At 61.7% G+C, this 115,343-nt stretch carries 70 protein-coding genes (1 of these 70 only partly in view); 43 read left to right on the top strand and 27 right to left on the bottom strand.

Translation table 11 applies throughout. The annotated features are described in order from the left end of the window. Together HBJ59_RS10740 and dsbG are read left to right on the top strand one after the other, a co-directional pair. Positions 1–695, top strand: partial view of a TlpA disulfide reductase family protein gene (locus HBJ59_RS10740; protein WP_167663529.1) — the 3' portion only. 175 nt of this gene lie to the left of the window's left edge; only the last 695 of its 870 coding nucleotides appear in the window; its start codon lies beyond the left edge, outside the window; it ends in the stop codon at positions 693–695. Further along, positions 671–1,432 (top strand): thiol:disulfide interchange protein DsbG, encoded by a 762-nt coding sequence (gene dsbG, locus HBJ59_RS10735; RefSeq protein ID WP_167663528.1) that lies wholly within the window; start codon positions 671–673, stop codon positions 1,430–1,432. The genes HBJ59_RS10740 and dsbG overlap by 25 nt, the downstream gene beginning before the upstream one ends. An 80-nt stretch (positions 1,433–1,512) precedes the next feature. Here dsbG and HBJ59_RS10730 read toward each other — a convergent pair whose 3' ends face one another. The 3 genes from HBJ59_RS10730 to HBJ59_RS10720 form a co-directional block, all read right to left on the bottom strand. Beyond that, positions 1,513–2,730, bottom strand: coding sequence for a hypothetical protein (locus HBJ59_RS10730; protein WP_076015322.1), 1,218 nt, complete (start codon positions 2,728–2,730; stop codon positions 1,513–1,515). A 129-nt stretch (positions 2,731–2,859) separates the two neighbouring features. After that, positions 2,860–15,804, bottom strand: a complete 12,945-nt coding sequence (locus HBJ59_RS10725; RefSeq protein WP_167663527.1) for a non-ribosomal peptide synthetase — start codon at positions 15,802–15,804, stop codon at positions 2,860–2,862. 64 nt (positions 15,805–15,868) lie between these two features. Beyond that, the gene (locus HBJ59_RS10720; protein WP_167663526.1) at positions 15,869–16,627 is read right to left on the bottom strand and encodes a thioesterase II family protein; all 759 of its coding nucleotides are present in this window, start codon (positions 16,625–16,627) and stop codon (positions 15,869–15,871) included. 277 nt (positions 16,628–16,904) lie between these two features. Between HBJ59_RS10720 and HBJ59_RS10715 the strand changes: the two genes are divergently transcribed. Next, a complete protein-coding gene (locus HBJ59_RS10715; RefSeq protein WP_076015319.1) occupies positions 16,905–17,456 on the top strand; it encodes an RNA polymerase factor sigma-70 in 552 nt (183 codons plus the stop codon). Positions 17,457–18,290: 834 nt separating this feature from the next. Here the strand turns inward: HBJ59_RS10715 and HBJ59_RS10710 are convergent. The 3 genes from HBJ59_RS10710 to HBJ59_RS10700 all read right to left on the bottom strand — a co-directional run bounded on the left by HBJ59_RS10710 (position 18,291) and on the right by HBJ59_RS10700 (position 20,882). Next, the gene (locus HBJ59_RS10710) at positions 18,291–19,304 is read right to left on the bottom strand and encodes a GNAT family N-acetyltransferase (RefSeq protein ID WP_167663525.1); all 1,014 of its coding nucleotides are present in this window, start codon (positions 19,302–19,304) and stop codon (positions 18,291–18,293) included. A 66-nt stretch (positions 19,305–19,370) separates the two neighbouring features. Then, a complete protein-coding gene (locus HBJ59_RS10705) occupies positions 19,371–20,159 on the bottom strand; it encodes an ABC transporter substrate-binding protein (protein ID WP_076015317.1) in 789 nt (262 codons plus the stop codon). 99 nt (positions 20,160–20,258) lie between these two features. Continuing rightward, positions 20,259–20,882, bottom strand: coding sequence for a TetR/AcrR family transcriptional regulator (locus HBJ59_RS10700; protein ID WP_167663524.1), 624 nt, complete (start codon positions 20,880–20,882; stop codon positions 20,259–20,261). A gap of 154 nt (positions 20,883–21,036) precedes the next feature. Between HBJ59_RS10700 and HBJ59_RS10695 the strand changes: the two genes are divergently transcribed. The 9 genes from HBJ59_RS10695 to HBJ59_RS10655 all read left to right on the top strand — a co-directional run bounded on the left by HBJ59_RS10695 (position 21,037) and on the right by HBJ59_RS10655 (position 31,398). Next, positions 21,037–22,815 (top strand): acyclic terpene utilization AtuA family protein, encoded by a 1,779-nt coding sequence (locus HBJ59_RS10695; RefSeq protein ID WP_167663523.1) that lies wholly within the window; start codon positions 21,037–21,039, stop codon positions 22,813–22,815. A gap of 12 nt (positions 22,816–22,827) precedes the next feature. Then, positions 22,828–23,700 (top strand): SDR family oxidoreductase, encoded by an 873-nt coding sequence (locus HBJ59_RS10690; RefSeq protein ID WP_167663522.1) that lies wholly within the window; start codon positions 22,828–22,830, stop codon positions 23,698–23,700. A 3-nt stretch (positions 23,701–23,703) separates the two neighbouring features. Further along, positions 23,704–25,320, top strand: coding sequence for a geranyl-CoA carboxylase subunit beta (atuC, locus tag HBJ59_RS10685; protein WP_167663521.1), 1,617 nt, complete (start codon positions 23,704–23,706; stop codon positions 25,318–25,320). Positions 25,321–25,391: 71 nt separating this feature from the next. Next, positions 25,392–26,549 (top strand): citronellyl-CoA dehydrogenase, encoded by a 1,158-nt coding sequence (gene atuD, locus HBJ59_RS10680; RefSeq protein WP_076015312.1) that lies wholly within the window; start codon positions 25,392–25,394, stop codon positions 26,547–26,549. Then, on the top strand, positions 26,546–27,319 hold the full coding sequence (locus HBJ59_RS10675) for an enoyl-CoA hydratase/isomerase family protein (protein WP_076015311.1): 774 nt from the start codon (positions 26,546–26,548) through the stop codon (positions 27,317–27,319). The genes atuD and HBJ59_RS10675 overlap by 4 nt, the downstream gene beginning before the upstream one ends. A gap of 382 nt (positions 27,320–27,701) precedes the next feature. Further along, positions 27,702–28,193: a hypothetical protein gene (locus HBJ59_RS10670; RefSeq protein WP_167663455.1), complete on the top strand. Its 492-nt coding sequence runs from the start codon at positions 27,702–27,704 to the stop codon at positions 28,191–28,193. Between the two features lie 330 nt (positions 28,194–28,523). Beyond that, complete coding sequence (locus tag HBJ59_RS10665) at positions 28,524–30,452, top strand: acetyl/propionyl/methylcrotonyl-CoA carboxylase subunit alpha (protein ID WP_167663520.1); 1,929 nt, start codon at positions 28,524–28,526, stop codon at positions 30,450–30,452. A 71-nt stretch (positions 30,453–30,523) separates the two neighbouring features. Beyond that, positions 30,524–31,066, top strand: a complete 543-nt coding sequence (locus HBJ59_RS10660; protein ID WP_076015309.1) for an exonuclease domain-containing protein — start codon at positions 30,524–30,526, stop codon at positions 31,064–31,066. Between the two features lie 47 nt (positions 31,067–31,113). Then, entirely contained in the window at positions 31,114–31,398 is a 285-nt protein-coding gene (locus HBJ59_RS10655; protein ID WP_014337306.1) for a pyrimidine/purine nucleoside phosphorylase, read from the top strand. Between the two features lie 65 nt (positions 31,399–31,463). Here HBJ59_RS10655 and HBJ59_RS10650 read toward each other — a convergent pair whose 3' ends face one another. Together HBJ59_RS10650 and HBJ59_RS10645 are read right to left on the bottom strand one after the other, a co-directional pair. Beyond that, positions 31,464–32,270 carry an MOSC domain-containing protein gene (locus HBJ59_RS10650; RefSeq protein WP_076015308.1) on the bottom strand — a complete coding sequence of 269 codons (807 nt, stop codon included), beginning with the start codon at positions 32,268–32,270 and terminating at the stop codon, positions 31,464–31,466. A 39-nt stretch (positions 32,271–32,309) separates the two neighbouring features. After that, a complete protein-coding gene (locus HBJ59_RS10645) occupies positions 32,310–33,245 on the bottom strand; it encodes a chemotaxis protein CheV (RefSeq protein WP_017479493.1) in 936 nt (311 codons plus the stop codon). A 551-nt stretch (positions 33,246–33,796) separates the two neighbouring features. Here HBJ59_RS10645 and HBJ59_RS10640 point away from each other — a divergent pair. The 3 genes from HBJ59_RS10640 to HBJ59_RS10630 all read left to right on the top strand — a co-directional run bounded on the left by HBJ59_RS10640 (position 33,797) and on the right by HBJ59_RS10630 (position 36,114). Beyond that, positions 33,797–34,243, top strand: a complete 447-nt coding sequence (locus tag HBJ59_RS10640; RefSeq protein ID WP_076015350.1) for a hypothetical protein — start codon at positions 33,797–33,799, stop codon at positions 34,241–34,243. Between the two features lie 321 nt (positions 34,244–34,564). Continuing rightward, on the top strand, positions 34,565–35,458 hold the full coding sequence (locus HBJ59_RS10635; RefSeq protein WP_076015307.1) for a sensor histidine kinase: 894 nt from the start codon (positions 34,565–34,567) through the stop codon (positions 35,456–35,458). Continuing rightward, a complete protein-coding gene (locus HBJ59_RS10630; RefSeq protein ID WP_076015349.1) occupies positions 35,455–36,114 on the top strand; it encodes a response regulator transcription factor in 660 nt (219 codons plus the stop codon). The genes HBJ59_RS10635 and HBJ59_RS10630 overlap by 4 nt, the downstream gene beginning before the upstream one ends. Here HBJ59_RS10630 and yegS read toward each other — a convergent pair. Then, positions 36,098–37,000, bottom strand: a complete 903-nt coding sequence (gene yegS, locus HBJ59_RS10625; protein ID WP_143503584.1) for a lipid kinase YegS — start codon at positions 36,998–37,000, stop codon at positions 36,098–36,100. The genes HBJ59_RS10630 and yegS overlap by 17 nt on opposite strands. Before the next feature lie 175 nt (positions 37,001–37,175). Between yegS and HBJ59_RS10620 the strand changes: the two genes are divergently transcribed. The 3 genes from HBJ59_RS10620 to HBJ59_RS10610 all read left to right on the top strand — a co-directional run bounded on the left by HBJ59_RS10620 (position 37,176) and on the right by HBJ59_RS10610 (position 40,982). Beyond that, positions 37,176–37,352 carry a hypothetical protein gene (locus HBJ59_RS10620; protein WP_167663519.1) on the top strand — a complete coding sequence of 59 codons (177 nt, stop codon included), beginning with the start codon at positions 37,176–37,178 and terminating at the stop codon, positions 37,350–37,352. Between the two features lie 72 nt (positions 37,353–37,424). Next, positions 37,425–39,584 carry a mechanosensitive ion channel family protein gene (locus tag HBJ59_RS10615; RefSeq protein WP_167663518.1) on the top strand — a complete coding sequence of 720 codons (2,160 nt, stop codon included), beginning with the start codon at positions 37,425–37,427 and terminating at the stop codon, positions 39,582–39,584. Between the two features lie 51 nt (positions 39,585–39,635). Continuing rightward, positions 39,636–40,982: an amidohydrolase gene (locus HBJ59_RS10610; protein ID WP_167663517.1), complete on the top strand. Its 1,347-nt coding sequence runs from the start codon at positions 39,636–39,638 to the stop codon at positions 40,980–40,982. A gap of 843 nt (positions 40,983–41,825) precedes the next feature. On the opposite strand, the gene HBJ59_RS10605 is transcribed toward HBJ59_RS10610, so the two are convergent. Beyond that, a complete protein-coding gene (locus tag HBJ59_RS10605; protein ID WP_010166446.1) occupies positions 41,826–42,539 on the bottom strand; it encodes a UTRA domain-containing protein in 714 nt (237 codons plus the stop codon). Between the two features lie 351 nt (positions 42,540–42,890). On the opposite strand from HBJ59_RS10605, the gene HBJ59_RS10600 reads away from it, so the two are divergent. From HBJ59_RS10600 to HBJ59_RS10555, 10 genes are all read left to right on the top strand, one after another. Beyond that, entirely contained in the window at positions 42,891–43,958 is a 1,068-nt protein-coding gene (locus HBJ59_RS10600; RefSeq protein ID WP_076015304.1) for an ABC transporter substrate-binding protein, read from the top strand. A 187-nt stretch (positions 43,959–44,145) separates the two neighbouring features. Next, positions 44,146–44,952: an alkaline phosphatase family protein gene (locus HBJ59_RS10595; protein WP_076015303.1), complete on the top strand. Its 807-nt coding sequence runs from the start codon at positions 44,146–44,148 to the stop codon at positions 44,950–44,952. Next, positions 44,949–45,794, top strand: a complete 846-nt coding sequence (locus HBJ59_RS10590; protein WP_076015302.1) for an ABC transporter permease subunit — start codon at positions 44,949–44,951, stop codon at positions 45,792–45,794. The genes HBJ59_RS10595 and HBJ59_RS10590 overlap by 4 nt, the downstream gene beginning before the upstream one ends. Next, the gene (locus HBJ59_RS10585; RefSeq protein ID WP_003219747.1) at positions 45,781–46,581 is read left to right on the top strand and encodes an ABC transporter permease; all 801 of its coding nucleotides are present in this window, start codon (positions 45,781–45,783) and stop codon (positions 46,579–46,581) included. The genes HBJ59_RS10590 and HBJ59_RS10585 overlap by 14 nt, the downstream gene beginning before the upstream one ends. Beyond that, complete coding sequence (locus HBJ59_RS10580) at positions 46,578–47,567, top strand: ABC transporter ATP-binding protein (RefSeq protein ID WP_003219745.1); 990 nt, start codon at positions 46,578–46,580, stop codon at positions 47,565–47,567. The genes HBJ59_RS10585 and HBJ59_RS10580 overlap by 4 nt, the downstream gene beginning before the upstream one ends. A 29-nt stretch (positions 47,568–47,596) precedes the next feature. After that, complete coding sequence (locus HBJ59_RS10575; protein WP_167663515.1) at positions 47,597–48,250, top strand: HAD family phosphatase; 654 nt, start codon at positions 47,597–47,599, stop codon at positions 48,248–48,250. Between the two features lie 1,073 nt (positions 48,251–49,323). Further along, positions 49,324–62,244, top strand: coding sequence for a non-ribosomal peptide synthetase (locus tag HBJ59_RS10570; protein WP_167663514.1), 12,921 nt, complete (start codon positions 49,324–49,326; stop codon positions 62,242–62,244). After that, positions 62,241–73,658 carry a non-ribosomal peptide synthetase gene (locus tag HBJ59_RS10565; RefSeq protein WP_167663513.1) on the top strand — a complete coding sequence of 3,806 codons (11,418 nt, stop codon included), beginning with the start codon at positions 62,241–62,243 and terminating at the stop codon, positions 73,656–73,658. Before HBJ59_RS10570 ends, HBJ59_RS10565 begins: the two co-directional genes overlap by 4 nt. A gap of 323 nt (positions 73,659–73,981) precedes the next feature. Next, positions 73,982–75,133: a macrolide transporter subunit MacA gene (gene macA, locus HBJ59_RS10560; protein WP_167663512.1), complete on the top strand. Its 1,152-nt coding sequence runs from the start codon at positions 73,982–73,984 to the stop codon at positions 75,131–75,133. Positions 75,134–75,136: 3 nt separating this feature from the next. Next, positions 75,137–77,095: a MacB family efflux pump subunit gene (locus HBJ59_RS10555; protein WP_167663511.1), complete on the top strand. Its 1,959-nt coding sequence runs from the start codon at positions 75,137–75,139 to the stop codon at positions 77,093–77,095. A gap of 123 nt (positions 77,096–77,218) precedes the next feature. Here HBJ59_RS10555 and HBJ59_RS10550 read toward each other — a convergent pair whose 3' ends face one another. Together HBJ59_RS10550 and HBJ59_RS10545 are read right to left on the bottom strand one after the other, a co-directional pair. After that, the gene (locus tag HBJ59_RS10550; protein WP_167663510.1) at positions 77,219–77,920 is read right to left on the bottom strand and encodes a helix-turn-helix transcriptional regulator; all 702 of its coding nucleotides are present in this window, start codon (positions 77,918–77,920) and stop codon (positions 77,219–77,221) included. A gap of 185 nt (positions 77,921–78,105) precedes the next feature. Further along, positions 78,106–79,350 carry a methionine gamma-lyase gene (locus HBJ59_RS10545; protein WP_076016698.1) on the bottom strand — a complete coding sequence of 415 codons (1,245 nt, stop codon included), beginning with the start codon at positions 79,348–79,350 and terminating at the stop codon, positions 78,106–78,108. Positions 79,351–79,474: 124 nt separating this feature from the next. Between HBJ59_RS10545 and HBJ59_RS10540 the strand changes: the two genes are divergently transcribed. The 7 genes from HBJ59_RS10540 to HBJ59_RS10510 all read left to right on the top strand — a co-directional run bounded on the left by HBJ59_RS10540 (position 79,475) and on the right by HBJ59_RS10510 (position 86,486). After that, the gene (locus tag HBJ59_RS10540) at positions 79,475–79,945 is read left to right on the top strand and encodes an Lrp/AsnC family transcriptional regulator (RefSeq protein ID WP_167663943.1); all 471 of its coding nucleotides are present in this window, start codon (positions 79,475–79,477) and stop codon (positions 79,943–79,945) included. 950 nt (positions 79,946–80,895) lie between these two features. Continuing rightward, positions 80,896–82,125: a formamidase gene (fmdA, locus tag HBJ59_RS10535; protein WP_076016701.1), complete on the top strand. Its 1,230-nt coding sequence runs from the start codon at positions 80,896–80,898 to the stop codon at positions 82,123–82,125. Positions 82,126–82,127: 2 nt separating this feature from the next. After that, positions 82,128–82,475: a zinc ribbon domain-containing protein gene (locus HBJ59_RS10530; protein WP_076016702.1), complete on the top strand. Its 348-nt coding sequence runs from the start codon at positions 82,128–82,130 to the stop codon at positions 82,473–82,475. Between the two features lie 15 nt (positions 82,476–82,490). Then, positions 82,491–83,534: an aliphatic amidase gene (locus HBJ59_RS10525; RefSeq protein WP_076016703.1), complete on the top strand. Its 1,044-nt coding sequence runs from the start codon at positions 82,491–82,493 to the stop codon at positions 83,532–83,534. 3 nt (positions 83,535–83,537) lie between these two features. Beyond that, positions 83,538–84,494, top strand: coding sequence for an AAA family ATPase (locus HBJ59_RS10520; RefSeq protein ID WP_167663509.1), 957 nt, complete (start codon positions 83,538–83,540; stop codon positions 84,492–84,494). A 50-nt stretch (positions 84,495–84,544) separates the two neighbouring features. After that, positions 84,545–85,108 carry a DUF2239 family protein gene (locus HBJ59_RS10515; protein ID WP_076016705.1) on the top strand — a complete coding sequence of 188 codons (564 nt, stop codon included), beginning with the start codon at positions 84,545–84,547 and terminating at the stop codon, positions 85,106–85,108. Positions 85,109–85,130: 22 nt separating this feature from the next. Further along, positions 85,131–86,486: an MATE family efflux transporter gene (locus tag HBJ59_RS10510; RefSeq protein WP_076016706.1), complete on the top strand. Its 1,356-nt coding sequence runs from the start codon at positions 85,131–85,133 to the stop codon at positions 86,484–86,486. Positions 86,487–87,335: 849 nt separating this feature from the next. Here the strand turns inward: HBJ59_RS10510 and HBJ59_RS10505 are convergent. Further along, positions 87,336–88,106: a MipA/OmpV family protein gene (locus HBJ59_RS10505; protein ID WP_167663508.1), complete on the bottom strand. Its 771-nt coding sequence runs from the start codon at positions 88,104–88,106 to the stop codon at positions 87,336–87,338. A gap of 230 nt (positions 88,107–88,336) precedes the next feature. On the opposite strand from HBJ59_RS10505, the gene HBJ59_RS10500 reads away from it, so the two are divergent. From HBJ59_RS10500 to HBJ59_RS10475, 6 genes are read left to right on the top strand one after another with little or no spacing between them, the layout of a single operon-like run. Continuing rightward, positions 88,337–89,041, top strand: a complete 705-nt coding sequence (locus tag HBJ59_RS10500) for an MtnX-like HAD-IB family phosphatase (RefSeq protein ID WP_076015438.1) — start codon at positions 88,337–88,339, stop codon at positions 89,039–89,041. Continuing rightward, positions 89,034–90,428 carry an aspartate aminotransferase family protein gene (locus HBJ59_RS10495; protein ID WP_076015437.1) on the top strand — a complete coding sequence of 465 codons (1,395 nt, stop codon included), beginning with the start codon at positions 89,034–89,036 and terminating at the stop codon, positions 90,426–90,428. The genes HBJ59_RS10500 and HBJ59_RS10495 overlap by 8 nt, the downstream gene beginning before the upstream one ends. Continuing rightward, positions 90,425–91,312 (top strand): alpha/beta fold hydrolase, encoded by an 888-nt coding sequence (locus HBJ59_RS10490; RefSeq protein WP_167663507.1) that lies wholly within the window; start codon positions 90,425–90,427, stop codon positions 91,310–91,312. The genes HBJ59_RS10495 and HBJ59_RS10490 overlap by 4 nt, the downstream gene beginning before the upstream one ends. A 51-nt stretch (positions 91,313–91,363) precedes the next feature. Next, positions 91,364–92,488, top strand: a complete 1,125-nt coding sequence (locus HBJ59_RS10485; protein WP_167663506.1) for a GNAT family N-acetyltransferase — start codon at positions 91,364–91,366, stop codon at positions 92,486–92,488. Beyond that, the gene (locus HBJ59_RS10480) at positions 92,488–94,266 is read left to right on the top strand and encodes a HAMP domain-containing sensor histidine kinase (RefSeq protein WP_076015434.1); all 1,779 of its coding nucleotides are present in this window, start codon (positions 92,488–92,490) and stop codon (positions 94,264–94,266) included. Before HBJ59_RS10485 ends, HBJ59_RS10480 begins: the two co-directional genes overlap by 1 nt. Next, entirely contained in the window at positions 94,256–95,653 is a 1,398-nt protein-coding gene (locus HBJ59_RS10475) for a sigma-54 dependent transcriptional regulator (RefSeq protein WP_076015433.1), read from the top strand. Before HBJ59_RS10480 ends, HBJ59_RS10475 begins: the two co-directional genes overlap by 11 nt. An 889-nt stretch (positions 95,654–96,542) precedes the next feature. Here HBJ59_RS10475 and HBJ59_RS10470 read toward each other — a convergent pair. From HBJ59_RS10470 to HBJ59_RS10435, 8 genes are all read right to left on the bottom strand, one after another. Beyond that, a complete protein-coding gene (locus tag HBJ59_RS10470) occupies positions 96,543–96,872 on the bottom strand; it encodes a GlpM family protein (RefSeq protein WP_167663942.1) in 330 nt (109 codons plus the stop codon). A gap of 18 nt (positions 96,873–96,890) precedes the next feature. Further along, entirely contained in the window at positions 96,891–98,231 is a 1,341-nt protein-coding gene (locus tag HBJ59_RS10465; protein ID WP_167663505.1) for a sigma-54 dependent transcriptional regulator, read from the bottom strand. Then, positions 98,228–100,129, bottom strand: a complete 1,902-nt coding sequence (locus HBJ59_RS10460) for a sensor histidine kinase (protein WP_167663504.1) — start codon at positions 100,127–100,129, stop codon at positions 98,228–98,230. Before HBJ59_RS10460 ends, HBJ59_RS10465 begins: the two co-directional genes overlap by 4 nt. A gap of 161 nt (positions 100,130–100,290) precedes the next feature. Continuing rightward, the gene (locus tag HBJ59_RS10455; RefSeq protein ID WP_003208734.1) at positions 100,291–101,025 is read right to left on the bottom strand and encodes an amino acid ABC transporter ATP-binding protein; all 735 of its coding nucleotides are present in this window, start codon (positions 101,023–101,025) and stop codon (positions 100,291–100,293) included. Continuing rightward, positions 101,022–101,693: an amino acid ABC transporter permease gene (locus HBJ59_RS10450; RefSeq protein WP_076015429.1), complete on the bottom strand. Its 672-nt coding sequence runs from the start codon at positions 101,691–101,693 to the stop codon at positions 101,022–101,024. Before HBJ59_RS10450 ends, HBJ59_RS10455 begins: the two co-directional genes overlap by 4 nt. Next, positions 101,693–102,439 carry an amino acid ABC transporter permease gene (locus HBJ59_RS10445; RefSeq protein WP_076015428.1) on the bottom strand — a complete coding sequence of 249 codons (747 nt, stop codon included), beginning with the start codon at positions 102,437–102,439 and terminating at the stop codon, positions 101,693–101,695. The genes HBJ59_RS10450 and HBJ59_RS10445 overlap by 1 nt, the downstream gene beginning before the upstream one ends. A 195-nt stretch (positions 102,440–102,634) precedes the next feature. Further along, positions 102,635–103,561 carry a glutamate/aspartate ABC transporter substrate-binding protein gene (locus tag HBJ59_RS10440; RefSeq protein WP_076015427.1) on the bottom strand — a complete coding sequence of 309 codons (927 nt, stop codon included), beginning with the start codon at positions 103,559–103,561 and terminating at the stop codon, positions 102,635–102,637. Between the two features lie 340 nt (positions 103,562–103,901). Next, the gene (locus HBJ59_RS10435; protein WP_167663503.1) at positions 103,902–106,226 is read right to left on the bottom strand and encodes a TonB-dependent siderophore receptor; all 2,325 of its coding nucleotides are present in this window, start codon (positions 106,224–106,226) and stop codon (positions 103,902–103,904) included. Positions 106,227–106,351: 125 nt separating this feature from the next. Between HBJ59_RS10435 and HBJ59_RS10430 the strand changes: the two genes are divergently transcribed. Then, on the top strand, positions 106,352–107,077 hold the full coding sequence (locus HBJ59_RS10430) for a tetratricopeptide repeat protein (RefSeq protein ID WP_167663502.1): 726 nt from the start codon (positions 106,352–106,354) through the stop codon (positions 107,075–107,077). 48 nt (positions 107,078–107,125) lie between these two features. Here HBJ59_RS10430 and glpD read toward each other — a convergent pair whose 3' ends face one another. The 4 genes from glpD to HBJ59_RS10410 form a co-directional block, all read right to left on the bottom strand. Beyond that, positions 107,126–108,664 carry a glycerol-3-phosphate dehydrogenase gene (gene glpD / locus HBJ59_RS10425; RefSeq protein ID WP_076015424.1) on the bottom strand — a complete coding sequence of 513 codons (1,539 nt, stop codon included), beginning with the start codon at positions 108,662–108,664 and terminating at the stop codon, positions 107,126–107,128. A 173-nt stretch (positions 108,665–108,837) separates the two neighbouring features. Further along, positions 108,838–109,593 (bottom strand): DeoR/GlpR family transcriptional regulator, encoded by a 756-nt coding sequence (locus HBJ59_RS10420; RefSeq protein WP_076015423.1) that lies wholly within the window; start codon positions 109,591–109,593, stop codon positions 108,838–108,840. A gap of 94 nt (positions 109,594–109,687) precedes the next feature. After that, a complete protein-coding gene (glpK, locus tag HBJ59_RS10415) occupies positions 109,688–111,193 on the bottom strand; it encodes a glycerol kinase GlpK (RefSeq protein WP_063027424.1) in 1,506 nt (501 codons plus the stop codon). A gap of 81 nt (positions 111,194–111,274) precedes the next feature. Then, the gene (locus tag HBJ59_RS10410; protein WP_076015422.1) at positions 111,275–112,129 is read right to left on the bottom strand and encodes an MIP/aquaporin family protein; all 855 of its coding nucleotides are present in this window, start codon (positions 112,127–112,129) and stop codon (positions 111,275–111,277) included. 360 nt (positions 112,130–112,489) lie between these two features. Here HBJ59_RS10410 and ybaK point away from each other — a divergent pair, with 360 nt between their 5' ends. Beyond that, positions 112,490–112,960 (top strand): Cys-tRNA(Pro) deacylase, encoded by a 471-nt coding sequence (ybaK, locus tag HBJ59_RS10405; RefSeq protein WP_010170166.1) that lies wholly within the window; start codon positions 112,490–112,492, stop codon positions 112,958–112,960. A gap of 115 nt (positions 112,961–113,075) precedes the next feature. On the opposite strand, the gene HBJ59_RS10400 is transcribed toward ybaK, so the two are convergent. Further along, on the bottom strand, positions 113,076–114,122 hold the full coding sequence (locus HBJ59_RS10400) for an ABC transporter ATP-binding protein (RefSeq protein WP_167663501.1): 1,047 nt from the start codon (positions 114,120–114,122) through the stop codon (positions 113,076–113,078). After that, positions 114,119–115,039: an ornithine carbamoyltransferase gene (argF, locus tag HBJ59_RS10395; protein WP_167663500.1), complete on the bottom strand. Its 921-nt coding sequence runs from the start codon at positions 115,037–115,039 to the stop codon at positions 114,119–114,121. The genes HBJ59_RS10400 and argF overlap by 4 nt, the downstream gene beginning before the upstream one ends. Positions 115,040–115,343 lie beyond the last annotated feature (304 nt).

Genomic DNA, 115,343 nt, shown 5'->3' with positions numbered 1-115,343 from the left:
TCGTGCTGATGTACTGGTCGTATTACCAAAATGACCCGCTGCAAATCGTCGACCTGCGGGACGGAGGCTTTCTCGCCTGGCCCGGCGTTATCGCGCTGATCCTCGGCGCCTTGATCTACGGCTGGCGCCGCCCGCTGCTGCGCAAGCCACTGAGCGCCGGCGTGATCACCGGCCTGGCGTTCTGGGCGCTGACCAGTCTGTCGTTGACCCTCTACGAAAAAGGCACACACCTGCCGGACATCACCCTGCGCAACGCCAATGGCGAAACCGTGCAACTGGCCGACTACAAGGGCGGCCCGCTGGTGATCAATCTCTGGGCCACCTGGTGCCCGCCGTGCCGTCGCGAAATGCCAGTACTGGAAAGTGCCCAGCGCCAACGCCCGGACGTGACCTTCCTGTTCGTCAACCAGGCCGAAAGCATGCAAAGCGTCGCCACCTACCTGGCGACCCAGGGCCTGAACCTGGACAACGTGCTGTTCGACGCCAGCGGCCGCCTCGGCCAGGCCGTCGGCTCCATGGCTTTGCCCACCACCCTGTTTTACCAACCGGACGGTCGCCTGATCAACAGCCACCTGGGCGAGTTGTCTCAAGCCAGCCTGGCCCGCGCCATGGAGCGCTTCGAGCCGATCAACGCTAAACCGGCCCAGCCGGCTACCACAAGGAATTCGCCATGCTCCGCCTCCGCCACCTGCTGACCCTGTTGCCCCTGACACTGGCTGCCACCCTCGTCCAGTCTGAAGACTGGCCGGCGCCGATCAAGAACATCGAAGCCAAGGGTGCCAAGATTATCGGCAAGTTCGATGCTCCCAGCGGCCTCACGGGTTATGCGGCGCAATACCAGAACCGTGGCATGGCGTTGTACCTGACTGCCGACGGTAAAAGTGTGATCGCCGGCAACCTGTACGACGCCGACGGCAATGACCTCAGCACTGCGCCCCTGGAAAAGCTGGTGTATGCGCCGATGGCCAAGGAGGTCTGGGCCAAGATGGAACACAGTAACTGGATCCAGGATGGCAACAAGGATGCGCCGCGCATCGTTTACCTGTTCAGTGATCCGAACTGCCCGTACTGCAATATGTTCTGGGAACAGGCGCGGCCATGGGTGAAGTCGGGCAAGGTGCAGCTGCGGCATATCATGGTGGGGATTATTCGTGAGGACAGCCCGGGCAAGTCGGCGGCGCTGTTGGCAGCCAAGGATCCGCAGCAGGCGTTGGAAGCCCATGAGTCAGCCGGTAAAGGCAGCAAGTTGCAGGCGCTGGAGAAGATTCCGGCGGCTATCCAGGCCAAGCTTGATTCGAATATGAAGCTGATGGATGAGCTGGAGTTGTCGGCCACGCCGGCAATTTTCTATCTGGATGACAAGGGTGGGTTGCAGCAACAGCAAGGGGCGCCTTCGCCGGATAAGCTGGTGAAGATTCTGGGCCCTAAATAAGCGGCACTGAAGGTTCATAGCGAACAAGAAAAATGCCCGTTATCTGCGGGCATTTTTACAACAAGATTGATGTCGGTACGTTAGAGTTCCCGCAGCCGCAACTTTCCGAATGCGTAATCGTTACCGTTCCCGGTAGAGACATGACTGTATACCTGCACCTCAACACCTGAACCGGTGGCCGTAAATGTGCCGCTAACCCAAGCCCACTGCCGTGTTGTCAGATTGCTAGGCTCGATACAAACAACGCCGTTGACGAGTGCAGACAACTGCGGAGTGGCGAACGAACTATTGGATCGCCTGACCTCCATGCTGAACTCGTACGTCTGACCCGCGGCAAATGCTGGATAAGACTTGCTCAAGACGACTCCGGCAGAGCGCTCTGTGTAGGTATAGTTGGACAAAAACCACTCGCCCCCTTCATTCACCATCACCATGTCTCTGGGGTCCACCACATCAGCGCCTCTTTCCCAACCGTTCCAGTTGCCGCCTTCAAATTCTGATTCATCGTCGAAGGCCGGCGCTTCAGATTCTCCCAGTCGCAAATTTTCAGTAACACGCCGCAGTTCATGGGCGTTTTCCGGCAACAGCGACGTCTTTGGGTCTGCGGGCTCAGCGCCCAGCGCGCCATCATAGGTAATTGCAACGTTCAAGGTTACCGAAGACCAATCCTCGCAACCGGCCAGCCATTCACGCGAGAGTACTGGTCGGAAAACAAACCCCGGCTCGGCCTCTTCTGCTCTCACAACGTGGCCGTCAAATAGCCACTGGAATCGGAAATTCCCCAAGTCGTGTTCATTGCCTACCGCCAAGATCCACAACCGTTGCCCCTCTGCAAGAAATGGCGGCGCCTTTAACTCGATCCGTGCATTCCCCCGGAACTTGCGCATGTCCAACCAACGCGCGCCGTCATACTCCACAGCATTGGTAAAAACTGGAGCCGGCAAAGCCTCTGGCCGAATGAACTCGATGGTGAGTTCAAGCACATGTGAATCGCTGGTGGTGGTCTCGTACCAGACCATCAACGTCTTGCCGATGCAGCGGCCAACCAATGCCGCGTCAATATCCACTTCGACACTGCCACTGGCACTGCCGGAAGTATCAAACTGCGCCAGTGGCTGGTCCTGCTCATTCACCAATGCCCAGTACAGAGTGATAGGGGCACCCTCTTGCATGCCGTCAAAGGCGATGGTCACACAAGTGCCGTCTTCAGCATCGAGGGGGTACAACGTATTATTGGCGGCGGCGTATTTGACTGTCGGCACCGGAAGCAAATCATCAACGGGGGTTAGCTTGACCATTATGGAGTCTCTTCTTTGAGGGCGCGTACCGCTAAATCCAGGAAACAGCGGACCACACATATCAAATACCCCCGCAAAGGAACTGCCTACTGTCAGATCTGACAGTAGGCAGTTCCTTCTGACCAACGGTTACAACCCCTCCAACTCCGCCATCAAATCACTCAGCCGATCCACCTTCTGCGCACTGATCTCATTCGCCGCAAGCCCGTCGATATACCCCGCCAACTCTTCCACCGTGCTGCACTCGAACATCGCCCGTAACGGCACATCCCGCTGCAGCGTCGTCTGCACCCGTGAAGCAATCTGCGTGGCCAGCAACGAATGCCCGCCCAGCTCAAAGAAATTATCCTGCACCCCCACGCGCTCAACTTTCAGTACCTCGGCCCAAATCCCCGCCAACGTCTGCTCCAGCTCATTACGCGGCGCCAGGTAATCCTGGCTGTGCAACTGGCCAATCTCCAGCGCCGGCAAGGCCTTGCGATCCAGCTTGCCATTGGCATTCAGCGGCAAACGGTCGAGCCACAGCCAATGCAGCGGCACCATGTACTCCGGCAACTCGGCCCGCAGGCGTTGCTTGATCCGATCAAGACGCTCGCCTGGACTCAACAGCGCATCCGCCTCCACCAGGTATCCCACCAGATGCTTACCGTTGACCCCCTCCTGCACGCCAACCGCCGCATCCCGCACTTCCGGTTGTTCATGCAGGCGCGCTTCGATTTCACCCAACTCAATCCGGTAACCGCGAATCTTCACCTGATGGTCGATACGCCCGACGTACTCCAACACACCATCGCTGCGCCGACGCGCCAGGTCGCCGGTGCGATACAGCCGCTCACCCGCCGCACCAAACGGATCCGGCACAAACACCTGGGCCGTGCGCAGCGGGTCACTGACATAACCACGACCCACGCCGGTCCCCGCGACGCACAACTCGCCGACCGCACCTTGGGGCACCAACTCCAGCGCACCATCCAGCAGGTACAAACGGTTGTTGTCAGTCGGCGTGCCAATTGGCAGATAAGTGCCACGGGTCGACGCCAGGTCGACGCGGAAGAACGCCACGTCATCCGAGCATTCCGCCGGGCCATAGGCGTTGACCAAGCCAATCTCCGGATAGCGCAACAACCACTGATGCGCCAGCTCCGGCGGCATGGCTTCACCGGTCGGCAGCATCCAGCGCAAGCCGTCCAGGCTCATGCGCTCCTGGGCAAGCATGCCCTGGATCAACGACGGCACGCTTTCCAACACGGTAATGCCCTGGGCCTGGACATGCGTCAGCAAGCCTTGCGGATCATGGGCAATCGTATTCGGCACAATATCTACCCGCGCGCCGAACAGCGGCGCGGCGAGGAACTGCCACACTGAAATATCGAAACTTTGCGAGGCGGTTTGAGCGATCACATCGTGCTCAGTCAGTTGCAGATACGGCACCTTGCTCAGCTGGTTATTGAGCATGCCGTGCTGCTCCACCATTACGCCCTTGGGCAAGCCGGTGGAGCCCGAGGTGTAGATCACATAGGCAAGGTTGTCCGGCGCACTGTAGATCCCGGGGTTTTCCTCAGACCCGGCCAAGGCGTCCCAAACCAGTAGCTTCGGCCGACCGGAGCAGGCGAACTCTTCCAGCAGCAACTGCGCCTGTTCACGGCACGCTTCGGTGCACACCAGCAGCGGCGTGCGGCTGAGGTCGATAATCCGGCTCAAGCGCTGCGTCGGCAGCCCCGGGTCCAACGGCAAGTAACCGGCACCGGCCTTGAAGCTGCCGATGATCATGCCCAGCAAATCCAGATTACGTTCGGCCAGCAACGCCACCGGTTGGTCCAGCCCGACACCGGCCGCGATCAGCGCATGGCCCAGGCGGTTGCTGCGCCGGTTCAGTTCGGCATAGCTCCATTGCTGATCCAGGCAACTGGCGGCAATCCGCTGTGGATGCTGCTGCACCTGGGCTTCGAACAGCTCAACATAGCTGCACTCCAGCGGATATTCATGCTCGCTCTGGTTGCAGCCTTCCACCAGGAACTCACGTTCCTGCTCGCCAATCAGCGGCAAGTCGGCCATGTCGCCATGGAAGCCCTGCACCAGCGCCAGCAGCAGCCGCTTGAATTCAGCGAGCATGCCTTGCACGGTGGTTTCATCGAAGTAACGCTGGTCGTAGGAAAGGTGCAGGCCCAGGTCATCGCCCGGATAGCACACGGCGGTCAGCGGGAAGTTGGTGTGGGTACGCCCGGAATCCGAGGTGGCATTCAGGCTTTGCGCACGGTCCAGCACCGAGACTTCCACCGGGGCGTTTTCGAACACAAAGAGGCTGTCGAATAGCGGCTGGCCCTTGGGCAGTTCGCTGTTTTCCTGGATGGTCACCAGCGGCAGGTATTCGTACTCACGCAGTTGCATGTTGCTGTCGAGCAGGCCACTCAACCACTGGCGTACGCTGCACGTCTGATCGTCCTCCGGCAGCTTGACCCGCAAGGCGATGCTGTTGATAAACAGCCCGACGGTGCGCTGCATCTCGGGCATTTCCACCGGGCGCCCGGCCACGGTGACGCCGAACAGCACGTCGCGATCGCCACTCAACCGCCGCAGCACCAAGGCCCACGCGGCTTGGGCAAAAGTGTTCACCGTCAGTTGATGGGCCTGGGCCAGCTCGCGCAATTGCGCGCCGTCGCGGACATCCAAGCGGGTGTAGCAGTCGCCCACCACCATGCCGCCGCTATGGCCGGCATGCTCCCGCAAGAATGGCCGGTCGCTCGGAATCGGCGTGGTGCGCTCAAAACCTTGCAGGTTCTGCTGCCACCACTGACGCGCTTCGGCGAGGTTCTGGCGTTGCAGCCAGGCGATGTAGTCGCGATAACGCGGTGGCGTCGCCAGCTGCGCGTCGCGGCCTTCGCCGCGGGCCGTGTAGATGTCGAAGAAATCGTTCATCAGCAGCGAGCGGCACCAGGCATCGATCAGGATGTGGTGGTTGCTCATCATGAACCAGTAGCGGGCTTCGCCCACGCGGATCAGCCGCAGGTGGAACGGTGCCTGGTTGAGCAGATCGAAGCCGGCCTCACGCTCGCTTTTCAGCAACGCTTGCAGACGCGGTTCCTGTTCGCTCTCCGGCTCCAGGCTCCAGTCGAGGTACTCGATCGGCGTGCTGCCGGGCTTGTGGATAACCTGCAGCATGTCTTCGCCGACGTTCCAGCAGAACGAGGCGCGCAACGCTTCGTGACGGGCGATCACCGCCTGCCAGGCCTGGGCGAAACGCTCGGGGTCCAGGGCGCTGTTGATGCGGTAGCGGTCCTGCATGTAATAGAGGCCGGTGCCCGGTTCCAGCAAGGTGTGCAGCAGCAAGCCTTCTTGCATCGGAGTCAGCGGGTACACGTCTTCGATGACATTGGCCGGCACTGGCAGCGCGTCGAGTTGCCCTTGGGTGAGGTGCGCCAGCGGGAAGTCCGATGGCGTGAGGCCGCCCGCGTCTGCCTTGAGGCAATGCTCGATCAGGCTTTGCAGTTCCGCCAGGTAAGCGTCCGCCAGTTCAGCGATGGTCTGGCTGTGGTGACGTTCGCGGCTGAAGGTCCAGCGCAGCACCAGTTCACCGCCGTACACCTGGCTGTCGACGCTCAGCTCGTTGGGCAGCGGCGCGTCCGGGTCATGGGCGATCCCGGCGGATTCGTCCAGCGGGTGAAAGAGTGCGTCAGCGCCAAAGCTCTGGTCGAACTGGCCGAGGTAGTTGAAGGTGATACTGGCGCTCGGCAACGCGGCCATGGTCTGGCGGCACAGGTCGTCAGCCAGGTAGCGCAGCACGCCATAACCCAACCCTTTGTGGGGCACACCGCGCAGTTGCTCCTTGATCGCCTTGATCGAGGCGCCTTGCCCGGCGGCTTCTTCGATATGCAACGGGGTCAGGCGCAACGGGTAGGCGCTGGTGAACCAGCCGACGCTGCGGGTCAGGTCGATCTCGTCGAACAGGGTTTCGCGGCCGTGGCCTTCCAGCTGGATGAGTGCCGATTCATGGCCACTCCAGCGGCACAAGACTCGGGCCAGGGCGGTCAGCAGCAAGTCGTTGACCTGGGTGCGGTAAGCACTCGGCGCCTGTTGCAACAGCTGGCGGGTACGCTCGGCATCCAGGCGCACGCTGACGGTATCGGCATCGCGATTGCGCAGCGAACCTTGCGGGCGGTCCACCGGCAGTTCAACGGCAGGACCGGCCAACTGCTGCTGCCACACGTCCAGTTCTTCACGCAGGGATTCGCTGCCGGCATAGGCCTGCAAGCGTGCTGCCCAATCGCGCAGGGCACTGGTCTTGGCCGGCAGGCTCACCGGTTGGCCGTCGCTCAACTGGCGATACGCGGTCTGCAAATCTTCCAGCAACACGCGCCAGGAAACACCGTCCACCACCAGGTGATGGATCGCGATCAGCAGCCGGCGCTGGCCTTGCGGGCCGTCCACCAGCAGCGCGCGCAACAGCGGGCCGTGGGCAAGGTTGAGGCTGCGTTGAGTGTCGGTGAACAGCGCGATGCACTGCTCCATATCCGCCACTTGGGCTTGCAACAGCAGGCCACCTTGCGGCACTGCCAGGTGTTCGGCGTGCCATTGGGCGTCGCGCCGGGTGAAGCTCAGGCGCAGGGCGTCGTGGTGTTCCAGCACCGCCAGCAGCGCCTGTTCCAGGCGATGGGGTTCGAGGGCCTGAACCGGCTCCAGCAGCAGCGCCTGGTTCCAGTGTTGGCGCTCGGGGATGTCGGTGTCGAAAAACCAGTGCTGGATCGGGGTCAGCCCGGATGCGCCGGTCAACACGCCTTGTTCGGCGATGACCTGCTCGGTGCGGGTTGCCACGGCGGCCAGGGTTTGCACGGTCTGGTGCTGGAACAAGTCACGCGGGCTGAAATGAATCCCTGCCTGCCGCGCGCGGCTGACCACCTGGATAGACAGAATCGAGTCGCCGCCCAGCTCAAAGAAGTTATCGTCGAGGCCCACCTGCTGCACGTTCAATACCGCGCACCAGATCGCCGCCAGGGTTTGCTCCAGTTCGTTGCGCGGCGCCACGTACTGTTGGCGATTCGCCTCGGGGTCCGGCTGCGGCAAGGCGCGGCGGTCGAGTTTGCCGTTGGCAGTCAGCGGCATGCTGTCGAGCACGATCAGATGCGCGGGCACCATGTAGTCCGGCAGCTGCGCTTTCAAATGCGCCTTGAGGGATTCACGCAGTGCACCGTGTTCTTCGTTGCTGACCAGATAGGCCACCAACTGTTTGCCGCTCGGTGAATCCAGCGCCAACACCACCGCTTCACGCACCGACTCGTGTTCCAGCAGGCGGGTTTCAATTTCCCCCAGCTCGATGCGGAACCCGCGAATTTTCACTTGATGGTCAATACGGCCAAGGTACTCAACCAGGCCATCGGCACGCTGGCGCACCAGGTCGCCGGTGCGATACAGACGACCGCCGTTCGTGGCAAACGGGTCCGCGACAAACCGCTCTGCCGTCATCCCCGGACGCTGGTGATACCCCTGGGCCAGGCCGGCACCGCCGACGTACAGCTCACCCGTCGCGCCTTGCGGCACCAGCGCCAAATCCGCATCCAGAATGTAGGCCACACGCGCGCCGATGATGCTGCCGATCGGCACGCTGCCTGCGCCCTCTTCCAGTGTTTCCGGGGCAAGACTGGCCAGCGGCATCACCACCGTTTCAGTCGGGCCATAGGCGTTGAAAAACAGTGCCGGCTTGAATGCCGCGCGAATACGCTGCAAGTGCTCGCCGGTCAGGGCTTCACCTCCGGTGATGCACATGCGCACCGGCAAGGTCTGGTGTTGCGTGGCCAGCCATTGCGCCAACTGGCTGCCGTAGCTTGGGGTAAAGCCGAGGATGTTGATGCGGTGCTGACGAATCAGCCCACAGATTTCTTCCGCATCCCATTGGCCCTGGGCCCGCAACACAACCTGGGCGCCGCTGAGCAACGGCACCAGCAGACGCTCGGTGGCGGCGTCGAAGTTGATGGAATAGAAGTGCAGCTCGCAGTCATCGGGACGCATGCCGAAGCGTTCGATCACCGCCTGGCAATGCATGGCGATTTCACCGTGGGACACCACCACGCCCTTGGGCTTGCCGGTGGAGCCGGAGGTGTAGATCAGATAGGCCTGGTGTTGCGGCAGGCTAATGAAAGGCAATTCGCTGGCCGGGTAGCTGGCCAGGGTTGGCAGGTCATCTTCCAGGCACCAGCGACCGACACTGGCGGGCAGCTCGCCCAGCGCGTCGAACATCGCAGCGTCGCTGAGCAGCAGGCCGATGCCACTGTCTTCGATCATGTAGTGCAGGCGGTCCAGCGGGTATTCCGGGTCCAGCGGCACATAGGCGCCGCCGGCCTTGAGGATCGCCAGCAGGCCGATCACCATTTCCAGCGAACGCGGCAGCGCCAGGCCAACCCGCACCTGCGGGCCCACGCCGCGCTCGCGGAGCATCCAGGCCAGGCGATTGGCGCGGCTGTCGAGTTCGCTATAGCTCAAGGTCTGCCCGGCGAAGGTCAAGGCCGGGGCATCCGGGCGAGCCAGGGCCTGCTCGCCGAACAGGTGGTGAATGCACTGGTCGAGACGATGCTCGCCGGCCTCCATGCCAAGGCTGTCCTGCAACGAGCGCTGCTCGGCCGCTTCCAGCAGCGGCAACTCACTCAGGCGCTGCTGCGGATCGGCAAGCAAGGCTTCCAGCAGGTTTTGCCAGTGTGCGGCCATGCGTGCAATGCGCGGCTCATCGAACAGATCGGTGCTGTAGGTCAGGCAGCAACCCAGGCGATGGTCGAGGTCGGTGACTTCCAGGTTGAGGTCGAACTTGGTGGCGCGGGCATCGTTGGCCAGGTACTCGACGGTCATCCCGGCCAATGTACGGCTCTGCTGGAACTCCCAGCGTTGCACGTTGCACATCACCTGGAACAGCGGGTTGTACGCCGCGCTGCGGGGTGGTTGCAGGGCTTCTACCAAGTGGTCGAACGGCAGGTCTTGATGGGACTGGCCTTCGATCACGGTGTGGCGAACCTGGTCGAACAATTCGCCGACGCTCATCTGCCCGTTGAGCTGGCAGCGCAGCACCTGGGTGTTGAGGAACGCGCCAATCAGCCCTTCGCTTTCCGGACGAATCCGGTTGGCGACTGGCGCACCGATACGCAGGTCGGTCTGGCCGCTGTAGCGGTAGAGCAATACCGCGAGGGTGGCGGTCATGGTCATGAACAGGGTCAGACCACGCTCGGCGTTGAAGGCCCGCACGCGGGCGGCAAGGTCATCGCTCAAGTCGAAACGGAACAGCTCGCCCTGGTGACTTTGCACCGGTGGTCGCGGGCGGTCGCCCGGCAGTTCCAGCAGCGGGTGTTCGGTACCCAGTTGCGCGGTCCAGTAATCCAGTTGGCGCTGGCGCTCGCCGGATTCCAGCCACTGGCGCTGCCACACGCTGTAGTCGAGGTACTGCACCGCCAGCGGTGCCAACGGCGATTCGCGGTCGTCGATAAAGGCTTCGTACAGGGCGCTGAGTTCACGGGCAAAAATGTCCATGGCCCAGCCTTCGGTGACGATGTGGTGCAGGGTCAGCACCAAGTAATGTTCCAGCTCGCCGGCCTTGACCAGGCAGGCGCGCAGCAGTGGGCCGGCCTCCAGATTGAACGGCGTGTGGGCTTCATGATCGGCCAGTTGCTGCACACGCTGCTGGCGCTCGGGCTCACTGAACGCCGAGAAATCCTGCCAATCCATGCGCACGCCGGTTTGCGCCGCAACCTTCTGCTGCGCCACGCCATTGATGCTCGGGAAAGTCGTGCGCAGGGTTTCATGACGCATGATCAAGGCCTGCAACGCCGCCTCGAAACGCCCCACGTCCAGCACCCCGCGAAAGCGCGCCATGCCGCCGACGTTATACGCCGGGCTGTCGGGCTCCATCTGCCAGAGGAACCACATGCGCTGCTGGGAATAGGACAGCGGCACCGGTTGGCTGCGGTCGACCTTGCCGATGGCCAGTTGTTGGTTGCGCTGGCCCGAGGCCTGGATCAGGCGGACTTGCTCAGCGAAAGCCCCCAACTCGCTGGCTTCGAACAATGTGCGCAACGGCAGCTCGACGTCACAGGCCTGGCGGGTGCGGGAGATGATTTGTGTGGCCAGCAGCGAATGGCCGCCGAGGGCGAAGAAGTCGTCCCGCAGGCCGATACGTGGCAGGGCAAGGACTTCGCGCCAGATCGCGGCGATTTGCTGCTCCAGCGGTGTTTCGGGTTCGACGTGTTCACGCACTTGCCACACAGGTTCCGGCAAGGCACGGCGATCCAGTTTGCCGCTCGGACTCAGGGGCATCGCGTCCAGGCGCATCAATTGTGCCGGGACCATATACTCCGGCAGCTCGGCGGCCAGGGCGGTTTTTACGTCCTGTTCGTCCAGCGGTTCGTTGGCGGTGTAGTAACCGATCAACTGCGCACCGGCAGCGGTTTCACGCACCAGCACCACCGCTTGGGCGATGCCATCAAGGGCCAACAAACGCGCTTCGATTTCTTCAGGCTCGACACGGAAGCCGCGCAGCTTGACCTGCTGATCCAGGCGTCCGAGGTATTCCAGCGCACCGTCGGCGCTCCAGCGCACGCGGTCACCGGTGCGATACAAACGTGCACCCGCCTCGCCCAACGGGTCGGCGACAAACCGTTCAGCGGTCAGCCCCGCACGCCCGAGGTAACCCCGGGCCAGGCCGATACCGCCGATGCACAGCTCACCCGGCACACCTGCCGGCAGTGGGTTGAACTGATCATCCAGCACCCGGCAAATCACATTGCCCAGCGGACGGCCAATCGGCGAACGCTCTCCATCCTCCGCCTGGCACTGCCAATGCGTCACGTTGATCGCGGTTTCAGTCGGGCCGTAGCGGTTGTGCAACTGCACTGCCGGCAACTGCGCCAACACCCGGTTGCGCAGCTCGGCAGGCAGCGCTTCACCGCCGGAGAACAGACGACGCAGGCTGGTGCATTCCGCGGCCAACGGCTCGTCGACAAACAGCTGCAACAACGGCGGCACAAAGTGCAGCGTGGTCACGCCGTGCTCCTGCACCAACTGGGCAATGCGATGCGGGTCGCGATGCTCGCCGGGACCAGCCAATACCAGGCGGCAACCGGTGATCAGCGGCCAGAAACACTCCCACACCGACACGTCGAAACTGATGGGCGCCTTTTGCATCAGCACATCAGTTTCATCCAGCTGGTAGGTGGCTTGCATCCACTGCAAACGCTCGGCCAGCGCTGCATGGGTGTTGCCCACGCCCTTGGGCTGGCCGGTGGAGCCGGAGGTGTAGATCACGTAGGCGAGGTTGTCGCCGTTCAGGTGCAGGCCCGGCGCGTGGGTCGGCCAGCTTTCCAGCTTGAGGCTGTCCATGGCGATGACGCAGACGCCTTCAGCCGTGGGCAGTTGCTCAAGCAGCGAAGTCTGGGTCAACAGCAGTTGCACGCCGCTGTCCTTGAGCATGTAGGCCAGGCGTTCGGCCGGGTAATCCGGATCCAGCGGCACATAGGCACCGCCGGCCTTGATGATTGCCAGCAGGCCGATCAGCAGTTGCGGCGAACGCTCGGCGGCGATGGCCACGCACACGTCCGGGCCGACGCCCTTGTCCCGCAGGTAATGGGCCAGGCGGTTAGCCTGGGTGTGCAGTTGGGCGAAGGTCAGGCTGCCGTCCTGCCACACCAGTGCGGTGCGTTCCGAGACCTGTTGGTTGAGTTGTTCCGGCAGCCAGCTCTGCGCTGGTGTGCACGGCGCGGCGCTCCACTGACGTTGTTGGGTGTGTTCGTCGGCGTGCAGCAGCTTCAGGTCACCGATGGCCTGTTGCGGTTGCTCGCAAATGGCTTGCAGCAGGTTGATGAAGTGCTCGGCCAGTCGCTCGATGGTGGCGGCGTCGAACAGTTCGTCGGCGTAGTCGAAGGACAGGCTCAGGCGACCGTTGCGGTCTTCTTCAGTGTGCAGTTGCAGGTCGAACTTGGCTTCGCGGCTGTGCCACGCCAGCTCGTCGGCGAGCAGGCCCGGGAGGCGGCGCAAGGCACTGAGATCGCGTTGCTGGTGGTTGAACATTACCTGGAACAGGCCTTGTTCCCGGGCTTGCGGGAAGGCTTCCAGCAGTTGCTCGAACGGCAAGTCCTGATGGGCCTGGGCGCCCAGGGCAGCGGTTCGCGTCGCGGTCAGCAAGTCGGCGAATGGCAGGCGCGCATCCAGTTCGGCACGCAGCACGAGGGTGTTGATAAAGAACCCGATCAGGCCTTGGGTTTCCTGGCGCGGACGGTTGGCGTTGGGCACGCCGATGCGGATATCGCGTTGGCCGCTGTAGCGATAGAGCAGGCTCTGGAACGCTGCGAGCAACAGCATGAACGGCGTGGACTCGTGAGCCTGGGCGGTCTTGCGAATGGCTTCACTGAGGCTCGTGTTCACGCGCACGCTGTGGCGTGAAGCACTGCGAATATGCTGCGCCGAGCGTGGGTGATCGGTGGCCAGGCTCAGGGTTGGATGTTCGTCCCCCAACTGTGCTTTCCAGTAAGCCAGTTGTCGCTGGCCCTCGCCTTCGGCCAACCACTGGCGCTGCCAACTGCCGTAGTCGGCGTATTGCAGGGCCAGCGCTGGCAACTCCAGGGTTTGGCCTTGGGACGCGGCGGCGTACAAGCGGGAGAATTCGTCGATCAACACGTTCAGCGACCAGCCGTCCGCGATGATGTGGTGCATCGTCACCAGCAGTTGGTGGTCTTCGTCATCCAGGCGCACCAGCGTTACCCACAGCAGCGGGCCTTTCTCCAGGTCAAACTGGGTGCGGGCTTCGTCTTCGCGGATCTGGTTGGCCCGGGCTTCGCGCTCGGCGGCGGGCAGGTCGCTGAGGTCGATGACTTGCAGGTCGAAATCAGCCTTGGCGTCGACCCGCTGGAAGCCCTGGCCGTCGCGTTCAAAGAAGCGCGTGCGCAGGGACTCGTGGCGCTGGATCAGTTGCTGGAAGCTTGCGCGCACCGCGTCTTCATCCAGCTCGCCGCGCAACCGCAGGGCGCCGGGGATGGTGTAGGCGCTGCTCTGCGGGTCGAGTTGCCAGGTGATCCACAGGCGGTTTTGCGCGAGGGATTGCGGCAGGTCTTCCTGGCGTGACAGCGCATGGATCGCGCCTTGGGCCACGCCGCCGTCCTGCTGCAATTGCGCGACGCTGGTGGCGAAGGCAGCCAGGGTGGGCGCTTCGAACAACAGGCGCAGGTTCAGCTCCAGGCCGAGGGTTTCCCGCAGGCGGGCGACGACCTGGGTGGCGCTGATGGAGTTGCCGCCCAGCAGGAAGAAGTGATCGTCGGCGGCGACCTGCGTCACCTGCAATTGCTCGCACCAGATCGCGGCAATCTGGCTTTGCAGTTTGGATTGCAGGGCAGCATCGCCGACCTGCGCCTGCACGCCGGGGAACTGCGCATAACTGTCGAGGCTGCCATCCGCCAACCGCGTGCGACAGGCCGAACGCTGCACCTTGCCGCTGGAAGTTTTCGGCAAGCCGCCGGGGTTGAGCAATATCACCACGCTCGGCGCTTCCTGGCAGGCCTCGGCCACTGCTTGACGAATCGCCTTGATCAGCGCTTCAGGCGGCAGGATTTTCTGCACGCTGCGGCTGATTTCGGCGGCGATGCCGATGCCTTCCAGGCCCTGGTCATTCACCGCAAACGCGGCGACCCGACCCTTGCGCACCACTTCCACTTCACGCTCGATGGCTTGCTCGATGTCTTGGGGATACAGGTTGTGGCCCCGCACGATCAGCAGGTCTTTCAAGCGACCGGTGATGAACACTTCACCCTCGCGGACAAACCCCAGGTCGCCGGTCCGCAGCCAGGTGCGGCCTTCATGCTGGACGAAGGTCTTGGCGGTGGCTTCAGGGTTGCGCCAGTAGCCGTGGGCGATGCTCGGGCCGGTGGCCCAGATTTCACCGACGGCATTGTCGGGGAGCGTCGCCAGGATGACGGGGTCGGCAATCAGCACCGCGTGTTCGGGCTGGCTGGTGCCGCAACTCATGATCGCCGCGCCCTGCCCAGGCTCGGCGCGATTGGCGGCCAGAGCCTGTTCGTCCAGCCGCATGGCCGGGATGCCGTGGCCACGGGTTCCGCCGGCAACGAACAAGGTGGCCTCCGCCAAGCCATAGGATGCGAAGAAATTATTCGAGGTAAAGCCGCAGGTGGCGAACTTCTCGGCAAAGCGTTCCAGGGTGTCGAGGCGGATCGGCTCGGAGCCGGAATACGCCACGCGCCACTTGCTCAAATCCAGGCGATCCAATGCCGATTCACTGACTCGCTCGCTGCACAGCCGATAGGCAAAATCCGGCCCGCCGCTGATGGTGCCGCCGTATTCGCTGATCGCTTCCAGCCAGCGCAATGGCCGGCCGAGGAAGTACGCCGGCGACATCAACACACACGGCACACCACTGAAGATCGGTTGCAGCAGGCCGCCGATCAGGCCCATGTCGTGGTACAGCGGCAGCCAGCTGACGATCACGTCGTCGGGGTTCAGGTCGATGCCGAAGCCCCGGCGAATCAGCAGCTCGTTGGCCACCAGGTTGCCGTGGGTGACTTGCACGCCCTTGGGCAACGCAGTGGAACCGGAGGTGTATTGCAGGAAGGCGATGTCATCGTCTTGCAAGTTGGGCGCGAGCCAATTGCTCGCGATCTCGGCATGAAGGCTGTCGACGCACAGCAACTGCGGTGCACCTTCGAGTTGCAGCAACGAATCACCGAGGCTGGCGGTAGTCAGCAGCAACCGTGGCTCGGCGTCCGCGATGATCGACAACAGGCGCTCCTGATGATGTCGGCGGGCGGACTCAGGCGGGTAAGCCGGCACCGCAATGACCCCGGCATACAGGCAACCAAAGAACGCCGCGACATAATCCGGCCCGCTGGGAAACAACAGTACCGCGCGGTCGCCCAGGTTTGCGTTGGCCTGCAAGGCGGCGGCGATGGTGCGGGCGCGCAGGTCAAGGTCGCGGTAACTGAGGACGACGCTTTGCTCGGCCGTCTCGGCCAGGAAGCGCAACGCCAGTTGATCCGGGGTTTGTGCGGCGCGGCGCTGAAGGGACTGGACCAGGGTGCGGGGAAGTTCGAAGGCGTCCATCATGGGGTTCCTGCCTGAAATCGGCTTACTGGGAAATCGGGGAATGTGTGGCGGAGGGGGGGCTTGTTCAGCCGGCAGCCCGGGCCATCTGCCGCGCGGCGTCATTGCGCCAGCGGGCCAAGTGTTCGTCGGCGTAACGCCGCACACAGCGCAGTACAGAACTCTCGTGCTGCACCAGGAAGAAGTGGTGACCGTCGAACATGTCGAGGGAGAAACCGCTGGCGGTGTCTTGCTGCCAGTCCAGCAGTTGGTCGGCACGCACACTGTCCTGCTTGCCGCCAAAGACATGGATCGGCAGGGGCAGCGGCTCGCGCTCGCCATACTCGAAACTGCCGCAAAGAAGGAAGTCGGCCCGCAGGATCGGCAACATCAACTGCATCAGTTCGGCATTGGCCAACACCTCTTCGCCGGTGCCCTTGAGTTCACGCAGGCGGGCGATCAGTTGCTCGTCGTTTTTCTCGATGGCGTATTCGCTGACATCGCGACGGGCCGGGCCGGCGGTACCCGACGCAAACAGCGCCAATGGCTGCGGTACACCACGCTCACGCAGGGCATGGGCCAGCTCGAACGCCAGCAGACCGCCGAGACTGTGGCCGAACAAGGCGTAAGGCTCGTCCAGTTCCGCACTGATTTCATCGGCCAGTTGCGCGGCCAATGCCTTGATATCGCGCTGCAAGGGCTCGTCCATGCGCATGCCGCGTCCCGGCAGTTCCAGCGGCCGCACCTGCAACCACTCGGGCAGCGCCCGCCGCCAGCGGCTGTAGACCATGGCGCTGGCGCCGGAATACGGCAGGCAAAACAGGCGTAATCGAGCCGGCGTGTTCATTTCAGACCACTCCCGCTCACACGATAAAAACCCATTTTGTCCTCCTCCAGGCGCTGATCCTTGGCCGGTTTGTTAACTGGCCTGTCACCCATGAGAACGGATGGCACCTGGAAATAATTAGTCAGCGAGACGCGGTTCACACCTATCGATAAAGCATAAGATTAGTTCGTCTTCTCATTTGACAATCATTATCATTAAGCATAATTTGTTGCCCGATGTGTAGGAGGCCTCAGCAAGGACGCCCTCCCCCAACCTCTTTTGCAGCAAGGTGATTTCCATGACGGAACAAGTATCCACAGGCAGGTGCGACTCACCCCTACTCCAGGCCTTCGTCGATAACCGACTGATCCTGGTCAAGATCGCAGCACGCATTACCGGCTGCCGCTCCCGCGCCGAAGACGTGGTGCAAGACGCGTACTTCCGGTTGCAATCGGCACCCACCATTACGTCGTCGTTCAAGGCGCAGCTGAGTTACCTGTTTCAGATCGTGCGTAACCTGGCCATTGATCACTACCGTAAGCAGGCGCTTGAGTTGAAATACTCCGGCACTGAAGAGGAAGGCTTGAATGTGGTTATTCACGGGGCTTCGCCTGAGACATCGCACATCAACTTTTCGACGCTGGAAAATATCGCGGATGCGTTGACGCAGTTGCCTCAACGCACGCGTTATGCGTTTGAGATGTACCGGTTGCATGGGGTGCCGCAGAAGGATATTGCCAAGGAGCTGGGGGTTTCGCCGACGCTCGTGAACTTCATGATTCGGGATGCGCTGGTGCATTGCCGGAAGGTTTCCGGGACTCATAGCGACACGTTTGCGCGGCGGGTTTGATTGGCTCTGCTGCTGGGTGAATATCCGTTATTTAGGTAACGGCTGCCTATGGTTCCGCTCTTACAGCGGCTCACTTTTGAAAAGCGCAAAAGTAAGCAAAACGCTCTTGCCCCACCACTCGGCACCTCGCTTGGGCTCGGTGTGCCCGAACGAAGGCTTTGGAGCGTGGGCCGCCGCGACGGGCCATCCATGGCCCGGCGCGGCTAACCCGGCGTCCTGCCGGGTTACCCACGCTCCAAAGCCTGCGTTCGGCCAGCGTGGTTTAACGGGGCGCCTAAGATCAAGATCAAAAGCAGATCAAGAGCACAGCGGCCTCCCGGCCGGCTTGAGTGTTGTAAATCAACAGCAAAAGCTGAAGCGGGCACGGTCCAAATGTGGGAGCGGGCTTGCTCGCGAAGGTCGTTAACGACGACGCGGGCATTCAGGATGAACGCGGCGTTCTCAGGTTTTTCGCGAGCAAGCTCGCTCCTACAGAAAAGCAGCTCTGCTTTCGCTCTGGATCTTGCCTCTGCTTCTAACACTCAAGCCGGCCTGTAGGCCGCTGTGCTCTTGCTTTTGATCTGCTTTTGATCTGACTGCCCCATTCAGCCCGAGGCCGAACGCAGGTATTGCGGAGCGGGTAAACCGGCAGGACGCCGGTTTAGCCGCGCCGGGCCATGGATGGCCCGTCGCGGCGGCCCGCGTAGCAATGCCGGAGTGAGGGAACACCGAGCCTAGGCGAGGTGCCGACAGGCGGGGCAGAGCGTTTTGGTTACTTTTGCGCTTTTCAAAAGTGACCCGCTGTAAGAGCGGAACCATAAGCGGCCGTTACCTAAACAACGGATATGCCCCCGATCAAACCAACCCACACCGCTCAAAAAACCGCTCCCGCCCCAGGATCATCAACGCCGCCCGCTTATGCGGAAAATCAAACTCCTTCTCACAGTGGAAACACTGATTCTGCATATGCCCAATCATCCGCCCGTTATCCGCGCGAGGCTCCGCCACCACACGCTGCGTACGCGGATCATCAAGAAACAGGTAATGCACCAACGCCGACAACCAACTCGCCACCTTATGCGGCCCCCGGTGATGCTCCTCACCCACCAACATATGAATCCCGCGATCGTAATCCGCCACGTCATAGAACGGCGCAATCCGATCCTCCTTGGCCCAATACGCCTCGAAATACGCAAACGGCTCATCGTCGAAACACCCGATCAACGTCAACGCATGGGGATCCGCGTCCAGCTTGTCCAGATACTCCCGATGCTGCTCCAGGCTGCCACTTTCCTGCCAGAAATTCGCCACCCGCGTACTGTTCTGCCAACGATTGAATCGCGCCAGATCGACGTCAATCTCAACCGTGCGCAGCGAAATCCAAGCCCCCAACCGCGCATCAAACCGCCGATAAACCTCACCCCGCGGCTTCGGCGCGCGAGCGGGATGGCGCTTGCCACCACTGATCATCATCTGCTGCGGATAAGTCCCGGTCACCGACTGCCCCAACCACGGTTGCGGCAATTGCCAAAACAACGTGCGCTCACAATAAAACTGCCCGGCAACCTCGGTCGCCACCAGCAACCCACTGCGCAACGCATCCTCCGGCGCATGCTCAAGACGCCAGGCCAGCCGTTGACGCTCAGGCTCTTTGGTAAACAGCCAGTAACACGCCGCCCACAAAGCACGGGCAGCCGGCACACGGTCGGGCTCCTGCAAATGCACCAGCAGCTCATCACCCCGTTCAAGGCGCAAACGAATCAGCGGCTGCCCCTCAAGGGTCAGGCTCAGACGGCTGTCAGTTTCATCAGCATTCAGGGCAGGCCCCGCCGGCAACGGCAGGACAGACAGGTCATTCAGATTGGACATGGGATGGGCTCACGAATCGTCGACAGTTCAACAAGTGACGTGAGCCAGGGGCAAAAATTTAGACGATCACGGCACCGGCATCACATCGATGCGGTAAGGCTCGAAGATCTTCAGCAACTGGCCATTGTCCCGCAGTTGCTTGAGCAGCCCGGCGAACACCGGCCCCGTGATCGGCGCCTTGGGCCGCAGCAGCGCGAAATGGTGGTACACCTGGTCAATCCGCTCGGACACCAGGAACTGCCCCGCCGTCTCGGTGTTGCGCACCAGGAAATCGCTGAGGTAGGAGCGTGTTACCAATGCAATGTCGGCACGGCCCCGGGCGACCATCAACAGGTTGCTGTCGTGGGAATAGGTCAAGGTGGCGTTGAAGTGCTCCGCCATGTTCCTGGGGTCGGGGTTGAAGTTGGCGAACGCGTAGTGATAGCCGCTGAACACCGCCAGGCGCTTGCCGGTCAGCTCAGTGAAGTACGATTGGTCGCGGCCGGGCTCACGCTGGGCGACGAAGATTTCCGCGTCTTCCAGGCCCATGTCGACTGCCGTGTGGGGGATGTCCTGCCAACCCCATGCCGGATTTTCGAAGATCGCCATATCCACCCGGCCTTGCTGGAAATCGCGAAAGCGCCGGGGGATCGAGGTGGGCACCAGCACAAACTGGTAATCGGTTTGCAGGGCATTCAAGGCTTCCAGCAATTGCGGCAGCAACCCGGTGTCGGCGCCCTGCTCCGGGCGCACGGTGTACGGTGGAAAATGCGCAGCCCCCACCCTCACCAACTGAGCGGCCGAAGCCGGCATCAGCCACAGTGTGCCAAGTGCCAATATTGAGAGTCCTGCAGCCAATCGCCAGGGCGAAAACATCAAGGCACACACCGTCGAAAACTTTGATCCCGCTAAGCTAGGCGTTTTTGTCTATCGAGACAACTTTCCGCCACACAATTAATAGCTTGCGCGTACGGACTAGTCAGCTTTCAAAACCATTAGCAAGGCTTCATCGGCCAGTTGCTCCAGGGTCATGCTGCCCTGGGCGCGAAACCAGGTGGTGGTCCAGGACAGGGCGCCGGTCAGGAAACGCCGGGTGATAAACACATCGCCCCGGATATAACCGACGTTTTTCGCCTCCCCTAGCACCTGCAACCAGATGTCTTCGTAGATATCGCGCAAGGCCAGTACCTGGGCCTGGCCCTCGGCCGACAGTGAACGCCATTCATACACCAGCACCGCCATGGCCTCGCCGCTGCCGCCCATGATCGACTGCAATTCGCAGCGAATCAGTGCCAGCACCCGCTCGCGCACGTTGTTCGCCTCGGCCAGGGACGCTCGCATCAGGGCGGTGTTGTAGTGGATGGTTTCCTCCATCACCGCCCGCAGGATTTCGTCCTTGCTCTTGAAGTGATGAAAGATGCTGCCGGACTGGATCCCGACCGCGCCGGCCAGGTCACGCACGGTGGTGCGCTCAAAGCCTTTGTTGCGAAACAGGTGGGCCGCGGTTTGCAGCAACTTGCCACGGGCACTGTCGGGGTCGGTCAATTGGCCGGCGTCGACCATGGTGCGCATCACCCGCAGGGCTTTTTGCTCATCCATGCTGCTCTCCTTAACTTCTGGTTACGTCTTGGGCGGCAATTTAGGCCGTGGCAGCCAACCAAGCAAGCGCTTGGGGCAAAGTTGTGACCAGAGTTTACAAACCAAGCGCTTGCTTGGTAGTGTTGGTACCAGCAAACCAGAGGAAGGACGCCCCATGAACAAGACGGTACGCATCGGTTGCGCCAGCGCCTTCTGGGGCGACACCTGCACCGCCGCTGCGCAGTTGGTAGAAGGCGGTGCGCTGGATTACCTGGTGTTCGACTACTTGGCCGAAGTCACCATGTCGATCCTCGCCGGGGCACGGATGAAAGATCCCCAGGCCGGCTATGCCACGGATTTCATCGAGGTGCTGACGCCACTGCTGGCGGATATCCAGCGCCAGGGCATCCGCGTGATCAGCAATGCCGGCGGCATCAACCCTCAGGCCTGCGCCGCCGCGTTGCAGGCGGCCTGCGACCAGGCGCAAATCCCGTTGAAGATCGCCGTGCTGCTGGGGGATGACCTGCAACCGCAGTTCAAGCAACTGCACGGCATCACCGACATGTTCAGCGGCGCACCTTTGCCGGCGATGTGCGTGTCCACCAACGCTTACCTCGGCGCGCCGGGCATCGTGCAGGCGCTGACGCTGGGCGCCGATATCGTCATCACCGGCCGTGTGGTCGACAGCGCAGTGGTGAGCGCAGCGCTGGTGCATGAATTCGCGTGGTCCTGGCAGGACTACGACCGCCTGGCCCAGGCGGCATTGGCCGGGCATATCATCGAATGTGGCGCCCAGTGCACCGGCGGCAACTTCACCGATTGGCGCGAGGTGCCGGACTACGAACACATCGGCTTCCCGATTGTGGAGGTCAGCGCCGACGGCCAGTTCACCGTCAGTAAAGTCGACGGCACCGGCGGGCTGACCAGCGAACTGAGCGTCGCCGAGCAATTGCTGTATGAAATCGGCGACCCGCGCGCCTACCTGTTGCCCGACGTGATCTGCGACTTCAGCCACGTAAAGCTCCAGCAACAAGGCAAAAACCGCGTGCACCTGCACGGCGCCAAAGGCCTACCGCCCACCGACCAGTACAAGGTCAGCGCCACTTACCCGGACGGCTTTCGCTGCACCGCCAGTTGCCTGATTGCCGGGATCGACGCGGTGGCCAAGGCCGAGCGGGTCAGCCAGGCGATCATCAACAAAACCTCAGAGCTGTTAAGCCAGCGCGGCTGGGCGCCCTACACCGACGTCAACATCGAACTGTTGGGCAGCGAAGCCACCTACGGCCCCCACGCCCAACGCCAGGACTGCCGCGAAGTGGTGGTGAAACTGGCGGTGCGTCACCCGAGCAAACAGGCGCTGGTGCTGTTCGCCCGGGAGATCGCCCAGGCGGCCACCGGCATGGCGCCGGGGCTCACCGGGATCGTCGGCGGGCGGCCCACGGTGTATCCGCTGATTCGGCTGTTTTCGTTCCTGATCGATAAAAGCGCCTGCCAATTGCAGGTCGACTTTCTTGGCGAGCGGCATGCCTGCGAACTGCCTGGCACCGAACCGCTGAACACTCCCATCGCCTTGATCGACCCACCCAAACCCCAAGGCCGCGCCGACGCCAACGTGCCGCTGATCAAACTGGCCGTGGCCCGCTCTGGCGACAAGGGCAACCACAGCAACATCGGCGTGATCGCCCGCGAGCCCGAATACCTGCCGTGGATCGCCGAAGCGTTGACCCCCGAAGTGATCGTCGACTGGATGAGCCACGTGCTCGACCCGATCCACGGCCGCGTCGAACGCTGGTACTTGCCGGGCAGCCACAGCCTGAACTTCCTGCTGGAAAACGCCTTGGGCGGCGGCGGGATTGCCAGCCTGCGCATCGACCCCCAAGGCAAGGCCTTCGCCCAGCAACTGCTGGAAATACCGATTGCCGTGCCGCAGCACATTGCCGATCAATTCACTTAAAGGACCCACGCCGTGGCCTTCGACTCGATCTTCAAAGCCGACTTGTTCCAGGGGCAGACCATCATCGTTACCGGCGGCGGCAGTGGCATTGGCCGCTGCACCGCCCACGAGCTGGCAGCCCTCGGCGCCCATGTGATCCTGGTGGGTCGCAAGCCGGAAAAACTGCAAACGGTCGCGGCGGAGATCAGTGAAGACGGCGGCCGCGCCAGCTGGCAGGCCTGCGATATTCGTGATGAAGAAGCGGTCAAGGCGCTGGTCAGCCAAATCCTTCAGGAGCACGGCCCGGTTCATGGCCTGGTGAACAACGCTGGCGGCCAGTACCCCTCGCCGCTCGCGTCGATCAATCAGAAGGGCTTTGAAACGGTGTTGCGCACCAACCTGGTGGGCGGTTTCCTGATGGCCCGGGAAGTGTTCAACCAGTGCATGAGCACGCACGGCGGGTCCATCGTCAACATGCTCGCCGACATGTGGGGCGGCATGCCGGGCATGGGCCACTCCGGCGCGGCACGTTCGGGCATGGACAACTTCACCAAGACCGCTGCATTCGAATGGGGTTACGCCGGGGTGCGGGTCAACGCCGTGGCGCCGGGCTGGATTGCATCGAGTGGCATGGATACTTACGAAGGCGCGTTCAAGGCGGTGATCCCGACCTTGCGCGAGCATGTACCGCTAAAACGCATCGGCACCGAATCGGAAGTCAGCGCGGCGATTGTGTTTTTACTCAGCCCCGCCGCCGCGTTCGTCAGCGGCAGCACCTTGCGCATCGACGGCGCCGCCAGCCTCGGCAGCCGCGCCTGGCCGCTGCACAAGGCGCAACCGCCGAGTGCGTCCTTTAACGGTTTCCACCGGGCGTACTTGCCGGACGTGCTCAAGGAGGAGAAATAAGCCATGCCGGTGATCGACTCGCAACTCGACGCCCACAGCCCGCAATTCGCGCAGAACCGCGAAGCAATGCTCACAGGCGTCAATCAACTGCGCCAGCTGGAGCAAAACCTGTTGAGCAAGGCCGCCGAAGCCAAGGCCAAGTTCGACAAGCGCGGGCAACTGCTGCCACGGGAACGCCTGAATTTGCTGCTGGACCCGGGCGCGCCGTTCCTCGAGCTGGCGAGCCTGGCCGGCTACAAACTGCACGACGACAAGGACGGCAGCGCCGCCGGCGGCGGGTTGATCGCCGGCATCGGCTACGTCAGCGGCGTGCGCATGCTGGTGGTAGCCAATAACAGTGCGATCAAGGGCGGAACCATTTCCCCCTCGGGCCTGAAAAAATCCCTGCGCCTGCAACAGATCGCCATGGAAAACAAACTGCCGGTGGTGACGCTCGCAGAAAGCGGCGGCGCCAACCTCAACTACGCTGCCGAGATTTTCGTCGAAGGCGCACGCAGCTTTGCCAACCAGGCGCGGATGTCGGCCATGGGTTTGCCGCAGATCACCGTGGTGCATGGCTCGGCCACGGCGGGCGGCGCCTATCAGCCGGGGCTTTCGGATTACGTGGTGGTGGTGCGCGGCAAGGCCAAGCTGTTTTTGGCCGGCCCGCCGCTGCTCAAGGCCGCCACCGGCGAAGTCGCCACCGATGAAGAACTGGGCGGCGCCGAGATGCACGCGCAAACCGCCGGGACTGCCGAATACCTGGCGGAAAACGACGCTGACGGTGTGCGCATCGTGCGTGAGATCGTCAGCTTGTTGCCGTGGGATGATCGCTTGCTGCCTGTGCCAAAGCGCGCTTATAGCGAGCCGCTGTACCCGATTGAAGAGCTGTTGGGACTGATCCCCGACGATCCGAAAAAGCCCTACGACGTGCGCGAAATCCTCGCGCGACTGGCGGATGGTTCCAACTTCCTGGAGTTCAAGGGCGAGTTCGATCCGCACACCGTTTGCGGCCACTTGCATATCCAGGGCCGCGCCTGTGGTTTTATCGGCAACAACGGGCCGATCACACCGAAGGGCGCGAGCAAGGCCGCACAATTTATCCAGCTGTGCGACCAGAGCCAGACACCGCTGCTGTTCTTCCACAACACCACCGGCTTCATGGTCGGCACCGAGTCGGAACAGCAAGGCGTAATCAAGCATGGCGCGAAGATGATCCAGGCGGTGGCCAATGCCCGGGTGCCGAAATTGACCATCGTCGTCGGTGGTTCCTACGGTGCTGGCAACTACGCGATGTGCGGCCGCGGTCTCGACCCGCGTTTCATCTTCGCCTGGCCCAACAGCCGCACCGCCGTGATGGGTGGCGCCCAGGCGGGCAAAGTGCTGCGGATCGTCACCGAAGCCAAGCAATTGAAAGACGGCCTGGTGCCCGACCCCAAAGTGCTCGACATGCTCGAACAGGTCACCGCACAGAAACTCGACAGCCAGTCCACCGCCCTCTACGGCAGCGCAAACCTGTGGGACGACGGGCTGATTGATCCACGTGATACACGAACCTTGCTCGGGTTTCTACTGGACATCTGCCACGAGGCCGAAGTGCGGCAACTACAGCCCAACAGCTTTGGTGCAGCGCGGTTTTGATGATCGTTCCCACGCTCCGCGTGGGAATGCAGCCCGGGACGCTCCGCGTCCCCATAGGGAGAACAACAAAAATGATTTTCACCCAGGAACACGAAGAGCTGCGTCGCACCGTCCGTGGCTTTGTCGAGCGCGAGATCAACCCCCACGTCGATGAATGGGAAAAGGCCGGACGCTTCCCGATCCACGAGATCTTCCGCAAGGCCGGCGACCTTGGTTTGCTGGGTATCTCCAAGCCGGAAAAATTCGGCGGCATGGGCCTCGACTACAGCTACTCCATCGTCGCCGCCGAAGAGTTCGGCAGCATCCGCTGCGGCGGCATCCCGATGTCCATCGGCGTGCAAACCGACATGTGCACCCCGGCGCTGGCCCGTTTCGGCTCCGATGAGTTACGCGAAGAATTCCTGCGCCCGGCCATCAGCGGCGAGCACGTGGGCTGCATTGGCGTCTCGGAAACCGGCGCCGGCTCCGACGTAGCCGGGCTGAAAACCCATGCCCGTAAGGACGGCACCGACTATGTAATCAACGGCAGCAAGATGTGGATCACCAACTCACCGAGCGCCGACTTTATCTGCCTTTTGGCCAACACCTCGGACGACAAACCGCACATCAACAAGTCGCTGATCATGGTGCCGATGAACACCCCGGGTATCAGCGTCAGCCCGCCCCTGGAAAAGCTCGGCATGCACAGCTCGGAAACCGCCCAAGTGTTTTTCGACGACGTGCGCATCCCCCAGCGCAACCGCATCGGCCATGAAGGCGCGGGGTTCATGATGCAGATGCTGCAGTTCCAGGAAGAGCGACTGTTTGGCGCGGCCAATATGGTCAAGGGCCTGGAGTACTGCATCGACAGCACCATCGAGTACTGCAAGGAGCGCAAGACCTTCGGCAAGCCGTTGATCGACAACCAGGTGATCCACTTTCGCCTGGCCGAACTGTCTACCGAAATCGAATGCCTGCGGGCCTTGGTGTACCAGGCCACCGAGCAGTACATCAAGGGCCAGGACGTGACGCGACTGGCCTCGATGGCCAAGCTCAAGGCCGGGCGCCTGGGACGGGAAGTGAGTGACAGTTGCCTGCAATATTGGGGCGGTATGGGGTTCATGTGGGACAACCCGGTGGCCCGGGCTTATCGGGATGTGCGGTTGGTGTCGATTGGCGGCGGGGCGGACGAGATCATGCTGGGGATCATCTGCAAATTGATGGGCACCTTGCCGGGGAAAAAGTCGTGAATACGTTGTTGCTGGAGCCGCATAACGGGGTGTTGCATGTGACGCTCAATCGGCCTGACAGCCGGAATGCCATGAGCCTTGAGATGGTGACCGAGTTGCGGGCGGTACTGGCCGATGTGTCAGGGGATAAAGCCTTGCGGGCGGTGGTTATCAGTGGCGCCGGTGGGCATTTTTCGGCGGGTGGGGATGTGAAGGACATGGCGCGCGCCGGGGCCACGGGTGGGTTGCAGGCGTTGAACCGGGCGTTTGGCGCACTGCTGCAGGAAGTTGAGGCGTTGCCGCAGGTGGTGATTGTGGTGCTTCAGGGGGCGGTGCTGGGGGGCGGGTTGGGGTTGGTGTGTGTCAGTGATGTGGCGATTGCGGATCATCAGGCGCAGTTTGGGTTGCCGGAGACCAGCCTTGGGTTGTTGCCGGCGCAGATTGCGCCGTTTGTGGTGAAACGTATCGGGCTGACTCAGGCGCGGCGGTTGGCTTTGACGGCGGCGCGGTTTGATGGGGTTGAGGCGCTGCGGTTGGGGTTGGTGCATTTTGTGGAGCACGATCCGCAGGCGTTGGCGGAGCGGGTGGATGAGGTGTTGGGGCAGGTTTTGCGTTGTGCTCCGGGGGCTAATGCGCGGACCAAGGCGTTGGTCTTGGCCAGTGGTGAGCAGGCTTTGGGGCCGTTGCTGGATCAGGCGGCTGAGTGGTTTGCCGAGGCGGTTTGGGGCGAGGAAGGGATTGAGGGGACTCAGGCTTTTGTGCAGAAGCGCAAGCCGCGGTGGGCGCGATGAATTGGGGGCATATCCGTTTCTGCGGTGATGGCCGCTATTGGTTCCGCTCTTACAGCGGGTCACTTTTGAAAAGCGCAAAAGTAACCAAAACGCTCTTGCCCCACCACTCGGCACCTCGCCTAGGCTCGGTGTGCCCTCACTCCGGCTTTGGAGCGTGGGCCGCCGCGATGGGCCATCCTTGGCCCAGCGCGGCTAACCCGGCGTCCTGCCGGGTTACCCACGCTCCAAAGCCTGCGTTCGGCCAGCGTGGTTTAACGGGGCGCCTAAGATCAAGATCAACAGCAGATCAAGAGCACAGCGGCCTACAGGCCGGCTTGAGTGTGGTGAAGCAACAGCCAAATCAAAAGCTAAAGCGGGCACGGTTCGAAATGTGGGAGCGGGCTTGCTCGCGAAGGTCGTTAACGATGACGCGGGCATCCTGAATGAACGCGGCGCCCTCAGGTTTTTCGCGAGCAAGCTCGCTCCTACAAAGAAGGAAGCCGGCCGGGAGGCCGCTACAGGCTGGCTTCAGTGTGGTGAAGCAAAGGCAAAATCAAAAGCTAAAGCGGGCACGGTTCAAAATGTGGGAGCGGGCTTGCTCGCGAAGGTCGTTAACGATGACGCGGGCATCCTGAATGAACGCGGCGCCCTCAGGTTTTTCGCGAGCAAGCTCGCTCCTACAGAGAAGGAAGCCGGCCGGGAGGCCGCTACAGGCCGGCTTGAGTGTGGTGAAGCAACAGCCAAATCAAAAGCTAAAGCGGGCACGGTTCAAAATGTGGGAGCGGGCTTGCTCGCGAAGGTCGTTAACGATGACGCTGGCATTCTGGATGAGCGCGGCGCCCTCAGGTTTTTCGCGAGCAAGCTCGCTCCTACAGAGAAGGAAGCCGGCCGGTAGGCCGCTGTGCTTTTGCTTTTGATTTTGATCTGACTGCCCCATTCAGCCCGAGGCCGAACGCAGGCAGTGCGGAGCGGGTAAACCGGCAGGACGCCGGTTTAGCCGCGCCGGGCCATGGATGGCCCGTCGCGGCGGCCCGCGGAGCAATGCCGGAGTGAGGGAACACCGAGCCCAGGCGAGGTGCCGACAGGCGGGGCAGAGCGTTTTGGTTACTTTTGACTGGGCCGGCATTCCGGCTTTTCAAAAGTGACCCGCTGTAAGAGCGGAATCCATAGCGGCCGTTATCGCAGGAATGGATATGTACTCGACCGACAGACCAAGGACCAACTCATGTTCAACAAAATCCTGATCGCCAACCGTGGCGAAATCGCCTGCCGCATCCAGCGCACCGCCCAAGCCCTGGGCTACCGCACCGTGGCGATCTACAGCGACCCCGACGCCAACGCCCTGCACGTCCAGATGGCCGACGAAGCCGTCAACATCGGCCCGGCCCCGGTCAACCAGTCCTACCTGAACATCGAAGCCATCCTCAACGCAGCCCACCGCACCGGAGCCGACGCCATCCACCCCGGCTACGGCTTCCTCTCCGAAAACCCCGACTTCGCCCGCGCCTGCGCAAACGCCGGCCTGACCTTCATCGGCCCCAGCCCCGAAGCCATCGAATTGATGGGCAGCAAACGCCTTTCAAAAGTCGCCATGCTCAACGCCGGCGTCTCCTGCATCAAAGGCTACCAAGGCCCCGACCAGGACGACCCAACCCTGCAACAGCAAGCCGACCAAATCGGCTACCCGCTGATGATCAAGGCCAGCGCCGGCGGCGGCGGTCGCGGCATGCGCCTGGTGCACAGCCCCGACACCCTGCTGGAACACCTGCGCACCGCCCGCTCCGAAGCGCAAAACGCCTTCGGCAGCGCCGAACTGATCCTCGAACAAGCCCTGATCGCCCCCCGCCACGTCGAAATCCAACTGTTCGGCGACACCCACGGCAACCTGATCTACCTCGGCGAACGCGACTGCTCGATCCAGCGCCGCCATCAAAAAGTCATCGAAGAAGCACCCTGCCCCGTCATGACCCTTGAGCTGCGCCAAGCCATGGGCGAAGCCGCGCTGAAGGCCGCCCGCGCCGTCAATTACGTCGGCGCCGGCACCGTCGAATTCCTCCTCGACCGCAACGGCAATTTCTACTTCCTGGAAATGAACACTCGCCTCCAGGTCGAACACCCCGTCACCGAACTGATCACCGGCCTCGACCTCGTCGCCTGGCAACTGCAGATCGCCGCCGGCCAGCCGCTCCCCCTGAGTCAGGACCAAGTAACCCTGAGCGGCCACGCCATGGAAGTGCGCCTGTACGCCGAAGACCCGGCTCAGGGTTTCCTCCCGCAAACCGGCGATGTGCTGCGCTGGGAACCGGCGGCCGGTGTGCGCATCGACCATGGCGTGCTCGAAGGCCAGCGCATCACCCCGTTCTACGACCCGATGCTGGGCAAGGTCATCGCCCACGGCGCCACCCGCGAAGAGGCTCGGCGCAAGCTGGTCAGGGCCGTGGAAGACTGCGTGCTGCTCGGCGTATCCACCAACCAGCGCCTGCTGGCCAGCCTGCTCAAGCATCCAGACTTCATCGCCGGCGAGTTCAGCACCGGTTTTATCGCCGAGCATTTCAGCGACATCACCCGAACCCACGCGACCAACGCCGAACTGGCCCTGGCCGCCGCGCTGTTTTACCAACACAGCGCCAGCACTCACACCCAGCCGCTATCCGGCTGGCGCAACAACGCCAGCGTGCCATGGCGTTATCAGTTGGCCGACCAGGATGAGCCACGGGCAATCAGCCTCAGTGTGCTGGCGGAGAATTGCCTGCAAGTCGAGATTGATCAGCACGCCATCGAAATACGCGACCTCAGCATCGACGGACGCTGGGCCATAGCCGTGGTCAACGGCATTCGCCGCCGCATCGCCTATCACTTGCAGGGCACACAGCTTTGGCTGCCCGGCATATGCATCACCAACCGAACCCAAACCGTTGCCACCCGCCAGGCCGAGGCCAGTAACGGCATGGTCAAGGCGCCGATGGATGGCGCGATTGTTGAAGTTCGGGTCAGCGAAGGCGACTTGGTCAGCAAGGGCCAGCTTTTGCTGGTGCTGGAAGCGATGAAAATGGAGCACCCACTCAAGGCCGGCATGAGTGGTGTGGTCAAGCGAATCCAGGCCGTTGCAGGAGATCAGGTCAGGAGCCGTCAGATTTTGCTGGAGATCGAGTAACCGCTGGGCGGAACTAGCAGGCTTGGCTACGCTCTATCCCCATCAGGACGGGAAGAGTACGGGAACCTGCGATGCCTCATTGGCTGATTATTGATCTTGAAGCCACAACGGATGAAGGCGGCTGGCCCGTGACCGAGATGGAAATCATCGAAATCGGCGTGAGCCTGGTCAACCGCCAGGGCCGTGAACTGGACCATTTCCAGCGTTTCGTGCGGCCGTTGCGCAGGCCGTTGCTGACGTCCTTCTGCCGCCAGTTGACCCACATCACCCAGGCAAATATCGATGCTGCCGCACCGTTGATTGAGGTGTGGCCGCTGTTCGAACGCTGGCTCGGTCAACACCACGCGCGCCTGGAAGGCTGGGCGAGTTGGGGCGATTACGACCGCCAGCAACTGGAGCTGGAGTGGCAGCGCCATGGCTTGAGCAGCGTGCTGGGCCAAACGCCCCACGTGAACCTCAAGCAGCGCTTCGCCAAGGCCCGGCGCCTGGACAAGCCGCTGGGGCTCAACGGCGCGCTGCAACTGGCCGGCATGCAGTTCCATGGCCAGCAGCACCGGGCGCTGGAAGATGCGCGCAATACCGCACGGCTGCTGCCGTTGATTTTGCCCGTGTAGAAGGCATACTGGCCGACCTTTCTTGACCCTTTTCCGAGGATTCGCCCATGTTTAAAGTCAACGAGTACTTCGACGGTACCGTCAAGTCGATCGCTTTCGGCACTGCAGAAGGTCCGGCGACCATCGGCGTCATGGCCCCGGGTGAATACGAATTCGGCACCGCCCAGCGTGAAATCATGCACGTGGTGTCGGGCGCGCTGACCGTCAAGCTGCCAGACAGCACAGACTGGGAAACCTTCGAAGCCGGTAGCCAGTTCAACGTGCCTGCCAACAGCAAGTTCCAGCTGAAGGTAGCGGTCGACACGGCTTACCTGTGCGAATACCGCGGCTGATCTTTGCGCCGGCCATAAAAAATGCCCGTCTCGCAAGAGACGGGCATTTTTCATTTAAGCGCTGCTTACTCCAGGATCGTCACCGGCATACCGACTTCCAGGCGACCCACACCATCGTTGACCAGGTTCTGCCCAAACATCACATCACCCTCTCGCTCGCGGTAGGTCTTGAGGGTGGCCAGCGGTTCGCGGTCGGCGCTGCGTTCGCCGCTCGCCGGGTCGATGGTGGTCAGGATGCAGCGTGAGCAGGACTTGACCACGCGAAACTCCACGTCGCCAATCCGTACCCGCTTCCAACCGTCTTCAGCAAACGCTTCGCTGCCCTCGATCACCAGGTTGGGACGAAAACGCAGCATTTCCATCGGCCGACCGACCCGTTGGGACAAGTCATCCAGCGACGCCTGGCCGATCAGCAGCAACGGAAAACCATCGGCAAACGCGACCTTGTCATCGTCATTGCCGTAACCGGCCTCGGTCGTCCGCGCACGTGCCAGCGGCACTTGCACCAGGCGCGTGGGTTTGCCGATGAACTCGCTGACCCAGGCACCCGCTTCATCACCGGCGTCGGGCACGCGCAAGGTGTCGCGCCAGATGGTCACGCCGCGCAACTCGGCATCGCTGCCGGGCAGTGGCACGTCGAGGGCCGGTTGGCCTTCGGCGCTCAAGGTCAGGCCACCGGCACTGTTCCACAGCGCCGACAGCTGGCTCATTTTGGCCACGGCCCGCTGGGTCAGGAACCGCCCGCTGGCTTCGTCCACCAGCATCCAGCGTCGATCCCCGTCGAGCCCCAGCTTGTCCAGGCTGATCTGCTGCAAGGTTTCACCCTTGCCGGACTTCAAGGGGTATCGGTACAACGCGCTGAGACGAAGCATGGGCCTGCATTCCTGAGGGGCAAAGCCGTCACCCTAAGCTCAAGCCGGTACTTCGTCCAGCATCAGGCGCTGACGCACAACGTCCACCAACTTGTCGGGCTGGAACTTGGAGAGGAAGTTGTCGCAGCCGACCTTCTTCACCATCGAATCATTGAAGCTGCCGGACAACGACGTGTGCAGCACCACGTACAGGCCACGCAGGCGCGGGTCGTTGCGAATCTCGGTGGTCAGGCGGTAGCCGTCCATCTCGGGCATTTCGGCGTCGGTGAAGATCATCAACAGCTTGTCGGTCATCACCTGACCGCTGTCGGCCCAACCCTTGAGCATGTTCAGGGCCTTGAGGCCATCGCTGGCGATGTGCATCTTCACCCCCAGTTGGCCGAGGGTGTCACGCAGTTGCGAGAGGGCGACGTTGGAGTCATCCACCAGCAGCACTTCGCGGCCGCGGGCGCGCTCCAGTACCGGGTCTTCGAGTTTCTCGCGGGAAACCTTGGCGTTGTAGGGCACGATTTCGGCGAGGACTTTTTCCACGTCGATGATTTCCACCAACTGGTCATCGACCTTGCTGATGGCCGTCAGGTAATGCTGGCGCCCGGCACTCGCCGGGGGTGGCAGGATCGCCTCCCAGTTCATGTTGACGATGCGGTCGACACCGCCCACCAGGAATGCCTGCACCGAACGGTTGTACTCGGTGACGATAATGGTGCTGTTGGGCCCCGGAATCAGCGGGCGCATGCCAATCGCCTGGGACAGGTCGATCACCGGCAACGTCTGGCCACGCAGGTTGACCACGCCGCAGACAAACGGATGGCGCTGGGGCATCAGGGTCAACTTGGGCAGTTGCAGCACTTCCTGCACCTTGAACACGTTGATCGCGAACAGCTGCCGCCCGGCCAGGCGAAACATGAGGATCTCCAGGCGATTCTCACCCACCAATTGTGTGCGTTGATCTACCGTGTCGAGAATGCCGGCCATTAAAGACTCCTGGGTTTAGCGGATGGATAGTGCTGGTCACTGAAGCAGGTTATCGGCGGCAAACGCCGGACCTTGACCCCCATTAAAATGCCATGCAAATCCATTGATGTCACACTGACATCATGCTTTACTGAGCCAGCTTCCACACAACACCCATCACCGCCGTCGCGTGACCGCAAAGTCAGCGCGAGGTTCCCCTATGTAAGGGATTCCCCTATCCACAATCAGGACCAACCTGATATTCGCGATATCTAATAGCCATTAATGTGACGCCATTCTCATTGCATGAATGGAGTCAGGCTTTTGTTGGCTATCCCAAGCCCACGGCCCACGGGTCGTCCTAAGACTTACGTCTTGGCAACCAAAGAAGTTGTGCGGATGCCCTTGAGCAATCAGGGGGGTTCAAACGATCGCGGCGATCAATCAAATAAAAGTCCTACTGGAAAGTCGGAAGCAACCTACAGATATTCGTCATATTTCAGCAGTACTTTGAAGCCATTCACCCAGTGCGACATCTCATTATCCGACCGTATGTTTTGGAGACTTGCATGATGAACGACGGCACAGAGTGGCAACTTGCACTTCCCGAGTTTCTCCTGGAGGCGGAAATGCTGCTGGCCAAGTCCCAGGAGTGCTTGAGCCACCTGCATTTGATCCGAAACGACAGCGACGCGATCGACTGTATGAAAAGCAGTCTGATCAAGCTCGCCGAAAAATCCGACGCCCTTGCCCTGCGGGCCATTGGCGAGTTCTCCCGGCATGTACAGTACTTGATCAGCAATGCCGCCAGCCCACTGCAACTGCATGACCAGGCGCTGGATGCGCTGAATGCGTGCCTCACATTGCTGGCCTGGCAACTGGAGTTGATCGACGCAAAAACCGGCAAACTCAGCCTGGATGAAACCGAACAAAACGTGCTGATTGCCACCGTCGTTCAACACATCCCGCAAAGCAATTTTGGCTACACACAACAGCATCACAGGCCTTACGCGATTTGAGTTTTCTTCTCATTTACTCGACAAAAATGTCGCATTAAATTGCTGACTTATCCAAAAACGACAGCCACAACTAATCATGCATGACGTCGTCGTTAGCAGAAAAATATCAATAAGCCACTAACGACAATACCGATACAAAACAACTTCAATGATACAACTCCCCCCACTCTTTGAACTCCGGGACTCCCTCCCGGGGCGCTGCCATGATTAATACGCCTCATCAAGCTCGGCGAAAGGCGACCAACGGTAATAGTGGTGGTACCATGCCCCGCTCGAAGTGACTCAACTTCATGATGCATATAAACGTGAAATGCGCCTCCTATGTACGCCAGCCTGAAGTCACTCATCGCAAGGTCCGTGTCCCGAAGCAATGCACGCAGGATGACCCTCGCGCTATGCCTGTGCGCGTGCCTGCTCAGCCTGTGGGCTTATGCACGCTCGGCCGATCTGCCTCTGGCCTTGCTGCTATTGAACCTGGCCACCCTGTTGGTGGTGGGCCTGCAACAGTGGCGCTCACGCAAGTCCATCAAGTTCCAGCCCCAGGAACTGGCCGAACGTCTGTTACAGGTCCAAGAGAACGAACGGCATCGCCTGAGCCGCGAACTTCACGACGATATCGGCCAACTGCTGACCGCCGCCAAGCTGCAAAGTGAATGGCTCAAACGCCGCCTGCCGGAAGACCTGCAAGGGCATTGTGCGGTGCTGTGCAACACCCTGAACGAAACACTGGCCAAGGTGCAGGACGTGTCGGCCATCCTCAATCCCCGGCAGTTGGCGAGCCTGGGGCTGGAGGCGAGCCTGCGGGCGCACCTGCTCAAGACTCTGGAAAACACCCAGGTAAGCTGGAGCCTGGAATGCCATCAACGGCTGACCGGCATCCCGGAAGAAATGGCCGTTGCTGCCTTTCGCATTACCCAGGAAGCCGTCACCAACATGCTGCGCCATGCCCAGGCACGCAACCTGCTGGTACGCCTGCAACGCCTGCCCGAAGGCCTTTCACTGTTTATCAGTGATGACGGCCTGGGCTTCTCGCCCGCCATCAACCCCGCCCAGGAAGGCCAGCGGGGCATGGCCGGGATGTCCGAGCGGATTGATCAACTGGGCGGCACATTGTCCGTCAATAGCCAGCCAGGCTTTGGCACACGGATCGAAGCGCTTTTCCCCTGGGCGCCCCGCGCCCTCGAACGGGCCAACCCCCATAAGGTTCTAGAGTGACGTGCAATTTACTCCTGGTGGATGACCACTCCCTGATCAGGGCCGGCGTGCGTGCGCTGGTCATGGATATTCCCGGCTACGCGGTGATCGGCGAAGCGAGCGACGGCGCCCAGTTGCTGGAGCGATTCGACGCGCTGCAACCCGATATCGTGCTGCTTGACCTGTCGATGAAGCACACCGGCGGGCTCGATGCCTTGAAGGACCTCAGGCAGGCCTATCCGAAGAGCAAAGTGCTGATCCTCTCGATGCACACCGACCCGGAACTGATCATGTGCGCCCTGGAGTCCGGCGCCCATGGCTACCTGCTCAAGGACACCACCGCCAATGAGCTGGAGCACGCGCTGCTGGCCTTGCGCAACAACGAACGCTACCTGAGCCCGGCCATCGCCCACACGGTGATCAACCAGGCGCTGATCCGCAATCAGGCCCAGGCCAATCCACCGCCCCACAGCCACAACCTGACCGCGCGCCAACTGGAAATCCTGCGCTTGATCGTGCGCGGCAAGTCCACCCGGGAAATCGCCAATGGCCTGGGCTTGAGCATCAAGACCGTAGAAGCCCACCGCTCGCAAATCATGAAGCGCTTGCAGATTTTCGATGTGGCGGGCCTGGTGTTGTTCGCGGTGCGCGAACAGATCATCAGTCTGGACGATTAGTCAGCAACGGCGAATCCGCCGGCAAATGCACCCGTAGCGCCTGGGGCAAGGCCGAAAAGTGCAAGTCATCACCCTGGAGCGGTTCGCCGTCGAGGTTGATCGCCAGCCCTTCGGCCACCTTGATTTCGACCCACGGCAAACGCGCCCGCACAAACATGTTGTCCAGGCCCCAGCCGTCCGTCATCAGGCTACGCAGGGTGCCGACCACTTCCTGCGGCGCCGGCAGAATGCTGATATCCAGCAAACCATCATCGGCCAGGGCATCGGGGCACAGCACATGTCCGCCACCGGCCTGGCGCCCATTGCCGATGCCCAAGGCCAGCAGCTCGCCGCGCCAGTGGAAGTCGGGGCCCTGCAATTCACCGTAGGCCGCACGCAACTCGCTGAAACGTGACAGGCCGGTAAACAGATACGCTGCGCCGCCGAGGACCTTCTTCAGGTCTTCGGAGGTGTTGGCGGTGACTTGGCTGCCAAATCCGCCGGTGGCCATATTAAGAAAGATCTGCCCACCCACTTCGCCCAGGTCGATGGCACGGGCCGGTACATCCAGCAGGTCCAAGGCCTGCTCAGGCTCCAGCGGCACACCGGCGGCACGGGCAAAATCGTTGGCGGTGCCGAGGGGCATCAGCACCAGGCTGGCCTCAGTCTTGGCGCGGGCCATGGCCTCGGCCACATCCCGCAGCGTACCGTCACCGCCGCCGGCAATCAGCCGCGTGTAGCCATCGGCGAGGGCCTGATCGACAAACCGCTGGGCATCACCGCCCTCCCATGTCACCCGCACGGCCAACTCCCAACCCTGCTCGCGCTTGCCCTGCACTGCCGCCCGCACCTCTTCGTTGAGGGCTTGCTTGCCGTGCAGAATCAACAGTGCCTTGGGTGTGCTCATGGATGAATGCTCCTGGGTTTAAGGTTCCTGGGGATGTTGACCGTGGCCAATCGAAAAAAAGCCATTGGCTTTGGAAATTAACCGGGGTTTGTGGCGTTTCTGACACGGATCAACTCGCATTTCGCGAAATCCGCCTAGACTTGCACCCATTCTTACCCGACAAGGCCGTCGCACCATGATCACCATGTCCGCCTTCCACTCCATGCTCATCCCGATCCTGACCGGCATGATTCTCCTGGCCGTAGGCTTCAACTTTCGCGACAAAGCCATCGGCGTATTCGGCATGTGGATCGGCATGCTGCTGATCCTCGGCACCGTGGTTTACAAGATCCTCGCCAAACTCGCGGAATGACAATCTCACTCGCATTGCACATGACGGCCTCGTACACTCGGCCAATTCGTCGTTTTTAAGGTTGACCGCCTCGTGCTTGCCCGTCTGTTTGCCCTGCCCTGTTGCCTGTTTATCTGCCTGCTGTCCCTGCTGCCCATGGCGCCTGCCCACGCCGTGAGCCTGCCGGGGCTGCTGGGCAGCAACACCAAAGCCCAACCGCAAGCCGACGTCCCGTTGGGCCAGTCCCTGGACGAGGTGATCAAGACCCTGGAAAACGACCAGCAGCGCACCAAGCTGCTGAGCGACCTGAAAAAGCTCCGGGAAACCACACAAAAAGCCCAGCCCGCCGCCGAATTGGGTGTACTCGGTTTGATCGGCGGCACGCTGTCCAGCCTGGAGCAACAGTTCTCCGGCGCCGACAGCCCGATCAATCGCTGGTCCAACGAGTTTGACCTGGCCAAGGACGAACTCACTGCATTGATGCTGCCGGCCAGCGAATGGCTGCCGATCATCTTTGCGTTCGCCATGATCCTGATGCTCTGGAGCCTGCTGGCCGCCGTGCTGATCTGGCTCAGCCACCGGGTGCGCGAGCGCTTCGGCCTGACCGAAGAACTGCCCCAACACCCCAAGACCTGGGACCTGTTGCGCTTCGCCCTGCGCAAGCTCGGGCCATGGCTGATCGCGTTGGTAATCACCGTCTACATGAGCTACGCGCTGCCCTCGTCCCTGGGCAAATCCCTGGCGATGGTGCTGGCCTACGCGCTGGTAGTGGGCACCTGCTTCTCGGCGATCTGCGTGGTCGCGTTTTCCGTGCTGGACGGCCCGCACCGCCACCGCGCGCTGTACATCCTGCGCCACCAGGCCTTTCGCCCGTTGTGGCTGATCGGCAGCTTTGCCGCCTTTGGCGAAGCCGTCAGCGACCCGCGCCTGGCCGAGAGCCTGGGCCAGCATTTGTCCCATGTCGCGGCGACCATCGCCAATGTCATGGCCGCGCTGTCCACCGGCGTGTTCATCCTGCGTTTCCGTCGGCCCATTGCGCACCTGATCCGCAACCAGCCGCTGTCCCGCCGCCTGACCCGCCGCGCCCTGAGCGACACCATCGAAATCGTCGGCACGTTCTGGTACCTGCCGGCGTTGCTGCTGGTGGGCATCTCGCTGTTCGCCACTTTCGTCTCCGCCGGCGACACCAGCACCGCCCTGCGCCAATCATTGTTGTGCACGGTGTTGCTGGTGCTGTGCATGGTGATCAACGGCTTGGTGCGCCGCCATTCACTCAAGCCTCAGCGTGGGCACAAGCGCCATGCGCTGTACTCCGATCGCCTGAAAAGCTTCGTCTACACCCTCGCCCACCTGGTGGTGTGGCTGGTGTTTATCGAACTGGGCCTGCGGGTCTGGGGGCTGTCGCTGATCCGGTTTACCGAAGGCGACGGCCATGAAATCAGCGTCAAGCTGTTCGGTCTTACCGGCACTTTATTGTTCGCCTGGCTGATCTGGATCCTCAGCGACACCGCCATCCACCACGCCCTCACCCGCTCGCGCAAAGGCCTGGCCAATGCGCGTGCGCAGACGATGATGCCGTTGATTCGCAACGTGCTGTTCGTGACCATCTTCATCATTGCCGCCATCGTCGCCCTGGCGAACATGGGCATGAACGTCACACCACTGCTGGCCGGTGCCGGTGTGATCGGTTTGGCCATCGGTTTTGGTGCACAGTCGTTGGTGGCGGATTTGATCACCGGCCTGTTCATCATTATCGAAGACTCCTTGGCGATCGATGACTATGTGGATGTCGGCGGTCACCTGGGTACGGTCGAAGGCTTAACCATCCGTACGGTGCGCCTGCGGGACATCGACGGGATCGTGCATACGATCCCGTTCAGTGAGATCAAAAGCATCAAGAACTACTCCCGGGAATTCGGCTACGCGATCTTCCGAGTGGCGATTCCGTACAACATGGAAATCGACGACGCCATCAAGCTGATGCGCGACGTCGGGCAGAAGATGCGCAACGACCCGTTGCAGCGGCGCAATATCTGGTCGCCGCTGGAGATTCAGGGTGTAGAAAGTTTCGAGTCCGGCAGTGCGATTCTTCGCGCCCGCTTCAAGACCGCGCCGATCAAGCAGTGGGAGGTTTCGCGGGCGTTCAACTTGTCGCTCAAGCGTCACCTCGATGAAGCCGGGCTGGACCTGGCCACCCCGCGCTTGAGCGTGCAAGTGGTGACGGCGGCGGGAGGCGTGCAGGAGAAAGAATAAGCGCTGCCCGGACGACGTCAGGATCAACAACAATAATCATGGAGAGTCCTTATGCGTTTGACCGGTCTTACACATCAATGGGTACTCGGCCTGCTGTGCGGTGTCGCCAGCAGCGCGGTCATCGCCGCCAGCAGCGGCCAGGACAGTGCCCGCGAAGAAATCGCCGCCCAGGCGAAAGTGCTGGAACCAGCCTTGCTGGAAACCCGGCGCGACATCCACGCCCATCCTGAACTGGGCAACACCGAAAAGCGCACCGCAGAACTGGTGGCCAAGCAATTGCGGGAGATGGGGCTGGAGGTCAAGACCGGCGTCGCCCGCACGGGTGTCGTCGCGATCCTCAACGGCGCCCTGCCCGGCCCGACCGTCGCCTTGCGCGCTGACATGGACGCGCTGCCGGTCAAGGAAGTGTCCGGCCTGCCCTTTGCCTCGAAGGCCAAGGGCGTCTATCTCGATAAAGAAGTCGACGTGATGCACGCCTGTGGCCACGACGCCCACACGGCCATCCTGCTGAGCACGGCGAAAATCCTGACCGGCATGCGTGATCGTCTGCCGGGCACCGTGGTGTTTTATTTCCAGCCGGCTGAAGAAGGCCCGAGCGACTTTATCCCCGATGGCAAGAACACCTGGGGCGCGAAGATGATGGTGCAGGAGGGGGTGATGAAATCGCCCAAGCCGGATGCGGTATTTGGGCTGCACGTCTGGGCGGGTGTGCCTGCGGGGCAGATCGCGTATCGGCCGGGGCCTACTCTGGCGAGTTCGGATGACCTGCGGATCAAGATCCTGGGCAAGCAGACCCATGCGGGGCGGCCGTGGGACGGGATTGATCCGATTACCGTGGGGGCGCAGGCCATCGTTGGGTTGCAGACGGTGGTGAGTCGGCGTACCGACATTTCTTCGTTTCCGGCGGTGGTGAGTATTGGCACCATCAACGGGGGGACGCGGTACAACATCATTCCTGAGTCGGTGGACATGAGTGGGACCATTCGCTCTTACGACTATGGCATTCGCCAGAAGCTGCATGCGGATGTGCGGCAGACCGTCGAGAAAATCGCCGAGAGTGGTGGGGCGAAGGCTGAGGTTACGATTATTGAGAAGTATGATCCGACCATCAATAACCCGGCGTTGACCGAGAAGATGCTGCCGAGTTTGCGTTGGGCGGCGAAGGGTGATGTGGTCAACGCCCCGCTGGTAGGTGGCGCTGAGGACTTCTCGTTTTATGCCAAGGAGGCACCGGGGTTGTTTGTCTTTTTGGGGGTGACGCCGAGGGATCAGGATATGAGTAAGGCGGCGCCCAATCATAATCCGGGGTTCTTTGTGGATGAGTCGGCGCTGGTGGTTGGGGTTAGGACGTTGGCTTCGTTGGCGACGGATTATTTGAATGCCAATGCGGGGGATTGAGGGGGGCATATCCGTTATTTAGGTAACGGCTGCCTATGGTTCCGCTCTTACAGCGGCTCACTTTTGAACAGCGCAAAAGTAAGCAAAACGCTCTTGCCCCACCACTCGGCACCTCGCTTAGGCTCGGTGTGCCCTCACTCCGGCACCACGAAGCGGGCCGCCGCGACGGGGCGTCCCTGCCCCGTCGCGGCTAAACCGGCGTCCTGCCGGTTTACCCGCTCCGTACTGCCTGCGTTCGGCCAGCGTGGTTTAACGGGGCGCCTAAGTTCAAGATCAACAGCAGATCAAGAGCACAGCGGCCTACAGGCCGGCTTGAGTGTGGTGAAGCAACAGCAACAGCAAGATCAGAAGCTAAAGCGGGCACGGTCCAAATGTGGGAGCGGGCTTGCTCGCGAAGGTCGTTAACGATGACGATGGCATCCTGAATGAGCGCGGCGCTCTCAGGTTTTTCGCGAGCAAGCCCGCTCCCACAGAAAAGCAGATCTGTTTTCGCTCTGGTCTTTGCTTTTGCTTTTAACACTCAAGCCGGCCGGGAGGCCGCTGTGCTTTTGCTTTTGATCTGCTTTTGATCTGACTGCCCCATTCAGCCCGAGGCCGAACGCAGGTATTGCGGAGCGGGTAAACCGGCAGGACGCCGGTTTAGCCGCGACGGGCCATGGATGGCCCGTCGCGGCGGCCCGCGGAGCAATGCCGGAGTGAGGGAACACCGAGCCTAGGCGAGGTGCCGACAGGCGGGGCAGAGCGTTTTGGTTACTTTTGCGCTTTTTTCAAAAGTGACCCGCTGTAAGAGCGGATCCCTAAGTCGCCGTTACCTGAACAACGGATATGTACACAGAAAACCCGTCAAACCACATCCACCCCCACATGAATCGCATCATGCCGCCAAAACTCCAGATCACAATCAATCAACCGCTCATGCTGATCATAATTAACCCGAGCAATCCGCAACCCCGGGCTCCCCACCGACACCCTCAACGCCGCCGCGGCCTCAACCTGCAATGACGTCGGCACAATCTCAAACCGCACCCGCCCGTAATGCAAGTCATACACCCGCGCATACAACTCCGTAATCGACTGATTCAAATCACACTCCAGAATCCCCGGAAAATACTGCGGGTTCAGATAGTGCTCCACATACAACACCAACCGCCCATCAATCCTGCGCCCCCGGCAAATCTGGATCACGCTGGACAACGCCGGCAACTGCAACCACGCACACACCGCCGCCGATGCCGGCTGCAACCGCGCCGAAATCACCTCAGTCGACGGCACCCGCCCCTGCGCACTCACCATCGCGTGAAAGTGACTGCGTTGCATCAGGTTATAGGCAAGCCTGGGAGGCGAAACAAACCACCCCCGCCGTTCCTCGCGATAAATCTGCCCTTGGGCCTCAAGTTGTAACAAGGCTTCCCGCACCGTAATCCGGGTGGTACCAAACAACTCGCTCAGCTTGCGCTCGGCCGGCAGCTTACTGGCAGGCGCCAACAAGCCATGGTCGATCTGCTCTTGCAGCGCCAGGCCAATGGTTGTCACCGCCTTGGTTGCCTCATCACGCATCAACGTTACCTATCTGGACTAGACCAGCACTATTCAGGTGCACAAAACGCCCGCTAAACGCGCCTCTGCTATTGCGTGCAAGCCTAGGCATTGCACATGACCGACAGATGACAGCACCTCGCGACGTCCTGCCACAAGACCTGCAATACATCGGCCAAGTCCAAGGCTTCCGGGCCGTTTGGCATGGTCTACGCTTACCCGGCAACCCCTCGTCCAGGCCAACAAAAAACGACATCGACATGAAACTGTCATCCCCCACGCCTAAATTGGCTCGTGTATTGCTGACCTAGACCAACACCTTCGCAATCGTTCATAAAAACGCAGCGTTGAAAACGCCCAAAGGAGCTTCGGATGAAACAGCTTTTCCTGGCATCACTGTTAGGCTCGACCATTGCCATGTGCACCGCCGCCATGGCTGCTGATACCGATTTGAAAACGCTCGAAGCCGCCGCGAAAGCGGAAGGCGCCGTCAACAGCGTCGGCATGCCCGATGACTGGGCCAACTGGAAAGGCACCTGGGAAGACCTGGCCAAGATCTATGGCCTCAAGCACATCGACACCGACATGAGCTCGGCCCAGGAAGTCGCCAAGTTCGCGGCAGAAAAAGACAACGCCAGCGCCGACATCGGCGACGTTGGCGCAGCCTTCGGCCCGATCGCGGTGAAACAGGGCGTAGTGCAACCGTACAAACCGACTACCTGGGCACAAGTCCCGGATTGGGCGAAAGACAAAGACGGTAACTGGGCACTGGCCTACACCGGCACCATCGCCTTTATCGTCAACAAAAAGCTGCTGCACGGCTCCGAAGCTCCGAAAAGCTGGGCTGACCTGAAGACCGGCAAATACAAGGTTTCCATCGGTGACGTGAGCACCGCCGCCCAGGCTGCCAACGGCGTACTCGCCGCTGCACTGGCCAACGGTGGTGACGAGAAGAACATTCAGCCTGCATTGCTGATGTTCGCCGACATCGCCAAGCAAGGCCGCCTTTCGCTGGCCAACCCGACCATCGCCACCATGGAAAAAGGCGAAGTGGAAGTGGGCGTGGTCTGGGACTTCAACGGCCTGAGCTACAAAGCCAAGATGGCCAACCCGGATGACTACGTGGTGCTGATCCCGTCGGACGGCTCGGTGATTTCCGGCTACACCACCATCATCAACAAATACGCCAAGCACCCGAACGCCGCCAAGCTGACCCGCGAATACATCTTCAGCGATGCCGGCCAGACCAACCTGGCCCGTGGCAACGCGCGGCCGATTCGTGCCGAACACCTGACCTTGCCAGCCGACGTACAGGCCAAGCTGCTGCCTAACGAGCAGTACAAGAAAGTAACGCCGATCAAAGACGCCGACGCTTGGGAGAAAACCTCCAAGGCACTGCCGCAGAAGTGGCAGGAAGAAGTCATCATCAATATGCAATAAGGCTTAACACGCCTGTTTAAGTGGAATGCGGTCAGTGTGGGAGCTGGCTTGCCTGCGATAGCGGTATGACATTCAGCATTATTATCGACTGACACACCGCCATCGCAGGCAAGCCAGCTCCCACATTTGATCGGTGTTCCAACCGAAAAACCGAATCAAGCCTATTTGTTGCGGAGCCCCAGCCCCTATGAAGCACAACGTCATCCTTGTCGTGCTCGACGGCCTGAATTACGAGGTTGCCCGACACGCCATGGGGCACTTGCAGGCCTACGTCGGCGCAGGACGCGCAGCACTGTACAAACTGGAATGTGAACTGCCGGCCCTGTCCCGGCCCCTGTACGAATGCATCCTCACCGGCGTCCCGCCGATCGAAAGCGGCATCGTCCACAACAACGTCTCGCGCCTGTCCAACCAGCGCAGCATTTTCCATTACGCCACCGACGCCGGATTATCCACCGCAGCGGCGGCTTATCACTGGGTCAGCGAGTTGTATAACCGCAGTCCCTTCATCGCCGCCCGCGATCGTCATACCAACGACCCGGCACTGCCGATCCAGCATGGGCATTTTTACTGGAATGACCATTACCCGGACTCGCACCTGTTTGCCGACGCCGAAAGCCTGCGCCTTAAACACGCGCCGAATTTCCTGGTGGTGCACCCGATGAACATCGACGACGCCGGCCACAAGCACGGCCTCGACACCCCGCAATACCGCAACAGCGCACGCTCGGCCGACATCATCCTCGCCGACTACCTGCAAGGCTGGCTCGACGCCGGCTACCAGGTGCTGGTGACGGCCGACCACGGCATGAACAACGACCGTTCCCACAACGGCCTGCTGCCGGAAGAACGGGAAGTGCCACTGTTTGTGCTGGGTGATGCCTTCAGCTTCGACACCCACGCCACGCCCAAGCAAACCGAGCTGTGCGGCACCGTCTGCGAGCTGCTGGGTGTGACCCACGACAAACCTGTATGCCGGGAGCTGTTGAAGTGAATTCAGTGATCCGCGGCAAATGGCTGGCTGCCTTGTGCCTGGTGCCCTTCGCCCTCTTCTTTATCGTGTTCGAGATCGCCCCGCTGGTGTGGGTGATGATCAGCAGCGTCCAGTCGGAAGAGTTCGGCTGGGGCCTGGCCAACTTCAGCAAGATCTTCAGTTCGAAGTTCTACCTGCAGGCAATCCAGTACAGCCTGGAGATCAGTTTTTACTCCAGCGTGTTCGGGATCATCATCGCCGTGCTGGGCAGCTACTCGCTGCGCCGGGTGGACGGACGGCTGCGCAATTTCGTGACCGCATTCGCCAACATGACCAGCAACTTTGCCGGCGTGCCATTGGCCTTCGCGTTCATCATCCTGCTGGGGTTCAACGGCAGTATCACCATCATGCTCAAGCAGGCCGGGATCATTCAGGACTTCAACCTGTACTCCAAGACCGGCCTGATCATCCTTTATACGTACTTCCAGATTCCCCTCGGCGTGCTGCTGCTCTACCCGGCCTTTGACGCGTTGCGCGAAGACTGGCGCGAATCCGCTTCATTGCTCGGCGCGGACGGTTGGCAGTACTGGCGGCATATCGGTTTGCCGGTGCTGACCCCGGCTCTGCTGGGCACCTTCGTAATCCTGCTGGCCAACGCCCTCGGCGCCTACGCCACGGTGTACGCGCTGACTACCGGCAACTTCAACGTGCTGCCGATCCGCATCGCGGCGATGGTCTCCGGCGACATCTCCCTGGACCCGAACATGGCCAGCGCCCTGGCCGTGGTGCTCGTGGCGCTGATGACCGTGGTGACCGTGGTCCATCAACTGCTGCTCAAGAGGAGCTACCATGTCTCGCGCTGAACCTGGCTCGGCCGCCCTCTACCACCGCGTAGTGGTGTACCTGTTGTTTGCGATCCTGGTGCTGCCGTTGCTCGGCACCCTGGTCTACTCCATCGCCAGCAGTTGGTCGGCGACCATCCTGCCGTCCGGGTTTACCTTCAAGTGGTACATCCAGCTGTGGAGTGACCCACGTTTCCTGAATGCCTTCGGCCAGTCATTGCTGGTGTGCGTCGGCGCGCTGATCTTGTCAGTGGTGCTGATCCTGCCGCTGCTGTTTGTGGTGCATTACCACTTTCCGAAACTCGATGCGCTGATGAACATCCTGATCCTGCTGCCCTTCGCGGTGCCGCCGGTGGTGTCGTCGGTGGGGCTGTTGCAGCTCTACGGGTCGGGCCCGTTTGCGATGGTGGGTACGCCGTGGATCCTGATCGGTTGCTACTTCACCGTGGCGCTGCCGTTCATGTACCGCGCGATCACCAACAACCTGCAAGCGATCAACCTGCGGGACCTGATGGACGCCGCCCAACTGCTCGGCGCCAGCACCTTCCAGGCCGCGTTCCTGGTGGTACTGCCCAACCTGCGCAAGGGCTTGATGGTGGCGTTGCTGCTGTCGTTCTCGTTCCTGTTCGGCGAGTTCGTGTTCGCCAACATCCTGGTGGGCACACGCTACGAAACCCTGCAGGTGTACCTAAACAACATGCGTAACAGCAGCGGCCACTTCACCAGTGCCCTGGTGATCTCCTATTTCTTCTTCGTGCTGGTGCTGACCTGGGCCGCCAACATCTTGAACAAGGACAAAAGCCAATGAGCTTCGTCAGCGTCCAACACCTGCAAAAAGGCTACGCCGGCACGCCGGTCTTCAGTGACATCAACTGCGAAATCGCCAAGGGCGAATTCGTCACCCTGCTCGGCCCGTCGGGTTGCGGCAAGTCGACCCTGCTGCGCTGCATCGCCGGCCTGACCTCGGTAGACAGCGGGAAAATCCTGCTGGATGGCCAGGACATCGTCCCGCTGAGCCCGCAGAAACGGCATATCGGCATGGTGTTCCAGAGCTACGCGCTGTTCCCCAACATGACCGTGGAACAGAACGTCGCCTTCGGCCTGCGCATGCAGAAGGTCAATGCCGACGACAGCCACAAACGCGTGCAGGAAGTGCTGCAACTGGTGGAGCTGAAAGAACTCGCCGGACGCTACCCGCACCAGATGTCCGGCGGCCAGTGCCAGCGCGTGGCCCTCGCCCGTTCCCTGGTGACGCGCCCGCGCCTGTTGCTGCTGGATGAACCGCTGTCGGCCCTTGATGCACGGATTCGCAAGCACCTGCGCGAACAGATTCGCCAGATCCAGCGCGAGCTGGGCCTGACCACCATCTTCGTGACCCATGATCAGGAAGAAGCCCTGACCATGTCCGACCGGATCTTCCTGATGAACCAGGGCAAGATCGTGCAGAGCGGCGATGCCGAGACCCTCTACACCGCGCCGGTGGATGTGTTCGCTGCCGGGTTTATCGGCAACTACAACCTGCTGGACGCCGACAAGGCCAGCAAACTGTTGCAGCGCCCGATCACCGGACGCATCGCCATTCGCCCGGAAGCCATCGAACTCAGCCGCAGCGGCGAGCTCGACGCATTGGTGCGCAGCCACAGCCTGTTGGGCAACGTGATTCGCTACCGCATCGAAGCCCGTGGAGTGGAACTGGTGGTCGATGTACTCAACCGTTCGGCCGACGATTTGCACCCGGACGGTCAGCGATTGGCACTTTCCATCGACCCAAGTGCGTTGTGTGAAGTAGCCTGACGCACGATTTATTTGAGAGAGCGTGACTGATGGCATTGGTAATTTTTGATCTGGACGACACCCTGATCCACGGCGACTGCGCCACCCTGTGGAGCGAGCAGATGGGCCGCCTGGCCTGGGTGGATGGCGAGTCGTTCATGCGCAGGAACGACGAACTGATGGCGGCCTACAGCCGTGGTGAACTGGCCATGGAGGACTACATGGACTTCAGCCTTGAGCCGATGATCGGGCGCACGCCGGAAGAGATCGAGCACCTTGTTGAGCCGTGGGTGGAAGACGTTATCGAGCCGCTGATCTACAGCGAAGCTACCCGGACTATCGCCCGGCACCGCCAGAATGGTGACCGGATTTTGGTAATCTCGGCGTCGGGGACGCACCTGGTCAAGCCGATTGCGGCGCGTATCGGCATTGATGAAGTGTTGGGGATCGAGCTGGACGTTGCTCATGGGGTGTACAGCGGCAAGACCACCGGTGTACTGACGTACCGCGAAGGCAAGATCACCCGCCTGATGGAATGGCTGGAGCAGGAAGGCGAGCACCTTGATGGGGCGTACTTCTACTCGGATTCGCGCAATGACTTGCCGCTGCTGCTGAAGGTCGAGAACCCGCAGGTGGTGAATCCGGACCCGGTGTTGCGGGCGCATGCTGAGAAGGCAGGGTGGCCGATTCATCATTGGGTCTGACGTTTTGCGCTGGTTTGAGGTGAGTACATATCCGTTGTTTAGGTAACGGCCGCTTATGGTTCCGCTCTTACAGCGGCTCACTTTTGAACAGCGCAAAAGTAAGCAAAACGCTCTGCCCCGCCTGTCGGCACCTCGCCTAGGCTCGGTGTTCCCTCACTCCGGCACCGCGAAGCGGGCCGCCGCGAAGCGGGCCGCCGCGACGGGCCATCCATGGCCCGGCGCGGCTAAACCGGCGTCCTGCCGGTTTACCCGCTCCTCAATACCTACGTTCGGCCTCGGGCTGAATGGGGCAGTCAGATCAAGATCAAAAGCAAGAGCACAGCGGCCTACAGGCCGGCTTGAGTGTTAAAAGCGAAAGCAAAGCTGCTTTTCTGTAGGAGCGAGCTTGCTCGCGAAAAACCTGAGGGCGCCGCGTTCATTCAGGATGCCAGCGTCATCGTTAACGGCCTTCGCGAGCAAGCCCGCTCCCACATTTGGACCGTGCCCGCTTTAGCTTCTGATTTTGCTGTTGCCTTTGCTTCACCACACTCAAGCCGGCCTGCAGGCCGCCGCTGTGCCCTTGATCTGCTTTTGATCTTGATCTTAGGCGCCCCGTTAAACCACGCTGGCCGAACGCAGGCTTTGGAGCGTGGGTAACCCGGCAGGACGCCGGGTTAGCCGCGCTGGGCCAAGGATGGCCCATCGCGGCGGCCCACGCTCCAAAGCCGGAGTGAGGGCACACCGAGCCCAGGCGAGGTGCCGAGTGGTGGGGCAAGAGCGTTTTGCTTACTTTTGCGCTTTTCAAAAGTGAGCCGCTGTAAGAGCGGAACCAATAGCGGCCCTGACCGCAGCAACGGATATGCCCCCCTCCAAACCACTCCAAAAAATACGAAACTCCCCCAAAGCCAACCGCTTTGTCCCCGCTTCCCATGTCACCCCCCACCCCCTGAATCCTCTAATTTCCAAACCCTGCGGGAAGCCACCCGATCCTCGACCGCGCCCGCGCTTTAACCCGGGCCTCCCAGGCACTTACGCGACAGCTGAAAACGGACTTTCTCCTCAACCGTATCCGACTCAAAAAAGCAGGTTACCCCATGCAGTTCAGCAAATTACTGGCAGCTCTTTCCACCCACCCGATCCGCCTGCAAATGGACGAAGGCGACCTGATCATCCTGGGTGACGACGACGCGCTGGATGACGCCCTATGGGACCAACTGATCGCCCACAAAGCCCACCTGCTCGACCTCGTCGCCCAACACGGCGGCGACTGGCTCAGCCCGGCTTATCGCATCACCCCGGACATGCTGCCCCTGGTCAACCTCGATCAACCCGCCATCGACCGCATCGTCGCCAGCATCCCCGGCGGCGCGGCGAATGTGCAAGACATCTACCCCCTGGCGCCGCTCCAGGAAGGCATGCTCTACCACCACCTGTCAGCCCACCAGGGCGACCCCTACGTGCTGCACGCCCAGTTCGTGTTCGACAGCCGCGCCCGTCTTGAAACCTTCGCCCAGGCCCTGCAATGGGTCATCGACCGCCACGACATCCTGCGCACGTCGATGGCCTGGGAGCGCCTCGACGAACCCCTGCAAGTGGTCTGGCGCAAAGCCTCGCTGGCCTGTGAAGAAGCCCGCCTCGGTGGCGATGCAATGACCCAGCTGCAAGCCCTCTACGACGCCCGCAACTACCGCATGGACCTCGGCCAGGCGCCGCTGCTGCGCCTGGTATTCGCCGAAGACCCGCGCAACCAGCGCGTGGTCGCCATGCTGCTGTTCCACCACACCATTCTCGACCACACCGCCCTCGACGTAGTGCGCCGCGAGATCCAGCTGCACCTCGCCGGCCAGACCGAACAGGCCGGCGCCCCGGTGCCGTTTCGCAACTACATCGCCCAGGTCCGCCACGGCGTCAGCGAACAGGCTCACGAAGCGTTCTTCCGCGAAATGCTCGCCGACATCGATGAACCCACCCTGCCGTTCGGCCTCCAGGATGTACAGGGTGACGGCCATGGCATCGACGAAACCCGCATCGCCGTCGACAGCGATCTAAGTCGCCGTCTAAGGGCCCAGGCCCGGCCGTTGGGTGTCAGCCCCGCCAGCGTGATGCACCTGGCACTGGCCCAGGTGCTGGGCAAGGTCTCCGCTCGCGAGTCCGTGGTATTTGGCAGCGTGATGCTCGGCCGCATGGGGGCCGGCGAGGGCTCCGATCAGGCCCTGGGCATGTTCATCAACACCCTGCCACTGCGGGTGGACGTGGGCGAGCAAAGCGTGCGCGACGGGGTGCAAACCACCCACAAACGCCTGACCGAATTGCTCAACCACGAACACGCCTCCCTGGCCCTGGCCCAGCGTTGCAGTGGCGTGGCCGCGCCCACACCGTTGTTCAGTGCAATCCTCAACTACCGTCACAGCGATGAATCGGACACCCAGGCGGTGATCGACATCGCTGAAGGCATCCAGGTGCTCGGCGCCGAAGAGCGCACCAACTACCCGTTGACGGTCAACGTTGATGACCTGGGCGAGGGCTTTGCCTTTACCGTGATGGTGGACGCCTCCATCGGCGCGACGCGCATCGCCGATTACCTGCACACCGCCCTGGAAAACCTGGTGCTGGCCCTGGAGCAAACACCAGACGCACCGTTGCACGGGCTGGGCATCCTGCCTGCTGCCGAACGCCAACATCTGCTGCACGGCCTTAACGCCAGCACCCAGCACTACGCCGATTCAGCCCTGATCCACCAGCAAGTCGAAGCCCACGCCGCGAGCCATCCCGAGGCCATCGCGCTGCGCTTTGAACACGAACATCTGAGCTACCGCGAGCTGAACGAACGCGCCAACCAGGTCGCGCACTGCCTGCTCAAACACGGTATTCGCCCCGACGACCGGGTGGCGATCTGCGTCGAACGCGGCCTGGAAATGATCATCGGCCTGCTGGGGATTCTAAAGTCAGGTGCGGGCTATGTACCAATCGATCCGGCCTACCCCCAGGAGCGCATCGCTTACACCCTGCAAGACAGCGCGCCGCTGGCAGTGCTGGTGGAGGACAACACCCGCCACCTGGTGGGCGACGTCACGTCGATCGACCTCAACAGCCAGCAGCACGAGCCCATCGTTAACCCCAACGTTGCGATCAGCTCGTCCAGCCTCGCCTATGTGATCTACACCTCCGGCTCCACCGGCTTGCCCAAGGGGGTGATGATCGAACACCGCAACGTCGCGCGGCTGTTCAGCGCCACCGAGCACTGGTTCAAGTTCAACGCCAATGACACCTGGGCGCTGTTCCACTCGTTTGCCTTTGACTTCTCCGTGTGGGAAATCTGGGGCGCGCTGATGCACGGCGGGCAATTGCTGGTGGTACCGCAACCGGTCAGCCGTTCACCGGACGAGTGTTATGCACTGCTGTGTGAAGCCGGTGTGAGCATCCTCAACCAGACGCCGAGCGCGTTCCGCCAGTTGATCGCGGCACAGGGCCGCAGCCAGCAACTGCATTCCCTGCGCCAGGTGATCTTTGGCGGTGAAGCCCTGGAACCGGGCATTCTCAAACCGTGGTACGCCCGGGTGACCAACTCGGGTACGCGGCTGGTCAACATGTACGGCATCACCGAAACCACTGTGCACGTGACCTATCGTGCGTTGGAAGCAGCAGATGCACTGCTGGTGGGCGTGAGCCCGATTGGCGTGCGCATTCCCGATTTGCAGTTGTACGTGCTGGACGCCCGCCGCGAACCGGTGCCGAGCGGTGTAGTCGGTGAGTTGTACGTCGGCGGTGCCGGGGTAGCGCGGGGTTATCTCAACCGCGATGAGCTGACGGCCGAACGTTTTCTGGCGGACCCCGTCACTGGCCTGCGCCTGTACAAGACCGGTGACCTCGGCCGGTTACTGGCCGACGGCAGTGTCGAGTACCTGGGGCGCAACGATGACCAGGTGAAGATTCGTGGTTTCCGTATCGAACTGGGGGAAATCGAAGCACGCCTGGCTACCTGTGAAGGCGTGCGCGAAGCCGTGGTGATTGCCCGCGAAGACGAGCCGGGCGACAAGCGGCTGGTGGCCTACGTTATCCCCCAGCAGGATCACGCACCCACGGCCGCCGAGCTGCGGGACCACCTGCTGCTGTCCCTGGCCGAATACATGGTGCCCAGCGCCTTTGTGCTGCTGGACTCGTTCCCGCTCACCACCAACGGCAAGCTCGACCGCAAGGCCTTGCCGGCACCCGACGCCGACGCCCTGGCCCGTCGTGGTTATGAAGCACCACAAGGCACGGTGGAAACTGCGATCGCCCACCTCTGGCAAGACCTGCTGAAGATCGACCGGGTCGGGCGCCAGGACAACTTTTTCGAACTGGGTGGCCATTCCTTGCTGGCAGTCAAGCTGATCGAGCGCATGCGCCAGCTGGAACTGAGCGCCGATGTGCGGGTGCTGTTCGGCCAGCCAACGTTGGCCGCGCTGGCCGCTGCGGTAGGCGGGCAGCATGAAGTGCTGGTCCCGGCCAACCTGATCAGCGAAGCGACCCGGCACATCACCCCCGACATGCTGCCGCTGGTGGACCTCGACCAGCAGGCCATCGACCACATCGTCGCCAACGTGCCCGGCGGCGTCGGCAACGTGCAGGACATCTACGGCCTGGCCCCGTTGCAGGCCGGCATCCTCTACCACCACCTGGCGACCACCGAAGGCGACCCCTACGTGTTGCAGGTGCAGTTCAGCTTCAGCGGCCATGAGCCGGTCGAGGCGTTTATCCGTGCGCTGCAAAGCGTGATCGAGCGCAACGATATCCTGCGTACCGGCATCATGTGGGAAGGCTTGGACGAGCCGGTGCAGGTGGTGTTGCGCCAGGCACTGCTGGTGGTTGAGCGGGTCGACGTCGATCCACACGACGACGTTCTGGCACAACTCCAAGCACGCTTCGACCCACGCCACTACCGCCTCGACCTGTCCCGTGCCTCGCTGATGCGCTTTGCTTATGCCGAGGATCAGGGGCGCCATGTCGGCATCCTGCTGCTGCACCACATCCTGCTGGACCACACCGCGTTGCAGGTGCTGGTGGAAGAAATGAGCGCGAGCCTCGCAGGCGAAACCGGCTTGCTGCCGGACGCCGTGCAATACCGTAATTACGTGGCCCAGGCGCGTCTTGGTGTGAGCGCTGCGCAGCATGAAGCGTTCTTCAGCGAGATGCTCGGCGATATCGACGAGCCGACCCTGGCCTTCGGTTTGCACGACGTGAATCGCGACGGCAGCGGTGTGCGGGAAGCGCACTTGCCAGTGGACCCGGCCCTCAGCCTCGGCCTGCGGGAGCAAGCCCGGCAGCTCGGCGTCAGCGCCGCCAGCCTGGTGCACCTGGCATGGGCGCAAGTCCTCGGCCAGGTATCGGGCCAGGATGACGTGGTATTCGGCACGGTATTGCTGGGCCGCCTGCAAGGCGGCGAGGGTGCCGACCGGGCGCTGGGGATGTTCATCAATACCTTGCCGCTGCGGGTCAGCGTCGGCGCGGTAGGTGTGCAGGCCGGCGTACGCGCCACCCACGCGCGGCTCGCGCAGTTGCTGGGGCATGAACATGCGTCGCTGTCTCTGGCCCAGCGTTGCAGTGGCGTGTCCGGCGCGCTGCCGCTGTTCAGTACCTTGCTCAACTACCGTCACAGTGCCCCGGGCGAAGCGCCGGGAGCCAGCCCGTTCGCCGACGCCGGGATCGAAATCCTCAGCTCCGAGGAACGCAGCAACTACCCGCTGGTGCTGAACGTCGATGACCTCGGTGTGGGCTTTGCGCTGACGGTGCAGGGCGTGGCCGAGGTGGATGTGCAGCGCGTCGGCGCCTATATGCTCAGTGCCTTGCGCAACCTGGTGACGGCGCTGCAACAGGCGCCGACTACTACGCTGCATCAAGTGTCGATCCTGCCAGCCGCCGAGCGCCATCACGTGCTGGTGGAATTCAACGCCACCGACCGCGCTTACCCGGCTGGGAGCACCGTTCATGCTCTTTTCGAGGCTCAGGCCCTGGCGACCCCGGAAGCTGTGGCGGTGGTGCACGGCCATGCGTCGCTGAGTTACCGCGATCTCAACCTGCGGGCCAATCGCCTGGCCCACTACTTGATCGATCAAGGCGTAAAACCGGGGGACAGCGTGGTCATCGCGCTGCCACGCTCCATCGACCTGCTGGTCAGCCAGTTGGCGATCCTCAAGTGTGCGGCGGTCTACGTACCGCTGGATGTCAACGCGCCTGAAGAGCGCCAGGCATTTATGGTGCAGGACAGCCATGCCACGCACGTGCTGCGCGACCTCGCCGCGCTGAACCTCGACATGCAGCCAACGCATAACCCGAACCTCGCCCAGTCGGCGGAAAGCGTGGCGTACATCATGTACACCTCCGGCTCCACCGGTGCACCGAAAGGTGTACAGGTGCCCCACCGCGCAGTCACCCGGCTGGTCATCAACAATGGCTACGCCGACTTCAACTCGCGTGACCGGGTGGCCTTCGCCTCGAACCCGGCGTTCGACGCCAGTACCCTCGACGTCTGGGCGCCGCTGCTCAATGGCGGCTGCGTGGTGGTGGTCGAACACGCCACCTTGCTGTCCCAGGCTGCTTTCGCCGCCCTGCTGCAGGAGCAATCCGTCAGCGTTCTGTGGATGACGGCGGGGCTGTTCCACCAATACGCCGATGCGTTGATGCCGATGTTCCGCCAGCTGCGCTACCTGATCGTCGGCGGCGATGTGCTCGACCCGCAGGTGATCGGCCGGGTGCTTGAGCACGGCGCGCCGCAGCATCTTCTGAATGGCTACGGCCCCACCGAAGCCACCACGTTTTCCACCACCTTCGAGATCACGTCAGTGGGTGAGGGCGGTGTTCCGATTGGCCGACCCATTGGCAACAGCCGTGCCTACGTGCTGGATGCGCGGCAGCAGCCGGTGCCGCTGGGCGTTGTCGGCGAGCTGTACATCGGTGGCGCGGGCGTGGCCAAGGGTTACCTGAACCAGCCGCAACTGACCGCCGAGAAGTTTATCGTCGACCCGTTCGGCGACGGCCTGCTGTACCGCACCGGCGACCTGGCGAGTTGGCAGGCGGACGGCACCTTGCTGTACCAGGGCCGCAACGACCATCAGCTGAAAATCCGGGGTTTCCGTATCGAGCCCGGTGAAATCGAAAACTGCCTGGCCGACTTTCCCGGCGTGAAAGACACGGTGGTGCTGGCCCGTGAAGATGAACCCGGCGACAAGCGCCTGGTGGCTTACTACACCGCCCAGGCGCCGCTGAGCATTGAGGCGTTGCGTGTGCACCTGCAAAGCCGGCTGCCGGACTACATGGTGCCGTCGGCCTATGTCTGGCTGGAACTGTTGCCGCTGACCGCGAATGGCAAGCTGGACCGCAAGGGCCTGCCTGCGCCCGATCAAGACTCGTTGCTCAGCCGTGGTTTCGAAGCGCCCGAGGGCGAGGTGGAAACGCTGCTGGCGCAGATCTGGCAGGACGTATTGAAGGTCGAACGGGTCGGGCGCTTTGATCACTTCTTTGAACTCGGTGGCCATTCCTTGCTGGCGGTGAGCCTGATCGAACGCATGCGCCAGGCCGGCCTGAGCGCCGATGTACGGGTGTTGTTCAACCAGCCAAGCCTCGCGGCGCTGGCGGCGGCAGTGGGCAGTGGCCGGGAAATCGTGGTACCGGCCAATGGCATCGCGCCGGATTGCCCGCGCATCACGCCGTCGATGCTGACCCTGGTCAAGCTGGATCAAGCCGCCATCGACCGCATTGTGGCCACGGTGCCTGGCGGTGCGGCCAACGTGCAGGACATCTACCCGCTGGCACCGTTGCAGGAAGGCATTCTTTACCACCACATCAGCGCCGAACAGGGCGACCCGTACCTGCTGCAATCGCGCATGGCGTTTGACAGTGTCGAACGGTTGCAGGCCTTTATGGGCGCGCTGCAAAAGGTCGTGGCGCGCCACGATATCCTGCGCACTGGCGTGGTGTGGGAAGGCTTGGACAGCCCGGTGCAAGTGGTCTGGCGCCATGCCGAACTGGTGGTGCAGAACGTTGCGCTGGACCCGGCCGATGGCGACGTGATCGAACAACTGCACGCACGCTTCGATGCCCGCCACTATCGCCTGGACATCACCCAGGCGCCGTTGCTGCGCATGGTGTATGCCCAGGACCCGGTCAACCAGCGAGTCGCGGCGATCCTGCTGTTCCATCACCTGGCGCTGGACCACACCGCCATGGAAGTGGTCGGCCAGGAAATGCGTGCGTTCCTTTTCAACCAGGCCGATGACTTGCCGGTTGCGGCACCGTTCCGTAACTACGTGGCCCAGGCTCGTCTGGGTGTCAGCGCCCAGGAGCACGAGCAATTCTTCCGTGAAATGCTCGCCGACATCGACGAGCCCACGCTGCCTTTCGGCGTGCAGGATGTGCAGGGCGATGGCCGGGACATCGAAGAGGCCGAATTGCCCGTCGATGCCGTGCTGGCTTTGCGGATTCGCGAGCAGGCCCGGCAACTGGGGGTCAGCGCTGCGAGCCTGATGCACTTGGCCTGGGGCCAGGTACTCGGCCTCGCGTCGGGCCGTCAGGACGTGGTATTCGGCACCGTATTGATGGGCCGCATGCAAGCCGGCGAAGGCGCCGACCGGGCGCTGGGCATGTTCATCAACACCTTGCCGCTGCGGGTGGATGTGGGCGCCATCGCGGTTCGTGCCGGGGTCAAGGCGACCCACGCCCGGCTCAGCGCGTTGCTGGGCCATGAGCATGCATCCCTGGCGCTGGCCCAGCGTTGCAGTGGCGTGCCGACCTCGATGCCGTTGTTCAGTGCCTTGCTCAACTACCGCCATAGCACCCCGGGTGAAATGGCCCGCGACGGCCACGGCATCTGGGAAGGTGTGCAGTTACTGGGCGGCGAAGAGCGCAGCAATTACCCGCTGACCTTGAGCGTGGACGACCTGGGCACAGGCTTCGGTTTGACGGTGCTGGCTCTGCAGTCCATCGGTGCGCAGCGCCTGTGTGACTACATGCACAGCGCGCTGGAGCAGCTGGTGGAGGCCCTTGAGCAAGCGCCGCAAACGCCGCTGAATCAGTTGCCGGTACTGCCTGCTGCCGAGCGCGAAAAACTCCTGCGTACCTTCAACGCCACCGCCCGTGATTACCCCCAAGGGCAAACCCTGCACGCTGCTTTCGAAACCCAGGCCGAGCGTCTGCCGCAGGCGATTGCGCTGAGCCAGGACGGCCAGCATCTGACGTACCAACAGCTCAACCAACGTGCCAATCAGCTGGCTCATCACCTGCTGGCATTGGGCGTGCAGCCCGACGACCGCGTGGCAATCTGCTGCCGACGCGGCCCGCAGATGCTGGTAGGCCTGCTGGCGATTCTCAAGTCGGGCGCGGCCTACGTCCCCGTAGACCCGGCTTACCCGGCCGAGCGCATCGCTTACCTGCTGCAAGACAGCGCACCGGTCGCGGTACTGGCCGAGGAGAGCACCCGTGGCGTGCTCGGTGATGTGGCCATCGTCGACCTGCATGGCGCGTATGCCGGTGAGAGCAATCCCCAGATCGCCAGCCTGACCCCGGCGAACCTCGCCTACGTGATCTACACCTCCGGCTCCACCGGCCAGCCCAAAGGGGTGATGGTGGAACACCGCACCATGGAAAACCTGGTGCACTGGCACTGCGAAGCCTTTGACCTGCACGCCCATAGCCACACCAGCAGCGTGGCCGGTTTCGGCTTTGATGCCATGGCCTGGGAAGTCTGGCCGGCGTTGTGCGTAGGGGCGACCTTGCACCTGCCACCGGCCCAGGTGGGCAATGAAAACATCGACGAATTGCTGGCCTGGTGGCTGGCCCAACCGCTGGACGTGAGCTTCCTGCCCACGCCGGTGGCCGAGTACGCCTTCAGCCAGGAGCTTCAACACCCAAGCCTGCGCACCCTGTTGATCGGCGGTGATCGCCTGCGCCAGTTCAATCAGGAGCGCCGTTTCGCGGTGATCAACAACTATGGCCCGACCGAAGCCACGGTGGTTGCAACTTCTGGCCGCGTGCACGCCGGTCAGCCGCTGCATATCGGCAAGCCGATGGCCAACGCCACGGTTTACCTGCTTGATGAGCAACAGCGTCCGGTGCCGGTGGGCGTGGCGGGCGAACTGTATGTAGGTGGCAGCGGCGTGGCCCGCGGGTATTTGAATCGCCCGGACCTGACCGCCGAACGCTTCCTTGATGACCCGATCAACCCGGGCCGCATGTACCGCACCGGCGACCTGGCGCGCTGGCTGCCGGACGGCAATATTGAGTATTTGGGCCGCAACGACGACCAGGTAAAAATCCGGGGTGTGCGCATCGAGCTGGGGGAAATCGAAACCCGCCTGGCTGCCGTCGAAGGCGTCAAGGAAGCCGTGGTGCTGGTGCGCGACGGCCGCTTGGTCGCCTGGTTCACCGAGCAAATCCCGCTGGATATCGAAACCCTGCGCGCCGAGCTGCACAGCCAATTGCCCGAGGCCATGGTGCCGGTGGCCTACGTCAAACTCGACAGTTGGCCGTTGACCGCCAACGGCAAGCTCGACCGCAAGGCCCTGCCGGCGCCGGATCAGGCCGCCATGCTCAGCCGTGAATACGCAGCGCCACAAGGCGACGTCGAAACCACTCTGGCGCGAATCTGGGCCGAGGTGTTGCAGGTGGAGCAAGTGGGCCGCCATGACCACTTCTTTGAACTGGGCGGGCATTCATTGCTGGCGGTGAGTCTGATCGAGCGCATGCGCCAGGTCGGCCTGAGCGCCGATGTGCGGGTGCTGTTCAGCCAGCCGACATTGGCCGCATTGGCAGCGGCGGTGGGCAGTGGCCGGGAAGTGGTGGTGCCGGTCAATCGCATCGCTGCCGATTGCCAGCGCATCACGCCTTCGATGCTGTCCCTGGTGGAGCTGGATCAGCAGACCATCGACCTGATCGTCGCCAGCGTGCCAGGCGGCGCCGCCAATGTGCAGGACATCTATCCGCTGGCGCCGTTGCAGGAAGGGATTTTCTATCACCACATCAGTGCGCAGCAGGGCGATCCGTACCTGCTGCAATCGCACCTGGCGTTTGACAGCCTCGAGCGTTTGCAGGCGTTTGCCCGGGCGTTGCAGTCGGTGATCAACCGCCACGATATCTTGCGCACCGGCGTGGTCTGGGAAGGCCTGCAACAGCCGCTGCAAGTGGTATGGCGTGAGGCTGAGCTGTCGGTGCAGGCAGTGCAGATGGGCACCGGTGATGTGCTCGCGCAGTTGCATCGCCAGTTTGATCCTCGTCACTACCGTGTGCCGATGTCCCAGGCCCCGTTGGTGCGCCTGGTGTATGCCGAAGATCCGCGGCAGCAGCGTGTGGTAGCGATTTTGCTGTTCCACCATATTGCCCTCGACCACACGGCGCTGGACGGCGTGCGTCACGAGATGCAAGCCAGCCTGCTGGGCCAGCCCGGCATCACGGACGAGGCCACGCCGTACCGCAATTACGTGGCCCAGGCCCGGCTGGGGGTGAGTGAGCAGGAGCACGAAGCGTTCTTCCGCGAGATGCTGGCTGACATCCATGAGCCTACGCTGCCGTTCGGACTTCAGGATGTGCAGGGCGATGGCAGTGCCATCGAAGAAGTCAGTGAAGCGTTATCACCGGCGTTGAGCCGACGCCTGCGCACTCAAGCACGGTTGCTGGGCGTCAGCGCTGCCAGCATGTTCCACCTTGCCTGGGCGCAAGTGTTGGCCTGCACCTCGAGCCAGGACAACGTGGTGTTCGGCACGGTGCTGCTGGGCCGTATGCAGGGTGGCAAGGGCAGCGACCGAGCGTTGGGGATGTTTATCAATACCTTGCCGTTGCGGGTGGATGTGGGCGGCATCGGTGCGCGTGCGGCGGTAAAGGCGACCCACGCGCGCCTGACTGCGTTGTTGGGGCACGAGCATGCCTCCCTGGCGTTGGCCCAGCGTTGCAGTGGAGTGGCGGCGCCGTTGCCGTTGTTCAGCGCCATGCTCAACTATCGCCATAGCGACAGCCAGCAAGCGGCGGTGTCCCCGGCCTGGCAGGGCATCGAAACCCTGGCCAGCGAGGAACGCACCAACTACCCGCTGACCTTGAACGTGGATGACCAGGGCGACGGTTTCCGGTTGACCGCGATGACCCCCGCGCAGATTGGCGCGCAGCGTATTTGCGGTTACATGCAGGCGGCGTTGTTCGGGTTGGTCGAAGCGCTGGAGCAAGCCCCGCAATTGCCGCTGGATCGCCTGTCGATCCTGGGCCCCCAGGAGCGCGAGCAACTGCTGTTCGGGTTCAACGCCACCGAGGTTGGCTACAACCTCGATCAGACCCTTCACGGCCTGTTCGAAGCCCAGGTTGAACGCACCCCCGATGCACTGGCGGTGAAAGCGGGTGACCAACACCTGAGCTACCGCGAACTGAACGCGCGCGCCAATCAGTTGGCCCATCATCTGCGCGAGCTGGGTGTGCAGCCGGATTCGCGGGTGGCGATTTGTGTGGAGCGTGGCGTGGAGATGGTCATCGGCCTGTTCGCCATTCTCAAGTCCGGTGGTGGTTATGTGCCGCTGGACCCGGCGTATCCGCTGGAGCGAATCGCCTACATGCTGCAAGACAGCGCGCCGGCGGCGGTGCTGGTACAGGGCGAAACCCGTTCGCTGCTGGGCGATGTGGCGGTACCCGTGGTGGATCTGGACCGGAACACCTGGGAGCACCACGCGCTGTCCAACCCGCACGTCGACGGACTGACCCCGCAGCACCAGGCCTACGTGATCTACACCTCCGGTTCCACTGGCCAGCCCAAGGGCGTGATCAACGAGCACGCAGGCGTGGTCAACCGCCTGCTTTGGATGCAGGATGCCTACGGCCTGACCGCCCGCGACGCGGTCCTGCAGAAAACCCCGTTCAGCTTTGACGTGTCGGTGTGGGAGTTCTTCTGGCCCTTGTTCACCGGTGCCCGGTTGGTCATGGCGCGCCCCGGCGGGCACAAGGATCCGGCTTACCTGTGCGAGGTGATCGAAGCCGAACAGATCACCACCTTGCACTTTGTGCCGTCGATGCTCGACGTGTTCCTGGCCCACGGCGATGTCAGCCAGAGTGCCGGCCTGCTGCGGGTCATGTGCAGCGGCGAAGCCTTGCCGGGCAGCCTGGTGCGACGCTTCAAGCAGCAGTTGCCGGGCATCGGTTTGTACAACTTGTATGGCCCGACCGAGGCGGCGGTGGATGTGACCGCGTGGAACTGCGCAAGGCCCGAGGTGCCGGATAACACACCGATCGGCAAGCCTATCGCCAATACTCGCATGTACCTGCTGGACGCCCGCTTGCAGCCGGTGCCCTTGGGCGTGGTTGGCGAGCTGTTCATTGGTGGTGTTCAAGTCGCTCGCGGCTACTTGCACCGCCCTGAGCTTACGGCTGAACGCTTCCTCAAGGACCCGTTCAGTGCTGGTCGCCTTTACCGCACCGGTGACATCGGGCGCTACCTGCCGGACGGCAATATCGAGTACCTGGGCCGCAACGACGACCAGGTGAAAATCCGTGGCCTGCGCATCGAGCTGGGGGAAATTCAGGCGCGGTTGACCGAATACCCACAGGTCAATGAAGCGGTGGTGTTAGCCCGGGACGAGCGCCTGGTGGCGTACTACACCGGCGTGCAGGCGGATATCGAACAACTGCGTGCCCATCTGCTGGCGCGCTTGCCGGACTTCATGGTGCCGGCGGTATTCGTGCACCTGGAGGCCTTGCCGTTGAGCCCCAACGGCAAACTCGACCGCAAGGCGCTGCCGGCGCCAGGCGTTGAGTCGCTGATCGTGCGCGAGTACGAAGCCCCGGTGGGCGACACCGAAATCACCCTGGCGCGCTTGTGGGCCGAGCTGCTGAAGGTGGAGCGGGTAGGGCGCCATGACAATTTCTTTGAGCTGGGCGGGCACTCGCTGCTGGCTGTCAGCTTGATCGGGCGCTTGCGTCAGGAAGGTATGGAAGCCGATGTGCGGGGGCTGTTCGAACAACCGACCCTGGCGGGCTACGCCGCAATTACCGAACGAATGGAGATCGTCCTGTGAGCATCATTGAACTGTTGGCGACACTCAAGACCAAGGATGTACAGCTGGCGCTCAAGGGCGACCAGTTGTCGGTGCAGGGCAATAAACAGGCCCTGAGTGACCCGGCATTGGTGGCCTCGCTGCGCGAACATAAACCGGCGCTGATCGAGCTGATCAAGGCCGGAGAGTACTCGGCCACCAAGGCCGGTGAAGTCGAGGTGCCGGCCAATGGCATTCCCGCCGGTGCCCAGCGGATTACGCCGGCGATGCTGACGCTGTCTAGCCTGAGCCAGGCCTCGATTGACCGCATCATCGAAACCGTCGACGGCGGCGCGGCCAACGTACAGGACATCTACCCGCTGGCACCGCTGCAGGAAGGCATTCTTTACCACCATGTGAGTGCCGAACACGGCGACCCCTACGTCATGCAGTCGCAGTTCGCCTTCGACAGCCTTGAGCGTTTCAAGGGCTTTGCCCAGGCATTGCAGGGCGTGATGGATCGCCATGACATCCTGCGCACCGCCGTGATCTGGGAGGGCCTGGAAGAGCCTTCGCAAGTGGTATGGCGCGCGGCTCGATTGCCGGTGCAACTGATTGAACTGAACCCCGCCGACGGGGATATCGCGACCCAGTTGCATAGCATGTTTGATGGCCGTCACTACCGCCTGGACGTCACCCGCGCACCGCTTGTTCGCCTTGTAGGCGCCTGGGATGAAGCCCGGCAGCGCATGGTCGCTTTGCTGTTGTTCCACCACATGGCCCTGGACCACAGCGCCCTGGACGTGGTGCGCCACGAAATGCAGGCCTACTTGCAGGGCCAGGGGGATCAGTTGGGCCAGGCGGTACCTTTTCGTAACTACGTGGCCCAGGCGCGCCTGGGGATCAGCGAGCAGCAACACGAAGCGTTCTTTCGCGAGATGCTCGGGGACATTACTGAGCCGACCTTGCCGTTTGGTTTGCAGGATGTGCAGGGCGACGGCCAGGAGATTGCCGAAGTCGACTGGCCGTTGCCGCCAGCGCTCAATCAGCGTTTGCGGGCCCAGGCGCGGCAGTTGGGGGTGAGTGCCGCCAGCCTGTTCCATATGGGCTGGGCGCAGGTATTGAGTGCCCTGGCAGGAAAGGCGCAGGTGGTGTTCGGCACCGTCTTGATGGGCCGCATGCAGGGTGGGCACGCCACGGACCGGGCCCTGGGGATTTTCATCAATACCTTGCCGTTTCGCGTGGATGTCGGCGCCGAAGCGGTTCGCGCCGGGGTCAAGGCCACGCACGCGCGGTTGACCACCTTGTTGCGTCATGAACATGCCGCCTTGGCCCTGGCCCAGCGGTGCAGTGGTGTGGCCGCGCCGATGCCGCTGTTCAGCGCATTGCTCAACTATCGCCACAGTGGCTCGGGCACCAGTACCGACGCGGCGGCGGCCTGGCAGGGCATCGAGATCTTGAGCTCCGAGGAGCGCACCAACTACCCGTTGACCCTGAGTGTCGATGACCTGGGGGACGGGTTTATCCTGCGTTTGCTGGCGAGTACCCAAGTCGATGCGCAGGCTGTTTGTGCTTATGTGCAAACGGCCCTGGGAAACATGGTGCAGGCGCTGGAGCAGGCGCCCGACACCTCGTTGAATCGTCTGTCGGTGCTGCCCGAGGCTGAGCGGCGGCATCTGCTGGAGCAATTCAACGCAACAGCGGTCGAGTTCCCACAAGGCACCACCCTGCACGGGCGTATCGAAGCGCAAACGTTGCTGACCCCGGACGCGGTGGCCGCCGTGTATCAAGGCCGCCAGCTGACCTACGCTGAATTGAACCAACAAGCCAACCTGCTGGCCCATCACCTGCTGGCCCTGGGGGTAAAACCCGACGACCGCGTGGCCATCGTCGCCCGGCGTGGGCTGGACACCCTGGCCGGATTGCTGGCGATTCTCAAGGCTGGCGCCTGCTACGTACCGGTGGACCCGTCGCACCCGGCCGAGCGCCTGAGCTACCTCCTCAGTGACAGCGCCCCGGTCGCGGTGCTGACGCAACACGCGCTGCTGGAGCGCCTGCCCGCGCTCGACGTGCCGGTGATCAACCTGGACCGTTTTACCTGGCATCACCATTCGGCCAGCAACCCCCAAGTTGCTGTCACACCGTCCAACCTGGCCTACGTGATCTACACCTCCGGCTCCACCGGCCTGCCCAAAGGCGTGATGGTGGAACACCACACCGTGGCCAACCTGGTGGACTGGCATTGCACCGCGTTTGACCTGTGCGCCGGCCGTCACACCGCCAGCGTCGCCGGGTTCGGCTTTGACGCGATGGCCTGGGAGGTCTGGCCGGCCCTGTGCGTGGGCGCGACCTTGCACCTGCCGCCGGCCCATGACGGCGCAGAGGACATCGACGCGCTGCTGGAATGGTGGCGCGCACAACCACTGGACGTGTGTTTCCTGCCCACGCCAGTGGCCGAATATGCGTTCAGCCAGAACATCGAACACCCGACCTTGCGCACCTTGCTGATTGGCGGCGACCGCCTGCGCCAGTTCCCCCGGGCCCAGCGTTTCGAGGTGATCAACAACTACGGCCCCACCGAAGCCACGGTGGTCGCCACCTCCGGGCGAATTGAACCTGGGCAGCCGTTGCACATTGGCAAACCAATCGCCAATGCCACGGTTTACCTGTTGGACGAACTGCAGCGCCCGGTGCCCATGGGCGTTGCGGGTGAACTGTATGTGGGCGGCAAGGGCGTGGCGCGGGGTTATCTCAACCGTCCGGAAATGACTGCCGAACGCTTTCTGGATGACCCATTCAATCCGGGCCGTATGTACCGCACCGGCGACCTCGCGCGCTGGTTGCCGGACGGGAATATCGAGTACCTGGGCCGCAACGACGACCAGGTGAAAATCCGTGGGGTGCGCATCGAACTGGGAGAAATCGAAACCCGCCTCAACCAGTTGCCCGGCCTTCAGGAAGTGGTGGTGCTGGCCCGTGAAGACCAGCCCGGCCAGCCCCGGCTGGTGGCTTACTTCACCGAAAACCCGCAGTTCGACCCCCTCGATGTGGGCGAGATTCGCGCACATCTGGTGGCACATCTGCCGGACTACATGGTTCCGGTGGCCTACGTAAAACTCGATGCATTGCCCCTGACTGCCAACGGCAAGCTGGACCGCAAGGCCCTGCCAAAGCCGGACCTGGCCGCCGTCTTCACCCGTGAGTACGAAGCGCCTCATGGCGATATCGAAACCGTCCTCGCGCAAATCTGGGCCGACGTGCTGCAAGTGGAACGCGTGGGCCGCCAGGATCATTTCTTTGAGTTGGGGGGCCATTCGTTGCTGGCCATGCGCATGGTGTCCCAGGTTCGCCAGCGGCTTGGGGTTGATCTGGCGCTGGGCGATTTGTTTGCCAATGCCGAACTGGCGGCGGTGGCGCAGGTGCTTGCCCAGTCCGGGCGCAGCACCTTGCCGGATATCCTGCCGACGGCGCGGGATGAGGATTTGCCGCTGTCGTTTGCCCAGCAACGCTTGTGGTTTCTGGCGTTGATGGAAGGCGCCAACACCGCTTACAACATTCCCATCGGCCTGCGCCTGCGTGGGCAGTTGCACGTCGATGCACTGCAACGGGCCCTGGCGCGGATTGTCGCGCGGCACGAGACCTTGCGCAGCCGGTTCGCCCAGCAGGATGACGACGCCCACGTGCTGATCGTGCCGCCTGAAGAGATGATGCCGCTGCAAGTGCAGGACCTGCGTCGTCACCCCGAAGCACAGCAGGTGCTGGAAGCCTTGATCCAGGGCGAAGCCTCGGCGCCTTTCGATTTGCAGCGCGGCCCATTGCTGCGCGGGCGCCTGGTGATCATGGCCGAGGATCATCATGTGTTGCTGCTGACCCTCCACCACATCGTGTCAGATGGCTGGTCCATGGGCGTGCTGACCCGCGAACTGATGGCGTTGTACCAAGCCTTCAGCCGTGGTGAGGCTGACCCATTGCCGCCATTGCCGATCCAGTACAGCGACTTCGCCGTGTGGCAGCGCCTGTGGCTCAGCGGTGAAGTGCTGCATCGCCAGAGCAGCTACTGGCAGCAAACCCTGGCCGGTGCGCCGGCGTTGCTGATGTTGCCGACCGACCGTCCACGCCCGGCCCAGCAGGACTACGCCGGCAGCAGTGTCGACGTGCGCCTGGATGAACGCCTGACCGCCGGGCTCAAGGCCCTCAGCCAGCGCCACGGCACCACGCTGTACATGGTGATGATGACGGCGTGGGCTTCGTTGCTCGCGCGCTTGGCCGGGCAGGAGGAAGTGGTGATTGGCTCGCCCGTCGCCAACCGCCAGCGGGCCGAGGTGGAAGGCTTGATCGGGCTGTTCGTCAACACCCTGGCGGTGCGCATCGATACCTCGGGCGAGTTGAGTGCCGAGGCGCTGCTGGCGCGGGTCAAGGGGCTGGCCCTGGACGCCCAGGCTCATCAAGATCTGCCGTTTGAGCAGGTGGTGGAAATCACCCGACCATTGCGCAGCCTGGCCCATAGCCCGCTGTTCCAGACGATGTTGACCTGGCAGGACAGCGATGCGCCGGTCCTGGCCCTGGGCGACCTGAGCCTTGAAGGGATTGTGGAGGACAGTCACTTTGCCAAATTTGACCTGTCCCTGAACCTCGGCGAGACCCGGGGCGAAATTCGCGGCACTCTGGAATACGCCATCGCCTTGTTTGATGAGTCGACCATGCAGCGTTATGTCGGCTACTTCACCCGGGTGCTGCAGGCCATGGTGGATAACGATCAGGCGGTGCTGGAGCACGCTGAATTGTTGGACGCGCGGGAGCGCCAGCACCTGCTGTTGGACTTCAACGACACCGACGTGGATTACAACCTCGAGCAGACGCTGCACGGTATGTTCGAAGCCCAGGTTGCACGAACGCCGGATGCGCTGGCGGTGAAGGCAGGCTCGGAGTGCCTGAGATATCGCGAGCTGAACGAACGGGCCAATCAGTTGGCGCACCATCTGCGGGAGCTGGGTGTTCAACCGGATTCGCGGGTGGCGATTTGCGTCGAGCGCGGCCTGGAGATGGTCATTGGCCTGTTCGCGATCCTCAAGGCGGGCGGCGGCTATGTGCCGCTGGACCCGGCGTATCCGCTGGAACGTATCGCCTACATGCTCAAGGACAGCGCCCCGGCAGCCGTGCTGGTGCAGGGCGAAACCCGTGCGCTGCTGGGCGACGTCACAGTGCCGGTGGTGGACCTGGACCGGAGCACCTGGCAGCACCAACCAACGTCCAACCCACGAGTGGACGGGCTGACCGCGCAGCATCAGGCCTATGTGATCTACACCTCGGGTTCCACTGGCCAACCGAAGGGCGTGATCAACGAGCACGCGGGTGTGGTCAACCGCCTGCTGTGGATGCAGGACGAGTACGGGCTGACTGCGCAGGACAGGGTGTTGCAGAAAACTCCGTTCAGCTTCGACGTGTCGGTGTGGGAGTTTTTCTGGCCGCTGTTCACCGGCGCCCGGTTGGTGATGGCGCGTCCTGGCGGGCATAAAGACCCGGCCTACCTGTGTGATGTGATCGAGTCCGAGCAGATCAGCACACTGCACTTTGTGCCTTCGATGCTGGACGTGTTCCTGGCCCAGGGCGACTTCAGCCAGAGCGCCGGGCTGGTGCGGGTGATGTGCAGCGGTGAAGCGCTGCCCGGCAGCCTGGTGCGCCGTTTCAAACAGCAGTTGCCGGGCATCGGTTTGTACAACCTCTACGGCCCGACTGAAGCGGCGGTGGACGTGACGGCGTGGGATTGCGCCGGACCGGTTACGCCGGACAACACCCCCATCGGCAAGCCGATTGCCAACACCCGCATGTACCTGCTGGACGGGCAGTTGCAGCCGGTGCCGTTGGGTGTGGTGGGTGAGTTGTTTATCGGTGGCGTGCAAGTGGCGCGGGGTTACTTGCACCGTCCTGAACTGACGGCCGAACGCTTCCTCAAGGACCCGTTCAGCAACGGCCGGATGTACCGCACCGGCGACGTCGGGCGCTACCTGCCGGACGGCACCATCGAGTATTTGGGCCGCAATGACGACCAGGTGAAAATCCGTGGCCTGCGCATCGAGCTGGGTGAGATTCAGGCGCGACTGCTGCAATTCCCGCAGATCAACGAAGCCGCTGTGGTCGCCCGCGATTCCCGTCTGGTGGCCTACTACACCGGCGTGCAGGCCGACATCGATGCCCTGCGCAGCCACCTGCTGGAACAGCTTCCCGACTATATGGTGCCGGCGACCTTCATGCACCTGGAGGCCTTGCCCCTGAGTCCCAACGGCAAGCTCGACCGCAAGGCATTGCCGGTACCGGGTCTGGAATCGGTGATCGCCCGGGAATATGTTGCGCCCGTGGGTGAAACCGAAATCACCCTGGCTGGCCTCTGGGCTGATTTGCTCAAGGTGGAGCGGGTGGGGCGGCATGACCATTTCTTCGAGCTGGGCGGCCACTCGCTGTTGGCCGCCAGCTTGATCGGCCGCATGCGCCGCGTCGGGTTGTCGGCGGATGTGAAAGTGTTGTTTGGCCAGCCCACCCTTGCAGCCTTGGCGGCTGCCGTGGGTGGTGGTCGCGAAGTGGTGGTGCCGGCCAATGGGATTGCCGCGGATTGCACGCGGATCACCCCGGACATGCTCCCGCTGGTGAACCTGGAGCAGTCCGCCATCGACCGCCTTGTCGCGAGCATTCCCGGCGGTGCGGCCAACGTGCAGGACATCTACCCGCTGGCGCCGTTACAGGCCGGGATCCTGTATCACCATCGCGCAGTGCAACAGGGTGACGCGTACCTGTTGCAGGCGCAGTTCGCCTTCGCCAGCGTCGAGCGCCTTGAAGCGTTTGCCCAGGCCTTGCAGGCGGTGATTGAGCGGCATGACATCCTGCGCTCGTCGATGCACTGGGACGGGCTGGAAGAACCGGTGCAAGTGGTGTGGCGCCAGGCATCGTTGCAGGTCGAGGCGATTCAGGTCGCGGGCAATGTGCTGGAGCAATTGCAGACGCGCTTCCATCAGCATCGCCTGGACCTGGGGCAGGCACCGTTGATGCGCCTGGTGTACGCCGAGGACCCGGCCAACCAACGGGCGGTTGCGTTGTTGCTGTTCCATCATTTGGTGATGGATCACGTGGCGTTGGAAGTATTGCAACACGAGATGCAAGCCTGTCTGTTGGGCCATCACGAGCAGTTGGGGGCGGCGGTGCCGTATCGCAACTATGTGGCGCAGACACGCCTGGGAATGCGTGAGGAAGAGCACGAAGCATTCTTCCGCGAGATGCTCGGGGAGATCGATGAGCCGACGCCGGCACTGAATGCACCGGGTGAAGCGCAGCAGGCACGCCTGAGCGTTGACCCACTGTTGAGCGAGCGCCTGCGCACCTTGGCGCGTCATCTTGGGGTAAGTGCGGCGAGCCTGATGCACCTGGCTTGGGCGCAGGTATTGGGCAAGGTTTCTGGCCGTGAGCAGGTGGTGTTCGGCACCGTATTGCTGGGTCGGTTACAAGGCGGTGAAGGCGCCGAACGCGCATTGGGCGTATTCATCAACACCCTGCCGCTGCGGGTCGACCTGGGTGAGCGCACGGTGCACGCGGCGCTGATGGCGACCCATGCCAGCCTGACCCAACTGCTCAGTCACGAGCATGCGCCACTGGCCTTGGCCCAGCGTTGCAGCGGGCTGCCGGCCAATACACCGCTGTTCAGCGTGCTGTTCAACTATCGCCACAGCGCGCCGCACGCCGGTGGCGTGGCTGAAGCCTGGCAGGGCATGCACGTGCTGAAGGCCGAGGAACGCACCAACTTTGCCCTGTCCCTGAGTGTCGATGACCTGGGTGACGGGTTTAGCTTTGATGTCATGGGGCAAGGCGCGCCGCGTCTCTGTCAGTACCTGCATGTCGCCCTGGAACAGCTGGTGCAGGCGCTGGAACAGAATGCCCGAGGCGCAATCAGCCAACTGTCGATATTGCCGCCGGCGGAGCGTGAAAAGCTGCGGGTGGCGTTCAACGCCACTCAACGGGAGTTCCCTCGTGAACATAACGTGCAGCGCCTGTTCGAAGCCCAGGCCCAGGCGCGCCCGAGCGCCATCGCAGTGGTGAATGGCGAGGACACCCTGGCTTATGGCGTGCTGAACACCCGCGCCAACCAACTGGCCCATCACCTGCGCACCCTGGGCGTGCAGCCCGGCGACCACGTGGCGATCCTGCTGCCGCGCTCGATTGACCTGTTGCTCAGCCAACTGGCAATCCTCAAGTGTGCGGCGGCCTACGTGCCGCTGGATATCAATGCTCCGGCCGAGCGCCAGGCTTTTATGGTGCAGGACAGCGGCGCGGTATGGCTGCTGACCCACAGCAGCGAGTCTGTAGATTACCCGACCCGACGCATCGACCTCGACACCCTGGCGCTGGACCCGCAACCGAGTCACAACCCGGACCTGTCGCAATCCTCGGAGCGGGTGGCGTACATCATGTACACCTCCGGCTCCACTGGCACGCCCAAAGGCGTGCTGGTGCCGCACCGGGGCATCACGCGGCTGGTGATCAACAACGGTTATGCCGATTTCAACGCCCATGATCGCGTGGCGTTCGCCTCCAACCCGGCGTTCGACGCGAGCACCATGGACGTGTGGGGGCCGTTGCTCAACGGCGGCCAGGTGCTGGTGATCGACCATGCCACCTTGCTCGACCCGGGCGCGTTTGGCCGAGTATTGACGGCGGGCGGGGCGACGATCCTGTTCGTCACTACCGCGCTGTTCAACCAGTACGTGCAACTGATTCCCGACGCGTTGGCCGGGCTGCGCATCCTCCTGTGCGGTGGCGAACGGGCGGACCCGGCGGCATTCCGCAGCCTGCTGGCCCAGGCGCCCGCATTGCGCCTGGTGCACTGCTACGGCCCGACGGAAACCACCACCTACGCCACCACCTATGAGGTGCAGGCTATCGCCGCCGATGCTGAAAGCGTGCCGATCGGCAGGCCGATTTCCAACACGCAAATCCATGTGCTGGACGCGCACTTGCAGCCGGTGCCGCTGGGGGTGGTCGGGGAAATCTGCATTGGCGGGCACGGTGTGGCCAAGGGGTATCTGAACCGGCCGGAGCTGACGGCCGAAAAATTTGTCGATGATCCATTTGGCGATGGCTTGTTGTACCGCACCGGCGACCTTGGGCGCTGGTCGGCGGACGGGCTGCTGGAGTGCATCGGGCGCAATGACGACCAGGTGAAGATCCGCGGTTTCCGCATCGAGTTGGGTGAAATCGAAGCGCGTCTGGCGACCTGCAGCGGGATCAAGGATGTGGTGGTGCTTGCGCGGGAAGATGCGCCTGGCGATAAGCGCCTGGTGGCGTACTACACCGGTGAGCCACTCGCGATCGACGTGCTGCGCAGTCATCTGTTGCAGCATTTGCCGGACTACATGGTGCCGTCGGCCTATGTGCCACTGGAAAAAATGCCCCTGACGGCCAACGGCAAAGTCGACCGCAAGGCCCTGCCAGTGCCCGCGATGGAAGCGCTGGTAAGCCGTGTGTTTGAAGCCCCGGCCAATGAGCTGGAACAGACCCTGGCCCGCCTCTGGGCCGAGGTGTTGAGGCTGGAGCAGGTCGGTCGGCACGACAGTTTCTTCGAACTGGGCGGCCATTCGTTGCTGGCGATTCGGCTGGTCAACCTGATGGAAGAGGCGGGGCTTGCGGTGTCTCTGGCGGAGCTGTTCCAGCACGCCAGCGTGGCCTCGGTCGCCTCGATGCTCAGTCAACGCACGACGCGGGAGGACGACAGCTCGCTGATCACCGTGCGCGCCAGCGGCAGCCAGCCGCCATTGTTCCTGGTGCATGAGTTCAGCGGCATGGACGTGTATTTCCCGGCGCTGGGCCGCCATCTGCCGGGGGATTACCCGATCTACGGCTTGCCCGGCGCGCCTCTCGGTGAACCGCAGTTGCAGACCATGGAAGGCCTGGCGGCGCGGCTGGTGGGGATTATTCGGGCTGTGCAACCCCATGGGCCGTATCGGCTGGCGGGTTGGTCGTTTGGCGGGGTGTTGGCCTACGAAGTGGCGATGCAACTGCAGGGGCTGGACGAACCGGTGGCGTTCCTCGGGTTGATCGACAGCTACGTGCCGCGCATGACCGACCAGGGCAAGGCGCGCTGGGCCGGACCGGATGCCCTCAAGCGGCATTTGCTGTTGCAGTGCATGGCGTATTGGAAGGCACAGGGAGGTGTGGATGAGCTGGCAAGCCTTGAGCAACTGGACGCGCAGATTGGACAGCTGGATTTTGCTGGGCTGTTGCAACGCTGCCGCGATCGGCATTTGTTGTACGCGCAGATGGCGGCGGCTTCGGACGCGGACCTGTTGAGTTTTATCGAGCGGGAAGTCGGGCATGGGCATGCGCTGGCGCATTACAGCCTGTTCCCGATGCCGTTGGCGGTGCACCTGTTCAGCGCCGCAGAGCGGCCGACGGAGCTGTCGCGACGTAGCCTGGATTTGGGTTGGGATGAGGCGCTGGCGGCGGGGCAATTGCGCCGGATTGAAGTGCCGGGGGATCACCAGAGCATGATGCAGGCGCCGCATATCCAGGCGTTGGGGCAGGCGTTGGGTGAAGCCCTGGCATTGAGTGAGGCGCCGGGTGTGGCGGTGCATCAGCCGTTGTTGCGGATCCAGAGTGGCCGCGCCGGGCATGCGCCGATTTTCTGTGTGCCGGGGGCGGGGGATAGCGTGACGGGGTTTGTGGGGTTGACCGAGGCGTTGGGCCGGGACTGGCCGATCTTTGGCTTGCAGCCGCGCGGGCTGGATGGGGAGGCGGTGCCGCACAGTCAGGTCGAGGCGGCGGCGCGCTGTTATTTGCAGGCCCTGGAACAGGAATGTCCTTCGGGGCCGGTGCATCTGGTCGGGCATTCGTTTGGCGGCTGGGTAGTGTTTGAAATGGCCGCGCGGTTGCAGGCCCATGGGCGTGAGGTGGCGTCGTTGACGTTGATCGACAGCGAGGCGCCCGGGGGCAATGGGGTGGTGGGTCGGCCCTATACCACGACGGCGGCGTTGTTGCGGCTGATTGAGTCGATGCAGGTGGCTTCGGGTAAGTCCCTGGGGATTGATGCGGTGGATTTTGCCGGGAGGGATGAGGTGGAGCAGCGGCGGTTGTTGCATGGGGGGATGGTGGGGGTCGGGTTGTTGCCTGCGCGGTCTTCGGTGGAGGCGATGGATGGGCCGGCGCGGACGTATGCGTCGGCGTTGCGTACGGTTTATCGGCCTGTTCGGCGGTATGAGGGGGTGGTGCGGTTGGTGTTGGCGGAGGATCCGACCCTGGATGCGGCGGGGAATCTGCGGGAGCAAGGGTTGATGGTTGAGGGGTGGCGCGGGTGCGTTGGGGTGTTGGAGGTTTGGTATGGGCCCGGGAATCATTTTTCGCTGCTCAAGGCGCCGAATGTTTTTAGTTTGGCGGCTTGGTGGCGGGATGGGGTTGTGGTTGGGGAGCGGGTTTCGTGAGTGTACATATCCGTTGCTGCGGTAACGGCCACCTATGGTTCCGCTCTTACAGCGGGTCACTTTTGGCAAACCCCTGTAGGAGCGAGCTTGCTCGCGAAAAACCTGAGGGCGCCGCGTTCATTCAGGATGCCAACGTCATCGTTAACGACCTTCGCGAGCAAGCCCGCTCCCACATTTGGACCGTGCCCGCTTTTGATCTCAGGCGCCCCGTTAAACCACGCTGGCCGCTGTAAGAGCGGAACCCATATCAGCCGTTACCCAAAAAACGGATATGTACTCCGAGCCAAAAGCCGGACCCATTTCAACACCTCTTATGGTCATTTATGGAAAAGTCAAAGTATCGAAAAGCAGGATTGGCCCTGGTGTTGACCGTCGCAGCGGGCCTGATTATCTACACCGTGCAGGCCCCGGCAGACGCGCCGCAATACCTGACCGCCACCGCCGAACGCAGTGACATCGAAAACGCCGTCCTGGCCACCGGCTTGCTCGAAGGCGTCAAGCAGGTCGACGTCGGTGCCCAGGTCTCCGGCCAGCTCAAATCCTTGAAGGTAAAGGTCGGCGACAAGGTCAAGAAGGGCCAATGGCTCGCCGAAATCGACCCGTTGATCCTGCAAAACACCCTGCGCAAAGCCGAGGTCGACGAAGAAAACCTTCAGGCCCAACGCCGCGCCACCGCGGCTCAACTCAAGGAAACCAAATCCGTCTACGAGCGCTACCGGGGCCTGCAAGAGGACGAATCCGTGTCCCGCCAGGACTTCGAAACCGCCGAGTCCAACTACGAGGTACAGCGCGCCAATCTGATGTCCCTCGACGCCCAGATCAAAAGCGCCCACATCCAGATCGACACCGCCAAGATCAACCTGGCCTACACCCGCATCGTTGCGCCGATCGATGGCGATGTGGTGGGCATCGTGACTCAGGAAGGCCAAACCGTGATCGCCAGCCAACTGGCGCCGGTCCTGCTTAAGCTGGCAGACCTGGACACCATGACCGTCAAGGCCCAGGTCTCCGAGGCCGACGTGATCCACACCAGCCCCGGCCAACAGGTGTATTTCACCATCCTCGGCGAGGCCGACAAACGCTACTACGCCAAACTGCGCGGCACTGAACCGGCCCCGCAAAACTTCCTCGAAACCCAGACCGCCGGCACCCCAAAACAAAACACCGCGGTGTTCTATAACGCGCTGTTCGACGTACCCAACCCCGACCACCGCCTGCGCATCGCCATGACCGCCCAGGTGCGGATCGTGCTCGACACTGCCAAGGCCGCACTGACCGTGCCGGTGGCCGCACTCGGCCCGCGCAATGCCGACGGCAGCTTCCCGGTGCGGGTGCTGGACGCCAAGGGCAAGGCCAACACGCGACAGGTGAAGACCGGTATCAACAACAACGTCAAGGTGCAGATCCTTGATGGCCTGGCCGAAGGCGACAAGGTGGTGATCGGTGATCCATCGCCCGCCGTGGCGGGGGGCTGATTGATGACTCAGCCACTGCTGGAGCTTAAAGGCATCGTCCGCAGTTTCATGGCCGGTGACCGCGAGTTCATTGCCCTCAAGGGCATCGACCTGACCATCAATGCCGGAGAAATGGTCGCGATCACCGGGGCCTCGGGCTCGGGTAAATCGACCCTGATGAACATCCTCGGCGGCCTCGACTACGCCACCGCCGGCAGCTACAAGATCAATGGCATCGAAACCCGCACCCTGGGGGATGAGCAACTGGCCGAACTGCGCCGCGACTACTTCGGTTTTATCTTTCAGCGTTACCACCTGCTTGCGCATCTGAGCGCGTTGCATAACGTGGAAATGCCGGCGATTTATGCCGGTACGCCGGAAACCGCCAGGCATAGCCGCGCCGGAGAGTTGTTGGCTCGCCTGGGTTTGTCGGGGCACTTGACCCATCGTCCGAGCCAGCTTTCCGGCGGCCAGCAACAGCGGGTGAGTATCGCCCGGGCCTTGATGAACGGCGGCGAAGTGATCCTCGCCGATGAACCCACCGGGGCCCTCGACACCCACAGCGGCAAGGAAGTGATGCGCATCCTGGCCGAGCTGCACGCCGCCGGGCACACCGTGATCATCGTCACCCACGACCCGAAAGTCGCGGCGAATGCCCAGCGGATCATTGAGGTGCGCGATGGCGAGATCGTCAGTGACCGCGCCAATGAGAGCGTCGGCCTCGACCTGCCCACCGAAGCGCCCATCGAGCCCAAGCGCAGCGGTGCGCGCAAGTTGGTGGCCAGCCTCGGGCTGTTCAAGGAGGCCTTCAACATGGCCTGGGTTGCGCTGATTTCCCATCGCATGCGCACCTTGCTGACCATGCTCGGCATCGTCATCGGCATTACCTCGGTGGTGTCGATCTCGGCCATCGGTGAAGGCGCGAAGCGCTATGTGCTCAAGGACATCCAGGCCATTGGCAGCAACACCATCGACATCTTCCCCGGCAAGAGTTTCGGCGACAGCCGCGCCTCGGCCATCGAGACATTGTTGCCGTCGGATGTGGAGGCGCTGAACCAGCTGTATTACGTCGACAGCGCAACACCGGTGGTGGGGCGCAACCTGTTATTGCGTTACGGCAACATCGACCTGGATGCCCAGGTCAATGGCGTCAGCGACCGCTACTTCCAGGTCAAGGGCCTGAAGCTCGAAGCCGGGATTACCTTCAGCGAAAGCGACGCCCGGCGTCAGGCCCAAGTGGTGGTGATCGACCACAATACGCGCCATCGGTTGTTCGGGCCCCGGGTGGATCCGTTGGGCCAGGTGATCCTGGTGGGCAGCCTGCCGTGCACGGTGATCGGGGTGACGGCGGACAACAAAAACATGTTTGCCGCCAGCAAGGCGTTGAACGTGTGGGTGCCGTATGAGACGGCGGCCGGGCGGCTGTTGGGCCAGCGCCATCTGGACAGCATCACCGTGCGTATCAAGGACGGCCAGCCGAGCAAAGTGGTGGAAGAGAACGTCACCAAGCTGATGTTGCAGCGCCACGGCACCAAGGATTTCTTCACCAACAACCTAGACAGCATCATGCAGACGGTGCAGAAAACCAGCCGCTCCCTGGCGTTGCTGCTGTCGTTGATCGCGGTGATTTCGTTGCTGGTGGGGGGCATCGGGGTGATGAATATCATGCTGGTGTCGGTGACCGAGCGCACCCGTGAGATCGGGATTCGCATGGCGGTGGGCGCGCGGCAATCGGATATTCGCCAGCAGTTCCTGGTGGAAGCGGTGATGGTCTGCCTGATTGGTGGGATGATCGGCATTTCGCTGTCATTCGCCATCGGCTATCTGTTTTCGTTGTTTGTGAAAGAGTGGGAAATGGTGTTTTCCCTGGGGTCGGTGGTGACGGCGTTTGCGTGTTCAACGTTGATCGGGATTGTGTTCGGGTTTGTGCCGGCGAGGAATGCGGCGCGGCTGGATCCGATTGAAGCCCTGGCCCGAGATTAAGCCGGGTAGAGATCAAAATGTGGGAGCGGGCTTGCTCGCGAATGCGGTGGATCAGTTACACCTGTATTGACTGACACACCGCATTCGCGAGCAAGCCCGCTCCCACATTTGTCCTGCGGCGTTCTAGAAAGTGGCGTTTTCTTCTGTGGAGTACATCCACCGCATCAACGAATGCCGGCCACTGATGCCCATCTTGATCGCCGCCCGCTTGAGGTAGCTTTCGATGGTGTTGACCTTCAACGCCAACTGCTCCGCCAGTTCCGGTGCGGTACGCCCGGCCAGCAACCCCACGCACACCTCCAGCTCACGGCTGGACAGGGCCAGCCCCGATTGCGCGAGGCGTTCTTCAAAGCGCCGGCGCAAGGTGTCGATGCCTGGTTGCTGCGGCGCTTCACTGTCGGGGCCGCAGGGTTGCAGGGCGCTGATGTGCTTTTCAACCATCGGCAGCAGCAAGGAGGAGAAGTCTTGCAGGATGATCCGCTCCTGCTGGGAAAAACTTTCGGAGGGGTTCGAGCGATACACCGACAGCACGTAGCTGACGTCATCCTTGCGCCGGGTCAGGTGCAATTGTGCGGCGGCCTGGGCCTCGTCGAGCCCGGGCACCGGGTCGGTATACACCGGGCTGATCCCCAGCATTCGCGAACTGCCGGCTTTGCGCGGAGCGTGTTCCCTTGGGCTCACGGGCATTTGGGTGATGTGCGTGGCGTCGACCGCCAGTTGGGTGAGGATCAGGTCATGCAGCATGCGCGGGAAATGTCGGCTGCCGGTGCTGGCGATGACTTTGCCAATGTGGGGAAACAGGTGTGAGTTCATCATTTCATCCATGAGTTTCAATGAGGGCGGCGTACAGGGCAGTGATCTCCATGACTGCCGCCTCGTATGCTAGTACAGGCTTTCGCAAACGGGCCAATGAATGGATCAAATTTTTTGCAGTGCAGGGCGCAACGGGAAAAGCCCGACCTTTTCAGGCCGGGCTATTGGTAAACGTCGCGCCTGGTTATGAATTTACCTCAAGCGTGATGAACGTTTTGCTGCACAACCCTGGATTTCGGTTTCAGGGCACAGGCGTGCAGTGCCTGCTCAACGTCCGCCAACAGATCGGCGACATCCTCCAGGCCCGCCGAGAGCCGCACCAACCCTTCGGAAATCCCGTGGTGGGCGCGTTGTTCCGGGGTGTAGGTGGAGTGGGTCATGCTGGCCGGGTGCTGGGCCAGTGACTCGGCGTCCCCCAGGCTCACCGCCCGGGTGAACAGCTTGAGGGCGTTCATGAATTGCCGGCCCATCTCGATGCCGCCCTTGAGTTCAAACGCGATCATGCCGCCGGACTGCTTCATCTGCCGGGCGGCCAATTCGTATTGGGGGAAGGAACGCAAGCCGGGGTAAGTCACCCATTCCACCAAGGGATGGGCCTGCAAGGCTTTGGCGATGGCCAGGGCGTTGCTGCAATGGCGGTCCATGCGCAGGGCCAGGGTCTTGAGGCCGCGCATCAGCAAGGCGGCATCCTGAGGCGACATCACCGCACCGGTCAGGTCCTTGAGCCCTTGCAGGCGAATGCGCTGGGCCAGGGCCTGGCTGCTGACGGCGATGCCGGCAGTGATATCGCCGTGGCCGCTGAGGTATTTCGTCGCCGAGTGCACCACCACGTCGGCACCCATTTCCAGCGGGCGTTGCAGGTAGGGCGTGCAGTAGGTGTTGTCCACCACCACCGTGATGCCGGGTTGCTGGTGGGCGATTTCGGCGACGGCGGCGATGTCCACCAGTTGCAGGTTGGGGTTGGCCGGGGTTTCGAAATAGATCATGCGCGTGGCCGGGTTGATGGCCTCGCGCAGGGCGGCCAGGTCGGTGAGGTCGACGTGGCGCACCTTGATGCCGAATTCGCCGATGCCGTGATGCAGCAGGGCGAATGTGCAGCCGTAGAGGGTCTGGCTGACGATGATTTCGTCACCGGGGCGCAGCAGGGTCCAGAACGTCGCGGCAATCGCGCCCATGCCGGAGCTGAAGGCTACGGCGGCTTCGCCGTTTTCCAGGGTGGCCATGCGCGCTTCCAGCAGGGCCAGGGTGGGGTTGGAGATGCGGGTGTAGAAGTGCCCGTTCTCTTCACCGGCAAAGCAGGCGGCACCGTATTCGGCGGTGGGGAAGGCGAAGGTGGCCGATAGATAGATGGGTGGCACGAGGGCGCCGTGGTGGTCCTGGGGATCGTAGCCGTGGTGGATGGCACGGGTGGAAAAGCCGAACGTATTGTGTTTATTTTTCATGGTCGGACGCTCCTTATTTCCTACAATGCTATGCTTATAATCGCGGCTTAACGTTCCATAGTTTGCTGGGAAAAGCCGGTAGATTGGGATGAAAAACAATAAAAACGACGTTTTGAGGCAAGGTATGCCCATGAATCTGGATCGGACTGACAAGGCGCTTTTAAACGCCTTGCAGGGCAATGCGCGGTTGACGGTGGCGGAGTTGGCGGAGCGGGTGTCGCTGACCACTTCGCCGTGTTGGCGGCGGGTGAAGAACCTTGAGGACAGCGGGGTGATCGGGGGGTATCAGGCGATCTTGTCGCCCAAGGCGCTGGGGTATGGGGTGACGGCGTTTGTCAGCATCATGATGGACACGCACTCCCGCGAGATTGCTCGGGCGTTTGAGCAAAGGTTGCTGGAGATTCCCGAGATTGTGGCGTGTCATAACGTTTCGGGGCGGTATGATTTTTTGTTGGAAGTGGTGGCGAAGGATTTGGAGTCGTTTGGGGAGTTTGCGCGGGAGGTGTTGCAGAGTTTGCCGTGTGTTAAGGAGATTTATTCGAGTTTTTCTTATAAGTCGGTGCGGCCGTTGCGGGTGATTCCGCTTCCTGAGTGATTGACGGTGTACATATCCGTTATTTAGGTAGCGGCCACTTATGGTTCCGCTCTTACAGCGGGTCACTTTTGGCAAACGCCCGGAATGCCGGCCCAGCCAAAAGTAACCAAAAGGTCTTTGCCCCACCACTCGGTGCCTCGCCTTGGCTCGGCATGCCCGCACTCCGGCACGGCTCCGCGGGCCGCCGCGACGGGCCATCCATGGCCCGGCGCGGCTAAATCGGCTTCCCTGCCGATTTACCCGCTCCACCGTGCCTACTTGCGGCCATCGTGGTTGACGGGGCCCGCAGATCAAGATCAAAAGCAAGAGCACAGCGGCCTACCGGCCGGCTTGAGTGTGGTGAAGCAGAGGCAAGATCCAGAGCGAAAGCAGGGCTGCTTTTCTGTGGGAGCGGGCTTGCTCGCGAAAAACCTGAGGGCGCCGCGTTCATCCAGGATGCCAACGTCATCGTTAACGACCTTCGCGAGCAAGCCCGCTCCCACATTTGGACCGTGCCCGCTTTAGCTTCTGATCTTGCTGTTGCTGTTGCTCCACCACACTCAAGCCGGCCGGTAGGCCGCTGTGCCCTTGATCTGCTGTTGATCTTGATCTTAGGCGCCCCGTTAAACCACGCTGGCCGAACGCAGGCAGTACGGAGCGGGTAAACCGGCAGGACGCCGGTTTAGCCGCGACGGGGCAGGGACGCCCCGTCGCGGCGGCCCGCTTCGTGCTGCCGGAGTGAGGGCACACCGAGCCCAAGCGAGGTGCCGAGTGGTGGGGCAAGAGCGTTTTGCTTACTTTTGCGCTGTTCAAAAGTGAGCCGCTGTAAGAGCGGAACCATACGCGGCCGTTACCTAAATAACGGATATGCCCCCAACCCCAAAGACGCATACGTCATCCAACGTATTCCCCGCCCAACCCCATCCCCACGAGACTGCTCCCACAGCCAAGCCACCTCCGGGAGCACCTCGATGACCGACACCCTGATCAAAGTCGACCTCAACCAACCCGTCACCGAAAACGAGCAAATCCACAACCGTTGGCACCCGGATATCCCGATGGCCTGCTGGGTCAAACCCGGCGATGATTTCATCCTCGAAACCTACGACTGGACCGCCGGCGCTATCAAGAACAACGACGACGCCAGCGACGTGCGCGACGTCGACCTCTCCACCGTGCACTACCTCTCCGGCCCGGTGGGCGTACACGGCGCCGAACCCGGCGACTTGCTGGTGGTCGACCTGCTCGACATCGGCGCCAAAGCCGACTCCCAGTGGGGCTTCAACGGCTTCTTCTCCCGCCAGAACGGTGGCGGCTTCCTCACCGATCACTTCCCCAGCGCGCAAAAAGCCATCTGGGATTTCAAGGGCATGTTCACCAGCTCCCGACACATCCCGGGCGTCAATTTTGCGGGCCTGATCCACCCCGGCCTGATCGGCTGCCTGCCCGACCCGGTGATGCTCGCCGACTGGAACCGCCGCGAACAGGAACTGATCGACACCAACCCAACCCGCGTCCCACCCTTGGCCAACGCCCCGCTGGCCGCCACCGCACACATGGGCAAACTCAAGGGCTCGGCTCGTGACGACGCCGCCGCCACCGGTGCCCGCACCGTGCCGCCCCGCGAGCATGGCGGCAACTGCGATATCAAGGATTTGTCCCGCGGTTCGAAGATCTATTTCCCGGTTTACGTCAACGGCGCCGGCCTGTCGGTGGGGGACTTGCACTTCAGCCAGGGCGACGGCGAAATCACCTTTTGCGGCGCCATCGAAATGGCCGGCTGGGTGCACATGAAGGTCGAGCTGATCAAAGGCGGTATGGCCAAGTACGGGATCAAGAACCCGGTGTTCAAGCCAAGCCCGATCACCCCGAACTACAAGAACTACCTGATCTTCGAAGGCATCTCTGTCGACGAACAGGGCCAGCAGCACTACCTCGACGTCAATGTCGCCTACCGTCAGGCCTGTCTGAATGCGATCAATTACCTGACCAAGTTCGGCTACTCGCCGGCCCAGGGCTATGCGCTGCTTGGTTCGGCGCCGGTGCAGGGGCATATCAGCGGCGTGGTGGACATTCCCAACGCCTGCGCGACGTTGTGGCTGCCGACTGAAATCTTCGAGTTCGACATCAACCCCAACGCCAACGGCCCGACCCAATTCCTCGACGGCAGCATCGACCTGCCCATCGCACCGGACCTGTAGCCATGCCGACTTATGAATACGCCTGTGAGTCCTGCGGCACCTTCACCATGCTGCGGCCGATGGCCCAGCGTCACGAGCCCAGCCAGTGTCCGTATTGCGACAGCCCCGGCGGGCAGTTGCTGCTGTCGGCGCCGGCGCTGACGACGCTGTCGGCCAGCCAGCGCAAGGCGATTGCCGGCAACGAGCGCAGCGCCCATGCGCCGCAAACCGTTGGTGAGTATCAGGAGTCGCGCAAGCACCCGGCAGGCTGCAGTTGCTGTGGCAGCAGTAAACCGGTGGTGCCAAGCAAGGCCAACCCGCTGGGGCTCAAGACCAAGACCGGGCCACGGCCCTGGATGATCAGTCACTGACCGAGGAGATTCGCAATGCGCCATGGCGACATATCCAGCAGCCCGGACACGGTCGGCGTTGCTGTCGTGAACTACAAGATGCCGCGCCTGCACAGCAAGGCCGAGGTCATCGATAACGCGAAGAAGATTGCCGAGATCATTGTCGGCATGAAGCAGGGTTTGCCCGGCATGGACCTGGTGGTGTTTCCCGAGTACAGCACCATGGGCATCATGTACGACCACGACGAGATGATGGCCACCGCCGCGAGCATTCCCGGCGAGGAGACGGCGATTTTCTCGGCGGCCTGTCGCCAGGCCAATACCTGGGGTGTGTTTTCCCTGACCGGTGAGCGTCATGAAGAACATCCGCACAAGGCACCGTATAACACGCTGGTGTTGATCAATAATCTGGGGGAGATCGTCCAGCGTTATCGCAAGTGCATTCCATGGTGCCCGATCGAGGGTTGGTACCCGGGCGACCGCACCTACGTGTGCGACGGACCCAAGGGTATGAAGATCAGCCTGATCATCTGCGACGACGGCAACTATCCGGAGATCTGGCGCGACTGTGCAATGAAAGGTGCCGAGCTGATCGTGCGTTGCCAGGGCTATATGTACCCGGCCAAGGAGCAGCAGGTGCAGATGTCCAAGAGCATGGCCTGGGCCAATAACTGCTACGTAGCGGTGGCGAATGCGGCGGGGTTCGACGGGGTGTATTCGTACTTCGGGCACTCGGCGATCATTGGTTTTGATGGCCGCACCCTGGGGGAGTGCGGCGAGGAAGAAATGGGCATTCAGTACGCCCAGTTGTCGGTGTCGCAGATCCGCGATGCGCGGGCCAACGACCAGTCGCAGAACCATCTGTTCAAGCTGCTGCACCGTGGCTACACCGGCATGCACGCCTCGGGCGACGGGGACAAGGGTGTGGCAGATTGTCCGTTCGAGTTCTATCGCACCTGGGTGCTGGACGCGCAAAAGGCCCAGGAAAATGTCGAGGCATTTACCCGCAGCACCGTGGGTGTCGCTGAATGCCCGGTGGGGCAGTTGCCCCATGGCGGTATAGAAAAAGCGGCGGGTTGAGGCATGCGGTTTACCTTTGAGCCGGCTCAGGTCATGGCCTTGCTGCGCAGCCGTATCGTCGGCCAGGACGCGGCCCTGGCCCAGGTGGAAGGGCTGCTCAAGGTGGTTAAGGCCGACATCGGCGAGCGTGAGCGGCCGTTGAGCGTCAACCTGTTCATGGGGCCTACCGGGGCCGGCAAGACGGAAATCGTCCGTCTGCTGGCCCTGGCCTTGCACGGCCGCGCCGACGGTTTTTGCCGTATCGACATGCACACCCTGGCCCAGGAGCATTACGCCGCCGCCCTGACCGGAGCACCACCAGGCTATGTCGGCAGCAAGGAGGGCATCAGCCTGTTCAACAGTGAGCTGATCCAGGGCAGCTACAGTCGCCCCGGCATCGTGCTGTTCGACGAGCTGGAAAAGGCCAGCCAGGAAGTGGTGCGCAGCCTGTTGGGCATCCTCGAAAACGGCCAGCTGACGTTGACGGGCGGCGCTCGCACGCTGGACTTTCGCAACAGCCTGATCTTCATGACCAGCAATATCGGCGCGCAACAGGCGCGCCGCCATCGACGGCGTTTTGCCCCGTTGCGCTGGTTGGGGCGCGGGGAGGCGGCGGTACTTGAGGACGCCTTGCACAGCCATTTCGAGCCGGAATTTCTTAATCGCATCGACCGTATCCTGATGTTCGAGCCCATCGACCATCAATGGCTTGAAGCGCTGCTTGAGGTGGAACTCGGCAAACTCAATCAACGCCTTGCGGCACAGCAGCGGTCGCTGGTACTGGATGAGTCGGCACGGGCCTGGTTATGCCGCGACCATGATGTACGGTTTGGTGCCCGCGCCTTGGGCCGCCGATTGCGAGTAGAGCTTGAGCCGGCGATTGCCGAGTGCCTGTTGCGTGATCCGGGTGTGGGCTCCATGGGTGCGACTGCCATCAGTAATCGTTTGGTGGTTTCGCAACGAGCGGCTTGCAACAAATAAAATTCAGGCTAATATGACCCGGGTAAAACAATATATTCCGGGTAAAAGTCATGAGCGCATCACACTGCACCGCCTTTCTTGGCCACCAACGCGTGGCCGCCGGCTCTTATGCCGACGTCGCCAAAAACCTGAAAAGTCTCGACCTGTCGACCGGCAGTTTGTTGGTGTTTGATGACGCCAGCGGTGTTCAAGTCGACTATCCCTGGCCAGCCGGTTATGCACCCCAGCAGTCGACAGTCGCGGTGACGGAGGCCGAAGTGCCAGTGTCACCTACCGTAGGCCGCCCGAAGCTGGGCGTGGTCGCACGTGAAGTGACCCTGCTGCCACGGCATTGGGAATGGCTGGGGCAACAACGCGGCGGCGCCTCGGCGGCCTTGCGCCGGCTGGTGGATGAAGCGCGCAACGCCCATGCCGAGCACGATGAGCGACGCCATGCCAAGGAATCCAGCTATCGTTTCATGAGCGCCCTGGGCGGCGACCTGCCGGGTTTTGAAGAAGCCTCGCGGGCGTTGTTTGCCCAGGACGGCGCTGACTTTTCCAACAAGATTGCGCACTGGCCGGTGGATGTGAAGTTGTACCTGGCCTGGTTAACACGCAACGCTTTCCCTGCCTAATTGCATTGAGATCCGAACCTTCATGGAAGTCACCCAGCAACGCCCGTTGTGGCAGATCTACCTGATCTTTCTGGCACCCATGGTGCTGTCCAATTTCCTCCAGAGCTTTTCCGGCACGCTGAACGGTATCTATGTCGGGCAGATGCTCGGTACCCAGGCGTTGGCGGCGGTGTCGGGGATGTTCCCCATCGTGTTTTTCTTTATCGCCCTGGTGATCGGCCTGGGGGCGGGCGCTTCGGTGTTGATCGGCCAGGCGTGGGGCGCGCAGGAAACCTCGATGGTCAAGTCGATCACCGGCGCCACCCTGACCCTTGGCGCTCTGATCGGGGTGATCGCGGCGGTGCTGGGCAGCGTGTTTGCGCGCCCGGCGATGCAGGCCCTGGGCACACCGGTGGATGTGCTGGATGACGCGGTGGGTTATGCGCAGATGATGATGCTGATCATGCCGCTGCTGCTGGTGTTCATCCTGTTCACCCAACTGCTGCGGGGCGTGAGTGACACGGTGTCGCCGTTGCTGGCGCTGGTGGTGTCGACCACCGTGGGCCTGCTGCTGACTCCGGCACTGATCAAGGGCTGGCTGGGTTTGCCGCCGATGGGTATTCAGAGCGCGGTGTTGGCGGGGTTGGTGGGTAATGCACTGGCGATGACGTTTCTGGTGTTGCGGCTGCGGCATAAAAACCACGTGATGGCGCCGGATCGCGAGTTGATGGCGGCGTTGCGGCTGGACCGGGTGATTTTGGGCAAGGTGCTGCGTATTGGTCTGCCGACCGGGTTGCAGATGGTGGTGTTGTCGCTGTCGGAGTTGGTGATTCTGGCGCTGGTCAACAGCCATGGTTCCCAGGCGACGGCGGCGTATGGGGCGGTGACGCAGATTGTCAACTATGTGCAGTTTCCGGCGTTGTCGATTGCGATCACGGCGTCGATTCTTGGGGCGCAGGCGATCGGGGCGGGGCGGCTGGAGCGGATTGGGCCGATCCTGCGTACGGGAATTTTGATCAACCTGTGCCTGACGGGTGGGTTGATTGTGTTGGGGTATGGGTTGTCGCATTGGTTGTTGGGGTTGTTCATTACCGACGTGGATGCGCGGGTCAAGGCTGAGCATTTGTTGCATATCATGCTCTGGAGCATTTTGGTGTTTGGGTTCCAGGCGGTGGTGGGCGGGATCATGCGGGCCAGCGGTGTGGTGCTGGTGCCGGTGGGGATTTCGATCGTTTGCGTGTTGGGGGTGGAGTTGCCGGTGGCTTATCTGCTGAATGCGCGGTTTGGGTTGGAGGGGGTTTGGATGGCGTTTCCGGTGACGTATCTGGCGATGTTGGGGTTGCAGACGGCGTATTACCGGTTGGTTTGGCGGCATAAGCAGATCAAGCGGTTGGTGTGAGGTTTTTGGGGGGGGGCGGGGAGTACATATCCGTTATTTAGGTAACGGCCACTTAGGGTTCCGCTCTTACAGCGGGTCACTTTTGAAAAGCGCAAAAGTAACCAAAACGCTCTGCCCCGCCTGTCGGCGCCTCGCTAGGGCTCGGCGTTCCCTCACTCCGGCATTGCTACGCGGGCCGCCGCGACGGGCCATCCATGGCCCGGCGCGGCTAAACCGGCGTCCTGCCGGTTTACCCGCTCCGCACTGCCTGCGTTCGGCCTCGGGCTGAATGGGGCAGTCAGATCAAGATCAACAGCAGATCAACAGCAAGAGCACAGCGGCCTACCGGCCGGCTTGAGTGTTAGAAGCAGAGGCAAGATCCAGAGCGAAAGCAGAGCTGCTTTTCTGTGGGAGCGGGCTTGCTCGCGAAAAACCTGAGAGCGCCGCGTTGAATCAGGATGCCCGCGTCATCGTTAACGACCTTCGCGAGCAAGCCCGCTCCCACATTTGGACCGTGCCCGCTTTAGCTGTTGCTGTTGCTTCACCACACTCAAGCCGGCCGGTAGGCCGCTGTGCCCTTGATCTGCTTGTGATCTTGATCTTAGGCGCCCCGTTAAACCACGCTGGCCGAACGCAGGCTTTGGAGCGTGGGTAACCCGGCAGGACGCCGGGTTAGCCGCGCTGGGCCAAGGATGGCCCATCGCGGCGGCCCACGCTCCAAAGCCGGAGTGAGGGCACTCCGAGCCTAGGCGAGGAGCCGAGTGGTGGGGCAAGAGCGTTTTGCTTACTTTTGCGCTTTTCAAAAGTGAGCCGCTGTAAGAGCGGAACCAATAGCGGCCCTGACCGCAGCAACGGATATGCCCCCCCATCTCAATCAAACTTATAGCTGATGGCAGTCTGCACCTGCCCCTGATTCACATCCCCGGTCTCCTTGACGATGCTGCTATTGGCCGCCGACCCCACCAAGTGAACCCAACTGGCACTGGTCAACAGCGACCACTTCGCATCCAGGGGAATCTCAAAACTCTGCGTCAACGTCAGGTTCTGAAACCCCGCACTGGCGTTATACGGCCGAAACCCCGAAGCCGCAGCCTCGTTGGCATCAACCCCGAAAAACGCCTGCGCCTGCCGAGCATCGGCAAAATTCGCCATCAAACCGGTGCTGCCGATAATCCCGTCACCCAACGGATACCCCAACTCCCCGCCAAGCTTCCCCACAACCCCGCTTTGATCACGCGCCCCGCCCACGGCCTGACCCACCTGTGCATACACCCGCCAGAAATCAGCCGGAGCGTACTGAATAAAGCCTCCAACCTCGGCCATATCCGAAACATCACGCAAGCCCCGCAGCGACCCATTGGCCGTCCGCCCCGGCAAGTAGTTGATGTAAGGCCCGGCAGTAAAGCCATGGGTATTCAGGGCACTCCAGGTCAGCCCATCGTCGGTACCCAGACTGACGCTCCCCCAATCCAGATCGAAATAAGGAATCGGCCGCGTTTCGTAGCGGCTGCCCGTCGGATCATGAGGCTGGTAACTGACACCCACGCCGGCCTCACCGGTAATCCCGTCTGCCAGCGCAGCGCCCGAAACGCCCCACAGCCCCAGCAAACCGGCGAATACAGCAAAAGTAACCCTGAACATGGAGCCATTTCCTTTTGTGAACATGCGCGCATGAACGCGCAAACACCCGGCCTTAGGCAAGCACTCATCTAGGTTGTAGCAAGCTACAAAAATTGTAGCCAGTTCCGACACAACCAAACGTAAATACCTGCCAAACCCTTTGAAAACAGGGGGTGCGAGCACTTGGCACAGTCCATGCTCTAGCACTCTGCAAGCGCAACAGCGCGCTCCTACTTCATAGGTAAATGCAGATGATCCACTGGCATATCGTGTGTGACTTCGACGGGACCATCACCCCCACCGACGTCATCGACAACGTCCTCCAACGCTTCGCCGGCCCCGAGTGGGAAACCATCGAACAGGAATGGCTGGACGGGCACATCGGTTCGCGCGAATGCCTGAGCCGTCAACTGGCGCTGATCAAGGCGACCCCGGCCGAGTTGCTGGCGTACTTCGACAGCGTCGAGATCGACCCGGACTTCCCGGACTTCGTCGATCACGTCATGGGCCTGGGCGCTTCCATTGAAGTGGTCAGCGATGGCATCGAACAAGGCATCGCGCGGATTCTCTCGCGCAACTACGTGACCTTGCTGCCGATCCTCGCCAACCGCCTGCGCCAGGTCGACCAGAACAGCTGGCGCATCGACTTCCCGTATGCCAGCGACGCCTGCCGTGCTGCTTCCGGCAACTGCAAGTGCAAGTCCACGCCGCGCAACAAGCGCGTGCTGGTGATCGGTGACGGCAAGTCCGACATGTGCGTGGCCTCCACCGCCGACTTCGTCTTCGCCAAGGCCAGCCTGGCCGACTACTGCGAAACCAACAACATCCCTTACGCGCGGTTCGACACCTTCGCCGAACTGCCGGCATTGCTGGCCAAGCTGCCTCAGGGCATCGCCGCCAACGCCAACTCTTTCAGCACCTCTTCCGACAATCAGGAACTCTTCCACCATGTCTGATATCCGCATCGCTACCGCAGAAGACCAGGTTCTTCTGGATAAAGAAGCCAAGTACTGCTCCTACGGCGACACCGTTCACTACATCGACCCGCCACGTATTTTCAGCCGTTGTGAAGGCTCCTATGTGTGGGACACCGAAGACCAGGCTTACCTCGACCTGCAAATGTGGTACTCGGCCGTTAACTTCGGTTACGCCAACCCGCGCCTGAACAACGCGCTGAAACAGCAGATCGACACCCTGCCGCAAATCGCCAGCCAGTACCTGCACAAAGGCAAGATCGAGCTGTCGGAAATGATCGCAGTCGACGCCAAGAAAAAGTTCGGCCTCGACGGTCGTGTGCACTTCAACGTGGGCGGTTCGCAGTCCATCGAAGACTCCCTGAAAGTGGTGCGTAACGCCTCCAACGGCAAGAGCCTGATGTTCGCCTTCGAAGGCGGCTACCACGGCCGTACCCTCGGTGCTTCGTCGATCACTTCAAGCTTCCGTTACCGTCGCCGCTATGGCCACTTCGGCGAGCGCGCCAACTTCATTCCGTTCCCGTACCACTTCCGCGGCCCTAAAGGCATGACCAAGGAAGAATACGGCAGCCACTGCGTGCAGCAATTTGCCCGCCTGTTCGAAACTGAATACAACGGTGTGTGGGACCCGAAAACCAACCAGTGCGAATACGCAGCCTTCTACGTCGAGCCGATCCAGGGCACCGGCGGCTACGTAATCCCTCCGATGAACTTCTACAGCGAACTCAAGCACGTCCTCGACCAGCACGGCATCTTGATGGTCGTCGACGAAATCCAGATGGGTTTCTGGCGTACCGGCAAGCTGTGGTCGATCGAACACTTCGACGTCAAACCAGACGTGATCGTGTTCGGCAAGGCACTGACCAACGGCCTGAACCCGCTGGGCGGCATCTGGGCCAAGGAAGAGTTGATCAACCCTAAGATCTTCCCGCCAGGCTCCACTCACTCCACCTTCGCGTCCAACCCGTTGGGCACCGCGGTAGGCCTGGAAATGTTCAAGATGACCAGCGAAGTCGACTACGGCGCGATGGTCATGGCCAAGGGCAAATACTTCCTGGCCGGCCTGCAAGAGCTGCAAAAACGCTTCCCGATCATCGGCGACGTCGACGGCCTGGGCCTGGCCCTGCGCTGTGAAATCTGCGGTCCGGACGGCTTCACTCCGGACAAGGCGACCCTGGATTTCATGGTCGACGAAGGCATGAAAGGCGACATGGTGGTTGACGGTCAGAAACTCGGCCTGATCCTCGACGTGGGCGGCTACTACAAAAACGTGATCACCCTGGCGCCGTCGCTGGAAATCAGCTACCCGGAAATCGACCTGGGCCTGAAGCTGCTCGAGCAACTGCTTGTGCGAGCGACCAAACGGTGATTAGCCACGAGATCGACCTCGGTGAAGGTGATGCCGGCTTCGTTCTCGGTAGCGGTCCGGTCGGGATCCTGTTGATCCACGGCTTGACGGGCACCCCGACGGAACTCCGTCGGGTGGCCCAGGGTTTGGCCAAGGCCGGTAACTGCACGGTGTACGTGCCGACCCTGGCCGGGCACTGCGGGGACAACAGCGACCTGCAAGCCACTGGCTGGCAGGACTGGTACGAGGGCGTACGCAAGACGTTCGTTGGCGTGAAACAGCGTCACGAGCAGGTGTTTGTCGGCGGTCTGTCGATGGGCGCGGTGATGTCGATGTACGTGGCGTCGCAGTTCCCGGGCCAGGTCGCCGGCTTGTTGATGTACTCCACCACGTTGAAGTACGACGGCTGGAGCATCAACAAGATGGCATTCATCACGCCCTTGCTGATCCGCATTCCCTTCGGTGTGCGCCTGTTCCGTTTCACTGAGAAACCGCCCTATGGCATCAAGAACGAGCGCCTTCGGGCGATCGTCGAGCGGCAGATGAAGGAAGGGGAGAGCAGCGAGGCGGGGCTGTTGACCATGGAGGGCGTCACAGTGCGCGAGTTGCACTGGATGAACGCCGTGGTCAAGAAGCTCATGCCGTCGATCAAGACCCCGGCCCTGGTGCTGCACTCCATCGAGGATGACATCACCAGCCGCTGGAACGCCGATTACGTGGAACGCCACCTCGGCGGCCCCGTGACCAAGATCCTGCTGGACAACTGCTACCACATGATCACCGTCGACCTGCAATACCGCCGAGTGATCGAGTTGAGTGTCGAGTTTGTCGAGCAACACGCTGCCCCTGTAGGCGCGAGCGTGCTCGCGAAGGACGTGAACGAAAACGCGTTCTGTCTGGTTTAACGCGGTGCGCTTGAGTTTTCGCGAGCCAGCTCGCTCCTACAAGGAAACGTTGTGATTACCGCCCAAGCCTTTTCGACCATTCGGGCCATCGAACGCAGTGCCTGGAACGACTGTTTTCCCGATGCCCTGGAGGATTGGGACTATTACGTGGCCGTGGAAAGCGCTGCTATTGATGATTTTCAGTGGCGCTATCTTGCGGTGTTTAACGATACAACGCTGGTAGCAGTCGCGCCGGCGTTCATTACGCGTTATCGCCTCGACACCACGGTGTCGGGCGTAGGTAAGCGCTTTACCGAGCGCCTGGAGCGACTGTGGCCGGGTGTTTTGAAGTTGGGCCTGTATGCCATCGGTTCGCCGGTGGCGGAACAGTGCAATGCCGGTATCGCCAGCCACGTTCCTGAATCAGGGCGCCAGGCGTTGCTTGCGCAATTGCTCGCCGCCGCGCGCCAGGATGCCGATACGTTCGGCGTTGGGCTGGTGGCGGTCAAGGACGCACCGACCAAGGATGAAGCCTGGTCAAACAGCTGCCTTGATGCGGGCTTCCAGAGCATGCCCAGCCTGCCAACGGCCTTATTGCCGATCCCTTTTGGTTCAGTGGACGCCTACCTGGGTTCCCTGGACAAAGCCACCCGCAAGGACGTGCGCCGCAAACTGCGCGCACCTGGCCCGCGTGTTGAGTGGCGACGCAACATCGACGACGTCCTGCCGCGCATCATGGCACTGTATGAGGCCACCCTGGAACGTTCCGACCTGCAGTTCGAGCGACTGCCGGCAGGCTATTTCACCGGTATCCTTGAACAGCTGCAAGAACGTGCGGTCTGTGTGCTTTATTGGGTGGACGAGCAATTGGTGGCGTTCAACCTGATCCTGTTGAACCAGGACCGCCTGATTGACAAGTTTTTCGGCGAAGACAGTGATTACAGCCATGAGTACAGCCTGGCAGTGCGCAGTTGGTTAACCAATATCGACTACTGTATTCGCAACAAAATTGCGTTATATGAATGCGGTCAGGCCGGCTATGCCAGCAAGCTGCTGCTGGGCTGTGAGTTCCAGGGCAACAGCATGTTTTTTCGCCACCGTAACTGGCTGGTCAACCGTGCGCTGTTTGTTGCAAAAGTGTTTCTCCGACCGGATCGATCCGACCCTGCCATGGCTGCTGCGATAAGCGAAACCTGATGATCAACAAGACCCGCCAAAAAGCTCGCCCCTTTGCCATTTCGCGTTGGAGCGTCCAGCGCAAGCTGGTGTTGGCGTTCTGGCTGGTCACGGTGATTCCGACGATGATCGCGGCGGAGCTGGCTGCGACGACGCTGTCGCAGATCTTCGACAGCAACGTGCGGATCTGGCTGCAGGAGTCGACCAAGATCGTCAAGGACGAGATTGGCGACATCCTCCACGACAACGCCCGGGTCGCCCAACTGTTCCTGCGCTACACCAAGCCGCCGTCGTCGCGCCAGGCCGAGAAACACGACAAGCTGACCGCCGACATTGCTGCCGCCACCGACATCGACGTGGTCGCGCTGATCCGCAGCAGTGACCACAAGATTGTCTTCAGCACTGCCGCCGATGACATCGTCAAGCAAATCAACCTGGCCAGTAATGCGGTGTTGCAGACGGTCCAGGTGGCGGGCGTGACCACCGGCGTGGTGGTGTCGACCTTCGAGACCAGCGAGGACGGCGTTGACTATCAACTGCTGGTGGCCACCTACCTGGACAGCAGCTTCCTGACCAGCGTGGCCGATGTGCATTCCCTCGACTTGCGCTTGTACCTGGCCAATCCCAACGGCTTCTCGGAGATTTTCTCTACCCAGCGTTTCGTCGATCACCCCACCCGGATTCCTTCAAACATCGAAGCCGCGCTGCGCAGCACCAAGCAGCCCAGCGAACAGTTCACCAACAACTACAGCGGTTTGTACTGGCCGATCTTCAATGACGCCGGCGAGCTGCAAGGGGTGATCTTCAGCGGCTTGCTGCGGCACACCAGCCTGGTGGGCCTGGTGAACCAGAGCAATCTGTTCGTGTTGATCTTCCTGCTCAGCTCGGCGCTGTCCCTCGGTGCCGGCATGCTGGTATCCCAGCGTCTCACGCGCCCGTTGCGGGACTTGTCCGAAGGCGTCAGCGCGGTGATCTCGGGTAATTATCAGCATCGTGTGGCGGTCAGCGGCGGCGACGAGCTGGCGCAACTGAGTAGCACCTTCAACCACATGACCGAGCGTCTCGGTGAGTTGCATCACCTGGAAGCGCAACTGCGCCGCCGCGACCGCCTGCATGCATTGGGCGAAGTCGCGATGGGCCTGGCCCACGAAATCCGCAACCCGCTGGGCATTATCAAGACCGCTACCCAGTTGCTGCACCGCCGCGCCGATTTGCCGGAAACCGACAAACGCCATCTCGAATACGTGATCAGCGAAGTCAGCCGGATCAACGACCTGATCACCGAATTCCTCGACTTCGCCAAACCCAGCGCGCCGTTGCGCACGGTGCAAGCGGCACGGCCGGTGGTGGAGGAAATCCTCGGCTTCTGCGGGCCTGAGCTGTCGACCCATAACATCGACGCGCATATCGATGACCAGGCCCCCGGCGCGACGATTTACGCCGATGCCAAGCAGCTCAAGCAGGCGTGCCTCAACCTGATTCTCAACGCCATCGATGCCATGCCCGGAGGCGGTCGCCTGACCCTGGGCATCCGCAGCGTGGGCGGCAACACAGTGATCAGCATCGGCGATACCGGCGAAGGCATTCCGTCGGACATGATCGAGCGGATCTTCACACCATTCGTCACCACCAAGGCCTCGGGCACGGGGTTGGGTCTGGCCAAAGTCTTCTCGATCATGGAGAGTCATGACGGCAGCATCGAATGTGTCAGCGAGAAAGATGCCGGCGCGACCTTCAGCCTGTACATTCCGGCCCAGGGTGACGATGACGGCGATGATGAGGATGGTGATGACGCATAACGTATTGGTAGTCGACGATGAACCCAAGCTCTGTGACTTGCTCTCGTCGGCCTTGAGCCAGAGCGGGATCCAGGTGTTTACCGCCGGCAACGGCCTGCACGCGCTCAAGGTGCTGGAGCAGGAAGACATCGACCTGGTGATCAGTGACTGGCGCATGCCCGGTATGGACGGGCCGGCGCTGCTGGCGGAAATCAAGGTGCGTTACCCCCATCTGCCGGTGATCGTGATGACTGCCTACAGCACCGTGAAAAATGCGGTGCAGTCGATGCGCAATGGCGCCTACGACTACATCGCCAAGCCGTTCGACATCGATGAGCTGGACATCACCGTCGCCAAGGCCCTGCAGTTTCGCGACATCATGCGCGACAACGCGCGCATGCGTGCCGAGCTGGATGAACACTCGCAGTTCGACAGCCTGGTGGGCGACAGCCCGGCGTTTCGCCGCGTGCTGCACGCCGTCGACTCGGTGCGCGACAGCAACGCCACAGTGCTGCTGACGGGCGAAAGCGGCACCGGCAAAGAGATGGTCGCCCGTGCCATCCACAAACACGGCAATCGCGCCGACAAGCCATTTGTAGCCGTCAACTGCGCGGCGATTCCCGAAGGCTTGCTGGAAAGCGAGATGTTCGGCCACCGCAAGGGCGCCTTTACCGGCGCCGTGGCGGACCGCGTCGGGCGCTTCATGCAGGCGGACAAGGGCACGTTGTTTCTCGATGAAGTGGGCGACATGCCGTTGGCGTTGCAGGCGAAAATCCTGCGGGCCTTGCAGGAGCGGGTGATCGAGCCGGTGGGTGACCCGCGGGAGCGCAAGGTGGACGTGCGGGTGATCGCCGCTACCAACAAGAATTTGCTGGATGCGGTGGCGAACAAAGAGTTTCGTGAAGACCTTTACTACCGCCTCAATGTGTTCCCGATTCCGCTGCCGGCCTTGCGCGAGCGGGTGGAAGACATCGCGCCGCTGGCCCGGCACTTTGCCCAGACCTTGAGTGCTACGGCGGGTAAACGCATCACCGGTTTCAGCCCTGAGGCATTGCAGGCCATGGCAGCGTATTCCTGGCCGGGCAATATTCGTGAGCTGCAAAACTGTGTGGAGCGGGCGACCATCGTCGCGGCGACGCCGGTGATCGAGGACATTGATTTGCCGGCGTATCTGTTTGCTTCGAAGCCGGCTGAGGATGGGGTGGGCGCGATACTCAGTAACGGGCCGGGTGTGCCACAGGATCTGGATGCGGCGCTGGCTGAGGTGGAGAAGGCTTACATCATGGCTGCGTTGCAGGAGAGCAACGGGGTTCAGGCTGCGGCTGCGCAGAAGATCGGGATTTCTGAGCGTAGCTTTTGGTATCGGTTGAAGAAGCTGGGGATTCAGGTGGACAAGATTGTTCGCTAGGGGGCGCTGAGCGTTTTTTTTGGGGGGGTACATATCCGTTATTTAGGTAACGGCCGCTTAGGGTTCCGCTCTTACAGCGGGTCACTTTTGAAAAGCCGGAATGCCGGCCCAGTCAAAAGTAACCAAAACGCTCTGCCCCGCCTGTCGGCACCTCGCCTAGGCTCGGTGTTCCCTCACTCCGGCACCGCGAAGCGGGCCGCCGCGACGGGCCATCCATGGCCCGGCGCGGCTAAACCGGCGTCCTGCCGGTTTACCCGCTCCGCAATACCTGCGTTCGGCCTCGGGCTGAATGGGGCAATCAAAAGCAAAAGCACAGCGGCCTCCCGGCCGGCTTGAGTGTTAGAAGCAGAGGCAAGATCCAGAGCGAAAGCAGAGCTGCTTTTCTGTGGGAGCGGGCTTGCTCGCGAAAAACCTGAGAACGCCGCGTTGAATCAGGATGCCCGCGTCATCGTTAACGACCTTCGCGAGCAAGCCCGCTCCCACATTTGGACCGTGCCCGCTTTAGCTTCTGATTTTGCTGTTGCTGTTGCTTCACCACACTCAAGCCGGCCGGTAGGCCGCTGTGCTGTTGATCTGCTTTTGATCTTGATCTTAGGCGCCCCGTTAAACCACGCTGGCCGAACGCAGGCTTTGGAGCGTGGGTAACCCGGCAGGACGCCGGGTTAGCCGCGCTGGGCCAAGGATGGCCCATCGCGGCGGCCCACGCTCCAAAGCCGGAGTGAGGGCACACCGAGCCTAAGCGAGGTGCCGAGTGGTGGGGCAAGAGCCTTTTGGTTACTTTTGGGCTCTTTTCAAAAGTGACCCGCTGTAAGAGCGGAACCAATACAAGCCATCACCTAAATAACGGATATACACACCCACCCAGCTCCACATTTTTGATAGGCGTATGTCAGGCGTGCAGGCGAACCCACACGCTGACCAACACCGTAGCCGCCATCAACCACGCCACCGCCGCCACCGCCAGCGAGGCCTCCAGGCGCATTCGGTCAACCATCACATACAACGTCGCCAGGTACACAAAGTACGGAATGATCGACCACATCCCGAACACGATGGTGGTCTTCAAATCCTCCACCGACCGACCCTTGCCGACGATGTAATGCGCGATCAACGCAAACGTCGGAAACAGCGGCACCAACCCGGCGATGTAGTAATTCCTGGTCTTGGCCAGCGCCGCCAGAATCAGCACCACCCCCGCGCCCAATGCCGCCTTCAACAATAAATCCACAATGCGCTCCTAGTGGCTCAGCCCGTATTTCTTGACCTTGTCGAACAACGTGGTCTTGGCCATCCCCAGTTCCTGGCTGGCCTGGGTCAGGTTGCCGCCGCTGCGCTGCAACGCGTCATTGAGCAGGTTGCGCTCGAACGCCTCCACCGCTTCGGTAAAGGCCAAACCGTGGTTGCCGCTGCTGGCGCCGCTCTTTTTAAACGCCGGCAAACCCAGGGCAAACCGCTCGGCCACGTTGCGCAATTCCCGCACGTTGCCCGGCCAGTCGTGGCTCATCAGGTTGGACAGGGTCTGGTTGTCGAGGTCCGGCGCGGTACGGTCGAAACGCAACGACGACTGCTGCAGGAAGTGTTCGAACAATTGCAGGATATCTTCCCGGCGTTCCCGCAGCGGCGGCAGTTCCAGGGTTACCACGTTGAGGCGGTAATACAGGTCGCTGCGAAACTGGTTGGCGCGGCTCAGGTCGTCGAGGTCGGACTTGGTGGCGGCGATCACCCGGCAATCCACCGCCACGCTCTGGTTCGAGCCCAGGCGCTCCAGGGTGCGTTCCTGCAATACCCGCAGCAGTTTGATCTGCAGGTTCATCGGCATGCTTTCCACTTCGTCGAGGAACAGCGTGCCTTCGTGGGCATGTTCGATCTTGCCGATGCGGCGCTTGCCGGCGCCGGTAAATGCGTTGGCTTCATGGCCGAAGATTTCGCTTTCGAACAGGTTCTCCGGCAGGCCACCGCAGTTCAAGGCAACGAACTGGTGGGAATGACGCCGGCTGAAATCATGCAGGCAACGGGCGACCAGTTCCTTGCCGGTGCCGGTCTCGCCTTCGATCAACACGTTGGCCGAGGTGTCGGCGACGTTGGCGATCAACTCCCGCAGGTTTTGCATGGCGGGGGAGCGGCCGATGATCCGGCCTTCCAGCGAGTCGCGCTCGGCCAGTTGCCGACGCAGCGACCAGACTTCCCTGGCCAGCCCGCGTTGCTCCAGGGCGCGACGGGCAACGTCCACCAAGCGCTCGGGGGAGAAGGGTTTTTCCATGAAGTCATAGGCGCCATTGCGCATCGCGCCCACCGCCATGGAGATGTCGCCGTGGCCGGTGATCAGCACCACCGGCAGGCTTTTATCCAGGGCCTTGAGGCGGGTCAGCAGTTCCAGGCCGTCGATGCCCGGCAGGCGAATATCGCTGATGACGATGCCGGCGAAGTTTTCGCCAACCCGGGTCAGGGCTTCTTCGGCACTGCCCACGCCCACGCTGGGAATGTCTTCCAGGGCCAGGGCTTGCTGGCAGCCGAGCAATACATGGGGGTCGTCTTCGACGATCAGGACGGTCAGGTCGGTGTTTTTTTCTGCGTTCATTTCGACTCGACTTGTTGAGGGCTCGCCAGCGGCAAACTCAGGACAAAGGCAGTACCACCGCTGGCCGGGTGCTCGACGGCGAGGTTGCCGCCGGTGGCGGCCGCGAGGCTGGCCGACAGCGTCAGGCCCAGGCCCAGGCCTTGTTCGCCGGGTTTGGTAGTAAAGAACGGTTCGAACAAATGCTTGCGGGTCTCGGGATCAATCCCGTGGCCGTTGTCGCGCACCCGCAGGCGGTATTTGCCGTCGACGATGTCGCCTTCCAGCCACAGTTCGGGGGCCGGTTGCGCTTGCATTGCGTCCAGGGCGTTGCCGATCAGGTTGACCAGGATCTGCTCCAGGCGCGTCTGGTCGATCTGCAATTGCGCGCTGGTGAAGTGACGGTGAACCGTCAGCGGCAAGGTTTCCAGGCGGCTGCCGAGGATCTGGAACGTGGCGTCCACCGCCTTGCCCAGATTGGCCTCGCCCTGGTCATCACCGCGCCGGGCAAAGGAGCGCAGGCTGGCGGTGATGCGGCCCATGCGGTCGATCAGTTCGTTGATGGTTTTGAGGTTGGCACTGGCGGTGTCCAGCGCCCCGCGCTCCAGGAAGCGTACGGTGTTGCCCGATAGCGTGCGCAAGGCGGCCAGTGGCTGGTTCAATTCATGGGCGATGCTGGTGGACATCTGGCCGATGGCGGCAAGTTTGCCGGCCTGCACCAGTTCGTCCTGGGCCCGGCGCAAGGTTTCCTCGGCCTGGCGCCGCTCGCGAATCTGGCTCTTGAGCCGTTCGTTGCTGGCCCGCAGGTCGGTGGTGCGTTCGGCAATCCGTCGCTCCAGCTGATTGTTGGCTTCCTGCAGGGCTTCCCGGGCGGCGAGGCGGGTGGCGATCACCTTGCGGCGCTCGTTCCAGGCGATCAACAGGAACGCCACCAACGCGAAGGCCACGGCCACCAGGATGCCCTGGTTGATGGCGGCCTGGCGCAGGTCGTTCAGCGGGGTGAGCAGGGTGAAGTTCCACGGGGTGTCGTTCAACGGACGGGTCTGGGCCAGGTAGCTGACTTCATGCTCGTCTGCCACCACTTCGCTGTTGGCCGGGAAGGTCAACTTCTCGGTGCCTTCGTTCAGGCGCTCGCGGGCCAGTGGTTCCAGTTCGCTGAGCGTCGCCCAGTAGTATTGCAGGCTGTGGGCGAGGCGGTCCTTGGTGTCATCGCTCAATGGGCGCACAGACTTGAGGCGCCGGGCCGGGTCGCTGGAGAGGATGATGATGCCGTTCTCGTCACTGACAAAGGCCTCCAGGCGCGCCCGCTGCCAGCGCTCTTCCAGCGCTTCCAGGCGGACCTTGACCACGGCGACGCCGATGATCTTGCCGTGTTCTTCCAGGCCATGGGCCAGGTAATAGCCGGGTTCGCCGTTGGTGCTGCCGATGCCGTAGAACCGACCGGGTTGGCCACGCACGGCATTCTGGAAATAGGCACGGAAGGACAGGTCTTCACCCTGGTAACTGTCGGCGTCGCGCCAGTTACTGGTCGCCAGCACACGGCCGGTGGTATCCATCACGTAAATAGCCCGGCTGCGACTGCGCCGGTTCAGGCCTTCGAGGTAGTCGTTGACGGTTTTGCGGGTTTCCTGATTCGGGTCGGCCAATAACCGGGAGACGCTGGATTCCAGCTCCAGGAGACTGGGCAGGTAGGTGTATTTGCTGAGTTCACTCTCGACGGTGCGGGCATGCAATTCCAGCTGGCGTTCGCCGGTATCGCTGAGGGTGCGGATCCCATAGAACTCACTGATCCAGAAGCCGACGTAACCCAGTCCGATCATCAGCGCGATGATCAGCGGCGGCAGGAACAATTGGCGAATCAGACGAGGCTTCACGGCAAGTGATGGCGGCGCGGCGCGAAAGAGGTTGGGGTCGCATTTCATCACAGATGCCTTGGGTCAGCTATCGCTCACTTGCCAACTGTAGGAGCGAGCTTGCTCGCGAAAAACTCAAGGGCACCGCGCTCATCCAGGATGTTCGCGTTATCGTTGACGTCTTTCGCGAGCAAGCACGCTCCTACAGAAAAGCAGTGAGCTGCGGCTTTTTAGTGCTGCAGGATTTTCTCAAGGAAGTGCTGCGCGCGCTCGGACCGGGCGCTGATGTCGCCGAAGAATTCCTCTTTCGGGCAGTCTTCGATGATCTTGCCGGCGTCCATGAAGATCACACGGTCGGCGACCTTGCGGGCGAAACCCATTTCGTGGGTCACGCACATCATGGTCATGCCTTCCTGGGCCAGTTGCACCATCACGTCGAGTACTTCGTTGACCATTTCCGGGTCGAGGGCCGAGGTCGGTTCGTCGAACAGCATGACGATCGGGTCCATCGCCAGCGCACGGGCAATCGCCACACGCTGTTGCTGGCCGCCGGAAAGCTGGCCCGGGTGCTTGTGGGCGTGAGCCGACAGACCGACGCGCTCCAGCAGTTGCAGGCCCTTCTTGGTGGCTTCTTCCTTGCTGCGGCCCAATACCTTGATCTGCGCGATGGTCAGGTTTTCGGTGATGGTCAGGTGTGGAAACAGCTCGAAGTGCTGGAACACCATGCCGACGCGCGAGCGCAGTTTTGGCAGGTTGGTCTTCGGGTCGGCGATGGAGGTGCCGTCCACGACCACGTCGCCTTTCTGGAACGGTTCCAGGGCGTTGACGCACTTGATCAGGGTGGATTTGCCGGAGCCGGACGGCCCGCACACCACGATCACTTCGCCTTTTTTAACCTCGGTGCTGCAATCGGTCAGCACCTGGAAGTCGCCATACCACTTGTTGATATTCTTGATAGAGATCATACGGCAAACCTTTTTTGCAGACGCTTGACCAGCAGCGAGGCGGAAAAGCTGATGATGAAGTAGACGACACCGGCGAAGATCAGGAACTCATTGGAGCGGCCGATGATGTCGCCGTTGGAGCGGGCGGAGTTGAGGAAGTCCACCAGGCCCACGGTGTAGACCAGCGAGGTGTCCTGGAACAGGATGATCGACTGTTGCAGCAGCAACGGGGTCATCTTGCGGAACGCCTGGGGCAGGATGATCAGGCGCATGGTCTGGCCGTAGGTCATGCCCATGGCCTGCGCGGCGGCCATCTGGCCCTTGGGGATCGACTGCACGCCGGCCCGCACGATTTCGCAGAAGTACGCCGCCTCGAACATCATGAAGGCCACGACGCAGGAGGTGAACGCACCGATCGGGGTGTCTTCGCCGGTGATCCAGCGCAGCACGAACGGCACCGCCAGGTAGAACCAGGTGATCACCAACAGCAGCGGGATCGAGCGGAAGTAGTTCACGTAGGCGCCGGCCAGGCGCGACATCAGCTTGTTGGACGACAAGCGCATCAGCGCCAGGATGGTGCCGATGATGATGCCACCGACCACGCCCATGACCATCAACTGCAAGGTCATGACCATGCCGTTCCACAGGCCCGGGATGGCGGGGATGATGCCACTGAAATCGAATTCCATTATTTACCCCCCACGGAGATCAGGCCGGGCACGGCAACTTTCTTCTCGACCACGCGCATCAGCAGCATCAGGCTCATGTTCAGGGTGAAGTAAATCAGCGTGGCCAGGGTGAAGGCCTCAAACAGGTTGGCCGAGAACTCGGCGGTCTGTTTGGTTTGCGCCAGCAGTTCCATCAAGCCGATCAGGGACGCCACGGAGGAGTTCTTGAAGACGTTGAGGAATTCCGAGGTAAGCGGCGGAATGATGATCCGGTAGGCCTGGGGCAGCAGCACGTTCCAGTAGATCTGTGGCAGCTTGAAGCCCATGGCGCGTGCGGCGGATTCCTGGCCCCGTGGCAACGCCTGGATGCCGGTGCGCACTTGTTCGCACACACGTGCGGCAGTGAACAGGCCCAGGCACACGACGACACTCAGGTAAGCTGAAGTGGTCGGGTTGAGGTCTTGTTTGTACCAGTCCTGCAGGTTCTGCGGCAGCATGTCAGGTATGAGGAAGTACCAGATAAACAGCTGAACCAGCAGCGGCACGTTACGAAACAGTTCCACGTAGCAGGTCGCAATGCCCGATACGATGCGGTTTGGCACGGTGCGCATGACGCCGAGTACGGAGCCCAGCAGCAAGGCGATAATCCAGGCCACGATGGCGATGGCGATGGTCCAGCCCAGTCCGGAGATGTACCAGTCGAGATAAGTCTCGCTGCCAACGCCGGTGGACTTGAAGAATACGCCCCAGTCCCAGTTGTAGTTCATTAGGGTCTCCCCTCGAGATCGATCGATGTACAAGCACCCGCTTGGGGAAGATCCTTTCCCGCCCGACGGTGAACGCCAGGCACACACGATCGGCTCGGAAACCGCCAGGTCGAGTGTTCCAAAATTAAAGCCAGCAGGTAGTAACAGACGCCTGAGGGAGGGTTGGCTCCCTCAGGAGATAAGCTTAGTCAGGTATCAGATTTTTACGTCAGGCGCTGGTTTGTCGCTTGGGTTTGCGATCAGCTCCTTCACCTTTTCGCTCATCGGGAAGTTCAGGTTCAGGCCTTTTGGTGGGATCGGGCTTTCGAACCACTTGCTGTAGATCTTGTTGATTTCGCCGGATTTGAACAGGGCAACGATGGCGTCATCGACAGCCTTCTTGAAGGCCGGGTCGTCTTTACGAACCATGCAGGCGTAGGCTTCGAAGGACTGCGGAGTACCGGTGATGACCCAGTCGTCCGGCTTCTTGGCCTTGGCTTCTTCACCGGCCAGCAGGGCGTCGTCCATCATGAAGGCTACGGCGCGGCCGCTTTCCAGCATCTGGAAGGATTCGCCGTGGTCTTTGGCGGAGATGACGTTCATGCCCATCTGCTTGTCGGCGTTCATCGCTTTGATGATGCGCTCGGACGTGGTGCCAGCGGTGGTCACGACGTTCTTGCCTTTCAGGTCAGCGAAATCGCTATAGGACGGCTTGCCATCCTTGTCTTTCTTGACCAGCAGACGGGTGCCGATTTCGAAGATGTTGACGGTGAAGTCGACTTGCTGGGCGCGTTCGGCGTTGTTGGTGGTGGAGCCGCACTCGAGGTCCGCGGTGCCGTTCTGGATCAACGGGATACGGGTTTGCGAGGTGACCAGGTTGTACTTGGCCTTCAGATCGGGTTTGTTCAGGTCTTTTTTCAGTTGCTCGACGACGGCCAACTGAATGTCGTGGGAGTAGCCCACTGGCTTGCCCGAACCATCCGCGATATAGGAAAACGGAATGGAGCTGTCGCGGTGAGCGAGAGTGATCGTGCCGGAGTCGTTGATTTTCTTCAGTGTGCCGGTGAGTTCGGCGGCGAAAACTGGAGTGCTGATCAGAGCAGCAGCGATAGCTGCGCCCAAAATATGGGGAACGATACGCATCAATACTTCCTCGACATTTGTTTTTTTTATGAGACCGGTTGGTACGGCCACGTTTTTATATAAACAGTACTGCGAATGCCCATGACGGCTCCTGAGGCGCCTCAGGCAATCGCCTACGAGTGTAGAGCATGAGTCGTGCCATACCAGTGGTAAAAGGATAAGAGCATGATTTATATAGAGATTAACTTTGTGTGACGAACGTTTGTCGCAAGGTTGATCCGGCAAACCGAATAGGCTGGGGTATAGCGTTCGGAAATCCGAATGCCTGGATACGTTTATATCGCCCATGAAAAAGCCCCGGGGCCGTGGCTCTGCGGGGCGTCTTAGTGTGGATTTTTCGTCAGAACGTGTAGTCGGCCGAGACAACCGCTGCGCGACCATCGCCGGGTACCGCCCAACCGTTGTTACGGATGCGGGTGAGGTAGTCCTTGTTGAACAGGTTGTTGACGTTCAGTTGCAGGTTCAGCTGTTTGTTGACCTTGTAGCCGAGCATCGCTCGCTGCACCGCGTAGCCAGGCGAAGTCGGTGCTCCTGCGGCGCTGGCCAAGTACTGCTTGGTTTGCGCCGTGATGCCATAGCCCACCTGGAAGTCGTGGGGCAGGTCGTACACCGTCCAAAGGCTGGCCGCATGTTTGGGGGTGAAGGTCAGCGGCTCACCTTTCTGCACGTCGAGGCCGGTGGTCGCCAGGGTGTAATCGCTGGCGCTGCGCAGCACACGGGTGTTCAGGTAGGTGTAGTTGGCGAAGACCTTCCAGCGGTCAGTAAGCTGGCCGCTCAAGCCCAGGGCCACACCATCGGCACGCGCCTTGCCGTCGAGGGTTTGCGTGCCGCTGAGGTTGCTCGGGTCGTTATCGGCGACTTTGTAGTTGGTGCGGTCATTGCGGAAGATCGCGCCCGTCAGCGACAGGGCATTGTCGAGCAGGTCCCACTTGGTGCCGATCTCATAGCTGACGGCGGTTTCAGGGTCTACGTTGCAGTTGTTGGTGGCCACGCTGGAGCTTTTGGCCGGGGTGTAGCAACTCCCATTGACGCTGGCTTGGGACGGCGTCTTGCTGTTGCCGTAGGCGATATAGAAGCTGCCGTTTTCCGCCGGTTTGTAGACCAGGGCCAGGCGGTAGGACGTCAGGTCGTCCGCTTGGCCGTAGCGCACGCCCGGCGTTTCCACACCGCTGGTGGAGTAGGCGTTGGTCACCGAACTGCCCACGTTGTGCTCGTAGCGCAGGCCGCCATTGATTTCCCATTGCGGGTTGAGTTTGAGCGTGTCGAAGGCATAGGCGGCGCGGTTGTTCAGCGCGCCATCGACGTGGGCCGCCCGGGTGAAATTGACCGGGCCGGTCCATTCGGAGTTCGGATCGCTGTAGCTGACCGGTGGCGGCACTATCGTGCTGCCGTTGCTGTTGGTCAGCCATTTTCCGGTATCCGCCTCGTATTCCTCGCGGCTGATGGCGATACCGGTCACCAGCGTGTGGTCGATGAAACCGGTGCTGAAGTGGCTGGTGACGTCGGTCTGGTTGGTGAACATTTTGTTCTGGGTGTTGCGCTCGTTACCCAGTGAGCCGCCGCTTGGCTGGAAATAGCCCGGCTTGAGGCCTGCGGCGCAAGGCGCGCCCGTGATCTGGGTGCCGCTGGCGAGGCAGCCGGCCTGCGCACCTTCGGGGCCCGAGGCGCGCAGGTCCTGGCGAACGCGCTCGACGCGGGTGAAGTTACGCACGGACACCGCGTCGTTGAAATCATGCTCAAGCTTCAGGCTGAACGCGTCCGAGGTGGTTTGTTGCTCATTGATGTTGTGGTAACCGTAGAAATCGCTCCAGCCCACGCCTGGCATCGGTTTGCCGTTGTAGATCGGAATCCCGTATTGCGGCGTGTTGTCGTCTTTCTGATGCTCGTAACTGACCGTGACGCGCGTCGGAGTGCCCAGGCCAAACGCGATAGAGGGTGCGATGCCCCAGCGTTCGTAATCTTCATAATCGCGCCCCGGCACATCGTTACCATGGGCCATCAGGTTCAGGCGGAACGCCGTGGTGTCGTTGAGCATCTGGTTGGTGTCGAGGGTGGTGCGCTTGTAGTTATCGGTGCCGATGCCTGCACTGATAGTGGTTTTGTCGCGCAACTCTGGCTGTTTACTCACCAGATTGATGGTGCCGCCGACCGCACCTGAACCGGAATACACCGAACTCGCGCCGCTGACGACTTCGACCTGTTCGAGGTTGAAGGGGTCGGTGCGGCTGTATTGCGCGCTGTCGCGCACGCCGTCCACGTAGATGTCGCCGCTGGCGGAAAACCCGCGCAGGTTGATGCTGTCGCCATACCCACTGCCGCCCTCACCGGCACCGAAGGTGATGCCTGGCACGGTGCTCAGCACATCGCGCAAGGTCAGCAGGTTTTGGTCATGGATGACTTCCTTGGGCACCACCGTGATGGTCTGCGGCGTGTCGCGCAATGGCTCGGTGTACTTGGGGGAAGAAGGAGCCACAGGGTTGTAGACGCTCTGGCTTGGGGCCTGACCTTCGATGCTGGTCGCGCCGAGTTGGATGACCCCTGTGTTGTCTTCTGGTGCGGGCTCCGCCGCGTAACTGAATCCTCCTTGCGCAGCCACTGCCAGGCCCACTGCCGACGCGAGCAAATGCCGCGATGAGAGGGGGGCAGAACTGATGCCGGTAGCCATTGAGTAATCTCTTGTTAGTGTTAGTGAGATGCGATCGTAATTGATAAGCGATCTCAAATGTAATACTTTGTAACCAAATAAATCATGAAACTTTTTGCGGTCCTTGATCGCTACTCGGGGCAGGAATGCAGATTGCGCAGCCAGGCAGCGAGCCGTCCGACATCGGTGATAACCCGCGCGCCTATGTGCGGTGGGTGATGCATGCTGCTCAACTGGGTGATGCCGACGCACAGGCGACGCTGGCCCAGCTGCTGCTTGACGGCCGGGGGGTGCAGAAGGATCAGGCCCTGGGGTTGAGCTGGTTTCGCATCGCAGCACGGCAGCGCCACCCCATGGCGATCAACATGATCGGGCGCTGCCTGGAGAATGGCTGGGGCTGCGAGATTGACTTGGCTGATGCCGCGCAGCATTACCGCAAGGCTGCCGATCTGGGATTGGATTGGGGTTTGTACAACTACGGCCAATTACTGACCCGCGGCCGAGGTGTGGCGCATGACCTTGCTGCCGCGTATGAGCTGTTCCGCCTGGCTGCGGCCAAGGGGCACGCCAAGTCGATGAACCTGTTGGGGCGGTTCCACCATGAAGGCGTTGTGGTGCCCAAGGATGTTCAACTGGCGCGGCAGTGGTATCAGCGTTCAGCCGAGGCCGGGGATTTCCGTGGGCAGTACAACCACGCCTCGGAGCTGGCGGAGGATGGCGACGAGGTGCAGGCCTGTTTATGGCTGGAGCGGGCACTGGCGACGGCTACACCGGGTTTTCTGCAGGCGGCTTATCCGGTATTGATGGGCTCCACTTCTTCCGGCATTCGTGAAATGGGCCTGCTCTATCAGCGCCAGGCCCTCGACACATGAAAAAGCCCCTGGACCTTTCGGTGCAGGGGCTTTTTCAGGTCGGGTCGATCAGGCTGCTTCGATCTTGCCGCGATTGTGCTCGACCTTGGACAGGTAGCGCTGCACCTTTTCCTGTTCTTCCGGCGTGGTGAACAGGCCCAGCTTGCTGCGGCGCCACAGAATGTCCTGGGGCTGTGTGGCCCATTCTTCAGCGCACAGGTAGTCGACTTCGCGGGTGTACAGGCCGCCACCAAGGTGGTCGCCCATGTCTGCCAGCGACTGCACGCCTTCCAGCAGGCGCCAGGTGCGGCTGCCATAAGTGGTGGACCAGCGACGGGCAATCTCGCTCGGCACCCAGTCGTACTTGCTGCGAATCGCATCGGCCAGGGCTTCTGGCGTGCTCATGTTTTCGCCGCCGGGCAGGGTGGCCGTGGCCGTCCAGCTTGGGCGCATCTGCGTGAAGTACGGCGCCAGTTGCGCCATCGCCGATTCGGCCAGCTTGCGGTAGGTGGTCAGCTTGCCGCCGAACACCGACAGCAACGGCGCCTCGCCCGAGGTGCCGGACAGCGCCAGGGTGTAGTCGCGGGTCACGGCCGACGGGTTGTCGGATTCGTCATTGCACAGCGGGCGCACGCCGGAATAGGTGTGCACGATGTCATCGCGGCTCAGCTGTTTCTTGAAGTGCGCGTTGACCACGTTGAGCATGTAGTCGGTTTCACCTTCGGTAATCGCCACTTTCGCCGGGTCGCCGGTGTATTCGCGGTCGGTGGTGCCGATGATGGTCAGGTGATTCAAATACGGAATGGTGAAGACGATGCGCTGGTCTTCGTTCTGCAGGATGTGCGCGTGGGCGCCTTCATACAGCTTCGGCACGATCAGGTGGCTGCCCTGGATCAGGCGAATGCCGTACGGCGAATCCAGCTTCAAGTCATCCTTGATGAACTTGGCGACCCACGGGCCGGCTGCGTTCACCAATGCCCGTGCGCGGATCGAGAACAGGCTACCGTCGGCGCGTTCCATGTTCATTTCCCACAGGCCTTTGCTGCGGTGCGCGCTGACGCAACGGGTCTGGGTGTGAATATGCGCACCCTTTTCCCGCGCAGCCATGGCGTTGAGTACTACAAGGCGGGCGTCATCTACCCAGCAATCGGAGTATTCGAAGCCTTTGGTGATTTCGCTTTTCAGCGGGCTGTCGGGGCCGAACTTGAGGCTCTTGGAGCCTTCGAGTTTTTCCCGCTTGCCCAGGTGGTCATACAGGAACAGGCCGGCGCGAATCATCCATGCCGGACGCAGGTGCGGGCGGTGGGGCAATACAAAGCGCATCTGCTTGACGATGTGCGGGGCCTTGGCCAACAGCACTTCACGTTCAGCCAGGGCTTCGCGCACCAGGCGGAATTCGTAATGCTCCAGGTAGCGCAGGCCACCGTGGATCAGCTTGCTGCTGGCGGAGGAAGTGTGGCTGGCCAGGTCGTCCTTTTCGCAAAGGAATACCGACAAACCGCGACCGGCTGCGTCTGCTGCAATCCCGACGCCATTGATCCCGCCACCGATAACGGCGACGTCATAGACTTCGGCAAGCGGTGGGGCAGGCAAGGTAGAAGGGTTCATCGGCTGGCCTCGCAATCTTTTTCGTATTGGAATTCGAACATAAATGTTCATTTGCGAAAATGGTAGCTCATAAACGCGGGCACAGCCAGTCCGCTTCGATTGAAAATACTGATCGAAGGGCGAAGAAAGGAAAATTTGTGAACATCAGGGGGCAGGACACCCCCTGTTTGGGGTTACACGACTTCCAGCCGAATCTTGTGCTGATTCAACAGTTGCACCAGCGCCGGGACTGGCTGCTGATCGGTGACCAGGCAATCAATCAAACTGATGGGTCCCAGGCGAATCATGGCGTTACGCCCGAATTTGCTGGAGTCCGCCGCCAGGATGACCTTGCGCGCATTGGCAATGATCGCCTGGGAAACCCGCACTTCCTGGTAATCGAAGTCCAACAGGCTGCCGTCTTCATCGATACCGCTGATGCCCACCAGGGCAAAATCGACCTTGAACTGGTTGATAAAGTCGACGCTGGCCTGGCCCACCACGCCGCCGTCTCGGCGCACGTTGCCGCCGGTCAGGAGTACGTCGAAGTCGTCTTTGGCACTCAGCATCATGGCGACGTTGAGGTTATTGGTGATGATTTTCAGGTGGCTGTGGTTAAGCAGCGCGCGGGCAATCGATTCGGTGGTGGTACCGATGTTGATAAACAGCGAGGCGTGATCGGGGATTTGCGCGGCAATGGCTTCGGCGATGCGCTGTTTCTCGTCGCGCATCTGGTCGGCCCGCATGGCGTAGGCGGTGTTTTCAACGCTGGAGTCATAGGCTGCGCCGCCGTGGTAGCGGCGCAACAGATTGGCTTCCGCCAGTTGATTGATATCACGGCGGATGGTTTGCGGGGTGACAACGAAGAGCTGCGCCATTTCCTCGATACTCACATAGCCGCGTTCGCGAACCAGTTCGAGGATTTGTTGCTGGCGGGGAGGCAGATTCATGGTGCGTCCTTTGGGCTGCCGTAAAAAGTGGCCCATGATGACGCAGGAATCTGCTCCCTGCCAGTTACAACCCTAAGTGGGTCCGGCGCTTGGCTTATTCAGCGCCTTCGTGGGGTTCCCAGTCGCGGGTGCGGCTGACTGCTTTTTGCCAGCCGGCGTAGAGTTTTTCCTTCGCGGCTTCTTCCAGTTGCGGTTCGAATTGGCGCTCGATCACGGCCTTGCCGCGCAATTCGTCCAGGCTGCCCCAGAAGCCGCACGCCAGGCCGGCCAGGTAAGCGGCGCCCAACGCGGTGGTTTCGCGCATTTGCGGGCGCTCAACCTGGGTACCGAGGATGTCGGCCTGGAATTGCATCAGGAAGTTGTTGGCGACTGCGCCACCGTCTACCCGCAGGGATTTGAGGCGTTCGCCGGAATCCTGCTGCATCGCGTCGAGTACGTCGCGGGTCTGGTAGGCAATCGACTCCAGGGCGGCACGAATGATGTGGTCCACGCGTACGCCGCGGGTCAGGCCGAACAGCGCGCCACGGGCATACGGGTCCCAGTAGGGAGCGCCCAGGCCGGTGAAGGCCGGTACCAGGTACACGCCGTTGCTGTCCTTGACCTTGCCGGCGAAGTATTCGGTGTCGGTGGCATCGGCGATGATCTTCAGCTCGTCACGCAGCCATTGCACGGTGGAACCGCCGTTGAACACGGCGCCTTCCAGGGCGTAGGCCACTTCGCCACGGGGGCCGCACGCGATGGTGGTGAGCATGCCGTGCTTGGATTTCACCGCTTTGTCGCCGGTGTTCATCAGCAGGAAGCAGCCGGTGCCGTAGGTGTTTTTCGCCTGGCCCGGTTCTACACACATTTGGCCAAACAGCGCTGCCTGCTGGTCACCGGCGATACCGCCGATGGCGATGCCGCTTTTGGTGCGACCGTAGATTTCCGAGGAGGACTTCACTTCCGGCAGCATTTCGCGCGGCACGTCGAGAATCTCCAGCATCTTCGAATCCCACTCCAGCGTGTGGATGTTGAAGAGCATGGTGCGCGAGGCGTTGGTGTAGTCGGTGACGTGGGTCTTGCCGCCGGTAAATTTCCAGATCAGCCAGCTGTCGATGGTGCCGAACAGCAGCTCGCCGTTACGCGCACGTTCGCGGCTGCCTTCGACGTTGTCGAGGATCCACTTGAGCTTGGTGCCGGAGAAGTAAGGGTCGGTGACCAGGCCGGTGGTGTCGTTGATGTATTGTTCGTGGCCGTCGCGCTTGAGCTGCTGGCAGATCTCGGTGCTGCGGCGGCATTGCCACACGATGGCGTTATAGATCGGGCGGCCGGTGATTTTGTCCCAGACCACGGTGGTTTCACGCTGGTTGGTGATACCGATGGCGGCGACCTGGTCGTGGTGCAGGCCGGCTTGTGCCAGGGCCTCGACCATCACCGCGCTCTGGGTGGCGAAAATTTCCATCGGGTCATGTTCGACCCAGCCGGCTTGCGGGTAATGCTGTGTGAATTCACGCTGGGCGGTGCAGACCACGTTGGCGTCACGGTCAAAGATGATCGCCCGGGAACTGGTGGTGCCCTGATCGAGGGCAATGATGTAGTTCTTATTCTGAATGTCGGTCATGTCGATTGCCTTGGACGGAGAATAGGGGAGTCAAGTAAACAGCCTGGGCCGCAAAAGGGCAGTGCGGCCCAGGCTATCGCATCAGGAAGTACGGGTTTTGCCGCTGGCGGCCGCTTCGGTTGCATCAGTTGTAGCAGGTGCGGCGCTGGGCAGGTGGCGGGCAATCAGCCCGCGATACGCGGCAGCACCGAGGCAGGCACCGACAATCGGTGCAAAAATCGGAATCAGGAAGTAAGGAATGTCGCGCCCGCCGGTGAAGGCCATTTCACCCCAACCGGCGAAAAAGGTCATCAGCTTGGGACCGAAGTCACGGGCCGGGTTCATCGCAAAGCCGGTCAGTGGGCCCATGGCGCTGCCGATCACGGCGATCAGCAAACCAATCAGCAGCGGTGCCAACGGGCCACGGGGCAAGCCGTTGTTGTCGTCGGTCAGGGCCATGATCACGCCCATCAGGATCGCGGTAATGACCATTTCCACCAGGAACGCCTGGGCCGTGCCCAGCAGCGGATGCGGGTAGGTGGAGAACACCGACGCCAATTCCAGGCTGGCCTGGGTGCCGCGAATCATATGGTGGGTTTGTTCGTAATCGAAAAACAGGTTGCTGTAGAGCGTGTAAACCAACGCAGCCGAGCAGAAGGCGCCGGCGACTTGGGCGATGATGTAGAACGGCAGTTTGCGCTTGTCGAAATCGGCAAAAATGCACAGGGCGATACTGACCGCCGGATTGAGGTGAGCCCCGGAAATACCGGCGCTCAGGTAGATCGCCATGCTGACGCCGATCCCCCAGATGATACTGATTTCCCACAAGCCAAAGCTGGCACCCGCGACCTTGAGCGCAGCAACACATCCGGTACCGAAGAAGATCAGCAACGCAGTGCCCAGGAACTCGGCCATGCATTGACTTGAGAGTGAAGGCTGTTGAAGAGCAGTTGTCATGGAAAACCTCTGTTTTTGTTGTTGTCTGGCGTTTTGCCGCAACGGGCAATCGGCGATTTTCACCGTGGCGAGGATCCCCATCCTCTTCGCGGCTTACTGCTGTGAATCCGCAGGTCTATTCCTACAGTATTCGTAAACGAAAAAATATAGACAAGAATGACGGCTGTCAAAGGTCGAAAGTGAACGATTGGTCATTTTGTAATTATTGGTGCGGTGAATGATCGTGGCGTGAGCGCCGGGAGTTGCAGAAAAGGAGTGCGCGAGGTCGTGGCAGAGGGCTTGGGACTAGAGCCTTTTGCCACGTGTTGGCCTAGAATTGGCTGTCTGCTTTTTCACCGTTTTGCCAAGCCTGGAGCCCGCATGACGCCCGCATTGGACCTGTTGAAAAAAGTTCGCGCCGAACATCGAATCCACAGTTACGAACATGACCCCAAGGCGGCGTCCTATGGTCTGGAGGCCGCGGAGAAATTGGGGCTTGATCCGGCGCAGGTGTTCAAGACCCTGCTGGCCAGCAGTGAAAAAGCTGAACTGCTGGTGGCCGTTGTGCCGGTCGTCGGAAGTTTGGATTTAAAAGCCTTGGCGCAGGCTGCGGGGGTGAAAAAAGTCGAGATGGCGGACCCGGCTGCGGCGCAACGGGCCACCGGTTACCTGCTGGGCGGCATCAGCCCGTTGGGACAGAAGAAGCGCCTGCGCACCTTTGTCGATGTGACGGCACAGTCGTTTCCGACAATTTTTATCAGTGCGGGAAGAAGGGGGCTTGAGGTGGAGTTGGCAGCAGCGGTGCTGGCCGAGCACACCCAGGCCAAGTTCGCGGAAATTGGCCGGGCGTGATGGTCTCTGCAGGATCGAGGGGGACGCCTGGTTCTTGCTTGCGAAAACTTGAGAACGCTGTGTTCATCCAGAATGCCAGCGTCATCGTTAACGACCTTCGCGAGCAAGCTCGCTCCTACACGGCCTGGAACAACACAAGGTGTTCTGCTGCCACGCGAATGCCCACATCGGCACCGACCAGATGATCGGCGTGGCTGGGGAAAATCGATTCCAGCTGCGCACCCGTAGGCAACTGCAAGCGATACAGGGTCGAAGCCCCGAGGAACGTCTTGCCAACAATCCGCGCTGTTAGGGCGCTGTCCGGTGCATAAACGATGTCGTCCGGGCGCAGTAATACATCCACCGCACCGCCGGTGGGCCAGGTGTAGGCACGATTACCGCGCAACTCGCCCAGTTCGGTGGTGACCGATTCCGGCGTGTTCAACTGCCCGCGAATGAAGTAACCCTGGCCAATGAAGCTGGCGACAAAGGGTGTCAGCGGCTCGTGGTAGAGGTTGTAGGGCGTATCCCACTGCTCCAGGCGACCTTCCTTGAACACACCGACATGGTCACTCACTGCGAAGGCTTCCTCCTGGTCGTGGGTCACCAGAATCGCACTGGTGCCTCGGGCCTTGAGGATGTCGCGGACCTCATGGCTGAGCTTGCGCCGCAGTTCGCCATCGAGGTTGGAGAAGGGTTCGTCCAACAGCAGCAGTTGCGGTTCCGGCGCCAACGCGCGGGCCAGGGCGACGCGCTGTTGCTGGCCGCCGGAGAGTTCGTGGGGGAAGCGCTTGCCGAGGTTTTTCAGGTTCACCAGTTCCAGCAATTCAGCGACCACCCGCTCTTTTTGCGGGTGCTTGCGAATGCCGAAGGCGATGTTGTCGGCCACGCTGAGGTGTGGAAACAGCGCGTAGTCCTGGAACACCATGCCGATCCGACGTTTCTCCGGGGCCAGTGTGAAACCGGCGCTGGAGATGACTTCGCCCGCCAGGCTGATCTCGCCTTCGTGCAGCGGCTCAAACCCGGCAATCGCTCGCAGGGTGGTGGTCTTGCCGCAGCCCGAGGAACCCAGCAAGCAACCGATGTCACCGGCGTTGAGGTGCAGGTTGAGGTTCTGCACCACCCGTTGATCCTGATAACCGCATGCCAGATTGCGTAGGTTCAGCAGTAATGGCTGGCTCATGCAGGGCGATACGCCGGCGCAACCAGAAATTCGAGCAGGGCTTTTTGCGCGTGCAAGCGGTTTTCTGCCTGGGCCCAGGCCACTGAACGTTGATCATCCAGCAGGTCGAGGCTGATTTCTTCGCCACGGTGGGCGGGCAGGCAGTGCATGAACAGCACGTCCGGCGCGGCCAGGTCGAGCAGGGCGCGGTTTACCTGGAATGGAGCGAACAGCTTGAGGCGCTTGGCGGTTTCCTCTTCCTGGCCCATGGAGGTCCAGACGTCAGTGCTTACCAGATGCGCGCCCATGACCGCGTCACGCGGGTCGCGAACGATGGTCACGCGGTCGCCGGCCTGGGCCAGGAACTTGGCGTCCGGCTCATAGCCTTCAGGGCAGGCAACGCGCAATTGGAAGTCGAACTGGATCGCCGCTTCTATATAGCTGTTGCACATGTTGTTGCCGTCGCCGATCCAGGCCACGGTCTTGCCCTGGATCGAACCGCGCTGTTCGAGGAAGGTTTGCATGTCGGCCAGCAGTTGGCACGGGTGCAGGTCATCGGACAGGCCGTTGATCACGGGCACGCGGGAGTTGGCGGCAAATTCGGTCAGGGTGCTGTGGGCGAAGGTACGGATCATCACCGCATCCAGCATGCTCGACATCACGATCGCGCAATCGCTGATTGGTTCGCCACGGCCCAGTTGGGTATCCCGAGGCGAAAGGAAGATGGCCTGGCCGCCGAGCTGGATCATGCCTGCTTCGAAAGATACGCGGGTGCGGGTGGACGACTTCTCGAAAATCATCCCGAGCACGCGGTTTTTCAAAGGCTCGAACAGTACGCCGCGGTTACGCAGGTCTTTAAGCTCAATGCCTCGACGGAGCACGCTGACCAGCTCTTCGGGCGTGCAATCCATCAGGGAGAGAAAGTGCCTTGCGCTCATCATTAACTACCTTTTTGCAACAGACCGCAGATACTCAAAGCCTTGTTTATTTTGAAAACGGGCGAGACCTGCGGCGAAAGCCGCACGGGGCGACGAAATAGGGGAAGGCGCGATCTTATAATTAAATGTCGCGTCTTACCAATAGGGCTACAGTTTTTAGGGGAGTTCAAGGACGCGGGGAGGGCGCTTTTGAAGCCTGTTTCCTGACAGCAGCGGGTCATTTGTACACTGGCGCTGCGCCACATTGCAATGCGCGAAGGCGGGCGCGGGCCGGGCTGCGTCGGTTTCAGCGGGTTGTCGGAGG

The sequence above is a fragment of the Pseudomonas sp. AN3A02 genome, from assembly GCF_011765255.1.
In the GTDB taxonomy this organism is placed as follows: Bacteria; Pseudomonadota; Gammaproteobacteria; order Pseudomonadales; family Pseudomonadaceae; genus Aquipseudomonas.
The sequence above is the reverse complement of the archived record's forward strand: the minus strand, read 5'-3'. Positions and strand labels throughout refer to the sequence as shown.

Excerpts from the sequence above, each read along its gene's own strand:
- dsbG (WP_167663528.1), top strand. The coding sequence starts at position 671 with ATGCTCCGCCTCCGCCACCTGCTGACCCTGTTGCCCCTGACACTGGCT.
- HBJ59_RS10730 (WP_076015322.1), bottom strand. The coding sequence starts at position 2,730 with ATGGTCAAGCTAACCCCCGTTGATGATTTGCTTCCGGTGCCGACAGTC.
- HBJ59_RS10725 (WP_167663527.1), bottom strand. The coding sequence starts at position 15,804 with ATGATGGACGCCTTCGAACTTCCCCGCACCCTGGTCCAGTCCCTTCAG.
- HBJ59_RS10720 (WP_167663526.1), bottom strand. The coding sequence starts at position 16,627 with ATGAACACGCCGGCTCGATTACGCCTGTTTTGCCTGCCGTATTCCGGC.
- HBJ59_RS10715 (WP_076015319.1), top strand. The coding sequence starts at position 16,905 with ATGACGGAACAAGTATCCACAGGCAGGTGCGACTCACCCCTACTCCAG.
- HBJ59_RS10710 (WP_167663525.1), bottom strand. The coding sequence starts at position 19,304 with ATGTCCAATCTGAATGACCTGTCTGTCCTGCCGTTGCCGGCGGGGCCT.
- HBJ59_RS10705 (WP_076015317.1), bottom strand. The coding sequence starts at position 20,159 with ATGTTTTCGCCCTGGCGATTGGCTGCAGGACTCTCAATATTGGCACTT.
- HBJ59_RS10700 (WP_167663524.1), bottom strand. The coding sequence starts at position 20,882 with ATGGATGAGCAAAAAGCCCTGCGGGTGATGCGCACCATGGTCGACGCC.
- HBJ59_RS10695 (WP_167663523.1), top strand. The coding sequence starts at position 21,037 with ATGAACAAGACGGTACGCATCGGTTGCGCCAGCGCCTTCTGGGGCGAC.
- atuC (WP_167663521.1), top strand. The coding sequence starts at position 23,704 with ATGCCGGTGATCGACTCGCAACTCGACGCCCACAGCCCGCAATTCGCG.
- atuD (WP_076015312.1), top strand. The coding sequence starts at position 25,392 with ATGATTTTCACCCAGGAACACGAAGAGCTGCGTCGCACCGTCCGTGGC.
- HBJ59_RS10665 (WP_167663520.1), top strand. The coding sequence starts at position 28,524 with ATGTTCAACAAAATCCTGATCGCCAACCGTGGCGAAATCGCCTGCCGC.
- HBJ59_RS10660 (WP_076015309.1), top strand. The coding sequence starts at position 30,524 with ATGCCTCATTGGCTGATTATTGATCTTGAAGCCACAACGGATGAAGGC.
- HBJ59_RS10655 (WP_014337306.1), top strand. The coding sequence starts at position 31,114 with ATGTTTAAAGTCAACGAGTACTTCGACGGTACCGTCAAGTCGATCGCT.
- HBJ59_RS10650 (WP_076015308.1), bottom strand. The coding sequence starts at position 32,270 with ATGCTTCGTCTCAGCGCGTTGTACCGATACCCCTTGAAGTCCGGCAAG.
- HBJ59_RS10645 (WP_017479493.1), bottom strand. The coding sequence starts at position 33,245 with ATGGCCGGCATTCTCGACACGGTAGATCAACGCACACAATTGGTGGGT.
- HBJ59_RS10640 (WP_076015350.1), top strand. The coding sequence starts at position 33,797 with ATGAACGACGGCACAGAGTGGCAACTTGCACTTCCCGAGTTTCTCCTG.
- HBJ59_RS10635 (WP_076015307.1), top strand. The coding sequence starts at position 34,565 with ATGTACGCCAGCCTGAAGTCACTCATCGCAAGGTCCGTGTCCCGAAGC.
- yegS (WP_143503584.1), bottom strand. The coding sequence starts at position 37,000 with ATGAGCACACCCAAGGCACTGTTGATTCTGCACGGCAAGCAAGCCCTC.
- HBJ59_RS10620 (WP_167663519.1), top strand. The coding sequence starts at position 37,176 with ATGATCACCATGTCCGCCTTCCACTCCATGCTCATCCCGATCCTGACC.
- HBJ59_RS10610 (WP_167663517.1), top strand. The coding sequence starts at position 39,636 with ATGCGTTTGACCGGTCTTACACATCAATGGGTACTCGGCCTGCTGTGC.
- HBJ59_RS10605 (WP_010166446.1), bottom strand. The coding sequence starts at position 42,539 with ATGCGTGATGAGGCAACCAAGGCGGTGACAACCATTGGCCTGGCGCTG.
- HBJ59_RS10600 (WP_076015304.1), top strand. The coding sequence starts at position 42,891 with ATGAAACAGCTTTTCCTGGCATCACTGTTAGGCTCGACCATTGCCATG.
- HBJ59_RS10595 (WP_076015303.1), top strand. The coding sequence starts at position 44,146 with ATGAAGCACAACGTCATCCTTGTCGTGCTCGACGGCCTGAATTACGAG.
- HBJ59_RS10585 (WP_003219747.1), top strand. The coding sequence starts at position 45,781 with ATGTCTCGCGCTGAACCTGGCTCGGCCGCCCTCTACCACCGCGTAGTG.
- HBJ59_RS10580 (WP_003219745.1), top strand. The coding sequence starts at position 46,578 with ATGAGCTTCGTCAGCGTCCAACACCTGCAAAAAGGCTACGCCGGCACG.
- HBJ59_RS10575 (WP_167663515.1), top strand. The coding sequence starts at position 47,597 with ATGGCATTGGTAATTTTTGATCTGGACGACACCCTGATCCACGGCGAC.
- HBJ59_RS10570 (WP_167663514.1), top strand. The coding sequence starts at position 49,324 with ATGCAGTTCAGCAAATTACTGGCAGCTCTTTCCACCCACCCGATCCGC.
- macA (WP_167663512.1), top strand. The coding sequence starts at position 73,982 with ATGGAAAAGTCAAAGTATCGAAAAGCAGGATTGGCCCTGGTGTTGACC.
- HBJ59_RS10555 (WP_167663511.1), top strand. The coding sequence starts at position 75,137 with ATGACTCAGCCACTGCTGGAGCTTAAAGGCATCGTCCGCAGTTTCATG.
- HBJ59_RS10550 (WP_167663510.1), bottom strand. The coding sequence starts at position 77,920 with ATGGATGAAATGATGAACTCACACCTGTTTCCCCACATTGGCAAAGTC.
- HBJ59_RS10545 (WP_076016698.1), bottom strand. The coding sequence starts at position 79,350 with ATGAAAAATAAACACAATACGTTCGGCTTTTCCACCCGTGCCATCCAC.
- HBJ59_RS10540 (WP_167663943.1), top strand. The coding sequence starts at position 79,475 with ATGCCCATGAATCTGGATCGGACTGACAAGGCGCTTTTAAACGCCTTG.
- fmdA (WP_076016701.1), top strand. The coding sequence starts at position 80,896 with ATGACCGACACCCTGATCAAAGTCGACCTCAACCAACCCGTCACCGAA.
- HBJ59_RS10530 (WP_076016702.1), top strand. The coding sequence starts at position 82,128 with ATGCCGACTTATGAATACGCCTGTGAGTCCTGCGGCACCTTCACCATG.
- HBJ59_RS10525 (WP_076016703.1), top strand. The coding sequence starts at position 82,491 with ATGCGCCATGGCGACATATCCAGCAGCCCGGACACGGTCGGCGTTGCT.
- HBJ59_RS10520 (WP_167663509.1), top strand. The coding sequence starts at position 83,538 with ATGCGGTTTACCTTTGAGCCGGCTCAGGTCATGGCCTTGCTGCGCAGC.
- HBJ59_RS10515 (WP_076016705.1), top strand. The coding sequence starts at position 84,545 with ATGAGCGCATCACACTGCACCGCCTTTCTTGGCCACCAACGCGTGGCC.
- HBJ59_RS10510 (WP_076016706.1), top strand. The coding sequence starts at position 85,131 with ATGGAAGTCACCCAGCAACGCCCGTTGTGGCAGATCTACCTGATCTTT.
- HBJ59_RS10505 (WP_167663508.1), bottom strand. The coding sequence starts at position 88,106 with ATGTTCAGGGTTACTTTTGCTGTATTCGCCGGTTTGCTGGGGCTGTGG.
- HBJ59_RS10500 (WP_076015438.1), top strand. The coding sequence starts at position 88,337 with ATGATCCACTGGCATATCGTGTGTGACTTCGACGGGACCATCACCCCC.
- HBJ59_RS10495 (WP_076015437.1), top strand. The coding sequence starts at position 89,034 with ATGTCTGATATCCGCATCGCTACCGCAGAAGACCAGGTTCTTCTGGAT.
- HBJ59_RS10480 (WP_076015434.1), top strand. The coding sequence starts at position 92,488 with ATGATCAACAAGACCCGCCAAAAAGCTCGCCCCTTTGCCATTTCGCGT.
- HBJ59_RS10475 (WP_076015433.1), top strand. The coding sequence starts at position 94,256 with ATGACGCATAACGTATTGGTAGTCGACGATGAACCCAAGCTCTGTGAC.
- HBJ59_RS10465 (WP_167663505.1), bottom strand. The coding sequence starts at position 98,231 with ATGAACGCAGAAAAAAACACCGACCTGACCGTCCTGATCGTCGAAGAC.
- HBJ59_RS10460 (WP_167663504.1), bottom strand. The coding sequence starts at position 100,129 with ATGAAATGCGACCCCAACCTCTTTCGCGCCGCGCCGCCATCACTTGCC.
- HBJ59_RS10455 (WP_003208734.1), bottom strand. The coding sequence starts at position 101,025 with ATGATCTCTATCAAGAATATCAACAAGTGGTATGGCGACTTCCAGGTG.
- HBJ59_RS10450 (WP_076015429.1), bottom strand. The coding sequence starts at position 101,693 with ATGGAATTCGATTTCAGTGGCATCATCCCCGCCATCCCGGGCCTGTGG.
- HBJ59_RS10445 (WP_076015428.1), bottom strand. The coding sequence starts at position 102,439 with ATGAACTACAACTGGGACTGGGGCGTATTCTTCAAGTCCACCGGCGTT.
- HBJ59_RS10440 (WP_076015427.1), bottom strand. The coding sequence starts at position 103,561 with ATGCGTATCGTTCCCCATATTTTGGGCGCAGCTATCGCTGCTGCTCTG.
- HBJ59_RS10435 (WP_167663503.1), bottom strand. The coding sequence starts at position 106,226 with ATGGCTACCGGCATCAGTTCTGCCCCCCTCTCATCGCGGCATTTGCTC.
- HBJ59_RS10430 (WP_167663502.1), top strand. The coding sequence starts at position 106,352 with ATGCAGATTGCGCAGCCAGGCAGCGAGCCGTCCGACATCGGTGATAAC.
- glpD (WP_076015424.1), bottom strand. The coding sequence starts at position 108,664 with ATGAACCCTTCTACCTTGCCTGCCCCACCGCTTGCCGAAGTCTATGAC.
- HBJ59_RS10420 (WP_076015423.1), bottom strand. The coding sequence starts at position 109,593 with ATGAATCTGCCTCCCCGCCAGCAACAAATCCTCGAACTGGTTCGCGAA.
- glpK (WP_063027424.1), bottom strand. The coding sequence starts at position 111,193 with ATGACCGACATTCAGAATAAGAACTACATCATTGCCCTCGATCAGGGC.
- HBJ59_RS10410 (WP_076015422.1), bottom strand. The coding sequence starts at position 112,129 with ATGACAACTGCTCTTCAACAGCCTTCACTCTCAAGTCAATGCATGGCC.
- ybaK (WP_010170166.1), top strand. The coding sequence starts at position 112,490 with ATGACGCCCGCATTGGACCTGTTGAAAAAAGTTCGCGCCGAACATCGA.
- HBJ59_RS10400 (WP_167663501.1), bottom strand. The coding sequence starts at position 114,122 with ATGAGCCAGCCATTACTGCTGAACCTACGCAATCTGGCATGCGGTTAT.
- argF (WP_167663500.1), bottom strand. The coding sequence starts at position 115,039 with ATGAGCGCAAGGCACTTTCTCTCCCTGATGGATTGCACGCCCGAAGAG.